We start from the raw sequence: 99,864 nt of genomic DNA on the forward strand, positions 1-99,864 counted from the left end.
GCGAGTACGAGGACGGCCTCGAATTCGCGAAGGTCGCGCTCGCGCTGGTCGATCGCCACGGCTTCGAGCGCTACCGCTCCGCGACGCTGGTCGCGCTCGACCAGGTGAGCGTGTGGACCCAGCCGCTGTCGTATGCGCTCGATCACGCGCGCGACGCGAAAGCGGCGGGCAATGCGAGCGCCGAGTTGCGCTGGATGTGCTACAGCTGCAATCACATCGTCAGCGATCTGCTGTCGATGGGCGAAGCGCTGCCGGCGATCCGCGACGAAATCGATCCGCTGCTGGCGATCGCGCGCGGCGCACGCTACGACGACATCGTCGACCTCGTGTCCACCCAGTCGGAATTCGTCGCCGCGCTGCAACTCGGCGCCGACCGGCCGATCGGCACCTGGCGCGGCCGTGCATCGACGAAGACGCCGATGTCGGTCCTGCAGTTCTGGACCGACGTGCTCGCCGGCCAGGCGGCGTTCATCTTCGGCGACGCGGACGCGGCGCGTGCATCGCTCGATGCGGCCGCGTCGTCCGCATGGTCGACGCCGGCGCACATCATGCTGTCCGACTTCCACCTGTTCGGCGTGCTGGCCGGCATCGCGAGCGACCGCGGCGCCACGCCGCCCGAGCAGCTGCTCGAACGATATGCGCCGCAACGTGCGCGCTTTGCCGACTGGAGCGAACGGAATCCGGCGACGTTCCGCAACAAGCTCGCGCTGATCGACGCCGAGTTCGCGCGCGTGCGCGGCGAACATATCGTCGCGATGCAGCAGTACGAGGCGTCGGCCAGCCTCGCGGCGGAGCGCGGGTTCGTGCACGAACAGGCGCTCGCGCACGAACTGGCCGCGCATCACGCCGCGTCGCTCGGGCTCACCGGCCCGTCACGCCACCAGTTGCGGCTCGCCCATGCGTGCTACCGGCGCTGGGGGGCGACCGGCAAGACGCAGGCGATGGAAGCGCAGCATCCGTTCCTCGTGATGGACCCGTCGCCGGGCGGCGCGGCCATGCCCGCGCGCGAAGATCTCGATTTCGCGCTGGCGATGCGCGCGGCGCACTCGCTGTCCGAGGAAATCGTGCTGGAGCGCCTGATCCAGACGCTGATGCGCAACATGATCGTGTATGCCGGCGCGCGCAATGGCCTGCTGCTGCTCGCCCGGCACGACCGGCTGACGATCGAGGCGGCCGCGCGCATCGTCGGCAACGACGTGATCGTCGATATTGCCCGCAGCGAGCCCACCGATCAGGATGTGCCGCTGTCGATCCTGAACACGGTCGCACGGACCCGCAAGCCGGTCGTGCTCGCGAACGCGCAGCGCGAAGGTGTACCCGACCACGTCGACAGCCTGCGCGCCCACCCGACCCGCTCGCTGTTCTGCCTGCCGCTGCTGAAACAGGGTGCGCTGATCGGCGTGCTGTATCTCGAGAACGCGCTGACCAACGGCGTGTTTTCGCCGCGCCGCATCGCGATGCTGGAAGTGCTCGCGCCGCAAGCGGCCAATGCGCTCGAATCCGCGCGGCTCTACGCGGAATTGATCGACGAGAACACGCGCCGGCTCGAAACCGAGGCCGCGCTGCGGCATGCGCGCACCGAGCTCGCACGCGCCACGCACGTGACGGTGATGGGCGAACTGGCCGCGTCGATCGCGCACGAGATCAATCAGCCGCTGACCAGCATCGTGTCGAGCGTCGGTGCTTGCATGCGCTGGCTGCGCGGCGCGCATCCCAACCTCGGCGAAGCGCTCGCGAGCCTCGACGACATTCGTGCATCCGGCGTGCGTGCGGCCGATATCGTCCGCGCGCTGCGATCGCTCGCACGGCAGGCGCCTCCCGCATTGACGCCGCTCGCGATCGACGACCTGATTCGCGACATGCTGCATCTCACCGCGCCCGAAATCGACGCGAAGCACGTCGCGCTGCGCGTCGACCTGCGCTGCAACGGTATCCACGTGATGGCGGATCGCACCCAGATCCAGCAGGTGATCCTGAACCTGGTCAACAACGCGCTCGACGCGATGGACGGGCTCGCCACGTCGCGCGAACTCGAGATCGCGTCGCACGCCGGCGACGGCCATGTGGTCGTCCGCATCGCCGATCGCGGCGCCGGCATCGATGCGGACATCGCGAACCGGATCTTCGATCCGTTCTTCACGACGAAGACGCATGGCATGGGGATGGGCCTCGCGATCTGCCGCTCGATCGTCGAGGCGCATGGCGGCACGCTCGAAGCCGCGCCGCGCGACGGCAACGGCACCGTCCTGACGTTCCGGCTGCCGATTTCGACGACACGCTGACGAGTGAAGGGAGCGCGCGGCGGAACCGGCGTGCTGCGGCTCAGGTGCCGTCCGGCCGATGCGCGTCTTCGCTCAGGAACTTGTGCACGAAGGTCACGGCCATCGCCCCTTCGCCGACCGCCGACGCCACCCGCTTGACCGAACCCGACCGCACGTCGCCCGCCGCGAACGACCCGGGCACGCTCGTTTCCAGATAGTAGGGCCGGCGCTCGAGCGGCCACACGCGCTCGAATGCCGGGCAGTCATACAGATCGCTGCCGGTAACCAGGTAGCCGCCCGGATTGCGAATGATGTTCGTATCCCGGGCCCATTCGGTGTTCGGCGCACCACCGATGCACACGAACAGATGCGTGGCCGGCAGCACTTCGCGCGCGCCGTCTTCCGAACGAATCGCGATCGCTTCGAGCCGGCCGTCGCCGTGGAGCGCGTCGACGGTCGAGCCGTACCGCACCGTCACGTTCGGCATGCGCTCGATCCGGTCGATCAGGTATTGCGACAGCGTCGCCGCCAGCGACGCACCCCTGACGATCATCGTGACTTCACGCGCGTGCCGCGCGAAGTTCATCGCGGCCTGGCCTGCCGAATTGCCGCCGCCGACGATGAAGACGTGCTTGCCTTCGCACATCGGCGCTTCGCTCGATCCCGCGCCGTAGAACAGGCCGACGTTGAGAAACTTCTGCTCGTCGGGCAGGCCGAGACTGCGGTATTCGATCCCGGTCGCGCAGATGTTCGAGCGCGCGGTCAGGATCGAACCGTCGGCCAGGTCGACGCGAATCTTGCCGTCGACGAAGGTTGCGTGCACACCCTCGCGCATCATCAGCAGCTCGACGCCGAACTTCACCGCCTGCTGGCGCGCGCGCTCGGCCAGCTCGGCGCCCGGCACGCCCTCCGGGAACCCCATGTAATTCTCGATCAGCGAACTCGTGCCCGCCTGCCCGCCGATGGCGTCGCGTTCGATCACGACCGCACGCAGCCCTTCCGACGCCGCGTAGACGGCCGCCGACAGGCCGGCCGGACCCGCGCCGTAAATCGACACGTCGTACTCGATGAAGCGCGGCCGGGCGACCCAGCCGAGCTTGGCGGCGATCTCCGGCAGTGTCGGCTGGTAGATGCACGTGCCGTCCGGAAAGATCACGACCGGCAACCGGATGTCGCGTATCGGCGCGATGCCCAGCTCGCGCACGCAATCGGAGTCGGACGTCAGCTCGCACCATTCGTACTCGACCACGCCACGCTTCAGGAAATCGCGGATCGCGTAAGCCTCCTTGCTGTGAGGCAAGCCGATTACCTTGACATGCTGCGACTGGGTCATGAGCGCCTCCCGGTGACCGTCATATCGAATCTCGCCCGCACATCGTGCCGGCCGCACTCGCGACTTTACGTCCGCTCACCCGCCGGATCACCACGCTTCATAAGAATTAAGGTCCGGTCGCGACACGACCGTCCACAATGAACCGTATCCAACCTCGCTTGCGGCATCGCGCCGGCCGCACCGCAAGCGCTATCCGACGCCGGCATCGGAGCGGAAGATGGCCACGACCTGCACCCACCTCGGCGAAGCACGCATTCTGACCACCGATAAGGACTACTGCGAGGAATGCGTGAAATCCGGCAGCCAGTGGGTGCATTTGCGCCTGTGCCTGGCATGCGGGCACGTCGGCTGTTGCGACTCGTCGCCGAATCGCCACGCCAGCCGGCATTTTCACGAAACCAGCCATCCGCTGGTGCGTTCGATCGAGCCCGGCGAACGCTGGGTCTGGTGCTATGCAGACGACGCGATGGCCGGCGAGATCACGTCGTAACGCACCGCGCAGCGGTTTCCGGCGCCTGCGCGCGCCGCCGCGCTGGCCGGCCACCGGCTTGCGATACCGCAGCCATTCGAACCTGGGAGTCACGCACGATGAAGATAGTCATTGCAGGCGGGTCGATCGCCGGTCTCGCGGCCGCGCTGACGCTCGATTGCATCGGACATGACGTGATGGTCTGCGAGCGCTCGCGCACGCCGCTGCGCGGCCAGGGCGGCGGCGTGGCCGTGCTGCGGCGCATGATGGCGTTTCTCGAACAGCATGGCCGTCATTGCCGGCAGATGATCAGCGTGCCGACGCATCGGCGCCGCTGGATCGATCGCGACGGCCTCGTCACGCGGGACGAACCCGAAATGCTGCCGTTCTCGTCGTGGGACGCCGTCTATCGCTCGTTGTGCGAAACGCTGCCGCGCGGGCGCATTCATTACGGCCGCACCGTGACCGGGTTCGACCAGGACGCGGACGGCATCGACGTGCACTTTGACGACGAACGCATCCGCGCCGATGTGCTGATCGCCGCCGACGGCTCGGGCTCGAGCCTGCGCACGCACTTGTTTCCCGGCTACGCGCCGTCGTTTGCCGGCTACCTCGCGTGGCGTGGCATCGTCGACGAAGCCGATTTCGACGCCGCCGCGATCGAATCGCTGGTCGAGAACATGACGCTGCACAAGGCACCGGGCGAGCTGTTCATGGCATTTCTGATTCCCGCGCTCGACGGTTCGCTCGCGCCGGGTTCACGCCGCTTCAACTGGCTGTGGTATCGCAACGAAGCCGATCACGATGCGCTGCGCCGCCACCTGACCGATCGGAACGGCAACGTTCATCACGCGTCCGTGCATCCGGGGCTGCTTTCCGACGAAGCCGTCGCGACGCTGCGGCAACTCGCCGTCGAACGGTTGCCGGCTGCCCTGTCGCAACTGGTGCTCGCCACGCACGCGCCATTCAACCAGGCGATTTTCGATGCGTTGAGCCCCGGCTTCGTCGACGGCCGCGTCGCGCTGATCGGCGACGCGGCCTGCACCGTGCGCCCCCATACGGCGTCCGGCACGTCGAAAGCCGCGCGCGACGCCGTGTCGCTCGCCGAAGCGCTGCCGGCGGACGCTACCGATGTCGTCGAGCGCCTGGCTCATTGGTCGGTCCAGCGGCGCGAAGAAGTGACCTCGTTGCTCGACAAGGGCCCGCAGCTCGCGGCGGCGTTCGGGCTCGGAACGCAAATCTGACGCCTGCGCGCACGCGTCGGAGCGGGCCCCGAGCGCGTTCAGAACGTTTCAGTGCCGCTTCAGGAATTAGCGAAATCGGACGGGTAGACTGATTTCACGAGCCGTTGCGCGGGTGATTGCCTGCGCGTGGCGCCCTTCCTGGAGAGACGACATGACTTCCGTCGCAAATCCCTGCCGCCGTGCAAGACGGTCGAATCGATCGGTCATGCACGGCCGGCCCGCGACCGTCGCACGCGAAATAACCGCGTCGAGCGCCTCGATGCAAAGCCGCGCACGCCGGACGGTCGGTGGCGACCCGCGGATCCGCGGTGCCGCACGCGTTCGCCGGTGGGACATGCCCGGCCGACATCGATCCGAATGCCCTGCGCGTCGAATCCGGTACGACGAACCGATTCGCGTGGAGCACGCATGAAGCACAAACGACTCTGGATCGGCGCGGCAGGCGTCGCGATCGTCGGCCTGGCGGTCGCGATCGGCATCATGGTTCGGCCGTCGATCGCGCCGATCGATCCGCCTGCCCGTGCGTCGTTCGATCCGCAGCTCGTCCGGGCCGGCGCGCGCGTGGTCGCGCTGGGCGATTGCGTCGTCTGCCACACGGCGAAGGACGGCAAGCCGTTCGCCGGCGGGCTGCCGCTCGCGACGCCGTTCGGCACGATCTACGCGACCAACATCACGCCGGATGCCGACACCGGCATCGGCCGCTGGTCGCAGGACGCCTTCGCACGCGCGCTGCGCACCGGGATCGCCCGCGACGGCCACCCGCTCTACCCGGCCTTTCCGTACATCCATTTCACGCGGATGTCCGACCAGGACATCTCGGCTGCGTACGCGTACCTGATGACGCGCGAACCGGTGCAAACCAAGATCCCGGCGAACGACCTGATCTTCCCGCTCAACTTCCGGCCGCTGGTCGCGTTCTGGAACGTGCTGTTCCTGCGCGAAGGCGCGTACGTGCCGGACCCGTCGCAATCCGCGCAATGGAATCGCGGCAAGCTGCTGGTCGACGGCCTCGGCCACTGCGCGTCCTGCCATTCGCCGCTGAATGCGATCGGCGGTGAAGAGACCGGCAAGGCGTTCGACGGCGGCATCGTCGACGGCTGGGATGCTCCGCCGCTCAACGCGCTCGGCAACGCGGTGCACCCGTGGACGCAGGCGCAACTGGTGACGTACCTGCGCACCGGCCGCGCGAGCGAACACGGCGCGGCCGCCGGTCCGATGCTCCCCGTCACGCGCGATCTCGCAACGGTGCCCACCGAGGATGTCGAGGCCATCGCGACCTACATCCTGTCGATCCAGAAGCCGGCCGCCGCACGGCCTGCGACGAGCGCGGCCGAACGCACCGCGACGACGCCCGCCGCGCAGCGCGGCTCGGTGCTGTTCGAGGCGTCGTGCGCGCAGTGCCACGGGCCGGCATCGCCGATGCAGTCGATCGGCGAGCGCCCGACGCTCGCGTTCAGCACCGCGGTCGCCGCCGACACGCCTCGCAACGCGATCCAGATGATGTTCAACGGGATCGGCTGGCATGGCGAGGACACACTCAACTACATGCCGTCCTACCTCGACCAGTACGACGACGCGCAGATCGCGGACCTCGCCGCCTACCTCCGCGAAACGTACTCCGATCGCCCCGCGTGGAGCGGCATCGACACCCTGGCCGCGAAACTCAGAAAGGAGGACAGCGCGCGATGATCAACCTCACCGTGAACGGCGTGCGGCACACGCTCGACATCGATCCTTCCACGCCGCTGCTTTACGCGCTGCGCAACGACCTGCACCTGCACGGCGCGAAGTTCGGCTGCGGCCTCGGTCAATGCGGCGCGTGCACCGTGATCGTCGACGACAAGCCGATGTTCTCGTGCCTGATCCCGGTCGCCGCGCTCGGCGAGCGCCGCGTCAGGACCCTCGAAAGCCTCGGCACCGCCGAGCATCCGGGCAAGCTTCAGCAAGCGTTCATCGATCATCAGGCGGCGCAGTGCGGTTATTGCATCGCGGGCATGATCATGCGCGCCCAAGCGCTGCTCGAACGCAACCCGAAACCCACCGAACGCGAGCTGCGCAACCACATGGAACCGAATCTGTGCCGTTGCGGCACCCACATGCGGATCCTGGCGGCCGTACGCCAGGTCGCGGGCATGCCGGACCCGGAGCCGGCAGCCGCTCCCGTCATGATCAGCAAGGGGCTCTGATGAACCCACCCGACGACATCGACGAAAGCCGCCGGCACTTCATGATCTCCGGCGCGCTGTTCGTCGCGTTCAGCCTCGCACCGGCCGCTCGCGCCGCCGCCGAGGTCGTGATCGCGGACGAAGGCGCCGCCGTGCACGTGTCCACGGCCACCCAGACGCTGGCCGGCAGCCTGAAGACCAATCCGCTGCTGGACGCATGGATCAAGATCACGCCCGAAGGCAAGGTCACCGTGTTCACCGGCAAGGTCGAACTCGGCACCGGCGTGCGCACCGCGTTGCTGCAGGTGGCGGCCGAAGAGCTGAACATGAAGCCTTCGTTGATCACCTTCCTGACCGCCGACACCGGCGCGTCGCCGGACGAGGGCTTGACCGCCGGCAGCCACACGATGGCGGACAGCGGCTCCGCGTTGCTGAACGCCGCCGCGCAGGTGCGTGGGCTGCTGGTCGAAGGCGCGGCGAAGCAGTTCGGCGTCGATGCGCGCCTGCTCACCGTCGCCGACGCGGTCATCAAGGCGCCGGACGGCCGCACGATGCGCTACGGCGACGCGGTCCGCACCGTCGACCTGCATCGCAACGCGACGCCGACTTCCCCGCTGAAGGACCCGGCGACGTTCGCCGTGATCGGCACGTCGCTGCCGCGCGTCGACATTCCGAACAAGGTCACGGGCGGCGTCAGCTACGTGCAGGACATGGAACTGCCCGGCATGCTGCATGCGCGCGTCGTGATGCCGCCCGTGTACGACGCCAAACTGCAGTCGTTCGACGAAGCCGCGATCCAGAAGATGCCGGGGGTCGTGCGGATCGTGCGCAACGGCAGCATGCTCGCGGTCGTCGCGCAGGGCGAATGGCAGGTGGTCGTCGCGCAGCGCGCGCTGGCCGCGAGTTGCCACTGGTCGGGCGGCCGGGCGCTGCCCGATCGCGCGACGGTGCATCAGGACCTGAAGCGGATCGCGACGCAACGCATCGAGATCGCCAATACGCATGCGGACACCGCGCCGGCAACGAAAACGCTGAGCGCCACGTTCCTGAAGAACTACCTGCTGCACGGCTCGATCGGACCGTCCTGCTCGGTCGCCCATCTCGAGAACGGCACGCTGACCGTGTGGACCCACTCGCAAGGCGTCTACCCGCTGCGCGACGCGCTCGCCGAGATGCTGTCGATGCCGAAGGCGAGCATCCGCTGCGTTCACACCGAAGGGTCCGGCTGCTACGGGCACAACGGCGCGGACGACGTGGCCGCGCACGCGGCGCTGATCGCGGCGGCGATGCCCGGCAAGCCGATCCGCGTCCAGTGGATGCGCGAACAGGAACATACGTGGGACCACTTCACGCCGGCGATGATCACCGAGCTCAGCGCGTCGCTCGACGCCGGCGGCCGCATCGTCGACTGGAACTACGCGCTGTGGAGCAGTTCGCACAATGAGCGCATCGTCAATGCCGGCCGGCTGCTGCCCGCTCGGATGCTCGAGCCGCCGTTCGTCTCCGCGCCGTCGACGCCGATGCTGCAGCCCGAGGGCGGCGGCGATCGCAACGCGATCCCGCTGTATGCGCTGCCGAAGATGCACATCGTCAACAACTTCTCGCCGACGATGCCGCTGCAGACGTCGGCGATGCGCTCGCTCGGCGCGCACACGAACGTCTGGGCGATCGAAAGCTTCATGGACGAGCTGGCGCATACCGCCGGCATCGATCCCGTCGAGTTCCGGCTGCGGCACATGCAGGATCACCGCGCGCGTCAGGTGATCCAGCTCGTCGCGACCAAGTTCGGCTGGCCGCGGCCGCCACGCGAGCGCAACCGCGGCGTCGGCTTCGCGTTCGGCCGATACAAGAACCTGATGGCCTACGTCGCGATCGCGATCGACATCTCGGTCGTGCCGGAAACCGGCCAGGTGACGCTCGATCACGCGGAAGTCGCGGTCGACGCCGGCCAGGTCGTATCGCCGGACGGCATCCGCAACCAGATCGAAGGCGGCATCGTGCAGGCCGCAAGCTGGACACTGTATGAGGCACTGAAATACGATACGCAGCGCATCCGCAGCTTCGACTGGAGCAGTTATCCGATCCTGCGTTTCGGCGCCGCACCGCAAAGCATCAAGGTGCACCTGATCAACCGGCCGGGCGCACCGTTCCTCGGTGCGGCCGAGGCGTCGATGGGGCCGACCGCGGGTGCGCTCGCCAACGCGATCTTCGACGCGACCGGCCAGCGGATGCGCGAAATGCCGTTCGCGGGCGACGGGCTCAGGAAGCGCATCGATGCGTAGCGGCACCTCAAAACAACAGCCGCGCCGGCACGCACCGGTGCCGGCAACCAACAGGCTGGAGATTTCTGAACGATGGATACCTTGCTTTCGATGCGCGTGTTTACGCGCATCGTCGAGACGGGCAGCTTCACGCGCGCGTCCGACACGACCGGGCTGACGACGCCGCGCGTGTCCGCGCTGCTGAGCGGACTCGAACAGCATCTCGGCTGCCGGCTGCTGAACCGCACCACGCGCCGGATCTCGCTGACCGAGGACGGGCAGGCGTACTACGAACGCTCGGTCGCGGTGCTGCGCGAGATCGACGACATGGAGGCATCGGTGTCGCAAGCGCGCAATGTGCCGCGCGGCCGTCTGAAAGTGAACCTGCCGCCGGCCATGGCGAAGCAGATCATGATACCGGCCCTGCCCGAGTTTCTCGCCGCCCATCCGGGCATCATGGTCGAGCTCGGCGTGACCGATCGCCAGATCGACCTCGTCGGCGAAGGCGTCGACTGCGTGGTGCGAATCGGCGCGCTCGACGATTCGGGCCTGGTCGCGAAACGGATCGGCAGCCTGACGACCTGCACGTGCGCGTCCTCCACGTATCTCGACCGATTCGGCGTGCCCGAAACGGTGGACGATCTCGCACAGCACGTCGCGGTCAGCCACATCTCGGCCGATACGGGCCGGCCGCGCCCGTGGGACTACATCGTCGACGGCGAAACGCGCATCGTGCAGATGTGCGGCACGGTCGCGGTCAACGACGCCGACGCCTACATCGCGTGCGGCGTCGCGGGCATCGGCTTGATCAGGACCGCGCTGTACCTGGTCGAGCCGTATCTGCAATCGGGGCGACTGCGCGAGGTGCTGACCGATTTCAACACGCCGCCGCGGCCGATCTCGATCCTGTATCCGCCCAATCGGCATACGCCCGTCAAGCTCAAGGTCTTCGTCGACTGGCTCTCGTCGCTGTTCGCGCAGATTCCGACGCTGCAGGGCAAGCGCAGCTGAAGCCCACCGCCTCGCGCCGCCGCGCGCACCACATAAATCAATTGATTTAAGACGCGGTTTAGGACTATTCAGTCGGCTCGATCCAGACTGCTCTCATGGGGCTTCGCTACCCGCGATATCCGCGCCGGAGGCCCGTTTCGAGAGGCGCATCATGAAGATCGCGATCGCCGGCGGCTCCATCACGGGCCTGGCCGCCGCCGTCACGCTGAATTGCATCGGTCACGAGGTCGTCGTCCATGAGCGCCGCGACCGGCGCGTGCCCGATCATGGCGGCGGTGTCGCGGTCCTGCGCCGCATGACGGCCTTTCTCGATGCGCACGGCGGCCAACGACTGTCGATCGCGACGGTCCCGACGCGCCGCCGGCGCTGGATCGACCGCGCGGGCGGCATCGTCGACGACGCGTGCCAATGGCTGCCGTTCTCGTCGTGGGACATCGTCTATCGCGCGCTGTGCGCGATGCTGCCGGACGGGATGATCCGGTACGACAGCCCCGTGACGGTCGAGAACCGCGACCCCGACGGCGTCGACCTGCAGATCGGCGCGACGCGCGAACGGGTGGACCTGCTCGTCGCCGCGGAAGGCGCGGGCTCGCGCATCCGCACGGCGCTGTTTCCCGGCTATACGCCGCGCTATGCCGGTTACTTCGCGTGGCGCGGCGTCGTCGACGAAGCCGCGTTCGATGCCGGGACCATCGAAATGCTGGTCGAGAACCTGACACTCTACCGGCAGTCCGGCGAACTGTTCATGGCGTTCCAGATTCCCGCCGCCGACGGCATGCCGGGGCCGCGCGCGCAGCGCTTCAACTGGATCTGGTACCGCTCCGAACCGAACCTCGACGCAATGCGCGGCCATCTGGCCGACCTCGGCGGCCGCCTGCACGACGCGTCGGCCGAACCGGGCCTGTTGTCGACCCATGCACACGCGGCGCTCGGCGCGCTCGCGCGCGAGCGCCTGCCGCCGGTGCTGTCGCAATTGGTCGACGCGACCGCCGCGCCGTCCGTCCAGGCCGTCTTCGACGTCTTCAGCCCCGGCTTCGCCAACGGCCGCATCGCGCTCGTCGGCGACGCGGCCTGCACGCTGCGGCCCCATACGGCATCCGGCATGTCGAAGGCCCTCGCCGACGCGGTCACCCTTGCGCAGGCGCTGCCATCGGGCGCGCACGACGTCACGAGACGCACCGCGTCCTGGGCCGCCGCGCGCCGGGTCGCGTCGGCCGGCCTCGCCAACGCCGGCGTGCGGTTCGCGACCGATGTCGGCCTCGGCGCGTGCGCATGAACCCGCCCACGGTTCGCCCCCTTTGCGTGGCGCGCAATGCTCGATTGCGCCCCGGGCGTATTCCCTTGTTATCGATCGATCAATAATCTTGACGGCAATGCGGCGGCTTCCGTTTCGCCGCGACGGCCATCGCAACGCCCGCCCGATGAACGAGCACCCGACATCACTTTTCAAGGAGTCGACCATGTCAGCAGAATCCACCCCGGTCGCGGCCCACGGGCACGCCGCCAAGCTCACGCAGGGCCTCATCCTGCTGTTCGCGTTCAGTTGCGGCGCGATCGTCGCGAACCTGTACTACGCGCAACCGATCACCGAACTCATCGCGCCGAGCCTGCACATGTCCGGCGAAACCGCGAGCCTGATCGTGTCGCTGACGCAGATCGGCTACGCGCTCGGCCTGTTCTTCATCGTGCCGCTCGGCGACCTGCTCGAGAACCGCAAGCTGATGATCGTCACGGCCGTCGTGTCGATCGCGAGCCTCGCGGCGGCCGCGGTCGTCCAGACGCCCGGGCTGTTTCTCGCGATTTCGCTGCTGGTCGGCTTCAGCTCGGTCGCCGTCCAGATCCTGGTGCCGCTCGCCGCGCACCTCGCGCCGGATCATTCGCGCGGCCGGGTGGTCGGCACGATCATGAGCGGGCTGCTGCTCGGCATCCTGCTCGCGCGCCCGCTGTCGAGTGTGGTGGCCGACGCGTTCGGCTGGCGCTTCGTGTTCGCGGCCGCCGCCGTGCTGATGACGCTCGTGACGGCCGTGCTGGCACTGACGATCCCGTCGCGCCAGCCCGATCATCGCGCCACCTATTTCGAACTGATCGGCTCGCTGCTGCATCTGGTCCGCACGATGCCGGTGCTGCGCCATCGCGCGCTCTACCAGGGCCTGATGTTCGCGTCGTTCAGCCTGTTCTGGACCGCCGTGCCGGTCGAGCTGACGCGTCACTACGGCCTGTCGCAAACCGCCATCGGCCTGTTCGCGCTCGTTGGTGCGATCGGAGCGACGTCGGCACCGGTCGCCGGCCGCCTCGCGGATGCCGGCCACACCGTGCGGGCCACGCTGATCGCGCTGGTCGCCGGCACGCTGTCGTATGCGGTCACGCTGATCCACGGCGCCGGCCTGTATGGCCTGGTCGTCACGGGCATCGTGCTCGATTTCGCGGTGCAGATGAACATGGTGCTCGGCCAGCGCGAGATCTACGCGCTGCATGCCGCGAGCCGCAACCGTCTGAACGCGCTGTACATGACGAGCATCTTCGTCGGCGGCGCCATCGGCTCCGCGCTCGCCAGCCCGCTGTACGAGCATGGCGGCTGGCCGCTCGTCGCCGCCGTCGCCGGTGCGTTCCCGATCGTCGCGCTCGTCCACTACCTCGCAATCGGCCGTCCGCACGCGGAACGCCACGCCGCGACCTGAACCGGCGCCGGCACCGGTTCACGCGCGAACCCCGCCTGGGCGCTTCGCGCGCCGGAACGCCGCCGGCACGTCACCCACATCACCCACGTCATTCCGAACTTACCGCAGGGCCCGCCGTGGCGCCGGTTGCAACCGGACGATACGCGGCGCCGCCCTGCTCCACGCAAAAGGAAATCATCATGTCTTCCCTGCTCAGCAACTACGATCTGCGCGGCCTGCCGCTTCCGAACCGTGTCGTGATGGGGCCGATGACGCGTTCGCGCGCCCCGTCGCGCGGCCAGCCGACCGACCTGATGGCCGAGTACTACGCGCAGCGCGCGTCCGCCGGGCTGATCGTCACCGAGGCAACCAACGTCAGCCCGGCCTCCGCGTCGTTCGAACTGACGCCGGGGCTCGTCACCGACGAGCAGGCGGCCGGCTGGAAGCAGATCACGGACGCGGTCCATGCGAACGGCGGCCGCATCTTCGCGCAGCTGTGGCACGGCGGCAGAGTGAGCTCGCTGACGCTGCTCGGCGGCGACGCACCGCTGTCGCCGTCGGGCGTCAACGACGATCTCGAACAGTTGCAGGTGTGGGCGCAGTTGCAGAACGGCTATTACACGAAGATTCACGCGACGCCGTCGCGCGCGATGACGACCGACGAAGTCGCCGGCACGGTCGATGAGTTCCGCCGCGCGGCCACCCGCGCGATGGCGGCCGGTTTCGATGGCGTCGAGATCCACGCGGCCAACGGCTACCTGCCGCACCAGTTCCTGTCGTCGACGCTGAATCGCCGTGACGACCGTTACGGCGGCTCGGTCGCGGGTCGCGCGCGCTTCCTCGAGGAAATCATCGACGCGGTCGGCGACGTGATGCCGCTGAGCCGCGTGGGCGTGCGCATTTCGCCGTACGCGAAATACAACAACGTGCGCGACGCGAATCCGGATGCGACGTACGCGTACGTCGGCCGCATGCTCGACGAAGCCGGCGTCGCCTACGTGCACGCGGCGGACACCAACGGCTGGAGCGGCGAGCCCGACCTGCCGCGGATCGTCGAGAACACGCGCAAGGCCTACCGCGGCACGCTGATCGTCAACGGCGGCATCGCACCGGAAGCCGCGAATACGCTGATCGATGCGGGCGACGCCGATCTCGTCGCGTTTGCGCGCGCGTACATCGCGAACCCCGATCTGGTCGAGCGTATCGCGGCGAATGCGCCGCTCGCCGCGCCGAAGTCGGTCGGCTGGTATGGCGGCGACCACTCGGGCTACGTCGACTACGCGCGTCACGACGCGGCAGAGCGGACCGCCTGAGCCTCGCAGCGACGGCCGTCGTTGGCCCGCGCTTCCGGACGGACGCCTTCAGGCGTCCTTCCAGCGCGCACCGAGCACGCGTCCGCAGAAATTCGGCCGCTGGAAATCCGGATCGGCCCGCTCGAGCACATCGGCGCTCCACGTGCCGAACGTCGTCGCGGGCCGGTGCGCGACGCCGCGTGCGATCGCATCGAGAAACGCGTCGCTGAACCCGTCGCCGCGCGGGTAAGCGGCGAGCAGCGCCTGGCGTTCGTCCGCCGAATACGCGTCGAAGTCGGATGCCATCAGGTCCGTCGATACGGCGGCCGCCAACGCACGCGCCAGCGGCGACACGCGCGCCGCCACGCCGGGCGTCGTATGCAGCGCGATCGCACGCCACACGTCGTTGCGCATGCACTGCGACGTCTGATGCCGCAGCAGGAACGCCTGCGCGGCATCGGCGCTGTCCAGCTCGTAGCGCTCGGTCGAACGGCAATACGCGGCGCTCAATCCCATGTTCGCGTACATCGCGGCCACGTACAGCGCATCGGCATCCAGGACCTCGCTTGCACGGCGCGCGGCAAGCGATGCGAGGACGAACACTCGGCACGCGTGGTCGGTCATCACCCGCGGCAGCGATGCGCGTGCCGCTTCGGCGGCCTCGATCGCCATCGGCGTCCGGGGGATGCGGACACCCGCGACTTCGTCATCGGCCGATGCGCACGTATGCGCAGAACTCATCTCGCCTCCTTCTGCCCCACGCCGGGGGCGGAAAATTGTCATGCTTCGCGCGGCGTGGGCCGAGGCAGCCGACATTCCTGCTGAAACACGTCGACCTAAAAGGCGACACCGGGCTGAACGAATGCTTCGCACTGCTCGACGGCCCCCGTTGCGGCCGCATGCAGGCGTTGCGCGAAACGACGCCCGTGACCGCGCACAAAACCGGCGTCCGCGCCGTTGCCGGCCGCTGCGCGCGACTGCGCCGGCACACCCGCACGACGATCGCCGACGCCACCGAATTCGGCCACCGGCGACCACGCGGGGCTGACCGGCAGCGGCGGCGGTGCCAGCGTGCCGAACTCGTCGTCCGCATGCACGACCTTGCCGTCGACGATCGTCAGGACCGACGACAGCTGCGGGATCCGCGACTCGTCGATCGTGAAGTAGTCGTCCGTCAGCACCGCGAAATCCGCGTACTGGCCGGGCACCAGCGCACCCTTGCAATCGTCTTCGTTCGAGAACCACGCGCTGCCGACCGTGTAGCGGCGCAGCGCTTCCATCCGGCTGAGCCGGTTGCATTCGGGGTACAGCGCGGTACCGCCCACCGTGCGCCCGGACACCATCCAGTACAGCGACACGAACGGGTTGTAGCTCGCGATGCGGGTCGCGTCGGTGCCCGCGCCGACCGGCAGTCCGGCCGCCAGCATCGCGCGGATCGGCGGCGTGCGCATGGCCGCTGCCGCGCCGTAGCGCGCGATGAAGTACTCGCCCTGAAATGCCATCCGGTGCTGAACCGTCACGCCGCCGCCGAGCGCCGCGATACGCGCGATGTTCGCATCCGAAATCGTCTCGCAATGATCGAAGAACCAGCGCAGCCCGTTGAACGGGGTCTCGCGGTTCGCGGCTTCGAGCACGTTCAGGAAACGGCCGATGGATTCGTCGTAGGTCGCATGCAGCCGGAACGGCCAGCGATGCCGCACCAGCAGGCGGACGACCTCGGCCAGTTCCGCCTCGAGCGCGTCGGGCAGGTCGGGGCGCGGTTCGAGAAAATTCCCGAAATCGGCCGCGGAATACACCAGCAGTTCGCCGGCGCCGTTCATCCGCAGGAACGCATCGCCGTCGCCGGGCTGCGCCAGCGTCACCCAGCGCGCGTAGTCGTCGAGTTCCCGGCCGGCATGCTGCACGAACAGGCTGTACGCGATGCGCACCGTCAGTTCGCCGCGCTTCGCGAGCGCCATGATGGCGGCATAGTCGTCCGGAAAAGCCTGGAAATCGCCGCCGGCGTCGATCGCGCTCGTCACGCCGAGGCGATTCAATTCGCGCAGGAAGTGCCGCATCGAATTCATCTGGTCGGCATGGCCGAGCTTCGGGCCGTGCTCGAGCGCCGTATGCAGGACGCCCATGTCCGGGCGCGCGATCAGCATGCCGGTCGGCCTGCCGAGGCGATCGCGCTGGATCTCGCCGCCCGGCGGATCGGACGTGTCGCGGCCGTAGCCGATCGCGCGCAGCGCGGCCGCGTTCAGCAGCGCGCTGTCGCCCAGGTGCAGGATGAAAACCGGCGTGTCGGGCGCGATCGCGTTGAGTTCGGCCACCGTCGGCCCGCGCTTTTCCGCGAACTGGAATTCGGTCCAGCCGCCGACCACGCGCACCCACTGCGGCGCAGGCGTGCGCAGCACCTGGCGGCGCAGCATGCCGAGTGCTTCAGCCAGCGTCGGCACGCCGTCCCAGCGCAATTCCAGGTTGAAGTTCAGGCCCCCGCGAATCACGTGCAGGTGCGAATCGTTCAGCCCCGGGATCGCGGTGCGGCCGTTCAGGTCGATGCGACGCGTATCGGCACCCGCATGACGCATCACCTCGTGCCCGCTGCCGGTCGCGAGGATCCGGCCGTGCTTCACCGCGAGCGCGGTCACGAACGACTGCCGGTCGTCCTGCGTCGCGATCTTGCCGTTGAAAACGATGAGGTCCGCCGATTCCGCGGATTCCGTCGCCTTAAGCACCGTCAGGCCTCCTGCTTGCGCCGAAAGCCGGCGTACGGTCGCACACGGCATGCCCCCGGTTTGACGATACACGGACCATCCACACTCCCCTTGAACGTTGATCGATCGCGCCCACGCGCCGCGGCACGATGGCGCGACGGTTGCCTGCGCGGGCGCGGTGCGCCGTTACGCCACCGACTGCATCGCGTCGGCCGCCCCGAGCCGCATGCGCGCACGGCTCGTCGACGGCGTCGCCTCCGTGGAGCGCACAAAGCTCTGCACCCGCGCCAGTCGGCGAACGTCGAACGCGCGCGATTGCGGATCGAAATGCCCCGACAGGTTGGCCACCAGCGACGACGCCTGCCCGGTGCGCCCGCGCTCGATCAGGTGATCGGCGAGGTCCAGCGTGCCGCGCAGCGCCCACATCGCGGCGCCTTGCCCGTTCGCGGTGTGAATCGCCAGCAGCAGATGACGGTGCCCGTCCGCTTCGCACGCGGCCGCGAGATCCGTGTCGGCGGTGCGGGCCTGTTCGAGCATCGCGAGCCCTCGGGCGCGCAGCAGTTCCGGCACGAACAGATGTTCGCCGTGCCCGCGGCAGCGCGCGAGCGTCGCGTCGAGCTTCGCCCGCGCCTCGGCCGCCCGGCCGGTGCGCGTGAGCCCTTCCGCATACGCGACGACCACCGGCACGAGCAGGCGCCGGAATCCGCTCGCCTCGATGCTCCGCAGCGCGGGCTCGAGCCGCGCGAGCCCGGCGCCCGGATGTCCGGCCTGCATGTCGAACTGTCCGGCGAGACATTCCGCATGACTGCGCCAGATGTCGAACCCGTTCGCGTCGGCCGTCGCTCGAAGCGTCGCGAGATAATCGGAGATCGCGTCGTGATCGCCGTAGCGCAATGCAATCGGCACCGCCGCCGCGCCGAGCACGACGCACAACGCCAGCCCCGAGCCGCTGCGGCGCGCGTGTTCGACCGCCTGCGCGGCCAGTCGCATCGCGTATTCAGGATCGCCCTGCATCCATACCAGCCGCGTCAGCATCGTGCGGCCGAGCGTCGCGACGTCGATGCCGAGCGCCGCTTTCGCGCAGGACGGCTCGCCGGCCTCGGCCAGTTCGGCCATCGCCGCTTCCAGCCGCTCGCGCGCCTGCGCATGCTCGCCGAAGTAATGCAGCGAGGTCGCGACCATCGCGTTCGCCAGCAGGCGCTGCGACCGGTCGCCACGCCGCTCGGCAGCGCGCTCGAAGCGCGTCGCATAGCGCAACGATTCGTGAATGTCGGAGCGCGTCAGCATCGTGTTCCACAGCCCCACCAGCGCGCACGCGTCGAACGCATCGTCGCCGAGCCGGCCCGCGAGACCGTGCGTACGGTCCCACATCGAGGCGGCCATTTGCGTATCGCCATCGGTATGCAGCAGCGCCGACGCATAGGCCGCGCGCAAGCGCATCTCGCTCGCGGCGTCGACGGCCTCGGGCGCCGCGGCCTCGATGGCGTCGAGCGCACGTTTCGCCGGGATCGAACACTCGCGCATTCGCGCCGGCTCCAGCAACCCGAGCACCAGCGCGTCGGCTTCCGGCGCCTGCGGTTCGGTCGTCGCGGGCTCGGGCAGCGCCGGCTCGTCCACGGCAAGATCCGGGCTCGCCGGCTGCGCGGTTTCCGTTTCCGTTTCCGTTTCCGCTTGAGCCTGCATCCGGGCTTCCGCCTGCTCGCGTTGATAGCGCGCATGACGCTCGACGATGGCGTCGAATTCGCCCTCGTTGTGCAGCTTCTCGATCGCGTATGCCCGCGTCGATTCGGTCAATCGGTAGCGCGCCTGCGCGCCGTTGAACTCGACGGCCACCAGCGACTTCGCGACCAGTTCGCCGAGCACCGCGATCATCTCGGCGGCCGGCATGCCGGGAGCCATCGCGACCTCACGCGCGGCATCGAACGTAAACGGGCCGATGAAGCAGGCCATCCGGCGAAACAGCGACCGCGCGGCTCCGTCCAGCAGCACGTAGCTCCAGTCGAACGTCGCCCGCAGCGTCTGGTGGCGCGGCAACGCCGATCGCAGCCCGCCCGTCAGCAGGTTCAGCCGGTCATCGAGACGCGACGCGACGATCTCGAGCCCGAGCGTCGCGACGCGCGCGGCAGCCAGTTCGATCGCCAGCGGCAGCCCGTCGAGGCGCCGGCAGATATCGCCGATCACCCGGACGCCGGCCGCGTCGACCACGCACTCGGGCGTGGCGGCGCGAATCCGCGCCAGAAACAGCTCGACGGCCGAATGGCGCGCGATCTCGTCGACAGACGCACTGCCGTCCGGCACCGCCAGCGGGCTCACGCGAAACACGGCCTCGACCGAGATATGAAGGGGTTCGCGACTCGTCACGAGCACGCGCAGCGGCGCGGCGCGCGACGTCAGCGTTTCGACGAGGTCGGCCACCAGATCGACGACGTGCTCCGCGTTGTCGAGCACGAGCAGGCCGCCCGACGCGGCGAATGCATCGCCGATCCGGTCGGCTGCGGGCACGCCATCCGTCTCGAGCCCGAGTTCCGCGGCAATCGCGAGCAGCACGTCGTCGCGCGTCGCGGCACGTGCCAGCTCCACGAACAGGACGCGCTCGCTGGACCGGCTGCGCAGTTCGTGCGCGACCCGCCCGGCCAGGCTCGTCTTGCCGATGCCGCCCGCGCCGACGAGCGTGACGACCGGCGTACGTTCGATCATGTCGACGATCTGCCCGATCTCGGCCTGACGCCCGACGAGCGGCACCGGATGGGCAGCCGCGGCGGCGGGCGGCAACGCGGCCGCGCGCGGCGCCGCGTCATGCACGGCCGGCGCATTCGCGACCAGCAGGTAGCCGCGGCCCGGCACCGTCTTGATCAGGTCGCGGTTCGCGCCCAGCGCCTTGCGCAACGTCGCGACATGGACCTGCAGTCGGTTTTCCTCGACGATCAGGCCCGGCCAGACCGCATCCATGATGTCGTCCTTCGACACGACGGAACCGTTGGCGCGATGCAGTACTTCAAGTATGTCGAGCGCGCGTGCGCCAATCCGCAACGACGCGCCGTGACGGCGAATGTCTCGCTGCTCGAAATCCACCGACAACGTCCCGATCTGGATCATGGCCGCCTCCAGGTTCCCCACGATGACCGCCATGTGAACACGGCGGTTCACCGGGGCGGGAGTCCGCACCCGGATTGCGTTGCAGGCCGGGCGCAAAGTCTCAAAAAGTGGGCCGAGTGTAAACGCCGTATAAAGAAAAATCTTGAAGAATAATGCGCTGACGCCCGCCGCACGGGCACGCGGCGGAATCCTCACGGCGCGAACATAAATAGGGCAATATTGCGCGCGGAACCGGATTCGCTTGCCGGTCGCGCCTCACGCCGCGCGCATCGATCCGTACGATCATTCCGTAAGCTAGCGGACATTTGTTCAAGTTATCTTGGGCCTGTCGGGCGCGCCGTATAAACTCCTCGTAAAATTGCTCGCGCGCCGCCCCCAACGAAGGACTTTCCGCCATGCCAGATCCGCTCGTCACGCCCCCCACGGCGCCGCCGAAAGACACGCTCGGATGCTTGTCGAGCCTGTTGTCCAAGGATATTGAAAGGTCGACCGGCGGCCTGACGCTCCATCGCAAATGCATGCGCGACGAACAATTCGAGCGCATCGAGATGGGCGCCAGCGATCGCGGTTTCCTGATCGGCGTGTCGCTGAATGGCGGGCACCGGCGCACGATCTACGGCGGCACCGGCAAATCCGAGCGGCGCTTTCAGCACAACTCGATCTACATTCGCGACTTCTCGCGGAATTTCCGCGCGGACCTGTACGGTAAATTCGACTTCCTGCTCATCGAACTGTCGCGGACTTACCTCGACGACCTCGGCCGAGAGCACGACGGAACGGGAATCGGCGGCCTGACCTGCGCGCCCGACGTGCAGGACGCGGTGCTCGGGCATCTCGCGCACGGCGTCGCCGACAGCCTCGACGTGCCCGGCGGGCTGAACGCGCTGTTCGTCGAGCAGATGGGGCTCGCGATCGGCACGCATCTCGCACGCCGCTACGGCAATGCGAACGCGCGCGACCTGCAAGAAGTCAAGGGCGTGCTGTCGCCGGCCAAGACGGCGCTCGCCAAGGAACTCCTGATGGAAAAGGCGGACCTCGGCGTATCGATCGAGGAAGTCGCGAACGAATGCGATCTGTCGCGCGGTTATTTCATCCGCGCCTTCTCGCGATCGACCGGGCGCACACCGCATCAGTGGCTGCTCGAGCAGCGCGTGATCCGGGCCCGGCAACTGATCGAGACGACCGACATGACGCTCGCGGAGATCGCGGCCGTCTGCGGTTTCGCGGACCAGAGCCATCTGAACCGCGTGTTCGCCCGCATCGTCGGCCATCCGCCGGGCGCATGGCGGCGCGAGATGACCCGCTGACTGCCTGCGCGTACGAGCCGCGGCTCGCACGCGCCATCCCGTCACTGCAACGGCGTCGCGTCGTAGTTGACCGGGATCCAGTCGTACTGCTCCCCTTCCCTGAGCAAATGCCCGAGCCCGGGAAACGCGATGTGCGCGGCACCGACCAGATAACGCTTGTCCGCGACGAGCCTCAGTGTGTCGCGCCGGGTGCGGCGGGCTTCATCGGCATCGCTGTCGTACTGGACGGTCGCATCGAGATCCTGCAACTGGATCGCCGCGACGTGCACGATGTCGCCCCACGCGAGCAGCCCGGCCTTGCCGCTCTCGATCAGATAGGCCGTATGACCCGGCGTATGGCCGGGCATCGGCACCGCGCGAATGCCGGGCGCGAGCGTCGCATCGCCGCGAAACGTCTTGAAGCGTCCCGCCGCGATGTACGGTGCGACCGACGCGGCCGCCGCATCGAAAAACGATGCCAGGAACGCCGGCGCTTGCGCCTTGTTGTGCGGATCGATCCAGTACTTCGCCTCGATCTCGTTCACGCGGACGACCGCGTTCGGAAAGGTCATCTTGCCGTTCGACACGATGCCGCCGACATGATCCTTGTGCAGGTGCGTGAGCAGCACTTCGTCGATCTGCTCCGGTGCATAACCCGCCGCGCGCAGGTTGCCGAGAAGCTTGCCGCAGCAGTCGCCATACAGCACGCCGGCGCCGGTATCGACGAGAATCCGCTTCGATCCGGTATCGACCAGAAACGCGTTGATCGACCCCTGTACCGGCGGCTCGAGAAACGCGCGGTCGAGATCGCGCCGGATTTCGTCCTTCGATACATCGCGGAACACTGTATCGATCGGGAACGGGTGCGTGCCGTCGGATAACGCGACGATCTGCAGGTCGCCGAGCTTTTGCCGGTAGAACCCGGGAGGCTGGCTCTTGCCGACCGGCTCGCCGGCAAACGCGGCCGATGCCAGGAGACCGATGCACCACGCGACGAGCAGCATGCCGCCCGAGCGCGCCGTGCGCGCCCGCCAGTTCAAGTTCTTCATGTCCGTTTCCTTGCGGGTTGCGTAGCGACGTTGCACGCCCGCTTGGCGGTCAGGCTCAGGCAAGCGAGGGGCGTGCGACACCGAGCTTAGCGGCCGGCTCCGCACGTGTCCTGAGCGGGACATGAATCGATCTGAAGGCCGGGCCGCAGCGGCGGCCCGGCCCGGCTTCAGGCGACCAGATCGTGCGCACGCCGCGCGGCAATCAACGCATCGCGAAAAACCGCAGCCGGCTGCGCGCCGCTGACGACCGTTTGCCCGATGCGCGTGGACGGCACCGACGCGATGCCTTCGCGCACCGCCTCTTCCTCGAGCGCGAGCACCGCGTCGAGCCCTTCGCCGGACGCGAGGAACGCGCGTACCGCGTCGCCCGGCAACCCGGCATCGGTCGCAATGTCGACGAGCACGTCCGCATCGCCGATATCGCGGCCGTCGCGGAAATACGCGGCGAACAGCGCATCGACGAGCGCGACCGCGCTGCCGTGTTGCTGGGCGAACCAGACGAGCCGGTGTCCCAGCCGCGTATTCGGCGTGCGCGCGATCCGCGCATGATCGAACACGAGGCCCGCCGCGCGGCCGGCTTCGGCCACATTCGCGTCGAGCGCCAACGAGCGCGCCCAGCTGCCGAACTTCGCGCTCCGGTACGCCTTGCGGTCCACGCCGCCCACCGGCATCGACGGGTTCAGTTCGAACGGCACGAACCGGACGCGCGTATCGTCGGCCAGCCCGGCTTCGTCGATGGCCTCGGCGAGCCTGCGCTCGGCGATCCAGCACCACGGGCAGATGAGATCGTAGGTGACCGTCACTTCGAGGGGTTTCATCGCTTTCTCCTGAAAATTTCCAGTTCAGAAGATAGCGCTTGCGGGCCGGCGATAGAATGCCAACGGCACGCAACGCATCGTTGCGACACGCACAAAGGCAAAGACGACATGGACAAATTTTCCGCGCTGCGCGCGTTCGTGGAAGTAGCGGAAGCCGGCGGCTTCTCGAGCGCGGGACGCCGTCTCGAGCTCGCGGCTTCGTCGGTGGTGCGCGCGGTGGATGCGCTTGAAGCGTCGCTCGGCACCGTGCTGCTGAACCGCACGACGCGGCAGGTCACGCTGTCCGACGCCGGCTCCGTCTATTACGCCCGCGCGAAGCGGCTGCTCGAGGAACTCGCGGAAGCCGACGCCCTCGTCGCCGATCGCGGCGACGAGCCGTCCGGACCGCTGCGCGTGTCGGTGCCGGTCGCGTACGGCGTGCGCCGCATCGCGCCGCACATCGCGGCCTTCCTCGCGCGTTATCCGAAGCTCGACCTCGATCTGCAACTGACCGACGAGCGCGTCGATCTCGTCACCGGCCGCATCGACGTCGCGATCCGGCTCGGCGAAGCAGCGCCGTCCGCGGAGGTCGTCGCGCGGCCGCTCGCCACGTTCCAGCGGTATGTGGTCGCGAGCCACGACTACCTCGATGCGCACGGCACGCCGTCGACGCCGGGCGAGCTGGTCGACCATGCGTGCCTGCGCTTTCACTTCGGCGGCGACCAGCAGGCCTGGTCGTTCGTCGATGCGCACGGCACGACGAACGTGATCGTCGCCGGGCGCATGAAGTCGAATCACAGCGAAGTACTGCGCGATGCCGCGCTCGACGGCGCGGGCATCGCGCTGCTGCCCGACTGGCTGGTCGATGCCGACGTGCAGTCCGGCCGCCTGCGCAGGCTGTTCGAACAATACGACGTCACGCCCGGTGCGGCCCGCTCGGTCGTCACCGCACTCTATCTGCCGAATCAGCGCGGCTCGAAGCGCGTCACCGCGTTCATCGATTTCGTCGAGGCGCTGGCGCGCACGCCGCACTGAGCCGCGCGGCGCGCCGCGTTACCAGCCGAACTTCGCTTCCACGCCGACATAGTCGGCGTTGCGCGCACCGAGCGCGCGAATCGAGTCGGCGATCTGGAAGTGCACGGCCTCGACGGCCAGCGCCACGTTCGGATTGACGAGCCAGTCCACGCGGGCCTGCGCATACATGCCCGTCCACGAACCGCCCTTGCCGGCCGTGCCGGGCACCACCTGCATCCCTTGCGCGTAGATCGCGTCGGCCGTCGTCTCGCGCCACTGGAAACCGACCGCGGTCAGCACCGTCACGTTGGTGGCCGGCTTGAACGTCAGCGACGGCTTCACGTGAATCAGGTTGCTGTAACCGGTGTAGCCGGCGAGCGTGAAGTAATAGCCGTTCGGAAACAGCGGGTTGAAGGTGCCCATGCGCCCGTCGCCGGGATGCTTGTCGCCCGACGCGCCGTCGACCTGGAGGCCGATGCGCGGCGTGCCCGCCGTCTTCGTGAACGTGTAGCCGCCCAGCGCGCCGAACGCCCACGCGCCGATCGTGTCCTGTCCGATGTGGCCGGTCTGGAGCATTGCCTCGAGGTCCCAGTCGAGCCGGCCGGATTTGCCCGCGTAACGCATGTCGAACACGTCGCGCCGCTCGGTGCCGGCCCCGTCGAGATAATGCGCGTTGTCGCGCGTATAGCGCGACCAGTAGGCCGACAGGTCGCCGGGGCCCGTGCCGCTCCGCTCGACGCGCACGCCGTCGAATCTCAGGTGCCGGTTCGACACGTCGTCGAACACCGCGTCGTCGCGATATTGCACCGGGCGCGTCACATAACCGATCAGCCGCCATTTGCCGATTTCGTAATCCGCCCACAGCGCATCGAACGCCTGACGCACGTTCGGCCCGTCGCGCACCGCCACGAACCGCTGCAAGTCGAACGCCATCTCCTGCCGGCCGATGCGGGTCTTGAGCGTGCCGCCGCCGATCTGGTCGACATACGCGACGAACGCCTGCTCGATGTCGAGCTGGTCCTTGTCCACCGTGGTGACCATGTTCTTGCCGAACGGCCGCGCATCGATGAACTGGACGAACGCCTGGAAGTGCCCGGCATAACGCAGGTCCGCATGCACCGTCGCATGCTCGATCACGTAATTGTCGTCACGCCCGGCGCCGAGCCCGAACAGCGGCGCGTTGTTCAGCTCGAAGCGCTCGCGCAGGTTCGCGCCGAGCGACAGGTAGGTCGACGGGTCGCCGCCCAGCGGGATGTACTTCAGCGAATCGAGCGGCTTGCGCGGCACGCACGGATTCGCGAGCACCGACCAGTCCTCCTGCCAGCGGTTGAACAGCAGGGTCGGCCGCTTCGCCGTGCAGGTCGCGCCGGCGCTCGAAGCCGGCGCCGGCGCCGGCGCCGTGGAATCCTCGGCACCGGCTGCCGTCCCGGCGTACGTCGCGACGCCGCCCGCCAGCACGGCGGCGGGCAGCACACGCCGCCATGCGCGTCTCATCGACCGACGGCCCATTATTTCGACCGCGCGTGGATCTCGGCGATATAACCGCCCGGGAACTGCACGAGCGCCGCATCACGCCCGTCCGACGTGAACGTCGGCACCAGCACGGTCACGCCCGCGGCCTGTGCCTGCTTCAGCGTCGCGGCGAGATCCGGCACCTCGTAGCCCGTCATCTCGCGGCCGTACGGATAAGGCAGATGGCCATCCGTGGCCAGCACGGTCATCTTGCCGAAACCGGACTCGATGCGGATGCGGCGATACGTATCGTTCGGCCGGCCGATCTCGACGCCCGGCGCCTTGCGCACGTCGGACACGACCTTGCCGCGCGAAAACGCGACGAAGTCGTGCACCAGCTTGCTCGCGCTTTCCGGCGACACGTACACGCGGTTTTCCGGCACCGTCTGCAGCGCGTCATACTTCGGCGCCTGCGTGTGCCAGTACAGCTGCATGTTCACGCCGCCCGGCCAGCGGATGATCGCGTCGCGGCCGATCGGGTCGGGGAACGTGTCAACGACCACGTCCGCGCCGTGCGCGCGCGCCGACTTCATCGCGACGTCCATGTCGGTGACGAGATAACCGGTGCGTTCCGCGCAGAACGGATACGGGATCGGCGTCTTGAAGCCGAACACCGAAATCGTGCCGGACGGCGTGAACACGAGCTGCGACATCGTCTGGCTCGGCGTCGGCGTGACCTGGAACACGCCCTGCTGCGACTTCTTGCCGCCGAAGGTCGCGACGAAGCTGTCGGTGAAGCGGTCGAAGTCTTCCGGTGCAACGCATACGTGCGTCGTGTCGTATTGCGGGCCGACCGTGACGGCCGGCACCTTCGCGGACGAGGTCTCCAGCAGGCGCGTCTCGTCGGCCTGGGCCGGCGCAACCGCCAGCAATGCGCCGAGCACGGCCGTCGACGCGGCCGTCATCCGCAATACCTGTCGCAACTTCAGTGCAATCATCGAATTCTCCTGGAAAGTGGCAAGCGCGGCCGTATGCCGCGCGCGCATTCAGCGTGACGCCGGCCCCTCGTCGGGCCGGCCGGATTGATAAGCGAGGAAGCACAGCGCCGCGAGCGGCAACGCCAGCGCCCAGAAGGCGGCATACAGATAGGCCGTCGCCCCCGCGCCCGCCCCGATCGCGAAGCCCGCGACCGGCGGCAGCGTGCGTCGCAGCCGCACGCGCGCGGCGGCCCGTTCGGCCGGCGCGGCGATCGGCACGAGCCAGTCGAACGCATCGATCACCGCCTGCGTGACGTTGCCCGTCATCACCGTATTGGCGACGACCGAGCGGGCCGTCAGCCGGCCATGCGCGTTCTGGACGCCCATCGCCGCGGCGCCGAGCAGGCCGCACAAAATCGTTCTCGGCGCATCGGCGTCGGCGATCGGCGATGCCATCACGCCGGCCAGCATGAAACCGGCCAGCAGCACGGCCTGCAGCGCATACAGCGAACGCGCGCGCACGCCGTGGCCCAGCGAACGCATCCGATGGTCGAGCACGCGCGCGCCGACGATACCGGCGATGAAGGCCGGAAACGCGAGCCACTTGATCGCGAGCCCTTGCCCGACGCCGGCCAGCCCCGAGCCGATCAGGATGAAGTTGCCGGTGACGTGCGCGGTGAACAGGCCGAACAGCGCGACGAAGCCGAGCGTATCGACATAACCGGCGATCGACGCGAGAAATACGTCCTCGCCGCGTACCCGATCGGGCGCGGCGGCGGTGCCGGCGGTTACTGGCTGCGGCGGCATGACCCGGCTTCCTGGAAGGTGTCGACTGCGCCGGCGCCCGCAATGCCTGCGCGCGGCGAGATCAGATAAGGCATGTTCCGCTCCGGTTTCGCCGGCCGGCCCGGCTTGCCGACTGGCGTCCGGCCCATGCGGCGGTTCGGGAGCTAGACTAGTTAAGGCGCGCCTTAAAGTCATGGGCCGACGGCCTGAATTTTTCTGAATTCGCCGCCCGAGCGCCGGACGGGGCTGCCGGTCCGATTCGTCGCGGGACGATCCCGCGACGGGCCCCGCGCCGCCACAAAAGCCGCGCCGCCGCCAGACTCGACGCCCCAATCGTGTTATTTTTCGATCGATAGTTAAGCCGCGTGCCATCAGGAGCCGATGAATGACCGAAAGGAAACGCAGCACGCCGGCCCGCGAGCGCGGGACGGACGCCGACGGCAACGCCGTCACGCCGGGCCGCCGGCTCGCGCCGGAAGCGCGTGAGCGGCAGATCGTCGAGAAGGCGATCGAGCACTTCGCGACACACGGCTTTTCGGGCAGCACGCGCGAGCTCGCGCGGCAGATCGGCGTCACCCAGCCGCTGCTGTACCGGTACTTCCCGAGCAAGGAGGCGCTGATCGATCGCGTGTACGACGAGATCTACACGTGGAATCCCGACTGGGAAAAGCTGATCGCCGATCGCGCGGTCCCGCTGCAGGAACGGCTCGTCGCGTTCTACCGCGCGTACGCGCAAACCATCCTGCGGCGCGAATGGATCCGCACCTTCATCTTCGCGGGGCTCAGCCGCGAGGGGTTCAACACACGCTACCTGTCGCGGCTGCGCGAACGCGTGTTCCTGCCGGTGCTGCGCGAGCTGCGGCACGAATACGACCTCGCCACGCCGGCGACGGAGGCCCAGCGCAATGCGGAAATCGAACTGGTCTGGAGCCTGCACGCGAGCATCTTCTATTTCGGCGTCCGCAAATGGGTCTACGGCCTGCCGGTGCCCGACGATCTCGACACCGAAATCGAACGGCTGGTCGACGCGTTCCTGCACGGCACGCCCGCCACGCTGAAGCAGCTCGCGTCAGACGCGGCCGCCCGGCGGCGCCGGCGCGCCTGACGCGGCGGCCGACGGGCGCGCGCGATCGTGGCGCGGCGCTCGACGACGGTCGAATCGACATCCGGCATTTTCACGCTCGGGCTCCTGGGTCGGTCGGATTGCATTAGAGGTCGCCGGCCACCCGGCCACCCGGCCACAACTTAATCGTTGTGAAGCGACCGATACCGACTGCGCGCACGCCAAGACAAATTCAGAACAATTTATCCGGCGCGCCGATCGCTTCGCCTATTCTCGAAAGGCATTTGCGCCCGTCCGACCGTGCGCAGGCCGAACCGAACAGGGACCGTCACATGACACTCGCCACGCCTTCGATCACCCATCACACCGCCACCGCGAACGGCATCCGCCAGCACTACATCGATGCCGGCAGCGGGCCCGTCGTGGTCCTGCTGCACGGCTTCCCGGAAACCAGCTTCGCGTGGCGCTTCCAGATCCCCGCGCTGGCGCGGCACTACCGCGTGATCGCGCCCGATCTGCGCGGCTACGGCGAAACCGACAAGCCGGCCGCCGGTTACGACAAACGCAACATGGCGCGCGACCTCGCCGGGCTGCTCGATGCGCTCGGCATCGGCCGCATCGCGCTCGTCGGGCACGATCGCGGCGCGCGCGTCGCGACGCGCTTTTCGAAGGACTTCCCCGAGCGCGTCGACCGGCTCGTCGTGATGGACAACGTGCCGACGCGCATCGTCGCGCAGAACATGACCGCGCAAACGGCGCGCGCGTACTGGTTCTTCCTGTTCCATCAGGTGCCCGACCTGCCCGAAGCGTTGATCGCAGGCAAGGAAGCCGAGTGGCTGAGCCATTTCTTCTCCGACTGGTGCTACAACCCGCACGCGATCTCCGGCGATGCGTTCGACACGTACGTCCGTGCGTATCGGCGCCCGGGCGCAGTACGCGGCGCACTCGCCGACTATCGTGCGAACGCGGAGGACGTGAAGCAGGATCTCGCCGACGCCGAGGTGAAGATCGCGTGCCCGACCATGGCCCTCTGGGGCGAGGATTTCTACGCGGTCGGCAAGATGTTCGACATGAAATCCGTCTGGGAAAGCATGGCAACGAACCTGCGGGCCGAGCCGATCGCACAGTGCGGACACCTGCCGCAGGAAGAGCAGCCCGAGCGCGTGAACGCGCTGCTGCTCGACTTCCTGAAACACTGGGAAGGCTGAATGGCCGCGCACATCACGGATCATCGGGAGGAAGGCATCATGAGCGACGTTTCAGGCCCGCTGGCGCTCGTCATCGGCGGATCGGTGGGCGGGCTGTTCACGGCGACCGCGCTGCGTGCGGCCGGATGGCGCGTCAAGGTCTTCGAGCAATCGCCGAACGACCTCGACAGCCGCGGCGGCGGCATCGTGCTGCAACCGCCGATCGAGCGCGCGTTCGCGTTCGGCGGCGTACCCGTGCCGCGCGATACGGGCGTCGATTCCGTCGACCGGATCTATCTCGACGAGCACGACCGGATCGTGCAGCGCTACTTCATGCCGCAAACGCAAACCGCGTGGAACGTGATCTACACGGCCCTGAAGCGCGCGCTGCCGGCCGGCATCGTGCACGCCGGCGTGTCGTTCGAGCAGTTCGAGCAGGACGGCGATCGCGTGATCGCGCATTTCGCGGACGGCCGCGTCGAGCAGGCCGACCTGCTGGTCGGTGCCGACGGCGGCCGCTCGAACGTTCGCGCGCAACTGCTGCCCGATGCACGGCCCGAGTACGCCGGTTATGTCGCGTGGCGCGGGCTCGTCGACGAGCACGATCTTCCCGACACGGCGCTGCAGGTGCTGCGCGACCGCTTCACGTTTCAGCAAGGCGACGCGCATCTGTTCCTGACCTATCTGGTGCCCGGCCGCGACGGCACGATCGAGCCGGGCAAACGACGCGTGAACTGGGTCTGGTACCGGCGGCTCGCGCGGGATCGCCTGCCGTCGCTGTTCCTTGCGCACGACGGCACGCAGCGCGACGGCTCGCTGCCGCCCGGCGCGATGCGCGACGATAACCGGCTCGAACTCGTGGAAGCAGGTGGCCGGATGCTGGCGCCGACGCTCGCCGCGCTCGTCGACGCGACGCGCGCGCCGTTCGCGCAGTCGATCCTGGATCTCGCGGTCGACCGCATGGCGTTCGGCCGCGCGGTGTTGCTCGGCGATGCGGCCTGCCTCGTCCGGCCACACACGGCCGCGGGCGTCGCGAAAGCGGCGGAGAATGCGGTCGGTCTCGCCGAGGCGCTGCGCGGCGTCGCGCGCGGCCCCGCGTTCGACGCGGCGCTGTTGCGCTGGGAAGGGCTTCAGCTCACGACCAACGCGTCGTTGTCGGAACTCGGCATCTCGCTCGGCACGCGGATCATGGGAAGCGCCTGAGCGGTCCGCAGCAAGTGGAAGCAGTTGAGGCGTCGTCAACGGTTGACGACGCGAAATGGCGCATCAGTGCTCGTCTGCCCGGTTCATGAAAAACCGGATGTCGACCGTCTTCCAGATGCCTTCGGTGTTGAACGGGTCTTCGTGGACCAGTTGCCGCACGGTCTCGATATCGTCCGCGTCATAGAGAAACAGGCTCCCGCCCACCGACCCGTCCGGATCGATGAGCGGCCCTGCGATCCGCGCCTTCAACGGTGACGCCAGCAACCGCGCCTTGTGCGCTGCGAAGTGGGTTTTGCGACGCTCCGCCATATCGGGATGATCGAGACAGTAAACGACGAACATCATGTTGTTTCCTTACGGGATGCGAGCCGCTGATGGCCGCGCCGTCAGTCAGGATGGCGCGTGACGACACGCGTCGCTCGATACGGCATGTTGATCAATGAATCATGCGCAATACGCCTGCATATCATTCGGACTGCTTTTGGCGTTCCATTCCGTCGATCTCCGACGAACGGTGCGCGTTGAATGCGTGCCCGGGTTTGCGTTGATGAAACTATACGGCGCGCATCGCACGGAGCATTGGTCATAAGATGCGCCCGCTTATCGAATCGTCCGTATTTCATCGTTCCGGCGCTGCGATCAGCGCCCGTAGCGCAGCAGGAAATCCCGCAGCTTCGGATTGACATCCCGAGCGTGGGTCAGATTCGGCGTGTGACCGGCACCCACCACGTTGATCATTCCCTTGGAGTTCGGCAGCCCTTCGGCAAGTGCTTCGCCGCAACGAAGCGGGATCGCTGCATCGGCACCGCCGTGGAATACGATCGACGCATGCGTGATCTCGCCGAGCCGCGCCGTAATGTCGTCGCGCGACGTCAGCGCATCGACCGGGTATTCGAAGTGCTCACGCGGCATGTTCAGCCACTTATCGATCCACGCCGACGCGGGATAGTCGGCACCGAGCAAGAAGCCAGCAAGGTTCGCTGCGACGTTGGCCGCGCCGTTACGCGCCCACTCCGCCTTGAGTTCCTCGAACGACGCAGTCACCGCCGTATCGTCGAGATCGCTGCGCGTCGAGATCAGCGCGAGCGCGCGGAATCTGGCAGGTTCGAGCAGCGCCGCGCGCATCGACACGAAACCGCCCTGCGACATCCCGACCAGCGACGCCGACGCGATTTCAAGGTGATCGAGCAGCGCGATCAGGTCGCGGGCCGAATCCCAGTAGCTGAACGCGCGATCGGTCGGCCCCGTCGCGCCGAGGCCACGCTGATCCCAGACGACGCAGCGGAACGTATCGTTCAGCTCGTCGACGTTCGGGCGAAACATTTCGCCATCCATAAGAAAACCGTGACTGAAAACGATCGCCGGCGCGTCCTGCGGGCCGGATTCTTCATAGGCGAAACGGATGCCCTCGCGCTCAAACGATGCCTTCATCCTCATCCTCTCTTCATTCACATCCATTAGGGCCGCGTGATGCGGCCTGACCTCGTCACACTCTATCGTGCGAGCGGCGAGGACGATGATCGATTGAAGCGACGGCTTACCCGATCGTCCGGATTTTTCAGCGCGACGCGTGTCGAGCATCGCGCACGCACCGCATGCGATTTTTCCCGGATTGACGCGCTGTCGCGCATTTGATTAAGTAGACGGCTTGTGTGGACGTGCAAGCAACGTTTCTTTATCGCGACGGCGCGCGCGCCGCGGCGATATCGGAGAAGGTGGACATGGTGCAAGCAGCAATGGAATCGGAAAAGCCGGTCTGGATTCTGCAGGGCGAATTCGGCCGCGCCACGGTGAACTTCATCAGCCGGCCGCTCGTCGCTCACGCGCACTCGCAATACCAGTTCCTGTTCAAGCTCGGCGGCAGCGACTGCGACTTCCGGATGGGTGGCGAGGACTGCACGCTGAGCAGCGACTCCGCCATCTGCCTGAACCCGTGGATCGAGCACGCAAAATGCGCGAACAAGGACACCCCGTCGCTCATCCTGTCGCTCGTGATCGAACCGCCGTGGCTGCGCAAACGGCTCGGCCTCGCGGACGGCAGCCCGGCCGACATCTTCCCGCGCAGGATCGTCGTCGTCACGCCGGACGTGCAGCATCACGTCGATCGCCTGGCGGCCGCGATCACCAATCATCTCGTTGCGCAGGACGCGGGCTGCTTGCCGATCCTCGAGGATCTCATCACCGCGCTCGGGCGCGATTTCGCCGATCCGGAGCTGACGACCCGCATCGCGCCGTCGACGCGCCCGGTCGACTTCAGAATCCGGAAGGCGCTCGACTTCATCAAGCGCACGCCGTCCGCCAACGCGACGGTCACGGAGGTCGCCAGCGAAGTCGGGTTGTCGAGGTCGCGTTTTTTCGAGCAGTTCCGGCGCTGCATGGGCATCTCGCCGCAGCACTACATCGACTGGGTGCGGATGTCGCACGCGATCCGGTTGCTCGCGGAGAGCGACCGGCCGCTCGCCGACATCGCAGACGAGCTCGGCTTCGAGGAGCACAGCCACTTCACGCGCTTCTTTGCGCAGCACATGGGCGTGCCGCCGAGCGATTTTCGCCGGCATTCGGTCACGCTCGATCTCGAGCGATTTGACTGACCGGCTCGGCCGGTCCGCCGCATGCGCGCGGAGCACGCATGCGGCGCAGGTCAGGCCTACAGGTCCGACGGATCGGCCATCACCGGATTGCCCAGCACGCCCAATCCTTCGATCTCGATTTCGACCCAGTCGCCCGGACGCATGTGCACGAGGCCCGGCGTCGGAAACGGTCCGTACTGTCGCGACAGATCATTCCCTTCGACGTCATCCGGTGCCGGCTTCAGCGCGCCCGGCGTCCCCATCGCGATCAGGTCGCCGGGTCGCAGCCGATAACCGCGGCTCAGGTAGCTGACCGTGCGCGCCACGTCGATCAGCATGTCGTCGAGCGGCGCACGCTGCCGGACGACACCATTGATGCGCGTGAGCACCGAATGCCTCGCCGGGTCGCCGAACTCGTCCGACGTCATCAGCCACGGGCCGTAAGACCCCGACGCTTCGAAGCATTTTCCGAGGCCGAATTGCCGGTTGTGCACCTGGTATTCGCGCACCGATCCCTCGTTCAGGCAGGTGTAGCCGGCGACGTAGTCCAGCGCGCGCTCGACCGGGACGTAACGCCCCGGTTTGCCGATGATCACCCCCAGCTCGCCCTCGTAATCGAATGCGCGCGCAACGGCTTCCGGCGGCGCGATGATCGGCTCACCCGCGCCGACGTACGACGCGGCCGTGCGCAAGAACAGGTGCGGATACTCGGGATTCGTTTGCAGGCCGGTCTCGGCGATATGGCTCTTGAAGTTCAGCGCGAGCGCCCACATCGCGTTCGGCCGGTCGAGGAACGGCTTCAACGTCACGCTCGACAGCAGCCGGTTGCCCGTCTTGCCGGCGACCGATACGCGTAGGCGTTCGAGCCCGTCGTCCAGCTCGAGGATGCCGATCAGCGTCGCGGGCAGATCCGGCGCAACTTCCGCGACGGGGACGAAATGCGTTTCGCTGGTGACGACGCCAAGCGCCGTGTTGCCCGCGTCCGAATAAGCAATGATTTTCATGATTGAGCGTGGTTCCGCTGATGTCGAAGAATAGGTAGGGAGAACGATTCAGTGCGCGATCGGCGCACCGTCCGCAACCGTGTCGCTGCCGGTCGCCCGGCGGCCGATGATCGTCAGCAAGCCGAGCGCGGCAATGGCGGCGATGGCCGGCACAACGGCAACGAGCACGATGTTGCGCGGGTCCCAGCCCGTCGCGAGCAGCGCGCCGCCGATCGCCGGGCCGACGAACGAACCGATGCGCCCGATTGCATGACCCCAGCCGACGCCGGTCGCGCGGATGCTCGGCGGATAGAACGCGACCGCCAGCGCCGTCTGGCCCATGATCCCGTTCACGAGCCCCGCGCCGATCACGCCGATCGACAACAGCACGATCGACGGCGAGAGCGCGGCCTGGCTCAATGCCGTAATGCTTGCGACCACACAAACGATCCCGACCACCAGCGCCGACTTCACACGCAATCTCCCGGCGACGGTCATCGCGGTGACCACGGCCGTCATCAGCAGGTTGCCGGTCAATCCGCCGACACTGAACGCGGCCATCCCGGCCGGTGCGCGTTCGAGCGAAAAGCCGAACGAGAGCAGCATGGTCGGAAGCCAGAACAACAGTGCGTAGACGTCCATGAAGATCAGGAACGAGAACAGCCAAAGCACGCTGGTATAACCCGCGCGACCGTTCGCGAACAGCGCGCGCACCGGGCTCGCCACCGGCCGTTCGCGGCTTGGCGTACCCGTTGGTGCGGCAGCAACATTGGGCAGCACCCGGAAGAACGCGGGGGCGACCACGAACGGCAAGATGCCGCCGATCAGGAACACCGCCTGCCAGCCGAAGTGATGCATCAGCGGGCCACCGACCAGCCCCCCGGTCACGGCGCCGACCGACATGCCGGTCGTCACCAGCACCGACGCGGCTACCTTGTGCTTGCCGCCGATGATCGCGGCCGACGCGGTGATCGCGATCGGCAGTGCCGCGCCGAGCCCGATCGCCGCCAGAACCCGCATGACGGACAGCAGCGCGACGTTGTGCGCAACCATGGTGAGCAACGTGCAGCCGCCGAACAGCATGACGCTGGCGAGCCCGACCGCGCGATGTCCGAAGCGGTTTGCCAGCGAGCCGGTGACGATGAAGCCGATCGCCGCGCCCACGTTTGTCGCGACGAATACCGGCGTGAATGCAGCCGGCGCGAGATGCCAGTCGCGGGCCAGTGTCGGAACCACGAACGATATCGACGTCGTGTTGAAGCCGTCGAGCACGACGACGAGAAAGCAGACAAGCAGCGCGATGGCGCGGCTCATGCCGCCGAGCGCCGCCGTATCGACGTCGGCTGCGGTGTTTCGATCCTTCAGTTCCACTTGACAACCTCCTGCGGCACGCACGTCCCGGTCCCCGCAAAGCATGGATCCGGACCGTGCGACCGCTCTTTCCAAAGCCGTGAAGAACGTGCGCTTACGCGCGCGTGTAGGCCGACAGGCGGTGCAGCATGTCGGCGGAGAAGATGTTCTTCGGCACCATGCAATGCACGCCCTTCGGCGGCTCCGTCTTGTAGACGGTGCCGGTCTGGTGCGCATACTGCGTGATCCGGAAGCTCCCGGCGACGCTCAGGATGCCGTAGCAGTCGACCGGCGCAATGCCGGTTGCCGCGGCCATCCAGCCGATCGTTTGACGAATGCATGCGACGAGCGCGTCGTCGAGGCTGTCGGCGAAGCCAAATCCGATCCAGTGCTCGGGGGTTTCGGCCATCGGGCCGTTGAGCGACGAGCGCTTGTGGAGCAGGAACTGGATCCGCATTTCCTCGAACGCGGATTCGATCGACGTCTGATCGATGTTGCCCTCGCCCGACGCGCCCATCGAGCCACCCGTCCACACGCGCGCCCCGGCAACTTGTACGGGCAGAAACACCGACGTGCCGACACCGAGCACCGCGCAGTCCAGGTTGCCGCCGTAGCTGCCGGCGAAGTTCGCGCTGATCACGTGGTCGCCGGGCGGCTGCGTGCCGAGATAGGCCTGGAACGGATTCAGCGGAATCTGCACGCCCGGTACGTACGACGCATAGGTACGCGCGTCGTCGAACTTCAGGTAACGGAGGTACGGACCGAAATCGCCCGGCAGTGCGCCGACACCCGGCGGCGCGGAGTTCCAGCCCCAATCGATCGGCCGCATCGACACCATCCGGCATTCGACGACATCGCCCGGCTCGGCACCGTCGATCTCGACCGGACCGATCAGCGAGAATGCGCCGTTCGGATATTTCTTGCGGATCGGCTCGCGCTCCTTGAAGCCCATCCCGTACTTCGCTTCGTTGCCCCAGTTGGTCCACGTGCCGTCGTACCAGACCGTGTCGCCGGACCGGATCGACACCGCCGCCTTCGCGTCCGGCGTCATCTGACCGACCTGCACCGTGTCCCACGACGGCACGAGCTTGACCGTCTTGCCGCCCGGCAATACACGCATCGTCGCTGCACGCGCCTTCGGGGCCGGCGTTTGCGCCCGTGCGATGCCTGCGGCACCTGCGACGCCCGCCGCGATCGCGCCGAAGCCGAGCTTCAGCATCGTGCGGCGGCATTGCGCGGTCCCGTCCATCGTCGTCGCGGCGCGCGTCGCCGTCTCGCTTGCCGGGGTGTCGCCCGGGTGTTCCATTTCCGTGTTGTGTCTCATAGTCTTCCAGACTGGGTTTTAAGGACAACGCGCGTTCAACGCGCGGATTGAGCGCCGAGCCCGGCTATCGCCTTCAGCACAACCTGATCGTCGATCTCGGAGGGCGCGCCGGCGGCGCCGATCGCACCGAGCAGATGACCGTTCATGAACACGGGGAACGTGCCGCGGCCGGGCAGAAACGGCGCGTAGTAACCGGCGCCGGACATGTTGCTGTACTCGGACGGATCGTCGCGGTAGCGATGTTCGAGCGTGACGCCGGATTGGCCGCCGAGCGCGACCGACGCAAACGCCTTGCCGCGTGCGAAGTCGACGCTCGAGAACGACGCGCCGTCCATCCGCACCGCGGCGAGCAGATGGCCGCCCGGGTCGACGACGGCGAAGCCCATCGCCAGATGCCGCGCCTTCGCGTCGTCGACCGCGAGCGACAGCAGTGCCTGTGTCTGTGCGTAGCTCAGCACGTAGGTCGGTATCGCTGCGTTGTCGCGTGCGTCTTCGGCGAACGCGGCGTGCATCGCGCCGGCGAATCCGGCCGCGACGGTCATCCGCTGCAGCAGCCACCGGGCCCGTAACCTGAATTTCACTTCCGTCTCCTGATTTCGCGTCACCCTGTACGCGTGAATTCCAGCGTACGTCCGGTCAAGCCGCGTCACTTAACCAGCCAGCCGCGCGATTTACCTTCCAGTCCGATCTTTCGGTTTCACGCAGCAGCGAACGTGCGATGGAAAAAAGCCGCGGGAGCCCATCTCCCGCGGAAAATCACCACACTGGAGTCGTTATTCCGTCGCGAACACCGCGATACCGGTTCCCGGGAACTGCGCGGACGACCCGGCACCGTACGGAACGAAAACGTGATGCGACGCACCGTCGACCGCGACCGAATGCGAGAACTTGCCGGTCGGCACGATCGCGACGAGGTTGCGGGTGCTGGCATCGATGATGCCGAGGGCCGGGTCGAACTTCGCATCCTTCGCGCCCACGCGCGACACGTTGTCCGCCGAGTGGTGGCCGCCGGCCAGGAAGTAGCGATTCGAAACCGGGTCGTAGGCCACCTCGTCGGCGCCGCCGAACGGCAATTGCGCGAGCGGCGTACCGTTGGTCCGGTCGATGATCAACGTCGTCTGCTTGCCGCCTTCGTCGGGATCGCAGCCGATCAGCGCATCGTTGCCCGGCCCGAGCGCGAGGCCGCTGGGGCTATCGCAGCCCTTCAGCTTCAGCGCGGCCTGAATGATCGGCTTGCCTTCGAGCACCGACTTCACCGGGATCAGGTCAACCTCGCCCTTGGGGTTGGCCTTGGTCCCGTCGTTGTTCAGCACGAAGTTGTCGTTCTTCGCGTCGAACTCGCATGCCTCGAGGCCAGTCGAATCCGCGATCGGCATCTTTGCGATCACCGAATGCGTATCGGTGTTGAAGAAGGTCACGAACGGGGGCTGTTCGGCGCCGCTCGCGAACATCGCGATATGGTGCTTCGGCGCGAGGCAGCCTTCGTCCACACGAATGCCCGACGAGCTGACGTCGATGCGCTTGACGAGCTGCTTCGACGCGACGTCGATTACCTTGACGGCGTTCACGTCGCCGACATACACCAGCGACGTGCCGGGAATCGGCAGCACGCCCGACGGGCCCGACTTTTCGTGCGTCGGGCCGATACCCGCGAAGTCGGCCTTGATCCGGTCGCGCAGCTGCATCGTCTTGGCGTCGAACACGTCGAGCGTCCCGTTCGCACCGTCGGCGAGGTAGTAGTTGCCATCCGATGCGGCGCTGATATCGAAACCGAACGACTTTTCGCTCGTGACCGGAATGGTCGTAATCAGCTTCGGACCGCCACCCGCGGCATCGGCACCCCACGCAACGGCGGCAGCCGCCGTCAGGCTCATCATTGCAAATGCGACATAGGCTTTTTTCATCTTTGACTCCTCCTGGTACTCATCGATAGATCCGGTACGAACCGGAATGCGTAGCTTTCGCGGCCTGCCGACACCGTGTCGGCCGACCGCCGTGCGATACGGTCAGAACGTGTGGGCGAGGCCGATCCGGACGTCCGCCTGATGGCCCGTCGGCGCCGGCGCGAAGCTCGCGCCGATCACGGCGTCCACACCTGCAGAAGCCTTCAGGTAGTCGGACGACAGGTAGACCGTGGTCCGCTTCGACAGCGAATACAGTGCCGCGGCCGTGACCTGGTTCCACGCGTGCGCTTCGAAGCTCGTGTGCTGATAACCGCCGACGAGCTGGAAAGCGGGCGTCACCTGCCACGTCGCGCCGCCTTCGTAGACGTTCATGACCGACTTCGCGCTCTGGAACTTCAGGACCGTATTGGTGTAGTCCGCGTACAGCGTGACGTCGCCGATCGCATACGACCCGCCGACGCCGAGCGTGCCGAGCGAACGGATCTGGAAATTCGGCGCCGTGTCGGTGACGCTGTCGCCCGACCCGGTTGCCACCGGCTGCCCGAAGAACGAATGCACGCCGATCTGCGCGTACGGATCGATCGTCGGCGTTGCGACGAACGTGTACATGGTTGCGAGCGTCAGCGGCCCGTTCGTGTACTGCAGGCCCGCGCTCCAGCCGCTGCCGTCATGGAAACTGCCGGGCGTGTTGCTGAACCCGTACATCGCGCCGAACTGGAATCCGCCCCACGTCGGGCTCATGTACTTGATCGAGTTCTTCAACCGGTCGTTGTTCGTGCGGTCGAAGTCGCCGAGGTGGATCGCATAACCGCTGCCGGCCGAACTCACGTTGAGCGGGGCCAGAAATTCGGCAGTGAAGTCGAACTGGTTGCCCAGCGTGATCGTCCCGTACGGCGTCTGCACGCCGACATACGCCTGTTGCCCGAACAACGTGTTGGGCTGGTTCAACTGCCCGTTGTTCAGGTTGAACAGCGACGCCAGCTTGAAAATCGCCCGATTCCCGCCACCCAGGTCTTCCGCTCCCGACATGATCCAGAGGTTCGGGAACAGCACGCCGCTGTCCATCTTGAAGTTGTGATGCCCGCCTTCGTTCGTCACGTAGGTCAGGCCGTTATCGATCTTCCCGGAGAGCGTGATGCTGCTCTGCGCGAAAGCCGATCCGCTGAACGCCACGCCGATCAGCGCCGCGATCGTTGCTTTCTTCATCTCCACCACTGTCTACCCCTCCATTTCAGTCTTTTGATACCGGATGTCCCTGAACGGAACGTCTTATTTAATATGTATGACTAAATATTTTCGGGTCATTTCGGCAATGAAAAGTCATGAAAGCCGAACTGATTTCCCGCCTGAACCGACCGGACGATTCCGGTCATTTCGATTTCATCTTAAGGACAATCCGGTCGGAGACCGTCGCCGAAGAGTCCCGCCGCTTGTCAAATCGTCTCTTTGTTTTCGTCGGTCAGGCGGTACGTCGGCACCGTCAGCCGACCCGCTCGACATGCCGGCGACCGAGCGCGTCGGTCAGCACCGCCACCAGCAGCACCGCGCCGACGACGAGCGGCTGCAGGTTCGCATTGAGGTTCAGCAGGTTCATCCCGTCGATCACGAGCGCCAGCGTCAGGCAGCCGAACAGCGTGCCGAGCAAGGTGCCGGTTCCGCCGAACAGCGACGCGCCGCCGATCAGGATCGCCGCGATCGCGGGCAACAGGATCGGGTCCCCCATCGCCGAATCGGCCGCATTCACGCGTGCGAGATAAACCACCGCGGCAATCCCGGCCATCAGGCCGCTGAGCGTATACACCGCGATCCGCCGCCTGCGCACCGGAATCCCGGACAGCCGCGCGACTTCCGGATTGGACCCGATCGCATAGATCTCGCGACCGACGTTCAGGCGCGCGGTGACGACCGTGCCGACGATCAACACGAGCAGCATCATGTAGACCGGAATCGGCACGCCCCACCAGAACCCGGTGCCGAGCGCGCGAAAACCGGCCGGGAAGCCGAAGATCTCGTTGCCGCCCATGTAGTGAAACGCGAGGCCCTGCACGACCCACAGCATCCCGTAGGTCGCAAGGAACGGCGGCAGCCGCAGGAACGTGACCGCCAGTCCGTTCAGCAGCCCGATCGACGCCCCGCACGACATCGAGACCGCGACCGCGAGCCACGGCGACACGCCGGCTTTCATCGCACCGGCCGCGAGACACGCGGACAGCGTGAGGTTCGCGGCAATGGACAGGTCGAACCCGCCGGACAGGATCACGATCGTGAGCCCCGACGCCAGCAGGAACATCAGGCTGGCCTGGCGCAGCACGTTCAGCAGGTTGGCGGATGTGGCGAAGCTGTCCGACGCGAACGCGAGCACGATCGCGATGACGCAGACAAACAGCGCGCGGCCGATCAGTGCGTTCGTGTCCTCGGAAAGCCGATTGCGGCGATTGAGGCCCGTGACGCGCGCCACCACGAACGGCGATTGATTCTGTGTACTCATGCTTGTGCTCCTGCGACACGAGATTTCCGGACGCTGTCGATGACGACGACCGCGAGGACCAGCAAACCGATCGTCACGACCTGCAGCGACGATTCGATTCCGATCAGGTTGAGGGCATTGCGCAGCACGCCGATCGTCAATACGCCGATCGCCGTGCCGGGTAACCACCCTTCGCCCCGTTCGAACGACGTGCCGCCGAGGACCACGGCCGCGATCGCATCGAACTCCATCCCGATCGCGGCATTCGGCTCCGCCGCATTCATGCGTCCGACGAGCAGCAGCGCAGCGAGGCCCGCGAACAGGCCGCTCATCACGTAGATCGCGACGTGATAAAAGCGGGCGCGCACGCCCGCCAGCGTGAGTGCGTCGCGGTTGCCGCCGATCGCGAACACGCAGGCGCCGAACCGCGTGTGATAAAGCAGCAGATGCGTGACGGCGTATGCCACGAGCGCGCAGGCAATCGGGAACGGAACCCCGAGCACCGACGACCCGTAAAGCGCGCCGACGGCCGGGTTCGCCACGACCACCGCGTTCCCGTCGGTCATCACGAGCGCGACACCGTGCGCGACGCCGAGCGTGCCGAGCGTCACGACGAACGGCGGCAGACCCAGCCGCGCAACCAGCGTGCCGTTCAGGAAGCCAATCGCGATACCGACCGCCGCGGCCGCGCCGAGCGCGACACCGATGCCGGTGCCCGCGCCGAGCGACATCGCGAACACGACGCCGCTGAGGCTCAGCAACGCGCCGACCGACAGGTCGAGCCCCTCGCTCAGAATCACCAGGGTCATCGGCATCGCGATCATCACGAGGATCGAGATCTGGAGGCCGATGTCGACCAGGTTCGCGCGCGACGCGAAACCCTGCACGCCGAACGTCGCCGCCGCGACCAGCGCGACACTGGCCCACACGATCGAAGGGAGCGGCCGTTTGGGCCGCGCCGCCGGATCCCTGCCATTGCTTTTCGTTTCATTCGACATCGTCAACCTCCGTGCATTGCCAGACCCAGAATGCTTTGCTCACTCAACCGTTCACGCGGCAGCTCGCCTGAAATCGCGCCGTCGCGCATCACGTACGCGCGGTCGCACACGTGCACGATTTCCGACAGCTCCGAGCTGATCAGCAGCACCGCCGCGCCCTCCTCGACCAGCCGCTCGATCAGATTGAAGATCTCGGTCTTCGCGCCGATATCGATCCCGCGCGTCGGCTCGTCGAAGATGTACAGGCGGCAGTTGGCGCTGAGCCACTTGCCGATCACGATCTTTTGCTGGTTGCCGCCGCTCAGGTTGCGCGCGCGTTTTGCCGGATCGCCCGGTGCGATCCGCAGCGTGTCGATCAGGTCGCGCGTCGCTTGCCGTGCGCGCGCCGGGCGATACCAGCCGGTCGGGAACAGGCGCCACAGACTCGACACGAGCAGGTTCTCGTGCACCGAACGGTGCAGCGCGAGGCCTTCCTGCTTGCGATTCTCCGGAATCAGAGCCACGCCGCGTTTGACCACCTGGTGCGGGCCACCCGACACCGCTTCGCCGAAGATCTCGACGCGACCGCCCTGGATCGCGTCGGCGCCGATCACCGCGCGCGCGACTTCCGTCCGCCCGGCACCGACCAGGCCCGACAAGCCGACGATCTCGCCGCAGCGCACCTGCAGGTCGACGCCGTTCACACCGGTCGACGTCGTCAGGTCGCGCACGTCGAGCGCAATCTCGCCGCACGCACCGAAGTAGCGACGCTGATAGACCGTGCCGACCTTGCGTCCGACCATCAGCGCGATCAACTCGTCGGGGGTCGCGTCGGCGGCCGGCATCGACGTGACCAGGCGGCCGTCGCGCAGGACGGTCACGCGATCGCCGAGATCGAACACTTCCTTCATCCGGTGCGAGATGTAGACGATCGCCACGCCCGCGTCGCGCAGGCGATGCACGACCGTGAACAGCGCATCGGCTTCCCGGTCCGAGATGGCGGCGGTCGGTTCGTCCATCACCAGCACACGTGCGTCGTGCGACAGCGCTTTCGCGATCTCGACCATCTGCTGCTGTGCAACGCCGAGGTCCGCCGCATGGGTCCGCGTGTCGTACGCGAGCCCGAGCTGCGCCAGCACGGCGGCCGCGTCCGCATGCATGCGCCGGTGATCGACGAGGCCGAAGCGGTTGCGCGGCTCGCGGCCGAGATAGATGTTCTGCGCGATCGACAGATGCGGCACGAGCGAGAATTCCTGGAAGATCACCGCGATGCCGAGGCGCTTCGCGTCGGCCGGCGATTCGATCGCGACCGGCGTGCCGTCGTAGTGGATCTCGCCGCTATCGGCGCGGTAAGCGCCGAACAGCACCTTCATCAACGACGATTTCCCGGCGCCGTTCTCGCCGAGCAGCATGTGCACTTCGCCCGGATACAACGTGAGGTCGACGTCGGTCAGCGCAGCCACGCCAGGAAAATTTTTGCAGATCTTGCGTAATTCGAGACGCGGAACGCGCCCGGTCGAGATTTCCATGTTCATCTCCATGGTGCTGTTCAGCGGACCGCCGTGCGTCAGGCCGCAGCCGGGCCGCCGACCCGCGATGCGGCCCGCCCGGCCGGCCGCGTCACTTGCTGGCCACGTCGCTCCACGCCGGGCATTGACGCTGATTGCCCGGTAGTTCGAACGGTGCGTAGTTCGTCTTGTCGATCACGATGCCCTTGATCAGCACCGTGTCGGGCACGGGCTCCTTGCGCAGCGTGCGGACCGCGGCCATCGTTGCGATGCAGCCCATCTTGAAGCCGTTGAATTCGGCGGTCGCAAGCAGGCGGCCTTCCTTGATCGCCTTCACCGATTCGGGCACGCCGCCGATACCGACGACCTTCACCTGCTTCTGGCCCGCCGCCTCGAGGGCTTCGATCGCGCCCATCGCCATCACGTCGGCGGCCGCGAGCACGCCGTCGATCTTCGGATTCGACTGGATCAGGTTCTCCATCACCTGCAGCGCCTGCAGCCGCTGATAGTTCGCCGGCTGCGACGCAAGCAAGTGAACGTCCGGGAATTCCTGCAGCGCCTTCCTGAACCCGCGCACGCGCTCGTCGCTCGTCGTCGAGCCCTTCACGCCTTCGAGGATCACGACATTGCCCTTGCCGCCGAGGCTCTTGAACAGGTATCGCGCCACGTCGAGGCCGAGGTTGTAGTCGTCCGCGACGACGACCGACGAAAACTTGCCGCCCGCCACGCGATCGTTGTAGTTGACGACCGGAATGCCGATCGCGTTGATCTTCTGGATCGCGGGCACGACGCCATGCGGGTTCACGCCCATGAACAGCACCGCGTTCGGCTTCTTCACGCCGACGTCTTCCAGTTCGCTCAGTTGCTCGCCGAGATCGTTCGGGCGCGTCGGCGCGTAGTGCGTGACCGACACGCCGAGCTGCTTCGCCTCGGCGTCGACGCCGGCGCGCACGAGCGCGAAATGCGGATCGACCTGGTTCTTGTAGAACGCGGCGATCGTTTCGTTCGCCGCCAGCGCGCTCGCGCCATGCGAGATGCCGATCACCGCCGCGGACGCGGCGACGATGCACATCGCGGCCCGCCTGCGTGCCGGCTTGCGCTCGGGTTTGAGGTTCGTCTCCATCCACTGGCTCCTGTCCGTCGTTCACGTTGGCCACGCCGCTGGTCGGCATGGCATCTGGGGCAATTCAATGCAACCGTTTGCATAAATTCAGACAAAAAAGTGGCCATGTAACGCGCCGGCGTTCCATGTCGCCCCTTTCAGTCGACCCGCATTTTTCCGGGTTTCTGCCCGTCAGACCGTCGATCGTTTACCCGGCACTGGCAACGCTTCGACCGACTGCATCATTCGTATGATTTACTTCAATGCAAACGTATGCATATCCTACCCAAGGGAATTACGCTGTCAATGAGGTTTAGTCCTGAAAACATTAGGGTTTCACCTGCAACATTGATCGCAACCCATTGCATCGATACAATCGGATCCCTATTCCCCGGCAGGTTCCATGAGCCAATCCTCCGAAGCACGCGGCACCGGCCGCGTCACGATTCGCGAAGTCGCCGCGGCGGCATCCGTCAATGCGTCGACGGTGTCGCGCGTGCTCAATCCGGCCACGCGCCACCTGATCGGCGATGAGGTCGTGCGGCGCGTGCTCGCCGCGGCCAAATCGCTCGGTTATCGCCAGAATCGGCTCGCCGCTGCGCTGCGCGGCGGGCAATCGAAGGTGATCGGCGTCTGCCTGCCCGACATCTCGAACCCGGTGTTTCCGCCGATGGTGTGCGGGATCGAGGAGGAGCTCGCGGCGGAAGGCTACGGCGTGCTGATCGCGAACATCGTCGGCAAGCCCAAGGATCAGGAGCGCATGCTCGAGCAAATGCTCGAGCGTCAGGTGGACGGGCTGGTCCTCGCGACCGCCGCACGGCAGGATCCGCTCGTACGACGCTGCATCCTCGATGGCGTGCCGGTCGTGCTGGTCAATCGCGGCGAGGAAGGCGGCCGCGTGCCCGAAGTCGTCAACGACGACTTCCTGTCGATGCGGCTCGCGGTCGAGCATCTGGTCGGGCTCGGCCATACCCGTATCGCACATCTGTCCGGGCCGGAGCGGCTGGCGACCGGCCTGTCGCGACTGCAGGGCTTCCAGATTGCCACGCAGCAGCACAGTCTGGCGGCGAATGTCGTCGTCGAAGCAAGCGAGTTCACGCGCGAGGCCGGGCGCGCCGCGTGCGCCCGATTGCTCGATGCGCATCGCGACGTGACCGCCATCATCGCGGCGAACGATTTGATCGCGCTCGGCTGCTACGACGTGTTTGCGGAACGGCGGATCAATTGCCCGAAGGACATCTCGGTGATCGGGCACAACGACATGCCGCTGCTCGACATGCTCAATCCGTCGCTGACGACGCTGCGAATCCAGCATCGCGAGATGGGCCGGCAGGCCGCACGCCTGCTGCTCGGCATGATCGCCACGCCGGGCAAGGCGCCGCTGCGCATCACGCTGGCGCCTGAACTGGTGGTGCGCGGATCGACCGGTGCACCTCGGGCCGCAGGCAGCCGGGGGCGCTCGAACTGACGCGCCGCTCCGCCGGGCGCCGGGCCCGCGGGCCGTAGCCAGGTTAGTCTTGCACAGGCCGCGCGAACGGCATCGCGAGCAAGATCTTCGCCGGACGTTCCGAGCGGTTGTGCAGCGAACGCCGCTCGTCCGGCGCGAGGCGGCACGAATCGAATTGCTGCAATTCGACTTCGACGCCGCCCACATTCACGCACACCTCGCCTTCCAGCACGACGTAATGCTTCTCGACGCCGGATCCGTCCATCGTCGTGTGCCCGCCCGGCTCGATCGTCGACACGCCGAGCCACAGCGATTCGGCCGGGCCTGCCTCGCGCCCTTGCAGGCGCACGCATTGCATCCCGAAGTGATTCGGCGGGAAGTATTCGGGTGCGTCGCGAAAACGCGTGACGTTCATGGCTTGAGCAGCACCCGGTTCGCGGTGCCGCCGAATACCGCCCGATACGCGTGCGCCGCGTCCGCAAGATCGAACACCGAGTCGGCATCGATCGGGAACGGCTTCAACGCACCGCGTTCGAAAGACGGCAACAACGCATCGAGAACGTCCGCGCAGTGCTGCGTGTCGAGCGCGAGCGTGTCGATCCCGACGTAGGTGTGCTGCCCGCGATAGAACGCGAAGATGTCGAACGGCACCGCACGCTCGATCGTCGAGATGAGAATCTGCGTACCGCGCACGGCCATCGCACGATTCGCACGCTCGAAGTACGGACTCCCGACCGTGTTGTACACGATGTTTGCGCCACGGCCGGCGGTCATCTCGAGCACGAGCTCGTCGAACGGCTCAGCGGACGCGTTGATCATCGTCACATCGGCGCTTGCGTGCCCGATATACGACGGATCGTCGCGCACGACACCGATCACTTCCGCCCCCGCCATGGTCGCCAGCTGGACGGTCGCTTGCCCGACCTTGCCGTTGGCACCCAGCACGAGCACGACGTCGCCGCGCCGCACGCCGCCGGCACGGTGCAAGCCCTCGAACGCGGTGACGAACGGCACGCCGATCGCGCCCGCCTCGTCCATCGTCAGGTTGGCCGGTTTCGCGCGCACGCTGTGCGCCGGCACGACGAGATGGCTGGCGTGGGTGCCGTCGCGACGGATGCCCAGTTCACCGCTGCTGCCCCAGACTTCCTTGCCGACCATCTCCGGCGGGCCGTCGATCACGCGCCCCGCGTAGTCTCGCCCCGGCGTGCGCGGCCATACCGCGTGCGGCATGAAACCGAGTACGGCCTTCACGTCGCTCGGGTTGACGCCCGCGCTCGCGATCTCGATCAGGCAGTCGGTCGTATCGACCTGCGGGACAGGCTGGGTGTCGATGCTCAGTGCGAGCGCGCTGATATCAGCGCTTTTCTGCTGGACGCGAATGCATTTCATGCTTGATGGTTTCCTGGAAAATGTCGATTCGGATGCGAGACGCGATGACCGTCGGGTCAGCGCGCATCGATCCGTGGCGTTGAATGTCGAACGTTGGGTTGCGTTCAGGACGAGAGGCCGAGGCTTTCACGCGCGTCGCGGCTGGTCGCGATCTCGCCACCGAGCAGCGTGACGATCTCGCGGGCCCGCGCGACGAGCGCCGCGTTGCTTTCGGCCAGCACGCCCTTCTCGATATAGATGTTGTCCTCGAGGCCGACCCGCACGTGCCCGCCCGCGAGCCACGCCTGCGCGACGATCGGGAATTCGAAACGCCCGACCCCGAACGCGGACCAGATCGCCCCCGGCGGCAACAGGCCGCGCGCATAGAGCAGCGTTTCCGGCGACGCCCCGAACCCGTACTTGACGCCGCTGACGAAGGTCCACAGCCCGGGGCCGTCGAGCACGCCGCTCGCGATGAGATCCCGCGCCAGATGGATATCGCCGGAATCGAAGATCTCGAGCTCCGGCTTGACGCCGGCCCGGCGGATCACCTCGGCCATCCGCGAGACGTTCTTCGGGGTGTTGATGACGACCTCGGCGCCCGAGTTCATCGTGTTCAGGTCGAGACTGCAGATGTCGGGTTTCAGCGCGAGAATGTGCTCCACGCGTTTCTCGGGCGGCAGCAGCGTCGTGCCCGGCGCGGCCACCTTGGGATCGTCGTCGCTCGGAATGAAACGTCCGCCCGGACCGGTCGTCAGATTGATGATGAGTTCGCGATCGACCGCGCGAATCCGGTCGATGACGTCGCGATAGAGTTCGAGCTCCATCGACGGTCTGCCGGTGGCCGGATCGCGAACGTGAATGTGCACGACGGCGGCGCCGGCCTGCGCGGCTTCGAGCGACGCATTCGCGATCTGCTCGGGCGTGACCGGCAGGCCCGGATGCTGGTCGGGTCGCGTGATGTTGCCCGTGACCGCGCACGTAATGATGGTCTTGCGAGGATGCATCGGAAAGTCTCCAGGCAATCAGTTCAGCCGGCGGCCGCCGTCGACGACGATCGTCGTGCCGGTGCTGAACGTCAGCGTCGTTGCGCACGCAACGATGGCGGCAGCAACATCGTCCGGCGCGCCGATCCGCCGCAGCGGCGTCGTCGCGGCGGCCTTCTCGTTGAAATCGTCGCCGCGCCCGGGAACGAACTGCGTATCCACCACGCCGGGCGACACGTTCACGACCCGAATGCGCGGCGCAAGCGCGCGACCGAGCGACAACGCCATCACGTCGAGGCCCGCCTTGGCCGCGCAGTACGCGACATTGCTGCCGTTGCCGGTCGTGCCCGCGATGGACGACACGTTGACGACGAGCCCGTCGCCCGATTCGTCGAGCAGCGCACGGAATGCCCGGATCGCCGCGAACTGGCCGCGCCAGTTGACCTTCATGATCTCGTCGATCAGGTCGTCGGTCAGCGCGTCGAGGTCCGCATGACGAACCGGCTTCGTGAAGCCGGCGGCATTCACCAGGATGTCCGCTCGCCCGTAACGCTTGCGCACCTCATCGGCGAGCGCGGCGAGCGTCGCGCTGTCGGTGATCGTCGCGAGCGCGCCCGAATGCCCTTCGCCGGGCAGTTTGTCGGCGATGCGCTGCGTGGCGTCCAGGTCGCTTCGTCCGACCACGACAACGCGCGCGCCCGCTTCGGCGAAATGCAATGCAGTCGTGACGCCGATCCCGCCGGTGCCGCCGAGAATGACCGCGACTTTCTCGTTCAGGTTGCGTGACACTGTCCCCTCCTGTTCAGTCGATGGGCGGCGTCGGGTACGTCGGCGTACCGTCGGCCATGACGAATTCGAAATCGAGCGTGTAATACGCTTCGACGGTTTCCGCGTGCGGCCCCGTCTGCGCGTCATGGCGCTCGAAATTGCCGACGAGGCGACGATTCACGCCGAATACGACGTCCGAGTCGAGATGCTCCGAATCATCGGCAAACACCTGCGACACCAGCGTCGCATGACCTTCCGCGACGATCACGAAGTGAATGTGCGCGGGCCGGTACGGATGGCGGTTCTGCGCCGCGAGCAGCGTGCCGACGGGGCCATTGATGGGCACCGGGTATCCGGCGGGGCGCACGGTTTTGAAGTCGAACCACCCTTGCGCATCGGTATGAAAGCGGCCGCGCAGGTTGCGGTCGGGCTGGCTCTGATCCTGGTTCTCGTAGAGCCCGACGGGCGATGCCTGCCAGACGTCGACCATCGCGTTCTTCACCGGCCGGCCCGACACGTCGACGACACGGCCGCGCATGAACAGCGGCGAACCGGGCGACCCCGGGCTTGCGATCGACTGGCCGTTTTCGTAGGCCGGCGAACCGCCGCGGTAGAACGGCCCGAGCAACGCGCCCGGCGTGCGCTCCGTCGCGTCGGAATTGTTCAGCAACGCGACGAGCGTCGAAAAACCCAGCACGTCGGACAGCAGCACGACCTCGTTGTGCCGCTCGTTGCACGCGTGCCCTGCGGCACGGATAAACGAGAGGCCACGCTCGAACTCCTCGTCGGTCAGCTTCACCTGCTTCAGGAACGCGTGCCCGTGATCGACCAGCGCGTTGACGATCTCCTTCAGTCGAGCGTCCTGAGTCCCCGCCATCGCCGCCTTGACGATCGCGGTAACCGACGCGGGATCGTCGGTAATCGCACTTGCAACCGCATCTTCCGCCATGATTTCCTCCATGCAACCGTTTGCATAAGTTGATGCAATAGTACTCGCCGGCCAGCCGTGAAGGATAGAGCGTTAACCCTGAATCAGGCGAATTTTACGGAGGATATGGATATCATGCGAAACGCAACCGTTTGCACGAAACTGGCTCAAAGAGATGAGCGGTGCCGACGATTGCATGCTGCGGGTGCGTGAGAGCGCGCCTGGACATACGGCAAGACGCCGTGACTCGCCCCGCGCCGAGCTGGGGGCGCGGGGCGTAACGCTGGATCGTTACTGCCCGGGCGGGGTCGAGTCGTCGGCGCCTTTCTGGGCGGCGGCTTTGTGCTCTGCCCTTTGGAGGCTCTGAGGATAGTGATCGTCTTTGCTCACGCGATAACCATTCTTCTCGAGCGTGCTCAGCTCCTGGTTCCGTTTGACCCGAGCCGCTTTGCGTTGCGCCTTGCGTTGCGCTTTCAGCGCCTGCTTCGACGTCGGGGCGTCGGGGGTGGCCGATGTTCCGTCCGCATCCTGCGCGTACGCGACCGGCGCACCCAGCAGCACGACTCCCGTCAGGACTGCGAGCACGAGCGGCGCCAAGCTGGACTTCTTCATGTGATTCTCCTTTTTTCGTCGATGATTGAATGACAGGGTTCTGCGTGCCGTCGCCATTTCGACTGATATCGATCATGGCTTCATCCGATTCACGCCCTCCACAAGTAACACGACGGCAAAATGATTTTTCTTAAGACACCTGAATTCTCCTGATCGATCAAGCAAACGATATGGCCATTTAATCGAACGCATAGCACGCTGTATGGCCTGCCGCGAATGGAACGCGAAAAGCAAAGCAAGCGCGTCGGGCATACACACGTTATTGCACTGAGGAAAGGGGTCATGAAGCTGTCACTCGAAGCCATCGAGATACTGGATGCGATCGACCGGACCAGCACGTTCGCCGAGGCGGCGACGATGCTGCATCGCGTGCCGTCGACGCTCAGTTATCTCGTGCAAAAAATCGAGAGCGACCTGGGGGTCGCGCTGTTCGATCGCAGTGGCCGCCGTGCGCAGTTGACGCGCGCGGGGCGCGTCGTGGTCGAGGAAGGCCGCCGGCTGCTCGTCGCGGCCGAGCAACTCGAGCGGAAGGCGCAGCGGATCCACGATGGCTGGGAGGCCGAGTTGCGCGTATGCGTCGACGAAATTCTCCCGTTCGCAAGATTCTGGCCCTACGTGCATGAGTTCGACGCGCTCGCGATGGACACGCGTTTGCGCCTGTCGACCGACGTGCTCGGCGGCACCTGGGATGCGCTGGTGTCGAGGCGCGCGGACCTGGTAGTCGGGGCGACGGGCGAGCCGCCCGCGCTGACGGACATCGTCGCGCGCCCGATCGGCACGCTGCGTTATGTGTTCGCGGTGGCGCCGCATCACCCGCTCGCGAAGATGCCGGAACCGATTACGCTGCAAGTCGTGACGCAATATCGCTGCGCCGTGGTCAACGGCCCGTCACGTGAACCTTCTCAACCCTGTCTCGCGGTACCAACCCTTGCAGCAAAGCTCGCGGCGCAATGCGAAGGGCTCACCGTCGGCACGCTTCCCGCCAGCATCGCGGCCCGCGCGATCGACGAAGGCAGGCTCGTCACGCGCCGCGTGACCGGGATGCGCGAAACGGCCGAGTGCTACCTGGCATGGCGCGACGACGAAGCCGGACGCGCGCTGCAATGGTGGCGCGAGCGGTTCGACCACCGGGATCTGCTCGAACGATTCATTGCGCAAAAGTAAAGGTTGGGATTACCCGTCAAGCAAGACATCTTCGCGCAAACGACTCCCTGTCATTTTTCCTCTTTGATACTTCGAACATTTCGAATCAATAGATCGACTTTTTCGAAATGACATTCCGGAAACCTAAATTAATGTTTTAAGCAATAATGTTTTACCAGCACGCGGATGCGGTCTCGGCTACACTGTTCTTACCGGTAGCTGACAAAGAGGTTGGAAGCGCCGTGCATAATCCGCATCCGAGGTAAATCGTTATGGAATCCTTGATTAAAGCAATAGCAATCTGCGTGATGATCGCCGTTCCCGCCGTGTCGTTCGCTCAATCCGAGCAGCCGGCGAAGACCCGCGCGGAAGTCCGCAAGGAACTCATTCAAATCGAAAAGGCGGGCTACAAGCCGTCGATGGCAAGAAGTACGCAGTTCCCGGAAAACCTGCAGGCGGCCCAGGCGCGCGCCGCGGCGATGAACAACCCGAACACGGGCAACGGCCCGGCACAATGAGCGGCTCGTCGCTGTCCGGCGGCACCACGCCTTCCAATACGCAATAGTCTGACGTTCGGCCCGCCGGCGCTCCCTGCGGCGGCCGAGCCCCTCACAGCAGCGGCAGCGTGAGCCGGATATGCTCGGCGAACGCCGCCGTCAGATGCGACGGCCGCTTCCGGTCAAATTTCAGCGTGATTCCTACAGCCGGCAACGGCGGCAACCGCGGATCGCCGTTGACGATCGCCAGGTCGGCCGGCACCGCCGTCTGCGTCATCACCGCGAACGCCTGCCCCGAACGTACCAGCGCGATCAGCCCCGCGAGACTGCTGCTCGCATACGCGACGCGGTAATCGCGACCGGCGCGGTTCAACGCTTCGCACGCCGCGATGTGATCAAGCGTATCGCGATCGGACAGCGCGAGCGGCAGCGGATCGAAATGCGCGGGCTCCAGCCCCGGGTAGCCGATCCAGACCAGTTGCTCGCGGCGAATGATGTCGTCGTTCACCCCATCGTCCGGCAATGAAATCATCGCGAGATCGACCGCGCGCTTCTCCAGGTGTTCGAGCAGCCGCGGCGTCGGCCCACAGACGATTTCCACGATCGCCTGCGGATGCTGGCTCGAAAACTGCCGCAGCAGCGACGGCAGAAACACCTCGGCGTAATCGTCCGGGCAGCCGAACCGAATGGTGCCCGACAACCCCGTGCCGCACAGGTCGGCCATCGCCTCGTCGTGCAGCCGCAGGATCCGCTGCGCATGCACGAGCAGCCGCTCGCCCGGGTGGGTCAGCACCACGCCGCGGCCGGTGCGCTGGAACAGCGGCTGGTCGACGATATCCTCGAGCCGCTTCATCTGCTGGCTGAGCGCAGACTGCGTGCGCCCGACGCGCGCGGCCGCGCGGCTCAGCGCGCGCACCTCGGCGATCACGACGAACGAACGCAGCAGGTCGATTTCAAGCGAAAGCCCCAAGGTATTAGCCCCTTTTCTAGCTCGCATAAGAACTATTCGTTTCCATCAAACCAGACGCGCGCCTAGACTGCAAGCGATCCCTGCCCCTTGCCCGGAGACGCCCGATGTCCCTGAACGACGACGCAACCTTCTGGCACAACGCCAGGCAGCACCTGGTCCGCTACGGCGGCACGTTCGAGCCGATGATCATCGAGCGCGCAAAAGGCAGCTTCGTCTACGACGCGGACGGCCGTGCGATCCTCGATTTCACGTCGGGGCAGATGAGCGCGGTACTCGGCCACAGCCATCCGGAGATCGTCTCCGTCATCAGCGAATACGCGGGCAAACTCGACCACCTGTTCAGCGGGATGCTGTCGCGGCCGGTCGTCGACCTCGCGACGCGCCTCGCCGACATCACGCCGGACGGGCTCGATCGCGCGCTGCTGCTCAGCACCGGCGCGGAATCGAACGAAGCGGCGATCCGGATGGCGAAGCTCGTCACCGGCAAGTACGAGATCGTCGGCTTCGCGCAGTCGTGGCACGGGATGACGGGCGCGGCCGCATCGGCCACCTACAGCGCCGGCCGCAAGGGCGTCGGCCCGGCCGCCGTCGGCTCGTTCGCGATTCCCGCGCCGTTCACGTACCGGCCGCGCTTCGAGCGCAGCGGCACCTACGACTTTCTTGCCGAACTCGACTATGCGTTCGACCTGATCGATCGCCAGTCGAGCGGCAACCTGGCCGCGTTCATCGCGGAGCCGATCCTCAGTTCGGGCGGGATCATCGAGTTGCCGGAAGGCTATATGGCAGCGCTCAAGCGCAAGTGCGAAGAGCGCGGCATGCTGCTGATCCTCGACGAAGCGCAGACCGGCGTCGGACGCACCGGCACGATGTTCGCGTGCCAGCGCGACGGTGTGACGCCCGACATCCTGACGCTGTCGAAGACGCTGGGTGCCGGGCTGCCGCTCGCGGCCATCGTGACGTCCGCGGCGATCGAGGAACGCGCGCACGAACTCGGCTACCTGTTCTACACGACGCACGTATCGGATCCGCTGCCGGCGGCCGTCGGCCTGCGCGTGCTGGACGTGGTGCAGCGCGACGGGCTCGTCGCGCGGGCCAACGTGATGGGCGACCGGCTCCGGCGCGGCCTGCTCGACCTGATGGAGCGGTTCGACTGCATCGGCGACGTGCGCGGACGCGGGCTGCTGCTCGGCGTCGAGATCGTCAAGGATCGCCGGACGAAGGAACCGGCCGACGGACTCGGCGCGAAGATCACGCGCGAGTGCATGAACCTCGGCCTCAGCATGAACATCGTGCAGTTGCCCGGCATGGGCGGCGTGTTCCGCATCGCGCCGCCGCTGACCGTCAGCGAGGAAGAGATCGACCTCGGCCTGTCGCTGCTGGAACAGGCAATCGCACGCGCGCTGTAACGGCGCGTGGTAACGCCCTTCCCCGCATGACGCGATCCGTCGCGCCGGTTTGACCGACCGGCACGACGGAAACGCAAACGTGTCGTCCGGATTCCCGCCCGATCAGCGCACTCCGGCCGCCCACGCCTCCGCATCCGCGCCGGCCGGAATACGCATCGGGCTCGACGGATCGGTCGCCGCACGCCACACCGCTTCCGCGACATCCTGCGCATGGGTGACCGGCCCCGACGGATCGAGCATGCGCGCGACCGCCTGCCCGACAAACTCCGCATACGCCTCGTGTTCGAAGCCGTGCATGTGCGCCCGCGCGTTGTCGCCGAAACGCGTGTCGGGCGCGCGGCCCGGCAACACGAGATGCGTGCGCACGCCGAACGATTCGAGTTCGACCGCCATCGATTCGGTGAACGCATTGACCGCCGCCTTGCTGGCCCGATACGCGCTGACCAGCGGCAGCGCCTTCAGCGTGACGCTCGACGTGACGTTCACGACCACGCCGGCTCCGCGCCGGCGAAACTGCGGCAACACCGCCTGCGTGACCGCGATCGTACCGATCGTGTTGGTCTCGAACAGCGCGCGCACCGTATCGAGCGGCGTGAGTTCGGCCGGCGCGGCCGCGCCGAAGCCCGCGTTATTGACAAGCACGTCGATCGGGCCTGCCGCGTCGATCGCCGCGCGGATGCTGTCCGCGTTCGTCACGTCGAGCGCCAGCACGCGCAGGCGTTCGGACGGCGGCAACACGTCCTCGTGCGGCGTGCGCATCGTCGCGACGACCTGCCAGTCGCGGGCGAGGAAATAGCGGGCGATTTCGAGGCCGAAGCCGGAGGAACAGCCGGTGATCAGTACGGTCTTCATGCGAACTCCTGGGATGTGTGGGGCATGTGTCCGTACGATAGATGGCCGGATCCGTATTCGCTACAATTGAAAATCCGCTTTTCTTTTGCGAGAGTCCGGCGATGACCGACCCGCTGACCGAAGTCGTGACGCTGCTGCAACCGGGCGCGCGGCACTCCAAGTCCGTTCAATGCGCGAGCCCCTGGTCCGTCAGCCGCGCGGTCGCCGGCGAGCCGTTCTATTGCGCGATCCTCGACGGCGGGTGCCGGATCGCGATCGACGGGCACGCGCCGATCGAGCTGCTGCCCGGCGATTTCATTCTGATCCCGGCGGCCTACGGCATCGCGATGTCGAGCCTCGCGCCGCTGCCGCCGGGGGTCAAAACGGGCCCGCCGCTCATGCTCGACAGCGGCGAGCACCGGGTCGGCGATCCGGGCAACCCGGTCGACACGCGCATGATGGTCGGCCACTGCAGCTTCGGCTCGCCCGACGCGGCGCTGCTGGTGTCGCTACTCCCCCAATTCGTGCACGTGCGCGGCGAACCACGATTGACCACGCTCGTGCAACTGGTGCGCGACGAATCGCGTGCGCAGCGGCCCGCGCGCGAGATCGTGCTGTCGCGCCTGCTGGAAGTGCTGCTGATTGAGGCGTTGCGGTTCACGGCCGGCACGAATGCATCGCCCGGCCTCGTGCGCGGGCTCGCCGACAGCCGCCTCGCGGCCGCGATCCGCCGCATGCACGAACGCCCCGCGCATCCGTGGACGATCGTCGAGCTGGCGAAGGAAGCGGCGCTGTCGCGCTCGACGTTCTTCGAACGCTTCAGCCGCGCGGTCGGCGTCGCGCCGATGGAATACCTGCTCACGTGGCGCATGGCGCTCGCGAAGGACCTGCTCCGCCGCAACGAAGGCCGCATCGCCGAGATTGCGGGGCGCGTCGGCTACAGTTCCGCGAGCACCTTCAGCGTCGCGTTCACGCGGCATGTCGGGCGGCCGCCGGCGCGGTACGCGCGTGATGAACAGGTGGTGGTGAACGAGATCAGCGATGCATCAGCACGTTGACGAGCTTGCCGAACGGATCTCGCACGTAGAACCGCCGCACGCCCCAAGGCTCGTCGATCGGGCCGTATTCGACCGGAATGCCCGCCGCCTGAACGCGCACGAGCGCTTCGTCGAGGTCGTCGACCTCGATCGACAGGTCGGGCGTCGGCGTGCCCGACCCGCCTTGCGATGCAAAGCTGATCTGCACGTCCATCTGCTCGGCATTGCCGTAGGTCGCGATCCAGCCGTGGTCCATCAGCAGGTCGAGGCCGAAGATCTGCTGATAGAAGCGCTTTGCGTCGTCGACCGACTGTGTGTCGATATTGGCGACGATCCGTTTGACTTTCATCGGGTTCCTCCGCGAACCGGGTCGTATCGCGAAGCTACACCGGAACCGCCCGCGCAACCAGCGGCTCAGCGCCCGGCCGCCTCCATCTCCGCGCGCCGGGCTCGCGTGGCCCGCTCGCCTGGCTTGCTGGCCAGCCACACGCCGATCGCGACGACAACGATGCCGAGGTAAGTCGACAGCTGGATGCTGTCGCCGAACATCCACGCGGCCCAGGTCAGCGTCACGGGCGGTTCGAGATAAACGAGGGTCGCCACGCGCGTCGCGGGCATGCGCTTGAGCAGTGCCCACAACGTCAGGTACGCCATGAAGGTCGAGAACACCGTCAACCACACGACGGACACCCAGACATTCGGCTGGGTCGGCACATGCAGGTCGCCCGTGACGATCCCGCACACCGCGAACAGGACGAGGCTGACGCCCCCCTGCACGAACAGCGGCAGAAACAGCCCGTCCTCGTTGCTGCGCGCGGCCGTCAGCGCGCGCCGCCGCTGATAGATCGTCGCGACCGACAGCCCCAGCGCGGAAACCAGCGGCAGGATGTACATGACGATGCTGACCGACCCGGTCGGCAACGCGTATTGCCCGCCGATCACGATGCCCACGCCGACGAATCCGGCGACGAGCCCGACCCACTGCCGCGCCCCGCTGCGCTCGCTGCCCTCCAGCGTCGTCATCGCTGCCGTGATGAGCGGTTGCAATGCGGCGATGACCGCCGCGATGCCCGGCGGCAGGCCATGCTGAATGGCCACGTAGACGCAGCTCAGATACAGGAACTGCGACAGGAAGCCGATCACCGCGTGATAGCGGATTTTTTCCAGCGTCAGGCGCCCGAGCTGCCGGTTGAGGACGATCGCCAGGCACAGCGTCACGAGCAGGAAACGCCAGAACAGCAGGTTGAATGCGCCCGCCGTCTCCGCGCCGAGCTTCGCGCCGATGAAGCCCGAACTCCACGACAACACGAAAACAAGCTGGATCAGGAATAGCTGCATGGGCGAAGGCGCTCAGGATGTTGCCATGGACAAGCGGGTGTCTTTCAGGTCCTCGGCCCGGATCGGTGCGAGCCCGAGGCGGTGGTACTGCATCTCCGCGTTGTCCCTGAGGCTGCGCCGCAGGGCCAGCCAGTTGACGATGGTGCGCGGAATGCCGTCGTCCGACGCGAGATGCCAGAAGCCGTTATCGTCCTCGCGCGTGTACGGGCAATGGAACGACAGCACCAGCGACATGCGACGCCCCGCCGTTACCGGCTCGACGCCATGGAACAGCTTGCTGCCGTAGATGAGCAGCGCATCGCCCGCCCTGTCCAGGCTCGCCGTCTTCACATGCGTGCGCGCCGGGTCATGCCGGTCGAATGTCTCGGCGGTCGATTCGTAGAACAGAAAATTGCCGCCGGCGTAGTCGGATCGATCCGACAGCACGATATTCAGCACGAAGCTGGTGCCGTCCGTGTGCCACATGCCCAACTGTTCCTTGCCGTCGTGCTGCGCCGTCGGATAGTAATAGTTGAACTGCGACCGCGCATTGACCATCGGATACGGGATCAGCGGCGCGCCGGCGAGACGCGACAGCCTCAACAGGAACGCGCGGTCGTGCATCATGTCGTCGATGAACCGCGAGCGGTTCGTCACCGCGCGTACCCGCTTCGAGATGATCCAGTTGCTGCTCGACGCGCTGCCTTCCAGCGCCCGGCCGATCTCGCGCAACGCGGCGATCGCCTCGTCGGTGAACAGCCCGCGCAGGCTGCACACCGCATTGAGCGCACTCGTGCGCGTGCCGCGCATCGGCTCGTCGCCGTAGCCGAGATCGTCGAGGTTGCGGCGATATCGCAACTCGTAGCCGTCGCGCAGGCAATCGCTCGTCCAGCGCATCGGTTCCGTCGACGCGTCCAGCGTGCCGTCGACATTCGCGCCGCCGGCGAGCGACGTCTGCAACGCAAGCCTCACCCGGTCGAACCCGCGCGCAAACACCGGCAATGCATTCCCCTTGTTCATCGCGTGCCTCGCTTTCGCCGTTGCGGCGTTCAGCCCTTGAACTGGGCGATCTGGTACACGACGCTGCCATCCCCGCTGCGCAGCTCGTCGATCACGCGGCAATTGCCGTGACTGGCACGCACGTGGCGAAATTGCTCCGGCGTGTATTTCAGGCAGATGTTGGTGATCAGATGCCCGTCGGCGCCGGCCTTCGACACCGGCTGCAACGTGACCGCGACATGGAACTGGTCGCCCAGCAGGTTGAGCCGGACGATCGAAACATGATGCTCGCCGAGCGGCTCGAAGCCCTGCTGCCGGCTGACGATCTCGGAGAACCGCACCATGTTCTCGTTCCGGTAGAAGTTGTAGATCGGCTCTTCGCGGCCATCGACGAGCAGTTGCATCTCCGACACGACGTAGGTCGACTTGCCGCCGAGATTGCGAATCAGCCGGCCGATCGTCACGGGCAATTCATTGCCCTCCTGGAAACCGAGCATCGTGATCAAGGTCACGTCCTGGCCCAGGTCGATGTGATCCCACTGCACGTTCCGATAATCGTCGGCGATGTAGTTGAAGCAGCCGGGCGTCTTCAGGAACGGCATGATCGCGTGCCGCATCGCGTCTTCCGACGACTCGTTGATGTCGACGGCCGTGTAGCGCAAATGGTCCGGCCCGCCGCCGCTGACGGCCTTCATCAGTTCGGTCGTCTTGACCGGCTCCGGCCCGAGTTCGATGTAGTGCACATCACGGCCGCGCGACAACGTCGCAAGACGTTCGCTCAACGCGCCGATCGCTTCCCTCAACGATCCCTTGCCGTCGCGGTCCGCGCACAGCGCCGGACTCCGCACGCCCAGTTCGTTCAGGTTCCGCATCAGCGAAAAGACCTCGCGCCCCGCCTCCCTGCGCTGCGCGCCATCGTCATGCCGCGTCAGCGTCGAATACTTTTCGTGATTCTCGACCGTCCATACCGACTCCGCCTTCAGCTTCCTGTCCCGCACCAGCGCATCTACGACAAAATCATTGATAGACATGAAATCGTTCCCCGGATACGTGTCACGCTTGATCGACCTGCCTGCATTCGTCTGCCTGTTGACCCGAGGATAGGGACGCTTAATAATTCCGTCAATCGACATTACGTGAATCACTAATTCGGAAAATCAGAATCATGCCGCGCACCCTGGACGTCGATCTGCTGCGTACCTTCCACGCCGTCGCGAAGCTTGGCCGCTTCAAGGACGCGGCCGTCTATGTGAACCGCAGTCCGTCGTCGGTTACGGCCCAGATTCAGAAGCTGGAAGAGATGGTTGCGCAGCGCTTATTTACGCGAAACAACCAGTCGGTCGAACTCACGCAGTACGGCCACAAGCTGCTCGGCGACACCACGGAATTCCTGTTGAGCCACGACCGGCTCGTCGAATCGCTGTCGCCGCAGATGCTGACCGGCAAGCTGCGGCTCGGCATCCCCGATTCGTACGCGGCGCACTTCATGGCCGAGTTCCTGCCGCGCTTTGCCGCCGACCGGCCGCTGCTCGAACTGACGGTCGAAGCGCGCTCCAGCGAGGAACTGCAGCTGCTGTTCGCGCGCGGCCAGCTGGACATCACGATCGCCGTGGTGCCGAAGGCGCTGCCGCATGGCGAGTTGCTCAGCAAGACCCATCCGGTCTGGGTGGCCGCGCGGACGTTCAAGTTCAACCCCGACGCGCCGCTGCCGATCGCGGTGCAATTGCAGGGATGCCCGTACCGGGACACTGCGCTGAACGCGCTGAAGAAGGAGCGGATCGCGCACCGGATGCTGCTCGAGAGTGCGAGTTCGCCGGCGGTCGAAGCCTGTATCGCCAACGGCCTCGCGGTCGGCCTGATCGAGCACGATCGCGTGTCCGGCAACCTGACGAGCCACGTCGCGGGGATCGTGCTGCCCGATCTGCCGCCGCACCTGATCTATATCCTGACCGACGACGGCAATCGCGCCGCGCTGCATCTGCGCGACGTGTTGAAAAGCACGTTCAGGATCGGACAATGAAAACAGGGCCTCGAAAGGCCCTGTGTGAGTCGGTCTTGCGTTGGCGCTTCAACACGGCAGCGGCTATTTATTGCGCGTCCAGCAACTCGGGTTTGTTCGTCGTCACCCACATCTTCACGTCGGTCATGAGCGCCGTCGCACTGGCAATACATTCATTGACCGCGGACGCTTGAACCACGTCTCCGGAGTAATCGGACAGATTGCGCTGCTTGCGCAGCGCGTCGAGCACGATCATGCGAGCGACCGGCAGACCGATCGTCTGCGGGAGTGTCTGGATCGCTGTCTGGTGATGTCCCGGCCGGCTCGTCATCGTGCGAAAGCCGTTTGCATGCAACGCCAGCATCGCGAGTTGCATGATCGCCTTATAGGCCGCGTCGAAGCGGTTTTCGTTGCTCAATCCCGCAAGTTGCGCATCCGCCAGATTTCGCTGCGCGGCGGCGAACAGCCGCATCGCCTGTTCCCGGTCCGGCTGGACCGCATCGAGGCTAACGCCGAGTAAGTTCTGCAAGGTCATCGTCGCTACCGATCAAGAAGATCTTGGGTTTTCCAAGCACGTCCCGCAAGAATGCGTCGTGCCCGTCGACACCGGCTCGAAACTCGTCGGGTGACAGGACCTGAGGATTGATATCCCGCCCCAATGTCGCTTGAGCATCGTAAAGCATCCCTACCACCGCAGCGAACCCGACCGAACCGATCACCATCACGTCGACATCGCTGTCCGCCGTCTCCTGGCCGCGCGCGACCGAGCCGAACACGAACGCCACGGCGATTTGCTCTGCGCAAGGCAGCAGTGCTTCAGCCAGCACGTCACCCATGCCCGAGGTCTTTCGCATGATCGAAGCCAGCTCCTCATAGATCGGACAGCTTCGATTGGCGCGATAAACCACCTGATTGCCCTGTCGATCCCGGCTCAAGATGCCAGCTTCGGCCAGTTTGCTCAGTTCCTTGTGCAGCGTACCGGGGGTTGTGCCCGTCAAACGGGCAATTTCGCGAACGTGCAACGCCTGATCAGGCCGCAACAGGAGCAGGCCCAGCACACGACGCCGGTAGTCGCTAAATAGGGTCGGGGCGATGGATCGTAGCATGATTGGCTACGATTGTAGCCGAATTGACTACGATATGTTGTTGCGCCGAATGCGCTTGTCGGTCCGGATCGGCAAGTTGAATGTAGCCGATTCGGCTACGATCGAAGCTGAATCGGCTACACAATCTCTGCAAACCTGTGTTCCAAAGCGTCATAAGACGAAGACCACGCCAATCAGATCAGCACCGCCGCCGGCCCGTTGCAGGCCGGCGGCGTCAACCATCAACCGCCGAGATAAGCCTGCTTGATCCGATCGTTCGCGAGCAGATTCGCGCCCGTATCGGCCAGCACCACGCGCCCCGTTTCGAGCACATACCCGCGATCGGCCACACCCAGCGCCTTGTTCGCGTTCTGCTCGACCAGGAACACCGTCACGCCTTCCTCGCGGATCGTCCGGATGATGTCGAAGATCTGCGCGATCACGAGCGGCGCGAGGCCGAGCGTCGGTTCATCGAGCAGCAACAAACGCGGCTTGCTCATCAGCGCGCGGCCGATCGCGAGCATCTGCTGCTCGCCGCCCGACATCGTGCCGGCCCGCTGCGTCGCACGTTCCTTCAAACGCGGAAACAGCTTGAACACGTGCTCGGTACCTTCGTCGATCTCATGACGGCTCGCGAAGAACCCGCCCATCTTCAGGTTCTCGAGCACCGTCAGGCTCGGAAACACGCGCCGCCCTTCCGGCGAAATCGCCATCCCCTGCCGCATGATCTGGTGCGTCGACATCGCGGTGATGTCCTTGCCCTCGAACAGCACGCGGCCCGACGATGCGCGCGGCGTGCCGCATACGGTCATCATCAGCGTCGTCTTGCCGGCGCCGTTGCTGCCGATCAGCGTGACGATCTCGCCCTTGTTCACCTCGATCGACACGCCCGCGAGCGCTTCGACCGCGCCGTAGTGCGTATGGACCTGTTCCAGCTTCAGCATCACTCTTCCCCCAGATACGCCTTGATCACGCGCGGGTCGTTGCGGACCGCTTCCGGCGTGCCGATCACGATCGGCCGGCCGTGCTCCATCACGAGGATGCGGTCCGACACGCCCATCACGAGGCTCATGTCGTGTTCGATCAGCAGCACCGACACGCCGAACTCGCGGCGCAGCTTGTCGATCAGGTGCTGCAGCTCGATCTTCTCCTGCGGGTTGAGACCGGCCGCCGGCTCGTCGAGCATCAGCAAACGCGGCTCGGTGATCATGCAGCGCGCGATCTCCAGACGCCGCTGATGCCCGTACGACAGCGTGCCGGCCGGCCGGTTGGCGACCGACTTCAGCCCCATCCGTTCGAGCCACACGGCCGCGCGTTCGAGCGCGTCCTTCTCGGCGCGGCGATACGCGGGCGTCGAGAACAGGCCGGGCAGCAGCCCCGCCTTCACCTTGCGATGCTGTGCGACGAGCAGGTTCTCGACGACCGTCAGCGACTTGAACAGGCGGATGTTCTGGAACGTGCGCACCAGGCCCTTCAGCGCGATCTTGTGGCTCGGCAGCCCGGCGATCTGGTGGCCGTCGAGTTCGACCGCGCCGGAGGTCGGCTTGTAGAAGCCGCCGACGCAGTTGAACACCGTGGTCTTGCCCGCGCCGTTCGGCCCGATGATCGCGAACACCTCGTCGCGGCGCACGTCGAAATCGATGCCGTCCACCGCGAGCAACCCGCCGAAGCGCATCTGCAGCCCGGCGACCTTCAACAGTTCTGCATTCGCGCTCATTGCGGCAGCTCCACGTGGGGACGGCTCGCGGGCAGCAGGCCCTGCGGACGCCACATCATCATCAACACCATCACGAGACCGAAAATCAGCATCCGGTACTCGGCGAAACCGCGCGCGACTTCCGGCAGCACGGTCAGCAGGATCGCCGCGAGAATCACGCCGAGCTGCGAGCCCATCCCGCCGAGCACGACGATCGCGAGGATCAGCGCCGACTCGATGAAGGTGAACGATTCAGGATTCACGAGGCCCTGACGCGCCGCGAAGAACGCGCCGCCGATACCGGCGAACGACGCGCCGAGCGTGAACGCCGACAGCTTGATGCGCGTCGGGTTCAGACCCAGCGAACGGCACGCGATCTCGTCGTCGCGCAGCGCTTCCCACGCACGGCCCATCGGCATGCGGATCAGGCGGCTCGTCACGAACAGCGTGAAGCCGACCAGCACCAGCGCGATCAGGTACAGGAAGATCACCATGTGCTCGCCGCTGTATTCCAGCCCGATCAGTTCATGGAAGGTCTTCGCGCCTTCGACGCTCGCCGAGCGCGCCATCTCGAAGCCGAACACCGTCGGCTTCGCGATGCCCGAGATGCCGTCCGGGCCGCCCGTGAGGCTCGTCAGGTTGTTCGCCATCAGCCGGATGATTTCGCCGAAGCCGAGCGTGACGATCGCGAGATAGTCGCCGCGCAGCCGCAGCACCGGGAAGCCGAGCAGGAAGCCGAACGTCGCCGCAGCGATCGCGGCCAGCGGCAGGCATTCCCAGAACGACAGCCCGAAATACTGGTTGAGCATCGCGTACGTATAGCCACCGACCGCGTAGAACCCGACATAACCGAGATCCAGCAGCCCCGCGAAACCGACCACGATGTTCAGCCCGAGGCCGAGGATCACGTAGATCAGCGCGAGCGTCGCGACGTCCACCGCGCCGCGCGAACCGAAGAACGGCCACACGAGCCCGACCGCGAGCAGCACCCACACGACCACGCGTTGTTGCTGCGCGCCCATCGCGGGCACCGCCGGCAGCTTCACCGCCGATTTCGCGCGCATGAGCCACGGCTTGAACAGCTGGAACAGGAACACGGCCGCGACCGCGATCCACACCGGCCGCCAGTGCGGCGTCAGCACGACCTGATAACCGTCGAGCTGCAGCTGCAGGCCGAGCACGGGGATCGTGAGGATCGCCGTCAGGAACGCGGCGGCCACGGCATTTTTCAGCGCCTGGCCGAACGATGCGTCGGCGGCCGGGCGGCGAACGGAAATGACAGTACTCATCTGCGTCTCCCTCAAACCTTTTCGATGTCCGACTTGCCGAGCAGGCCGGTCGGGCGGAAGAGCAGGATCAGCACGAGCAGGCCGAACGCGACGACGTCCTTGTACTCGGCCGGCATGTAGCCTGCGGCAAAGGTTTCCGCGAGGCCGAGCAGCACGCCGCCGAGCATCGCGCCCGGGATGCTGCCGATCCCGCCGAGCACCGCGGCGGTAAACGCCTTGATGCCCGCGACGAAGCCGATGTACGGATTCAGCTTGCCGATCGTCAGCCCGATCAGCACGCCGCCGACGGCGGCCAGCATCGCGCCGAGCACGAACGTGAACGAGATCACGCGGTTCGTGTCGATGCCGAGCAGGTTCGCCATCTTCATGTCCTCGGCGCATGCGCGGCACGCACGGCCCATCCGCGAATGCCCGATGAACAGCGTGAGCGCGATCATCAGCACCACCGTCACGCAGACGATCATCAAGCGCGAATACGGGATGGTCACGTCGAAGTCGCCGCCGAGATGGATGTCGAACGCGCCGGAGATCAGCACCGGCACGGACACGTCGCGCGCGCCCTGGCCGATCTGCACGTAGTTCTGCAGGAAGATCGACATGCCGATCGCGGAGATCAGCGGCACGAGGCGCGGGCCGCCGCGCAGCGGCCGATACGCGACGCGCTCGACCGCGAAGCCGTACAGGCCCGTGACGATCACCGACACGATCAGTGCGGCGCCGAGCACGAGCGGCAGCGGATAACCGGCTGAGACGCCGATCGCGGTCAGGGTCACGAGGCCCACGTACGCGCCGATCATGTAGATCTCGCCGTGGGCGAAGTTGATCATGCCGATGATGCCGTAGACCATCGAATAGCCGATGGCGATCAGCGCATAGATCGCACCCAGCGTCAGGCCGTTGACCAGCTGCTGGGCGAATTGAGGAAAGAAGTCAGTCATGTGCGGGAAGCTCCCGTTGGCACTGCGCCGCAGGCCGCAACCGGATCACGGCGCGACCGCGCGCAACGCACGGTGTTCGTCTCGGACCGCCCGTCAGCCGCGGAACGGCCAAATGCGCACGCGCCCTGCCCGGGTCACGGGCAGAGCGGGTGCGCGGGGCGGGTACTCCGTTTTTAGTTGGCGGCGGTCTTCGTCGCGTCCTTGTGCCACGTGTAGACGACGAACTTGAACGCCTTCAGGTCGCCCTGCGCGTCATACGACACCTTGCCGATCGGCGTGTCGAACGTCGTCTTGTGCATGTACGCGGCGACCTTCGTCGGGTCGGTCGTCTTTGCGCCAGCGATCGCGTCGGCGATGATCTTCACCGCGGCGTACGACGGCATCTGGAACGGGCCGTTCGCATCGCGCTTCTTGTCCGCGAACGCCTTCACCAGTGCTGCGTTGGCCGGATCAGCCGTGAAGTCGGCCGGCAGCGTGACCAGCATGCCTTCCGAAGCCGGGCCGGCGATTGCCGTCACGTCCTTGTTGCCCACGCCTTCAGGCCCCATGAACGTTGCCTTCACGCCCTGCTCGCGCGCCTGGCGCATCAGCAGGCCCATTTCCGGGTGGTAGCCACCGAAGTAGACGAAATCGACGCCTTGCGACTTCAGCTTCGTGATGATCGCCGAGTAATCCGAATCGCCGGCGTTGATGCCTTCGAACAGCACGACCGGGATCTTCGCCGCTTCGAGGTCCTTCTTCACCGACGACGCGATGCCCTGACCGTACGACTGCTTGTCGTGCAGCACCGCGACCTTCTTCGGCTTCACGTTGTTGATGATGTACTTCGCGGCGGCCGGGCCTTGCTGGTCGTCACGGCCGATCGTGCGGAAGATGAAGTGACGCTTCTTGCCTTCGGTCAGCTGCGGCGCGGTGGCCGACGGCGTGACCATCACGATGCCTTCGTTCTCGTAGATGTCGGATGCGGGGATCGTCGAGCCCGAGCACACGTGACCGATCACGTACTTGATCTTCTGGCTGACGATCTTGTTCGCGACGGCGACGGCCTGCTTCGGTTCGCATGCGTCGTCCATCATCACGACTTCGAACTTGTTGCCGCCCGCACCGCCTGCTGCGTTGATCTGTTCGATCGCGGTCAGCGCGCCGGCCTTCACCATGTCGCCATATTGGGCGACCGAGCCGCTCATCGGACCAGCGATGGCGATCTTCACGGTTTCCGCTTGCGCGGTGGCGGCGCCGGCGGCGAACAGCACGGCGGCGACGGAAATGGACGTAAGACGGGACAGCGTCATCTGGGAGCTCCTCGATGTTGTTTAGTCATACGGGCAAAGGCGGCATGACTTGCGCAATCGAACAGCACCCGGGGCGAGGACATGGGACACGCCCGAGACACATAGAAGACGGAACTCCAGCGGAATGTTGCGTAGCGGGGCCCGGCTCTTGCAGTCCCCGAAGGGGACGTCTGGTTCGGAAAGACATCATCGTGATGCGTCTTGCATTGCGCAAGCGTTTCGCCTGCCCCGCTTGCCAAACCGCTTGATCGGAGGGATGGTCCGACAGCCGTTGGCAAGGCAGTCGAAATTATATGGGCGTTTTTAAATCGTCTGTCAAAAATGCCGGTCGACCGAGGGAAAACACGTAGGGATGAAGTGGGGGTCGGTAGCAATGACGGCGCAACCTTTCGGTGTCGACAACGGCTGGCGGGAGTGCAATCTGGTTGCTATTGGAGGGGGCGGTCGGGCGCTGTGCCTTGGTGGGTATGACGTCTGCTGACAAGCGGTTGTGTTCGGCGTGCTTCGGGTCGGCAAAGGGCCGCATCGTCGCTGTTCAATCAACTGATGATTGATTTGGCGGGCACCATTGAGGTGCGTCGGATGGGGGCGCTCAAACATACCGTTTGCCGACGATTTCCTTGGTTCCGAAAGCTCACAGTTATTTATGTGAAATAATATGGGTTCGCCTCTGCAATCCAGCCAGCCTCCCCGCGAATCGCGTCCGCCGCGCTTCGTCGTCGCTTCAGGGCCGTTTCGACGGCCTTCCGTTGCCCAGCCGCCAGCCAGTGATCTGCCGTTTTTTTCCATGCACATCACCTGATTTGGATCTGCGATGAATCATTCCTTCTGCCTTTCTTCCACCGCCGCGATTGCGTGTGCGCTTTCTGTTTCCGCCGCCGATGCGTCGGGGCGCGATACGCTGACCGATCGGTCGGCTGGTGCCAATGTGTTTCGCGCGGAGCGCCGTGCTGTTGCACGCGACGATGGGCACGCGGCACGTGCGAATCGTCGCGTGCAGTACGTCGCGCCCGCCAAGCGCGGCCCGTTCGATACGCCCGATACGCGACCGCTGCGTGTTTCGGGCGATGTGCTTGAGCCGCAGCCTTCGCGTGCGCATGAATCTGATTGGGACTTGCCGGCAAACCGTGTCGCGCTCGGCGCAGGCGGCAGCGATAGCCTCGGGCGCGCATTGCCCGGAACCGAACAGCGCGCGCAGAACTGGAATGAATATCTGCGGGCTAATGGTTCAAAGCCGGCTGGTAGTGGCGGCTCGTATGCGCCGACGCGGCCGTACGATGCCGCGCGCGGTCCGCATGGTGCGCCGAATCCGTTCGATCCTTCGGTGCCGCAACCGGAGACGCGCACGTTTTACGACAATGGCGCAGGCACGCATTGCACAGCGACAGGTGGCGCAGGAACGTCGCGGTCGTCTTGCAATATCGCCTGGTGATGCGTGGCGGCGGGCGGTAGCAACTGCCCGGCGCGCTGCGCGCCTTCGCGCAGCGCGGCCGCATCCTGCGGCGTTGCCTGTTACAGCTGCTTGATGACCAGCCTTCCCGGCTCAATCGTGATCTGCACCTTTCGGCCCGGGATAAAACGCGCATCGTTGACGAGCCACATTCCGCCGATCTTCATATACGGATAAAACGTATCCGGCCTGATGTGCATGCGTTTCGGTACACCCCAGGATTCCTGGATCGTCACGAAGCGTTCCGTGATCGGGGGACGTGCTTTATCATTCGCCTTAGCCATGGGCAACTCCTTGAAAGTTGGCTGTGGTTAGCGGGTCGTGAGTGTTCCTAGCACTTGCGGCCCGCGCTCGTTTACTGCGGCGTTTTGATGGTTTGGATTCCTCCGTTGTTGGTGGTTCGGTGGAAACGGGACTGCAACATGTGGACCAGGACGTCTGGCGTATCAATCCGCGCGCGCGATTATCACTGGCTGAACATTGCCCATTAGACAGTGTTTGTTGCTTGGGCGCACGTTATCCATTGGTTATATGGCAATCAAGGAGATCCAAGTTCACGAACACTGCGCGCGCTGATGGGCGGCGAAAGCGAATCAGCGCGAACGTCGATCTGTCGCAGTGAGCGATTGATCTGAACTTGACGATTCGAAACAGTTCAATTGAATCGGACGAACTGTCTGAGTCCGTCTCGATACGTATACGACTGCTGCTCAATCGTTGTTGTCGTGATGGGACACCGGAGCTTCTGTAGGCATTTGCAGTGCCAACTCTGATGCTATGGTCGTTCCCTCGAAGAAGTGCTTGATCAGCCCTGCCAATCGAGGGGAGGCTGCGTCGTTTGAAATTGCTCTGCATGCCTCGACGAAGCGTTCAGTTGCCGTCCCAAAGTGCGGATCGTAGACTTGCCGTTGAAGCCTCATTTCTACCATCCGACGCATGAAACGCCGCAGCTTGTTGATATCCATCTCGCGGATAGCCGTCTCGAAATCGGCCGCGGTCGCCCGTTTCATGACTACCTCTTGCATTGTTCCCCACCCGCTATTTTCGATGACGTGCATGCATGCATCTAAGACAGTAGTCCGAGCTTGGGCGTCGGCATTGATCGCGGAAAACGCAGCCTTGATTGCGGGATGCAGCGGCTGTTTGAACGGATTCTCTTCGTTCACTTCCTCGGGCTTCTGAGCCATGAATGCAGCAATCCATCCGTCGACGATTGCGCTCCCGATAGCAGAGCCGCCAGGAAGCTTTGTCAGCGCCGAATCTAGCGCCGTGGCCGTGAACGGATCCAGCATCCCAGCGATCTTCGGAAGCTCGGCGGCTTCAGCAACCAACCGTGCCTCACTAACGCGATGATCCCAGAAGACCTTGGCCAGGAACTGCTTGGCCGTTTCCCGGGCTTCCAAATTCTGCTTCTCGGCGACGTAACCGTCTACTATCCTAGCGATCTTGCCGGCGTCGAACAGCCCAGACTCCAAGAATTCGACCAACACTACTTCGAATTCGTCGCAGCTGCTAATGCCTAGATCTCGCATTAGCAGTCGCCAACGGTCCTCACGCTTACCCTCTTCGCTAGGCTCCTTGTTTCCTTCCCTTGCGTAGCCCGACCAGTCTGAGGATCCAAAATTCAAAGCGAACTGAAAATCCGGACCGTCCACCAAGCCACAGTAATGTATAGCCGAGAACAACACTATTGATGGAATAACTCGAGCGATGATTGCATCGTCCAGCTCGCGTTTTTCCAGGATGCGATTGGCAGCCTTGATGATCTTTCCGAGGATCCGAATATTGGTCAACTCACATGACATTGACGCCCGCTTGATCGCATCTGCATATGGCGATGGCGTCAACCTGATCGCTATGGCAAATGCTTCATCCGGCGTCGTGATTAGCTTGAGCTCTTGATCGATGACTTTCTCTCGCAATGTCTTCCACAACTCTTGATTGACAAGCTGATCGTCATTGAGAACTAAGATGAAGCGGCAGCCATACTGATTCGCATACTCGTCTATGAATCCAAGCACCTCGTCAATACCCAATTTTTCATGCTTTCGCTCGATGTCATCGAGGACAATGACGGAGTTTCGAAGTATCACCGGGGCCATCAACAGTAAATTCAGGTCGTTGAGTGCGGCTAATGCCTTGTAGTGCTCAGAGCCAACCCTTACTCCGATCCGAAAAATCTGCTTCAAAGAGTCGACAACACCGCTATGCGACTCAACAACAGGGATAGCTGACTCGATGAGTTTTCTCTTTACTTGGTCGATGCTGGATTGACCAAATAACGACACATAGAGCGCCTTCTTGACTTTATCGTCGACCGATTCGCTCTTGACTTCATTCCAGAGATGAGTCTTGCCAGTGCCCCACTTTCCCGACAACGCGATAACACTGTTGTCGGCTTCACCGAGCAACCGCACTAGGTGTTCCTTTGTCGTCTTGAGTGACATGCCCGCCCCCTTGAATTTCGTCTTTCCTTCTGATCAGAAGAGGCATTCTCCTAGTTCTGCGGCCGAATGAACAGGACGTCGATAGCGATCAGTCAAACCATCGGTCTCATTGTTAACAAGTCTGTCGGCCTGGACGACTACCGTTGGACGGTAAGCGTGCATTCGGCAGTGCATGCTTGAACTTCCGCTTATGACCTAACGCGATTGGCAGTAGCCGACTCGAAGCGGCCTTACCGACTGCTGGCGGATCAAATGCCATTTCCAAAGTGCCGCGATCGTTCGACCTCTCGCGGCAGTCAATTCTCGCGTTGATGAAACGGTGAGATGAATACATCACGGATGTAAGCACCGGTCGAACAGGCAGAAAGATTGTCGCCACCGTGCGAGTTCTGGCTGCCGTAGCCAACAGGCACAAGTAGACCGTTCGTATGGCCTAGGTCGGGATCTTGCCGCTCGTCAGCGACTTGTACAGTCGCGTGAGCGCCTCGCGCTGGGAGACCGTAACTGGTGCTTGGGAGTCGGATCGGATGTCCGTTAGTAAACCGAGCAGCATCTTGTGGATATACTTTTCGACAACCACGGTCCTCTCCTCAGCCTTTTGGGTAACCATGTCGTAGCGGATCTTTTGTTGGCGGAAGTACTCGACATCGGCACGACTCAGGGAACCCCCAAGCGCTTCGACGAAAAGCCACGCCTCTGGTGGCGCCGATTTAATCGAAGCCCCGGTCACGTACACGCGCAAGCCTATTCGGATGCGCAGATAGGTTCTACCGTGACCCAGTGAATATTGCGCGTGAGAGTCGACGAATCCGCCCTCTCGCAACGCATTGTTCAGATACCGATCATCGCTGGTATACGCGTCGTTCTTCCCTGGGGTCTTCAGGCGCTGGTGAATCTTGAAGTCGACACTTGGGGTGATGACGTTGTGGCGGGACCAGGCGCTTCGGAAATGTGGATGAAATGCACTTGCGATTAGTTGCAGGTTGCGCAGCAACTTTGTGAACTCCGCTGGCCCGTCAATGTTTTTAGCAAGCATCCCAGCACCGTGGCGGCCGAAAGTAAGGCTTTTGAAGTATTTCAGCAGCTTGTGCGGGTCCACCTTCTGCATGACGATTCCTTCCTCCTTGAGGTAGTCGACCAGCATCGCGACTAGATCAGAGCCTGATACATGGGCGGTCAGATGGCGGGCGAGGTCACTCCATCTCCGCACAATGAGCTTGTCAGAGTCGTGCATCTCCCTCGACAGCAGAAGCACCTTGCGGCCGGGTGCTCTCTGCTGCCAATGTGCATAGTCGTCGAGTTGAGCGGGTTTCGTCCGGGTTGCAAGGAGTGGCTTGTCGAAGTACTTGATCTCAATGAGCACGCGAGGAATCTCCTCCGCGCCGACTAGCACGGCGAGATCAGCGGACCGGATGCTTTTCTTCCCGTCAAAGCGATATTCCGTAGCGAAAGCCACGCCCGTCAGTTCCTTCGACGGGACACCGCACGCCACGCAGATGAACGAAGTGAGAGCCTTTGGGTGGCGCTTGCCAATTTCCCGCAAGATCAGGCTGAGGTGTCGCCCATAGTAGCCGGCCCCGAACCAGTTCTGGATGGCTGAGAGGTAGTTTCCCAAGCGTGTGGTCCGTTAATGTTTGATTCGTGGTGGCCCTAGTGCCCGATAATAACTGCTCGCAAGCCAATGCGCGAGGCTGGGCACCGATGACATGCTTTCGCCGGAATCGATTCCCTAGGCAAATCGCGACTAGTGGGCGGCAAATCGCGACTAGTGGGCGGCAACTCGCCGAACAGACGGGACGCATCGATGAGTTTCCGCGATGCGCGTTCGGTATTGGTCCGCCACGCATTGCGAACGACCGATTCTTGAACCGAGCGGCGATGCTGATGTAGCGCTCACAACCGATGGCAGAAATGGGCAGCGTAAAAGCAGACGGCAGGTCGGGCGTGCGGACAACCGATGTCAGGGTCGAGTGGATCGCACAAACGTCCATGTCTCGCCCGAGATGAACGTCGGTTTATGGCCGACTCCCGCCGAATGCGGTAGGCCAAAGCCGAATCGTTGCGGTCAGTCGATCAGCGACGATCTCTCAACAACAGCGGTACCAGGTCAGCTCACCAGAGTTGAGAGCTTAGTTAAACTAGAGTGAACGAACTTAAGATTAACCTCCAACCAAGTCAACACGCCCCAAACTTCCGACCAAGGCGAAGCAAATGGCTAGCAAAATATTCGACACACTATTCCGAGAACGAGTTGACGTTTTTCGAGCCGCGTTCTCCGCAACGTCGACCGAAATCTTCTACGACCCATCAAAGGAGAAATTATTCCACACGGGCGAATACGGAATATATCGAGAATCGATTGTCCGTGATTTCCTAAAGTTTATTATCCCGCAGAGCCTCGATCTCTCAACCGGCTTCATTCTATCAACAATGGACGATGTGAGCACGCAATGCGATATAATCTGCTTTGACTCGAGGATGACCCCTTTATACCAGGAAGGCGACCGACAGCGCTTTTTTCCTCTTGAGTCCGTGTATTGTGTTGGCGAAGTTAAATCAACGCTTTCACGCACCGCTTTCTCTCAAGCATTAAATAAACTTGCAGCAACTAAGAGGCTAGGAGAACGCATCAGCACGCCAGGAGTCGCAAGACCTGATCAACCGCACTTCAACCCAACCGATGATGCTCGACAACTATTTTCGAGCTTTCTAATCTGTCAGAAATTGAATTTTGACACAAGAGATTTGGAGAATGAAATAAATCAACTTTACGATTCAGACATACCACATCACCATAAACACAATTTAATAATCAGCATTGAAGATGGTTTACTGACCTATATCGACCAAGACGGAATCACAGTTCCCTACCCGCGATTTGGAGCGAAAAATTTGAAAAGCCTCTTCGCCTTTCCAAAAAATGATCCCTATTATCATTTTAAAGTTTTTGGTTCACTCTTATTTCTCCTGACGTCCAACAAAACACCATGGTATCCGGAATTTTCCAGATATGTCCAAATATCCACTGATGCAGCTGCCGGGCGCGTTCAAAAAATAATTTAATGCCTTTTTCTGAAGTCTTGGGCCAAAGGTCTTTGAAATAGCTCACATTGAAACCGGGAGTGGTCGCCTTCCTCTGTCAGACCAAAGCAGCCGTCCAATTGGTCGGCGTTCGCTCCGGACGACTGCCGGCTTACGGCCACGGATTAAGATTTATCATTTTAAAAATCCCACCCTTCACGCTCATGCCCCACACCATCCAAATACTAAACTGAGCCATTTTCATTGAGAACGCCCGCAGGAACGCTCCTCATAGCAAGCAAATCCGACAGCATATACAACAACGGCTGGACCACTGGACAAAAAAAGCCTTCCGCATTCTTCAGCAAATCCTCGTGGTCCGCCTCAATCATCAACACAGCACATATTTCGCTTCCCTGCCAATCGACAGTTTGCGGAACCCATTCGTTTTTTGGAACTGCCAAAGAAATGAAGCTTTTTACCGACCGAGCCGGCCCATTAACATAAAAATTCTTCATTGCCTCAGCCTGACTTCTATCATCCAAAATATTTTTCAGATTTTTTACCAATCTATCCTTTGAATTACATTCAAAGATACGCTTCGAAATAAACGCTCTCGGAGCCCCCGGCAGCACATTTTTATCCTCCGCAGGAGTTGTTTTCTCATACACCGGCAACGCGTACTCTTCAACCAAATCGAAGGCTGATTTTATTTTAGAGTTTTCGTTGTATATAATCTGCAAAGACGGAAACGTTTCCAATACTCCAAATTGAGCCTGTGGCGCAAGATTTTTGACATTCACCGCACGCTTCAATTTTTCCTCAGGCCACGATTGCCGCGAGAAGCACATCAAATAAACACGATAGCTCGAACTAACATTACCGTCATAAGCACTAGCAACGCTCGCGAAAGCTCGCAAAATGGCTTGAATATGAAAATCTGCCTGCGTGGGGATGAGCATTCCGCCGAGAGCATTCGCCGAAGCCCGTGCTTGCGCGACTGCGGCGCGGCCAACGATATATTCCGCCTCCAATTTTTTTAGGAACGCATCGGGAGGCATGCTTTCGAGTCCATGAAGTTTTTCGCTCAGAAACTCCTTATGTCCGTTATCAACCTCACTATCTGAGAATTTACTCCACGCAAACAAAAGTGCCGCTAGAGCCACGAGAAACCAGAAAACTATCGCCTCACCAGTCCAATGCAGGTGCGCAAGCGCGATGACATTGCCATCATTGGGATCTGCAGGCAGCGCTAAGGAAGAGCGAATGGAGTTTGTAAAAAATGAGGCAAGCGCTCCAGCGAGCACAGAAAATACAGCAGCAACACCGTTGACGTACGGAGATGACCCCATTACGACAAGGCGCTTCTTGAATTCAGAAAACATGTTCCCCTCATTCTTCTTGATCTGGAGCCTTTGCCCGACGTTGTTGTCAATGTACCCGTAAAAAAATCGAGAACCCGTGCACGCTTTTCTAAGTCAACGCTTAACTGTTGCGATTTTACAAATTTCGATCGACAAAAGACAGTATCCGTGCGCTATTATTACACGAGCACAACAAAGTGAGCCTTTTGCTTGGCAATCGAGATAAGAACATACAGGAGCACAAATGTCGGGGAGCGGTGGAACTGTTTACGATGCATCACCTACGCGCAGCCCATGTGAGCGGCTGACATTCCGGACAGTTCTGAACTCTCCGGTTCCCACCGTCGTCGCTGAAATTGAGCGCGACTGGCGCGCAGGATCCTTGCAACTTGACGTTGTACTGGAAACTCGCCGCAGCGGATTGCAGGTCGTTGTGGCACTACACAACGGCCGTCGAGCCGGTGCTATTACCTCTGATGCATTGCTCCGACTCATCGAGTGCATGGCACAAGGTAACGAATACGTCGCTGAAGTCCGGGATGTCTCGGGCGCTCGTGTCGAGATTCAGGTCGTGCGCAAATGACGACATTGCAAATTGCTGGCGGTATCTATCGGGAAATATGCCTATTTCCCGAACGACGTGAGGTCTTGGGTTCCGGCGGAAGAGCCGCCGCCGCGCTTTCCGAAATCAACAAGAGCATAGAACTACATGCGTTTATCGCACAGTCTGCGTTACAAGAGGTGCAGCTCAGCCTGTTGGGTGCGTATGATTTCGACCTCGTCCCTCACCACGCCAAAGAATTGTTTGCATTTCGCTGGATGCATGGCCTTGCTAGTCCTCAGCAGGAACCCGCCCTCAACAGAGATGACGAAGAGCTAACCATGGACCTAGCCGGTGAGGTCATCCTCAGATACGGCATGGTAGAGGGCTCGGCAAAAGTAGACGCGGAATGGGCAGTTTACGACCCGCAAGCTCCGTTGCGCGCCCGTTTTTTTTCTCACAATGGCTCACTGGCAAAGAAACTGGCATATGTGGTTAATTCGTCCGAAGCTCGCCTGCTGACTGGTAGTAACGATCCGTTTGAGCAGCTAACTGGAATTCACTCTGTAGAAAATGCCGCAGTCGTCGTTCTCAAGCAAGGTCCACACGGAGCAATAGTCTCCGATGGCAGTCGGACGGCCAGGGTGCCGTGCTTCAAGACTGATCGAGTTTGGCCAATTGGGTCTGGCGATGTCTTCTCAGCAGTATTTTGTCAGGCTTGGGCGATCGAAAAATGCGATGCGGTTGCTTCCGCTTATCGAGCCTCGCTAGCCACCGCAAGTTATTGCAACTCGGGCTTTTTGCCGTTACCCAAAGATTTTGATACTCATTTAAATCCTATACCATGCTTACCAAACACTGTGACAGGAGAACGACGTCAAATTTATTTGGCAGGGCCATTCTTCACGGTATCTCAGAGATGGTTGATTGACAGCCTTCGAGAGACATTTCTCAAGTTGGGCGTCGACGTATTTTCACCAATTCACGATGCAGGAGAAGGCCGTGCAGAGATAGTTGCACGTGAGGACCTACAAGGCATCGACAGGTGTGACGTGCTTTTCGCCGTCTGTGATGGCCTAGATGCCGGTACACTTTTTGAGGTCGGCTACGCGGTGTCTCGGCGTAAACCGGTCGTGGCGTTCTCACAGGTTGAAAAGCGCGACGACCTAACTATGCTCGAAGGTACTGGTTGCGAGATCGAACAGGACCTCGACTCAGCTATCTACAAAGCGGTATGGGCAGCACTCGAACGATGAAATCTGCATTGCTTCTCTCCGGCGGGCAGGACTCTGTGGCTCTTGCCTATTGGCTACGGCCAGCGCTCGCCATTTCCATTGATTACGGGCAACTGCCAGCCGAAGCTGAACTGCGTGCCGCTTCGCAGATTTGCGAAGCTCTAGACATACAACATCTGCGTATTTCCGTCGATTGCTCAAGCATCGGTTCTGGCGACCTAAGCGGTACCACCCCCAATCCATTGGCTCCCTCTTCTGAGTGGTGGCCATATCGGAACCAACTGTTGATAACGCTCGCGGCCTCGTCGGCGCTCGCGCATAGCGCAACGGAACTGCTGCTAGGTGCCGTTTCAACGGATGCGAGTCATACAGACGGTAGACAAGAATTTTTCGATGCGATGGACACGCTCTTAAGTATTCAGGAGGGTGGCATTCGAGTACGAGCGCCAGCAATTCATCTCACATCGGCGGAATTGGTACGACAGTCAGGTATTCCGTTGGATCTACTTTTTTGGGCACACTCCTGTCACCGCTCAAACTTCGCATGCGGTCAGTGTCGTGGATGCATCAAGCACAAGAACGTTATGTATGAACTTGGACACGAGCCTTTTTGATTCTCCAAAGCCGAGACAGAGTACGCGCCTCCCCGCGCCGCTCTCGGCAAATGTACTCGGGCTGAAAAAGCTGCCGGAGTCGGCAAACACATCTTCCGAAAGCTTCCTCTCCGTTTTAGCGAGGCGCCGCACACGGTACACGGCGGAGAATCTGAGCATAGAACAGGTCGGCAGCATAACTGGGCTTGCATGTCGTACTATCAGCCCAATCGGAGAAATCAGCGGCGACTTGGAGCACCGAGCAACACCTTCGGCAGGTGCATTACATACGATTGAAATACTCATTCAGGGTATACGAGATGCGCCAGGGTTGTGGTGGTATCGTCCACGCCAACATGCATTGGCTCAGCTCGATGTAAGTGATAGCTGTTCCCTAAACCTCACCGGGGCCGCTGCTTCATGTTTGCCGGTGAATCCGGCAACCGAATTTTGGTTAGTCGGTGATATCGAGAAATTGCAAGCAAAATATGACCGGCCAGAAACACTCCTTCTCCGGGACGCCGGTTGCCTTCTATGTACGATAGTCCTTGCTGCAACAGCCCTTGAGCTGCTTCCAGTACCGCTAGGTGTGACTGGAAATCCATGGCTATCAACGTCCATTGCTTGGAATCGACGGGTTGTAGGTGTAGGCGGTATTCACATATCTAGCTCGCCGACCGTTTAAGATGCCATCTGCGCAAAGCGGTCACCAATTTGAAAGCGAACTTCACGAATTGCATATCGAGTCATTCCACGCTCCGCACGACACACGGAACCCATTTTTACCGCTCAGATAAGTTTCGCCCATTCATCCCCGTGAAATAAGTCCCTCACCTCGGCGAAACCACAATCGCCGCCCTCCGATTCTGCGCCCTCCCCACCGGCGTCTTGTTATCCCCCACCGGATCGCTCTTCCCCTTCCCGACAATCACGATCCGCTTCGCATCCAACCCCACATCAACCAGCTCAATCTCCACCACCTCAGCCCGCCTCCTGGACAACTCGAAGTCGTAGTCATCCGCCCCTTCTTGATCCGAGTACCCATAAACCCGCACCCCATTAATCCCCACCGACTTGAGCGTCCGCCCGATCCTTTCGACAATCCGCCGCACATCCGGCTTGAGGTTGTACCGATCGAAGTCGAACAAAATCGGCCCGGTCGACCCGAATTCGAACCCCTCTCCGGTCTCCTGGAAACCGGCCGACTTGAGCGCCGTGACCTGCGTCTGCGTCAGCCCACGGTGAAGCGGCGGCGTCTTGCAGCCGCCCAGCAGCATGCACAGCAGCAGCGCGCCGCCGATGCACATCCGCCCAATGAACACTGGATACGAGTTTTTCATCTTCGACCCCTTCGAATGCGCCCGCATCGCGCGCGCATTTATTCATTAAACCTCTACTGCGGCCTCGTCCGCAGGGAAAAACGCTCAACCTCAAGCTGACCCGACAACGCCTTCAGCCAACTGCCACGACCCCGGCCGCGCACGCTTGGCGCGGTACATCGCGGCATCCGCCGCGCGCAGCAAGCCGCTCGCGTCCGACGCGTGATCGGGATACAGCGCAATACCGGCACTCATCATGGTGGCCACCATGCGGCCGTCGGACAGCTCGATCGACGGCACCATGCCTGACAAAATCTCGTCGGCGACACGGCAGACGCTGCCCGCTTCGCGCACCGCCGCCAACATCACTGCGAATTCGTCGCCGCCCAGCCGGGCGACGAGATCGGCCTCGCGCACCTGCGTGCGCAGCCGCGCCGCGATGCCGATCAGCACCGCGTCACCGGCGTCGTGGCCGAGACAATCATTGATCTCCTTGAAGCGGTCGCAATCCAGATACAGGATGCCGACCCGCTGCCCCGTCACCCCGGCGTCGCGAAGAGCAAGCGCGAGGCGCGACTCGAACTGCACGCGGTTGGGCAGGCCCGTGAGCGCATCGTGCGTCGCCTTGTGTTCCAGCGACGCGTTTTCGTCGCGCAGCGTGTTCTGCCATTCTTCGAATTCGTCGAGCAACGCATTGAAGTCGTCGCCGAGCTCGTTCAGTTCGGCAATCGTGGCAGGCTCGACGCGTTGCGCAAATGCACGCTCGCGTCGCACGGCGTGAGCAACGCCGGCCAGCGCGCGCAGCGGCGAAACGATGTTGCGCAGCAGACGCTTCGAGCTGACATACGCCCCGAGCACGCTGACGGCCAGGCAGCCGAGAATGCCGCTGACGCCGCCGAGCAGGAAGCCGAAGAACTGATGTCCGCGGCCGCGCACGACGACCTGGCCGACGATGATGCCGTCGTGCATCACCGGGACGGCCACGGGCCCGGGCAGCGCAAGGTCGGCAACGCCTCGCTCGAGCCGCGCGAGCTCGCCGCTGGCAGGCAACTGCCACGTTGCGAACGGCTGGCCCTTGCTGTCCGTGACCTCCACCTGCGCCACGTCCTCATCGCTGGCGATCAAGCCGATCGCCTCGTTCGCCGCGACGCGGTCGCCGAACACGAGCGCCGCCTCGACCGTATAACCGAGCGAGCGGGCCAACAGGTTCAGGTTGTTGCCGGCATACGCCCGCAATGCGATCACGGCGACCACGATCAACGACACGGCGGCCATCGCGACGGCGACGAACGCGAGGCGCAGGTGCGCACGGCGCAACACGCTTTGCAGCGTCGGGCGCGGCACGCGCGAAAGGGAAACGGGAGGGGCGTGCCGTGTCATGGTGCCCCCGGCCGTCGCGCGAGATTGAGCACGTTCGGGTGCACGCGCACGCCGCTGCGTGCGACGGCATCGAGATTGATGTCGAACGACACGCGTTCGCCGTCGACGTTGAGACAGAACATGCTGCCGGTGGTGCAGGACGGATCGTGTTCCGAGATCGTCAGGACCGGATGGCCGGCCACCGCGGTTCTCACCCGCGCTCTCTCGTCGTCGCCCAGGGTGCCGAGATAGACGACGTCGCAGGCCATGCCGAGCGACGGATCGTCGAAGCGGACGCGCTGCACGTCGAGCAGCGTCGAGCCGGCCTGCAGCGTGTCGGTCAGGCCGCGTGCGTAGTCGGGTCGGCCGGTTACGCACAGATGCAGGCGGACGGGCGTCGTGGGCCAGCGCGTGAAACTGATGATGCCCAGCACGACCTGACGCACGGCGGAGTCGTGTGACGAAACGGCGGGATCGGTGGGGTTTGCGGGGTTCGCGGCGGCGACGATGCGCACGGTGTCAGGCGAGTCGTTCACATCGACAGGCGTTCCGGCGAGCACGCCGGGTGCCGCACCCAGCGCGCAAACGATTGCGATCAGTGCGTGGCGCAGCGACGCGGCTCGGCCGAGCCGGCTGGACGTCGTCCGCGCGGCGATTGCCGCCGCGTCCGTTGGCGTCGTTGCAGTCGCAAGACTGGCAGCCGCCGCGCACACTCTCGCATCCATGATGGAAACATCCGCTGGCGTTGCCCCCCGGCGTTACCCTCTCCCTTCAACCATGCGCGCGCAGGCACCGTATCACGCACATGATTGCTTCATCTTAGGTAGAAAATCGCATCATCAGCCAGTGGGATACACCCGCGAGAAAGGGTGGAAAGTATGGGGAATTGGTGCAGTGGGAGGCGATGCTTGCAAACGCAGAGCAGCCGTCGATCCGGTGTCGGCGCGGGTGGATTGATCAGTGGATTGGATGACCGGCTGTGCCAACCTTCATATGTTCTTCGGGGGAGCCGGGCCGCTTTGCAGCGCATGGGGGCAGCCATCTGCAGCCACCTTGTTTGCGTTGACGGTATCCATGCACCATAACTGCCGCACACAGAAGCGAGTCATGTTCCGGGACTGAACTGCTGAATTGACTGACCAACCGCGCTACCCGGATCGAGGTCTACCACGGTAAGCTCGTCATCACGCGATGACCGAGCAACGATACAAGCCACAAACCCGACCACCACTAGGTTTGTTGCTTCTACTTCGAATGATGTTTATCGTCACTCTTGGTCTTGTAGCTGTCGCGTGCCTTCTTGTAGCTGTTGTCAAATGGCTTGATTTTAAGCAATGCAGCACGACTCGTCATTCCACCCACAAGAGCTATCCCAAAACCAACAAGTAAAGAAATTTTCGCAAGAACGGAGGGCATGTTGCAATATAGTGCCAGCACTGCGAGCATGGTTCCAACGATAACTAACAGGAGTCGAAACCATGACGGAAAATTCCCGTCTTCGATTAGTTTAATTTTCATTTCTTTTTCTTCGAATCCCCGATACCCAATACGTCCTTAGTACGATTCTAGATAGATTTTGCGACACCACCTTCATTCACCTTGTTTGTTACCTCATTGATTACCGGCACGCACATCGGCCACTTACTTGAAGCATAGCTGGAAATTATTTCAGAAAACCCATTAAAAATACCAACCGAATCGTTCTCCAACGCATTTCCAACCTTCTGCATTGGCATGTATTCAAACAACCCAGCTTCCTTCTGCTTGATCACCCAATGCAGTTCGGGTTGCGACGAAGCAATCTCTGCCTCGCTTACGAAGCTCCTGTTCCGCTCATCGCTTTCCTCCGGATACTCCGCCCAGCACGTCACCGCATAGCACGCCGCGCGCGTCAACTTCTCCTCTTCTGCCTTATCCTTGCCCGCTTTCTCCGCGATCGCCTTCTTCTCCTCGGAATGCAACTACCGATTAAGCCGTACCAAAAAATACTATATGAATCCCCGAGCAAGGTCGGAGATGCGTTACCGCGATCGCCTTTTAAACCATACGAAGCCAACTATTGCGATCGCCGATAATGTTCCTCGTATCAAGACACTTTTAAAATCCACTGCACCCAAGAGATTATCGATACCTATGTGACTGAGACAGCCAGGCATAAACATGCAGCGAACGTATAGACCAAGCAGCCAAATAACAAAGAACCCAACAACGCAAATTCCCCATGCACCAAGACATGCCATTATCCATCGCGTCATTTTTTCTGCCCATTTGACGTTGGCAAATGTTGTGCAGCCGAACCAGAAATTTCTTGTCCAACTCCCCCGGCAGCAGTACCAATCGCGACCGCAACGTTATTCGGCCTAAAAAGATTCCATCCACTAACCGACCAGATTCCGGATGCGGACCAATTTTGTGTGTTGATAGTTGGCTTAAGCGCATTGGTTACCCAAGACTCGCCGACCTTCCCAATACCATAGCCAAGCGAGCTAAATAGCCCACCGGTAGCACCAGCACCAATCACGCTGTCATTCTTGCCCTGCAAGATATTATTCAACGCAGTCGTCGTCGCCCCGCCAATCGTATTCACGCCTACGTTCCACAACAACCTGCCATACGAACCCGCCAGGCCTGTGCCGAACGCTCCCGTCACCTCAACCGGGTTGATCTGGCCATTCTGCAAATACTGCGCCCCCGCATTAATCCCCGCACTGATCGCGCCCGTCCCCACCGGCGACGCCAGCGCTCCCGAACCCAACGCTCCACCCGTACTAAAGATTGGCGTTCCCGGCAACACCGCGATCGGTCCACCTACCGCTATCGCCGCTGCGCCCACTGCCGCGCCCACCGTGAGCTTCTCGTATGTACCTTGGAGTCCCTTGTCCCGGCTCGCTGAATTCGCGATCGCTTGCCCTCCCGGCACATTCATACCCACACCGCCCGGATAGTACTGCCCGTACATCCCCGTATTCGCCTTCTGCTCCGGCGGCGCAAAGAACATATAGCCCGGTCCGCTCGCCCCTTCCGACGGCAACATATGGCCTTGTTGTTGCGCCTCCCGCAAGAATGCTTGCGCTGCCGGGTCGTGCGCGCCCAGCGAGCCATTCTGCACCTGCCGGTCCGCTTGCGCCGTCAGCTCGGTGATTGCTTGCTCAACGGTCATGCCCTGATGTTTCGCATATCGTTCCGCATTATCTTTAATCCACTTCCTCTCATCCGGATGCAACTGCCGATTAAACCGATCCACCCCCGCCCCGGCCATCGCCCCCGTCCCGCCACCCACCAACGCACCCGCCCCACCCGCCAACACATTCGACGCAAGGTTCCCCAGCAACTCATCCACATTCGCGTTACCCGTCGGCCCCGCGTCCTTGATCGACTTGGCGATTTCACTCAATTCCGGCGAGAGCTTCGCCGACACACCCGCCCCCGCCGCCCCGCCCACCGCGCCCAAACCACCACCGGTCAAGCCGCCCGTCAACGCACCACCAGCAACATGTAGCGCAGCCCGACTATCACCACCCTCGGCCCAATCTTTCGCGTCCTGCTGATACTGCGCCTTAAGCACCGGATCACTCGTGCCATCCGCATTCTTCAGCGCTTCATCGCGCTTCTTGTCCGCATACGATCCAACCTGCTTCGCAATCGTCTCCGCCGCCGCCTGCGCCGCATTGATCAGATCCGCCTGATTGCCCAGCACCTGCTGCAAATCCGGCGTCTTGCCGACCGTGCCATTCAGGTTCGACGTATCACGCTCCAGCATCGCCACATCCTGCTTCTGGTTCGCCTGATCCGTAATCGCGATGCTGCTCGCACTAACCGCGCTCTTCGTCGTTGCGCTACTGCTATCGCTCTCGCTCACATACAGCGGCAACGCACCACCCGTGTTCTTCCCGCTCGTCGGCCCGTGCGTCGCATAGTTGTTGCCGCCATTACCCACACCACCGCCCGCACTAACCCCGAAGCTGCTCGCGTCGTATGCCGAGTGATTCTGAATATCCGAGAACGTCAGCGTTCCGGTCGTCAGCTGGTTCTTGTCCTTCGTCGCGGTACTCGCGATATACGCTCCCTTCAGGTCCGTATTGCCCTTGACCGTGATGTCGAAGCCGCCGTCTCCCGCCTGAATGCCCGTCTGCTCGTGCACGCCCGCATAGTTACCGCTCGCGCGACCGTTCTGCATGCTGACGCTGGCGCTCGCGCCGCCCATGCTCGCGTTGAACCCGCCGCCCGAACTGCTCTGGTGCGCGGCGCTCTGGCTCATATCCTGCACCGACGCAAGATTCAGGTTCCCGCCGACATCCGCGATGACCTTGTGCGCATTGACGTTCGCCCCGACGATATTGGTATCGCCGCCGCTGACGATCGTCACGGTATTGGCCGCATTGATATTCGTGTTGTTCTGCGCCGCGGCATCCGAGTTCGCATCGCCATGCGCGCGCGACATCGACGCCGACACCCCGAACCCGCCCGTTCCATACGAAACACCCACGCCCGCGCTCTTCGACTCGTTCGTGCTGCGCGTGCTGTCCGTGTCCGTGCTGTTGATCAGATTGACCTTGTTGGTCGCCTCCAGCAGCACGTTCTTCGCCGTGACGTCCGAACCCTGGATCGTCACGTTGCCCTGCCCCGCGTTCTTGTCACCCGTCGCCACGAACGCGGCCGTCCCGCCCGCCTTCACGGTGCTGCCGTTGCTCCGCGTACTGTCCGCGGTGAATGTCGACTTGCTATGCGACGAACCGAAGCTCAGTTCCGCCTTCGCCTCGACCTTGCCCTTCGGATCGTTCAGCGCGTTCGTCAGGTTGCCCGTCGCGCCGACCAGATCGGCCATGCCGCCCGCCGCCGCAATCGCGTGAAGCGCTGCCGCCCGTCCGTCCTGGCTGCCGCCCGCGCCCTGCGCCTGCTGGTTCACGTTCTGGACCGCATCGATCACCGGCGACTTCACCGCCAACGTGAAACCCGAGCTCTTCACTTCGTGGGTTTCTTCGTGATGACGATCCGTCCGCGACGCATCGATCACCACCTCCTTCGCGATACCGATCACGTCGTTGCGCGCGACGATATCCGAACCCGTGACATGCAGCGTGTTGCCGGCCTGCATGAAGACACTGCCGTCCGTGCTGCCGATCAGGCTGCCCTGCGAACCCTTCACCGTATCGCGGCTCGTATCGATCGTCTGGTTCGTGCCATACGAGATCCCGGCGCCCGCACTACCGAGACCGGACTTCTTCACGTCCTTGTGGTGATATTCGCTCGAGGCCGTGTCCGCGGTCGTGACGGTAAGGTCGTGTCCTGCGACGAGGTTCACGTCGTGGGTGGCAGCAATCGTCGCGGCCTTCGCCGTGAGGTCATTTCCGGCCTGCACGACGACGGCATTGCCCGACAAGGTCGTACCGACCGCGTGGGTATAGCTGCTCGAATCGATCGTGTGCGTCGACTTCGACGACAGGAAGCCGTTTTCCTTGCGATAGTGCTCGTCGTTCGCGCTCGCGCTCCGTTCACCGGCATTCAGGTTGACGTCGTGCCCGGCGCTGATACCGATCGCACCCTGCGCGTTCGCATACGCAGCCGTCGTGTTCACGTCATGGCCGGCGACGATCGCCAGGTTACCGCCCGTCGCGATCTGCGTACCCGTGTCGCTCGACGCCGCGTGTTCCGCGTGATTGCGGGCGTCCCACTTCACCGCGTCTTGGCTGCTCTGGCGAACCGCATTCAGATTGACGTCGTTTTCTGCCGCCAGCACCGCATCGCCGGTCGTCGCGATGACAGCCGCATTGGCGTTCAGGTTCCGACCGGCGACGGCCTGCAACGTACCCGCATTGACCGTCGATACGCGATCGATACCGGTTGCGCTGCCATTCGCCGCCTTCGCCGAACTGGTTGTGCTCGTCAGGTTGAGGTCGCGGCCGGCCGACAGCGCCACGGTGTTGCCTTGAATCAACCCGCCAAGATTGTTGAGATCCTGGTTCGCACTCGCGAGCACGGTTCCGCCCGACACCGTACCGCTGTTGTCGATCGAATCGGCGTGAATGATCGTGACGTTGCGGCTGGCGATCGTGCCGGTGTTCTTGTACGCGCCATCCGATTCGATGGCGACGTTCTTGCCGGAGACGATCGTGCCTTCGCCGGTCACGTCGGCCGCGTTCGCGCGCAGATAGACCTGCGGCACCAGCACCGTCTGCTGGCTGCCGTCCGGCATGGTCACCGTCTGATTCACGAGCCAGACGATGTCGCTCGTCAGCGCGGCCATTTGCGCATCGGTCAATGCCGTGCCGACGTTCAGCCCGAACTGCTGCGACACCTTCACGCCATTCGCCATCAGCGCTTCGTATTCGCGCTGGTTGTCCGTGTAGTCGCCGATGAAACGCTGACCGGTCGCATGGATGATCTGTTGCTGAATCAGTTGCTGCTCGTAGAAACCATCCCCGATGCGCTTGAGCACCACATTCGGATCGACCTTGAGCGCCTCCAGCATCGTGTCGCTCGACAACCACTTCCGGTAATCGGTAAAGCGCGGGTCCGACTCGATCAGGAAGCGGCTGCCCGGATCGCTCGTCACCCGATACAGTGCATTGTTCGGCAAGCGCGTGTTCGGCGTCACCGTGCGCACGACCACGTCGCCGACCTGGGCCTTCACGGCCGATACGGCGCCGACATCCACGCCCGACACGTCCGTATCGACCCGTACCTGGCCGCCCACGTCCTTGCCCGCTACTGGCGTCACGCCGGACCCGCTCGCGCCCTGCGCGGCGGACGTCGTCACCGCCACGCTCTTGACCGGACTGGACGGCCTGCCCGGATCGGTCAGCACCACCGGCAGATCGATCGTTTGCGACGGGATGGCCGGCGAGTATTGGGTCGACGAGGTCGTGCGTTCGTCACCACGGAACGCGCCGGCCGACTGGACCCACGTATAAATCGCGTCGCCCGAGCCCGTGAATGTCTCGGTACCCGTCGCACCGATGTTCTGCACGTTCTTCGGATCGTTGCCGTCGCCGGCCACGATCCGGCTCTTGTCGTTGACACCGGACGCGGTATTGATCGTGATGTGCCGGCCGGACGTGATCGTGCCGGGTTGTGACGCCGTGACGACGTCCTTGGTCGATTTCACGTCGACCGTATAGACGGTATAGGTCTGCACGAGGCGGCCCGCCACGTCCGCGTTGTACCCGGCAAGCGCCTGGTTCAGGTTCCGGTACGCGGCGACGGTGGCGTTGTACCACTGCTGGAACGGAGCACAGGCAGCATGTGTCGAGGTCAGGCACGACGGGCTCGGCTGACCGAACGGAGGCGGTTTCGCACCCGTCACGTCGGCTTCCGTCGGCGGCTTGACGGTGAACCAGTCGTTGCCGACGCCGCGCCTGCCGGACAATATTCCGCCGATCATCGACATGAGGAACGGCCCCTGCGTGGTCCACGCCGGATTCTCGTCCGGCGGCGGTGCGACACCAAACTGCGCCCAGATGTCAGCCGGTACCGTCCGATACGCGCCGGTCTGGGCCGCCTTGTCGCCATTGACGAAGTTCGCCGCGGGATACGCCGTGTCGTCGATCCTGCCCGCGACACCGTTCATCGTGTACTTTGCATACTCGGCGAACGGATACTGGGTCGACGGCAGCAGAATGAACTTCTGGTCGTCGTCCAGTGCCCATCGGTAGTCGATGCCCGGACGAATTTCCTGGCTGTTCTTCTGGTACAGGTAAACCGTCGAAGAATCGATCCTTTCCGTCGAACCCGGCACCTGGTACCACAACACGTTGCCGCTGTCGGTCGTGACCGTCGAGGTCCGGAAGTTCGAATTCAGGTTCTCGAACCGGTTTGCGCCGATCGTGACATCTCGACCGGCATCGATCTGCGCGCCGTCGTTCGTCACGGTTTGCGCGCTGCCGGTTGCCTGATGGTTCGCATCCAGCGTGCCGCCGACGCGAATGTCGTTGCTCGCGTAAATCAGTGCATCGTTCTGGTTCTTGAGCGTCTGCGCACCGATGTCGATGTCGCCGCGCGATGCGATCACGCCACCCACGCCGTGGTCATTCCGGTCGTTGACGACCGTGTTCGCACGCACCGCGACCGTATCGCCGTAGATTCGACCACCCGCGTTCGTCACGGTGTCGCCCGCGGTCACTGTCGTTGCACCACCATCGATCAGGCCTTCGTTCGTGATCGACTGGTTCGCGTGAACGTTGGTTGCCTTGCCGCCGATGATCTCGCCAATCGCACGGTTCCGGATGGAATTGGCGGTCACGTTGGCGGTATTGCCCGCCGACAGGGTGCCGCTGTTGTCGAGCGTGCCGCCGGCCGTGGTCGTCAGATCGTGGCCCGCTACGATCTGGCCGGTGTTGGTCAGATCGCCTTGCGTCGTCACGGAGACGTCGCCCATCGACTGGAGCTTGCCGTCGTTGTCGAGCGTGCCGGTCGAGATCGTCAGCCGCTGACTGCCATTGATGTCGCCCTGACGGTTGATCAGCGCATTCGCCGCGGCCAGCGTTGCTGTGCCCTTCGACTGGACGCTGCCCGACGTATTGTCGATGGTGGGTGCGGCCAGCTGCGCATCCTTGTCGGCACGAATCGCACCGGCAGTATTGTCGATCGCGTGGTTCGCGCTGAGAGCAACGCTGGCGCCTTCCATCCCTGCGGCCAAACCCGGCACGCCTGCCGTAGTCGGAAGCGTCGAATTGGCAGTCTGCGCGTTGCGAATCGTATCGCCTGTCACCGATAACGTGCTGCTGGCGTGCATCGCGCCGCGCGTGTTGTCGACTGTCGTACCGGACACCGTCACATCGCTGTTGCCGCCGATCTGGCCCGCCACGTTCGACACCGTGCCGGCGCTCCGTACAGTCAATGCGCCATCCGCGACAAGCGAACCCGCATCATTGGTCACGGATGCCGCGTTGACGGTCGCCGCACCGCTCGACGAGATTGCACCACCCGCGTTGCTCAGCGCTCCCGTTGCCAGCGTTACGCCATTGCCGAGAACCTGACCACCCGTGGATTGCCCTGCGAGTACGCCGTTGTCGAACGTCCGGCCGCGCGTATCGACATCGAGCGCTCCCGTCGCCTGTACCAACCCGGACCGGTTGTCGAATGCACCCGAACGGCTCGTCAACGATTGGCTTGCCGCCACGTTGCCGAGCGTGTTGTCGATGGCATGTTGCCCGGACGCGAGCGTGACGTTCGCGCCGGTGATCGTGCCGCCCGCGTTCAGCAGTCCCGCGTTGGTCAGGTTCGCTTCGCCCGACGCCAGCAGCTTGCCGCCTGCATTGTCCGTCGTGTCCGATGTCGTCACCGACAATGCGCCCGAGACGGAACCGATGGTGCCGCCGTGGTTCGCAACGGTCTGTGCGGCCACGGTCGTGTCACGTGTCGCCGCGATCGCGCCGCCTTCGTTCGCCAATGCGCCCGCTACGTCGAGCTTCGCCGCATCCGCCGAAACCGTGCCTTGCGAATTGTCGAACGTACCGGCATGCGTATTCAGCGCGCCAGCAGCGGCAATCTTGCCCTGGGTATTGTCGAATGCCTGTGAGACGGTCAGCGTCATGTCGCCCGCGGACGTGCCGATCTGGCCGGCACGGTTGCCTAGCGCGGCGGCCGTTGCCGATAGCCCGGTTGCCCCGATCAGCTTGCCGCTGTCGTTCGACACCGTACGCGTGGCGGTCAGCGACAACGCATCCGACGAGGACCCGATCTGGCCGCCCGCATTGACGAGATCCCCCGTCCGGATTTGCGCACCGCGCTCGGCGGCCATACTCCCGTTCGAGTTGTCGATCGTGTCGCTTGCAACGACGAGCGCCCGGGCTGAACTCACCGTGCCGCCGGTGTTCGTCAGAGATTGCGTCGCGCGCAACGTCGTATCACCGGCGGCCGATCCGATCGTGCCCGACGCGTTGCCAATGCTGCTTGCTGTCACCGACAGACCATTGCCGCCGACCATCGCACCGGACCGATTCGAGACGGTGTTGGTCGCCGTCACGGCCAACGCGCCCGTGGTGCCGATCCGGCCGCCCGTGTTCACGACGTCGTTCGCAGTGATCCGTGCAGCATCTGCGGCGATCGAGCCGGCCGCGTTGTCGAGATGGGCTGTGTGAATAGACAGGTCGTTACCGGACGCAATCTTCCCGTTCGCGTTGTTCAGCGATAACGTGACGTCGAGCGAGGTATCACCCGCCACGGAGCCGATCTGGCCTTGTGCGTTGGAAACCGTATTCGCCGTCAGCGCGAGACCATTGCCAGCTGCGATCTTCCCGTCGTCGTTCGATACGCTCCCGGTCGCCGTCAGTGCCAACGCACCCGTCGACGTGCCGATCTCGCCTGCGGCATTCGTGAAGTCGGTTGCAGCGACCTGCGCCGTGCGCGCGATCAATTTCCCCCGGGCATTGTCAATCACGCCGGCCGATTTCAACGACAGCGCATCCGCCACCAACGTACCGGCCCGATTCGAAACCGCTTGCGCCGTCACGTTCGCCAGGTGCTGCGAACCGATGGTGCCTGAGTCGTTGACCAGTTGCCCCGCATCGAGCGTCAGATTCTGGCTGGTCATTGTTCCGCCAACGTTCGACAGCGTGCCGTTCGTGGTCACGTTGATCGCACTGGCCGCATTGACGGTTCCATGGTCGAGCGTCACATCGTTCGCGAACAGATTGACGTTGTCGCCTGCGGCCAACGTGCCGCTGCTCGTCACATTCGCCGCGCGCGCCGTGACCGAGCCGCCGCCGACGAGATCGCCTGCGGAATCCGCACCCGCGAACGCCTGCCCGCTATTAGTGAACGAGGTTGCCGCCACCAGGTTCGCATTGCCGCCCGACGCAATCGTTCCGGCGTTCGACAGCGCCTTGGACGCATTCAGATCCGTCGCCTGCGCGCTGACGATCGAGCCTTGCTGCGCGACGTTCGCCCCCTCGATCCGGGTGTTCGCGGCCGACTGAAGACGCGCGGTCGGCGCAATCGTCACATCGCCGTTGTTCGAGACGTGGATGTCACCGGTCAGCGACGTGACGGAACCGGCATCTCGCACGCCCACGCCAGCCTCGGTTCCGATCATCCGGACGCTGTTGGCAAACATGCTGCCCAGCGCCTGCACGTCGATCGCGACGCCCGGCGCCGCACCGGTACCAGACTGTGCGTGCGCGGTGTTGCTCGCATAATCGACGCGGTTCGCGCCTGCCACCGCGTCGATCGAATCCGCCCAGACCTGACCGTTGATCGTCATCGCGCGTGCGATCAGGTCGATCGCACTGCCGTAGGCATCGAGCCCTGCACCGTCAACGCCGATGTGCCCCTGCTTGACGTTGAACCCGGCCAATGTGCCATCGGGATTGAAGGTCGGCATGCCGGTCGTCAGCGTCACGCGCGGGACATTCAGAAAGCCGCACCCCGCACAGGTGATGCCGGCCGGATTCGCGATCACGAGATTCGCGCGATTGCCCGCGATCTCGGTCGGCCCGAGCAATCGACTCGGGTTACCCGACGTGACCTGGTTGACGATCACGCGCGCCGTGTTGTTGCCGAGAAACGGATTCCCCTGAACCCAGCCCGCGAGCTGCGTCTGTGAGTTCTGGCCGCTGTTGACCAGCACCGCGCCCTTCGTCCCGACGTTGTATTGCGTGAAGCTATTCAGCGAGACGCCGTTCTTCGGTGCGGTAATGTTGACGAGCGGCACGCCCGATGCCGACACGCCGACGACCGGATGCGTCGGCCCGCTGCGATCGGGCGTGATCGGCAGCGTTGCCTGCGCTTCGGCGACCAGCGGTTGCATGCCGAACGTGCATAGCGACGCAAACGCGATCGCACGCGCGGCAAACCAGATCGAGATTCCGGATTCCACAGATTCGGCGCGTACCGGTCGGCGCACACGACCGCGTTCGCCGCCCCCGTGCGCCGATGCATGTTCGTCGACGGCCATCAGCATGCCGCGCACGGCATTGAACACCAGGCGAAAGATTCCGGAATTCATGATCGATTTCTTCCTGAAAATACGTCGGGCCAGCGACATCGCTCATGCGTCAATGCCGCTGGCCGCGTTCACACGTTACTTGCAGCTCAGCACTGCCAGACCGTTCACACCGCCCACCGTCGGTGCATGAACGCCATACGACACGACGAGATACGGCGTCGCTTCATTCGGTCCCATGAAGCGGGAAAACAGCGACGACTTTGTCGTAACCGACGTCGACATCGAACCGACCTGCGTGCTGCCGCTGAACGTCTGATTCGTGTCCGCGCCGATCGAGTACTGCAGCGTCAAGGCCGCGTTCGCGTTGAGATTGCCGAAAACGTCTTTCTTGCTGGTCACGACCGCGGTCGCACCGACAAGCGACCCCGGTGCGGTATTGCCGTCGATCGAGGTAGGACGCGTTGCGGCAGCAAGCTCGCAGCTCAACTGCGTCTGATCGGTCACGCTGACCGTCACCGGGGCGCCGACTGCCCAGGTCTGGCCCTGGTTCCCGTTGTACGAGTGGCCAGCGGAGTCGCTACCCGCTGTCCAGCGGCCGATCGCGTAATCGCCATTGCCTGCGATGTCGGTCACGGTGCCGGTCGACAGACTGAGCACGTCGCTGGTTCGCGGCAGCGTGGTGTACGCGCCCGGTGCTTGCGACTTGAGTTGCGATGCGTCGACGCCATTGCTCGACAGCGTGAACGACCCACCCGGGAACGACCCGTCCGCTTTCCACGATACGGGCGGGGTCATCACACTCACGGTCGCGAGGCTGCTCGACAGGGCCTGAGACTGACCCTCCACGCGAATCGACGACGCAGCACCGCCCGGCACATGACCGCCTGCGGATGCGTCGGTCGATGCCGCGGCGCTTCCGCTGCCACCGTCGTCGCCGCCACCACACGCGCTCAGACCGAGCGCGGCCACCACCGCAAACGTTGCCGTCGCGGCTTGCAAGATATGACGCTTCCGATACACGAATTGCATGGTTACTCCTTAGTTCTACTTGACGATCAACGAAATGCCGACTCAAGATCCATGACCTCGATCGGCCCACCCCAACTACGCTCAGAACAACGTGCTGACCTGAAACAACAACGTCGGCGAATCGGTGTTGAAGCCCGGCGGTTTCGACAACGGCCAGCCGAGCGAGACGTCGTAGTTCAGCGCCGCACCGAGCACGTTTTTCGGTGCGAGATGGCCGCGCACGCCGACGACGGCACCCACGAGCGTCTCGCCGATCAGGTATTGCGCGGCCGGCCCGCGCACACGCCCGGCATCGATGCCGACATACAGCGCCTGCGTGCCGATCGGCGTCGGCACATACCAGTCGAGTTCGTTGGAAACCGCCCAGCCGCTCTCCGCGGCGAGCGTCAGTTGTTGATCGAAACCGCGTACGGCATAACGCGTGCCGATCGTGAAATAGTCGGAAGGGGTCAGCGGCGTGCGTGCGTTCTGCATGTTCCACGCGAACTGGTACGAGAACGCCTGACCACCGAGCTTGAAAGGCACTTGGGCGCTGAAGCTCGCCAGCTCGACCTGCGTCTTGCCGTCGAAGTCCGGCGCACCCACCACCGTGCCGGCGTTGCCGGACAAGCCCGGCAATGACGCGCGCCACGCAAGCGAACCGTCGAGCACGACGTTGCCGATGGTTTGCCGATGCGCCAGACCCAGTTCGTAGCCGATGACGTCGCGATGCTGCACCGGAACGTCCACGCCATCGATCGCGTTGCGGCTGATCTTGCGGAACAGGTTGCCGCGCAGCTCCGTCCGCGCGTGGGCGTTCCGATGGATCACGCCGGACAGTCCGGCCTGAAGCTGGGACTGAACACCGCTGTATTCGATCGGCTCGCCGAACCCCGCGACGGTCTGCTGGTAGCGCGAGCGGCTCGCGTTCAACGTCAGCATCGCGTAACCGATCGGCACGCTGTAGTTGGCCGACACCGACTGGTTGCCGTGGTCGGATGCGTCGAAGTTCGTGTTGGTCGTACCGGCGATTTGCAGCTGGTCGTAGAGGTGGAACGGTGAATCGAACGTGATCGAGCCTGACAGTTCGTACTTGCCCGTCGAGTCGAGGCCCGCGTTGTCCGACCCGATGACGGCGTGCCAGCGCTTGCCGGTTCCGGGATGCAGGACGACCTCCGAGTCGCCGGGATTCACACCCGGCGCAATGTCGACGGTGGCATCGGACTGCGATTGAAGGCGGCGCAGGTTCTCCAGCCCCTGATCGATGTCGCGCTGGTTCAACAGCGCACCGGTCGACGCAGGCAGTGCCGCGCGCAACCAGCCGATGGCGGATGGGTCTGTTCGGACGTCGCTGATGCGCCCCGGGACGACACGCAGCGTCAACGTGCCCGATTGCATCGATTGCGTCGGCACGAGAACGCGGGCCGTGACATAACCGCGCCCGATCAGTGCGTTATTGGCGGCGTTCTGAATCTGCTTGAGCGCGGTCTTGCCGACGCATTGCCCGACGACCGGCTGCAAAAAGCGTGCGAGCCATCCGAACGTGTTGCCTTCCAGCGCGATGGTCGTGACCGGAAAACACGGTGTGTCGAGCGGCAAGCTCGCGACACCGGCCTTCGACGACGTCTCTCCGGTCGGCGTCAGCACATTGGCGCGCGGATTCAGTTCCTTGGCGGCTTCCAGTTGTTGCTGCTGCAAACGCTGAATTTGCGGGCCAGGCGTAATCTCAGACGGCTGAACGGCTTGCGCTAACGTGGAAACACTCGCCAACACCGAAATCAACACGGCCGAAGTTTCTCGATACTTCATGGGTTGGCGGCGTAATGATTGGTCTCGCACGCATCGTAATTCAATGAAACATATTCAGGCAGATTGTCTGAAATGCGAATAATCATTGTCCGATTGTTATTCCGCCTCGCCTTTCAAACTCGTCCTATATTTTTACGGAATCCGCTTGCTCATCCATCGCCACTCGCACAATGAATTTGACGATTGGAAAGCTTTTTCGGTGCTGTTATGTTTATATTTTCTGACACCTTGACCACACGGAACGCCGCCTCACCCGCCTCCTTCGGCTATCTAGTCACGACAATCCAAATCTTTATTTCCATGGAACCTGCAACAGATATCCTCGCGAACACATCTCCATCAAATCCAAATTTCCTTTACCGAAACCTAAGCTCTCACAAATCACGATTAAGCGAATCATTTATCCCGATAAACCAACTTCAATTTCATTGACATCCGTTTTATTGATTTATCAGCCATCACAATAGGTCGAATACGATCGGTACGAATTTCGTCGTGTCGTACATTCACAACAGATGGCCGACTACGTCGAAACGCGCTCATGCTTCCGGCGTGGCATCCAGCCGCCTCGGGTTCGGCGAAGCGCTCATCCCGCCGAATTCTTGGTACGCCATGCGCGCGCGAGTATGCTTGTAGCTCGAACGACTTCCCACACCGGCCGCGCAGCGAATGCGACCTCGCGCGTGCGTAGCCAACCGCCATCTACCATTCATGGACTTCGACGTAATCGTTCTGGGCGCCGGCATCGTCGGCGTCTCCGCCGCGCTGCACCTGCAGGATCGCGGCCGCAAGGTCGCCCTCGTCGATCGCGGCGCGCCCGGCGAGGGCACGAGCTTCGGCAACGCGGGGCTGATCGAGCGCTCGTCGGTCGAGCCGTATCCGTTTCCGCGCAGCCCGTTCACGCTGATGCGCTATGCGCTGAACCGCTCGACCGATCTCTACTGGCACAGCGCGTCGCTGCCCGCGTTCGCGCCGTGGCTCGCACGCTTCTGGTGGGAATCGGCGCCGATGCGTCACGCGGCGGCGTCGCGCGACATGCTGCCGCTGATCGAGCGCTGCCTCGTCGAGCACGACGCGCTGATCGCGCGGGCCGGCGCCGGGGAGCTGATCCGTGCGAACGGCTGGCTGGAAGCGTTCCGCACGCCGGCCGCGTTCGAACGCGGCGTGGCCGAAGCCGGCCTCACCGCGCGCCGTCACGGGCTCGGTATCACGCCGCTCGACGCCGCCGCGCTGCTCGCGCACGAACCGAGCCTCGCGCCCGGCTTCTGCGGCGCGCTGCACTGGCTCGATCCGAAAAGCGTCGTCGATCCGTCCGCGCTCGTCAAAGCGTACGCGCAGCTCTTCGTGCAAAACGGCGGCACGCTGCTGACCGGCGATGCCGCGAGTCTCGACGCGCTGTCGCCCGGCTGGCAGGTCAGCACGCAGGACGGCACGGCCGCGGCACCGGCCGTCGTCGTCGCGCTCGGCCCGTGGTCCGACACGGTGTTCGGCAAGTTCGGCTACAAGATTCCGCTGCGCGAGAAACGCGGCTATCACATGCACTACGCGCCTTCCGCGCAGGGCGTACCGTCGGCGCCGATCGTCGATCGCGAATACGGCTATGTGATCGCGCCGATGCGGCGCGGGTTGCGGCTCACGACCGGCGTCGAGATCGCGCGGCGCGGGTTGCCGCCAACCGGCGTGCAGCTCGAACGCGCGGAACGCATCGCGCGCCCCGTGTTCGGTTTCGGCGAACGGCTCGACCCGCAACCGTGGCTCGGCTTCCGGCCGTGCACACCCGACATGCGCCCGGTGATCGGCCCCGCGCCCGCGCATCGCGGGCTGTGGTTCTCGTTCGGGCACAACCATCACGGGCTGACGCTCGGCCCCGTCAGCGGCCGCCTGCTGGCCGAGATGATAACGGGCGAAACCCCGTTCACCGATCCGGCGCCGTATCGCGCCGACCGCTTCTGAACCTGTAACGCGAGAACGCGCGCTCAGTCGAGCGCGCGGCCGAAGATGCGGATCACTTCGTCGAGATGCTCGGCCATCGCGCGGCGCGCGGCTTCCGGGTCGCGCGCGCGGATCGCGTCGAGGATCGCGCGGTGTTCGAGTTCCGACCGGTGCGGCATGTCGTTCGGCATGTAGAGCGACTGCAGCCGCTGGAACATCAGGTCGTACTTGTGCGCGAGCAGCTGCTTGATCATCAGCGCATACGCGGGGTTGTCGCTCGCTTCCGCGATGCGGATATGGAACAGCCGGTCGCCCGGGTGCGTGAGCGAGCCGCTGCGGTTGTCCTCCTGGTTGCGCAGGAACGCTTCGTGGATGCCTTCAATCTGCTCGTCCGAGCCGTGCTTCGCGGCGAGCGACGCGGCTTCCGGCTCGATCAGCCGGCGCGCCTGCAACAGCGCGAACGGCGGGATTTCGGTATCGAGGTCGAGCGCGATGCCGAGTTCGGGATCGATCTCGACGATCGTGAACGGCGCGGCTTTCGCGTCGGGTTCGGGCTCGGGTGCGGCGGCCGTTTCGGGATGGCGCACCTTCACGCCGTCGCCGACGCGCACGCTGACGAGCCCGCTCACTTCGAGCGCGATCAGCGCTTCGCGCACCGACGTGCGCGACACGCCGAACTGTTCGGCCAGTTCGCGCTCGGGCGGCAGATAACTGCCCGGCGGAAAATCGCCGGACTCGATCATCGCACTGAGCTTGTCGGCGATCTGCTGGTAAAGGCGGCGGTTCTGAATCGGCTGGATGGACATACGTTGATGCTGGTGATCGGTTTCGTTGCGTACGGTCTGACGAATCGCACAGACCGTTCGCGCCTATTTTATATGCCGCGCTTCACATCGCCCGGCACCGCATAGCATCGTGCGGCCGTGCCGCCCCACAGCGCGTTGCGTTCAGCGGCCGACAGCCGCGATTCGGCCCAGCGTTCGACGATCGACGCCACTTCGTCGTACGACGCGGCGAGCAGGCACACCGGCCAGTCCGACCCGAACATCAGCCGCTGCGGCCCGAACGCGTCGAGCGCCGCATCGAGGCATTGCTCGATGTGCCGGATATCCTGCCCGCGCAGGCCGCGCCGCCAGTCGGTCTCGGTCACGAGCCCCGACAGCTTGCACGCGACATGCGGCAACGCACCCAGCTCGCGCAACGCGGTGCGCCAGCGCGCGAGCGCCGTTTCGTCGCGCTCGAACTCGGCGAGCGCGGGCTTGCCGACGTGATCGAGCACGAGCCAGTGCGCGTCGTGCCGTGCGCAAAACGCATGCACGTCCGGCAACTGGCGCTCGAACACGAGCACGTCGTACACATAGCCGTGCGCCTGCAGCCACGCAACGCCGCGATTGAAACCGGGATCCGCGACGAACGCACCGACATCGGCTTCGTCCTGTATCTGGTGACGAAAGCCGCGCAGCTTCGGGCTGGCCCATTCGGCGATACGGTCCGCGAGTTGCGGCGCACCGAGATCCTCCCAGCCGACCACGGCCGCGATACGCGCGTCGTCGCGGGCGAGATCGAGCAGGAACGCCGTCTCGTCGCGCCCCGCGCGTGCCTGTACCGCGATCGACGCACCGAGCGCCTGCGTATGCATCAGCGGCCACAACGCGTCGGGCAGGTAGTCGTGCGCGAGCACGTCCATTCCGGAGCCGATCCACGGATAGTCGGCCGCGCGATAACGCCAGAAGTGCTGATGGGAATCGATGCGCACTGCGCCCATGGTGTCCTCGTGTTCGGTCGTCGCGGCGGCGACGTGCGCCGCCGC

The 99,864-nt window shown here is 64.3% G+C and carries 81 protein-coding genes (1 of these 81 only partly in view); 27 read left to right on the forward strand and 54 right to left on the reverse strand.

From position 1 onward, the window contains the following. A protein-coding gene (locus ACTRWB_RS27535) for a trifunctional serine/threonine-protein kinase/ATP-binding protein/sensor histidine kinase (RefSeq protein WP_446903683.1) crosses the window boundary here: on the forward strand, nucleotides 1–2,282 show its 3' end. The gene continues 2,803 nt to the left of window position 1, outside the view; only the last 2,282 of its 5,085 coding nucleotides appear in the window; the start codon falls outside the window, past its left edge; the stop codon is at nucleotides 2,280–2,282. 40 nt (nucleotides 2,283–2,322) lie between these two features. On the opposite strand, the gene ACTRWB_RS27540 is transcribed toward ACTRWB_RS27535, so the two are convergent. Next, a complete protein-coding gene (locus ACTRWB_RS27540; protein WP_446903684.1) occupies nucleotides 2,323–3,594 on the reverse strand; it encodes an NAD(P)/FAD-dependent oxidoreductase in 1,272 nt (423 codons plus the stop codon). 217 nt (nucleotides 3,595–3,811) lie between these two features. Between ACTRWB_RS27540 and ACTRWB_RS27545 the strand changes: the two genes are divergently transcribed. The 9 genes from ACTRWB_RS27545 to ACTRWB_RS27585 all read left to right on the forward strand — a co-directional run bounded on the left by ACTRWB_RS27545 (nucleotide 3,812) and on the right by ACTRWB_RS27585 (nucleotide 14,714). Beyond that, a complete protein-coding gene (locus tag ACTRWB_RS27545; RefSeq protein ID WP_412023973.1) occupies nucleotides 3,812–4,084 on the forward strand; it encodes a ubiquitin carboxyl-terminal hydrolase 14 in 273 nt (90 codons plus the stop codon). A gap of 98 nt (nucleotides 4,085–4,182) precedes the next feature. Next, a complete protein-coding gene (locus tag ACTRWB_RS27550) occupies nucleotides 4,183–5,307 on the forward strand; it encodes an FAD binding domain-containing protein (protein ID WP_446903685.1) in 1,125 nt (374 codons plus the stop codon). 408 nt (nucleotides 5,308–5,715) lie between these two features. Continuing rightward, complete coding sequence (locus ACTRWB_RS27555) at nucleotides 5,716–6,996, forward strand: c-type cytochrome (RefSeq protein WP_446903686.1); 1,281 nt, start codon at nucleotides 5,716–5,718, stop codon at nucleotides 6,994–6,996. After that, nucleotides 6,993–7,493 (forward strand): (2Fe-2S)-binding protein, encoded by a 501-nt coding sequence (locus tag ACTRWB_RS27560; protein ID WP_412023964.1) that lies wholly within the window; start codon nucleotides 6,993–6,995, stop codon nucleotides 7,491–7,493. Before ACTRWB_RS27555 ends, ACTRWB_RS27560 begins: the two co-directional genes overlap by 4 nt. Further along, nucleotides 7,493–9,754: a molybdopterin cofactor-binding domain-containing protein gene (locus ACTRWB_RS27565; protein WP_446903687.1), complete on the forward strand. Its 2,262-nt coding sequence runs from the start codon at nucleotides 7,493–7,495 to the stop codon at nucleotides 9,752–9,754. Before ACTRWB_RS27560 ends, ACTRWB_RS27565 begins: the two co-directional genes overlap by 1 nt. 72 nt (nucleotides 9,755–9,826) lie before the next feature. Beyond that, complete coding sequence (locus ACTRWB_RS27570) at nucleotides 9,827–10,744, forward strand: LysR family transcriptional regulator (RefSeq protein WP_419688861.1); 918 nt, start codon at nucleotides 9,827–9,829, stop codon at nucleotides 10,742–10,744. Nucleotides 10,745–10,895: 151 nt separating this feature from the next. Continuing rightward, nucleotides 10,896–12,020: an FAD binding domain-containing protein gene (locus ACTRWB_RS27575; RefSeq protein WP_446903688.1), complete on the forward strand. Its 1,125-nt coding sequence runs from the start codon at nucleotides 10,896–10,898 to the stop codon at nucleotides 12,018–12,020. 184 nt (nucleotides 12,021–12,204) lie between these two features. Beyond that, nucleotides 12,205–13,422, forward strand: coding sequence for an MFS transporter (locus ACTRWB_RS27580; RefSeq protein WP_446903689.1), 1,218 nt, complete (start codon nucleotides 12,205–12,207; stop codon nucleotides 13,420–13,422). Between the two features lie 179 nt (nucleotides 13,423–13,601). Beyond that, entirely contained in the window at nucleotides 13,602–14,714 is a 1,113-nt protein-coding gene (locus ACTRWB_RS27585) for an alkene reductase (RefSeq protein ID WP_446903690.1), read from the forward strand. 48 nt (nucleotides 14,715–14,762) lie between these two features. On the opposite strand, the gene ACTRWB_RS27590 is transcribed toward ACTRWB_RS27585, so the two are convergent. From ACTRWB_RS27590 to ACTRWB_RS27600, 3 genes are all read right to left on the reverse strand, one after another. After that, nucleotides 14,763–15,434, reverse strand: a complete 672-nt coding sequence (locus ACTRWB_RS27590; protein WP_446903691.1) for a phosphohydrolase — start codon at nucleotides 15,432–15,434, stop codon at nucleotides 14,763–14,765. Nucleotides 15,435–15,529: 95 nt separating this feature from the next. After that, a complete protein-coding gene (locus tag ACTRWB_RS27595) occupies nucleotides 15,530–17,410 on the reverse strand; it encodes an amidohydrolase (protein ID WP_446903692.1) in 1,881 nt (626 codons plus the stop codon). 165 nt (nucleotides 17,411–17,575) lie between these two features. Beyond that, entirely contained in the window at nucleotides 17,576–20,485 is a 2,910-nt protein-coding gene (locus ACTRWB_RS27600; RefSeq protein ID WP_446903693.1) for an ATP-binding protein, read from the reverse strand. A 395-nt stretch (nucleotides 20,486–20,880) separates the two neighbouring features. On the opposite strand from ACTRWB_RS27600, the gene ACTRWB_RS27605 reads away from it, so the two are divergent. Further along, entirely contained in the window at nucleotides 20,881–21,792 is a 912-nt protein-coding gene (locus ACTRWB_RS27605) for a helix-turn-helix domain-containing protein (protein ID WP_446903694.1), read from the forward strand. A gap of 41 nt (nucleotides 21,793–21,833) precedes the next feature. Here ACTRWB_RS27605 and ACTRWB_RS27610 read toward each other — a convergent pair whose 3' ends face one another. Together ACTRWB_RS27610 and ACTRWB_RS27615 are read right to left on the reverse strand one after the other, a co-directional pair. Beyond that, entirely contained in the window at nucleotides 21,834–22,775 is a 942-nt protein-coding gene (locus ACTRWB_RS27610; RefSeq protein WP_446903849.1) for an MBL fold metallo-hydrolase, read from the reverse strand. 212 nt (nucleotides 22,776–22,987) lie between these two features. Continuing rightward, entirely contained in the window at nucleotides 22,988–23,638 is a 651-nt protein-coding gene (locus ACTRWB_RS27615; protein ID WP_446903695.1) for a DsbA family oxidoreductase, read from the reverse strand. Nucleotides 23,639–23,746: 108 nt separating this feature from the next. Here ACTRWB_RS27615 and ACTRWB_RS27620 point away from each other — a divergent pair, with 108 nt between their 5' ends. Continuing rightward, nucleotides 23,747–24,652 (forward strand): LysR family transcriptional regulator, encoded by a 906-nt coding sequence (locus ACTRWB_RS27620; protein WP_446903696.1) that lies wholly within the window; start codon nucleotides 23,747–23,749, stop codon nucleotides 24,650–24,652. Nucleotides 24,653–24,670: 18 nt separating this feature from the next. Here the strand turns inward: ACTRWB_RS27620 and ACTRWB_RS27625 are convergent, their stop codons facing one another. Genes ACTRWB_RS27625 through ACTRWB_RS27635 form a run of 3 tightly spaced genes read right to left on the reverse strand, consistent with a single transcriptional unit; the run spans nucleotide 24,671 to nucleotide 27,867 of the window. Further along, a complete protein-coding gene (locus tag ACTRWB_RS27625) occupies nucleotides 24,671–26,125 on the reverse strand; it encodes an alginate export family protein (protein ID WP_446903697.1) in 1,455 nt (484 codons plus the stop codon). 14 nt (nucleotides 26,126–26,139) lie between these two features. Continuing rightward, nucleotides 26,140–27,081, reverse strand: coding sequence for a glyoxalase (locus tag ACTRWB_RS27630; protein ID WP_446903698.1), 942 nt, complete (start codon nucleotides 27,079–27,081; stop codon nucleotides 26,140–26,142). A gap of 48 nt (nucleotides 27,082–27,129) precedes the next feature. Continuing rightward, entirely contained in the window at nucleotides 27,130–27,867 is a 738-nt protein-coding gene (locus tag ACTRWB_RS27635) for a YoaK family protein (protein ID WP_446903699.1), read from the reverse strand. 364 nt (nucleotides 27,868–28,231) lie between these two features. Here ACTRWB_RS27635 and ACTRWB_RS27640 point away from each other — a divergent pair, with 364 nt between their 5' ends. The 3 genes from ACTRWB_RS27640 to ACTRWB_RS27650 all read left to right on the forward strand — a co-directional run bounded on the left by ACTRWB_RS27640 (nucleotide 28,232) and on the right by ACTRWB_RS27650 (nucleotide 31,299). Beyond that, complete coding sequence (locus tag ACTRWB_RS27640) at nucleotides 28,232–28,951, forward strand: TetR/AcrR family transcriptional regulator (protein WP_446903700.1); 720 nt, start codon at nucleotides 28,232–28,234, stop codon at nucleotides 28,949–28,951. Nucleotides 28,952–29,241: 290 nt separating this feature from the next. Continuing rightward, the gene (locus ACTRWB_RS27645) at nucleotides 29,242–30,117 is read left to right on the forward strand and encodes an alpha/beta fold hydrolase (RefSeq protein WP_446903701.1); all 876 of its coding nucleotides are present in this window, start codon (nucleotides 29,242–29,244) and stop codon (nucleotides 30,115–30,117) included. Between the two features lie 39 nt (nucleotides 30,118–30,156). Beyond that, entirely contained in the window at nucleotides 30,157–31,299 is a 1,143-nt protein-coding gene (locus tag ACTRWB_RS27650) for an FAD binding domain-containing protein (protein ID WP_446903702.1), read from the forward strand. Nucleotides 31,300–31,362: 63 nt separating this feature from the next. Here the strand turns inward: ACTRWB_RS27650 and ACTRWB_RS27655 are convergent, their stop codons facing one another. After that, a complete protein-coding gene (locus ACTRWB_RS27655) occupies nucleotides 31,363–31,644 on the reverse strand; it encodes a YciI family protein (protein WP_412023942.1) in 282 nt (93 codons plus the stop codon). A 294-nt stretch (nucleotides 31,645–31,938) separates the two neighbouring features. Continuing rightward, nucleotides 31,939–32,880, reverse strand: a complete 942-nt coding sequence (locus ACTRWB_RS27660; protein ID WP_446903703.1) for an alpha/beta fold hydrolase — start codon at nucleotides 32,878–32,880, stop codon at nucleotides 31,939–31,941. Nucleotides 32,881–33,020: 140 nt separating this feature from the next. On the opposite strand from ACTRWB_RS27660, the gene ACTRWB_RS27665 reads away from it, so the two are divergent. Further along, nucleotides 33,021–33,890, forward strand: a complete 870-nt coding sequence (locus ACTRWB_RS27665) for a helix-turn-helix domain-containing protein (protein WP_446903704.1) — start codon at nucleotides 33,021–33,023, stop codon at nucleotides 33,888–33,890. 56 nt (nucleotides 33,891–33,946) lie between these two features. Here the strand turns inward: ACTRWB_RS27665 and ACTRWB_RS27670 are convergent, their stop codons facing one another. From ACTRWB_RS27670 to ACTRWB_RS27715, 10 genes are all read right to left on the reverse strand, one after another. Beyond that, nucleotides 33,947–34,873, reverse strand: a complete 927-nt coding sequence (locus ACTRWB_RS27670) for a fumarylacetoacetate hydrolase family protein (protein WP_446903705.1) — start codon at nucleotides 34,871–34,873, stop codon at nucleotides 33,947–33,949. A gap of 48 nt (nucleotides 34,874–34,921) precedes the next feature. Then, nucleotides 34,922–36,223 (reverse strand): MFS transporter, encoded by a 1,302-nt coding sequence (locus ACTRWB_RS27675; protein ID WP_446903706.1) that lies wholly within the window; start codon nucleotides 36,221–36,223, stop codon nucleotides 34,922–34,924. A 94-nt stretch (nucleotides 36,224–36,317) separates the two neighbouring features. Then, entirely contained in the window at nucleotides 36,318–37,526 is a 1,209-nt protein-coding gene (locus ACTRWB_RS27680; protein ID WP_446903707.1) for an acetamidase/formamidase family protein, read from the reverse strand. A gap of 35 nt (nucleotides 37,527–37,561) precedes the next feature. Then, nucleotides 37,562–38,107 (reverse strand): GlcG/HbpS family heme-binding protein, encoded by a 546-nt coding sequence (locus ACTRWB_RS27685; protein WP_446903708.1) that lies wholly within the window; start codon nucleotides 38,105–38,107, stop codon nucleotides 37,562–37,564. Nucleotides 38,108–38,299: 192 nt separating this feature from the next. Further along, nucleotides 38,300–39,430: a YncE family protein gene (locus tag ACTRWB_RS27690; protein ID WP_446903709.1), complete on the reverse strand. Its 1,131-nt coding sequence runs from the start codon at nucleotides 39,428–39,430 to the stop codon at nucleotides 38,300–38,302. 102 nt (nucleotides 39,431–39,532) lie between these two features. Beyond that, entirely contained in the window at nucleotides 39,533–40,636 is a 1,104-nt protein-coding gene (locus ACTRWB_RS27695; RefSeq protein WP_446903710.1) for a porin, read from the reverse strand. 274 nt (nucleotides 40,637–40,910) lie between these two features. Then, nucleotides 40,911–41,918, reverse strand: coding sequence for an ABC transporter permease (locus ACTRWB_RS27700; RefSeq protein ID WP_446903711.1), 1,008 nt, complete (start codon nucleotides 41,916–41,918; stop codon nucleotides 40,911–40,913). Continuing rightward, the gene (locus tag ACTRWB_RS27705; RefSeq protein WP_446903712.1) at nucleotides 41,915–42,895 is read right to left on the reverse strand and encodes an ABC transporter permease; all 981 of its coding nucleotides are present in this window, start codon (nucleotides 42,893–42,895) and stop codon (nucleotides 41,915–41,917) included. Before ACTRWB_RS27705 ends, ACTRWB_RS27700 begins: the two co-directional genes overlap by 4 nt. 2 nt (nucleotides 42,896–42,897) lie before the next feature. Then, nucleotides 42,898–44,403 (reverse strand): sugar ABC transporter ATP-binding protein, encoded by a 1,506-nt coding sequence (locus ACTRWB_RS27710; protein WP_446903713.1) that lies wholly within the window; start codon nucleotides 44,401–44,403, stop codon nucleotides 42,898–42,900. 91 nt (nucleotides 44,404–44,494) lie between these two features. Next, nucleotides 44,495–45,505, reverse strand: coding sequence for a sugar ABC transporter substrate-binding protein (locus ACTRWB_RS27715; protein ID WP_412023930.1), 1,011 nt, complete (start codon nucleotides 45,503–45,505; stop codon nucleotides 44,495–44,497). A gap of 382 nt (nucleotides 45,506–45,887) precedes the next feature. Between ACTRWB_RS27715 and ACTRWB_RS27720 the strand changes: the two genes are divergently transcribed. Then, entirely contained in the window at nucleotides 45,888–46,952 is a 1,065-nt protein-coding gene (locus tag ACTRWB_RS27720) for a LacI family DNA-binding transcriptional regulator (RefSeq protein ID WP_446903714.1), read from the forward strand. A 43-nt stretch (nucleotides 46,953–46,995) separates the two neighbouring features. Here the strand turns inward: ACTRWB_RS27720 and ACTRWB_RS27725 are convergent, their stop codons facing one another. The 6 genes from ACTRWB_RS27725 to ACTRWB_RS27750 all read right to left on the reverse strand — a co-directional run bounded on the left by ACTRWB_RS27725 (nucleotide 46,996) and on the right by ACTRWB_RS27750 (nucleotide 51,593). Further along, nucleotides 46,996–47,346: a cupin domain-containing protein gene (locus tag ACTRWB_RS27725; RefSeq protein ID WP_446903715.1), complete on the reverse strand. Its 351-nt coding sequence runs from the start codon at nucleotides 47,344–47,346 to the stop codon at nucleotides 46,996–46,998. Next, complete coding sequence (locus ACTRWB_RS27730; RefSeq protein WP_446903716.1) at nucleotides 47,343–48,320, reverse strand: quinone oxidoreductase family protein; 978 nt, start codon at nucleotides 48,318–48,320, stop codon at nucleotides 47,343–47,345. The genes ACTRWB_RS27725 and ACTRWB_RS27730 overlap by 4 nt, the downstream gene beginning before the upstream one ends. A 104-nt stretch (nucleotides 48,321–48,424) precedes the next feature. Beyond that, nucleotides 48,425–49,306: a 3-keto-5-aminohexanoate cleavage protein gene (locus ACTRWB_RS27735; protein WP_446903717.1), complete on the reverse strand. Its 882-nt coding sequence runs from the start codon at nucleotides 49,304–49,306 to the stop codon at nucleotides 48,425–48,427. Between the two features lie 18 nt (nucleotides 49,307–49,324). Next, entirely contained in the window at nucleotides 49,325–50,074 is a 750-nt protein-coding gene (locus ACTRWB_RS27740; RefSeq protein ID WP_446903718.1) for an SDR family NAD(P)-dependent oxidoreductase, read from the reverse strand. Nucleotides 50,075–50,087: 13 nt separating this feature from the next. Then, nucleotides 50,088–51,002 (reverse strand): dioxygenase family protein, encoded by a 915-nt coding sequence (locus ACTRWB_RS27745; protein ID WP_446903719.1) that lies wholly within the window; start codon nucleotides 51,000–51,002, stop codon nucleotides 50,088–50,090. A 270-nt stretch (nucleotides 51,003–51,272) separates the two neighbouring features. Beyond that, a complete protein-coding gene (locus ACTRWB_RS27750) occupies nucleotides 51,273–51,593 on the reverse strand; it encodes a hypothetical protein (protein ID WP_412023923.1) in 321 nt (106 codons plus the stop codon). Between the two features lie 282 nt (nucleotides 51,594–51,875). On the opposite strand from ACTRWB_RS27750, the gene ACTRWB_RS27755 reads away from it, so the two are divergent. Together ACTRWB_RS27755 and ACTRWB_RS27760 are read left to right on the forward strand one after the other, a co-directional pair. Continuing rightward, entirely contained in the window at nucleotides 51,876–52,757 is an 882-nt protein-coding gene (locus ACTRWB_RS27755) for a LysR family transcriptional regulator (protein WP_446903720.1), read from the forward strand. A gap of 287 nt (nucleotides 52,758–53,044) precedes the next feature. Further along, nucleotides 53,045–53,254, forward strand: a complete 210-nt coding sequence (locus ACTRWB_RS27760) for a DUF4148 domain-containing protein (protein WP_446903721.1) — start codon at nucleotides 53,045–53,047, stop codon at nucleotides 53,252–53,254. Between the two features lie 91 nt (nucleotides 53,255–53,345). Here the strand turns inward: ACTRWB_RS27760 and ACTRWB_RS27765 are convergent, their stop codons facing one another. Further along, complete coding sequence (locus ACTRWB_RS27765) at nucleotides 53,346–54,230, reverse strand: LysR family transcriptional regulator (RefSeq protein WP_446903722.1); 885 nt, start codon at nucleotides 54,228–54,230, stop codon at nucleotides 53,346–53,348. Between the two features lie 77 nt (nucleotides 54,231–54,307). Between ACTRWB_RS27765 and ACTRWB_RS27770 the strand changes: the two genes are divergently transcribed. Continuing rightward, nucleotides 54,308–55,609, forward strand: coding sequence for an aspartate aminotransferase family protein (locus ACTRWB_RS27770; protein WP_446903723.1), 1,302 nt, complete (start codon nucleotides 54,308–54,310; stop codon nucleotides 55,607–55,609). A gap of 102 nt (nucleotides 55,610–55,711) precedes the next feature. Here ACTRWB_RS27770 and ACTRWB_RS27775 read toward each other — a convergent pair whose 3' ends face one another. Then, the gene (locus ACTRWB_RS27775) at nucleotides 55,712–56,461 is read right to left on the reverse strand and encodes an SDR family oxidoreductase (RefSeq protein WP_446903724.1); all 750 of its coding nucleotides are present in this window, start codon (nucleotides 56,459–56,461) and stop codon (nucleotides 55,712–55,714) included. 41 nt (nucleotides 56,462–56,502) lie between these two features. Between ACTRWB_RS27775 and ACTRWB_RS27780 the strand changes: the two genes are divergently transcribed. After that, the gene (locus tag ACTRWB_RS27780) at nucleotides 56,503–57,498 is read left to right on the forward strand and encodes a cupin domain-containing protein (protein WP_446903725.1); all 996 of its coding nucleotides are present in this window, start codon (nucleotides 56,503–56,505) and stop codon (nucleotides 57,496–57,498) included. On the opposite strand, the gene ACTRWB_RS27785 is transcribed toward ACTRWB_RS27780, so the two are convergent. The 4 genes from ACTRWB_RS27785 to ACTRWB_RS27800 all read right to left on the reverse strand — a co-directional run bounded on the left by ACTRWB_RS27785 (nucleotide 57,476) and on the right by ACTRWB_RS27800 (nucleotide 60,824). Beyond that, nucleotides 57,476–57,826 carry a VOC family protein gene (locus tag ACTRWB_RS27785; RefSeq protein ID WP_446903726.1) on the reverse strand — a complete coding sequence of 117 codons (351 nt, stop codon included), beginning with the start codon at nucleotides 57,824–57,826 and terminating at the stop codon, nucleotides 57,476–57,478. The genes ACTRWB_RS27780 and ACTRWB_RS27785 overlap by 23 nt on opposite strands. 65 nt (nucleotides 57,827–57,891) lie before the next feature. Next, nucleotides 57,892–58,815 carry a DMT family transporter gene (locus ACTRWB_RS27790; RefSeq protein WP_419688808.1) on the reverse strand — a complete coding sequence of 308 codons (924 nt, stop codon included), beginning with the start codon at nucleotides 58,813–58,815 and terminating at the stop codon, nucleotides 57,892–57,894. A gap of 12 nt (nucleotides 58,816–58,827) precedes the next feature. Continuing rightward, nucleotides 58,828–59,814: a 2OG-Fe(II) oxygenase gene (locus tag ACTRWB_RS27795; RefSeq protein ID WP_446903727.1), complete on the reverse strand. Its 987-nt coding sequence runs from the start codon at nucleotides 59,812–59,814 to the stop codon at nucleotides 58,828–58,830. A gap of 29 nt (nucleotides 59,815–59,843) precedes the next feature. After that, a complete protein-coding gene (locus tag ACTRWB_RS27800) occupies nucleotides 59,844–60,824 on the reverse strand; it encodes a hypothetical protein (protein ID WP_129515569.1) in 981 nt (326 codons plus the stop codon). A gap of 134 nt (nucleotides 60,825–60,958) precedes the next feature. Between ACTRWB_RS27800 and ACTRWB_RS27805 the strand changes: the two genes are divergently transcribed. Beyond that, complete coding sequence (locus tag ACTRWB_RS27805; protein WP_048243439.1) at nucleotides 60,959–61,813, forward strand: LysR substrate-binding domain-containing protein; 855 nt, start codon at nucleotides 60,959–60,961, stop codon at nucleotides 61,811–61,813. A 67-nt stretch (nucleotides 61,814–61,880) separates the two neighbouring features. Here ACTRWB_RS27805 and ACTRWB_RS27810 read toward each other — a convergent pair whose 3' ends face one another. The 7 genes from ACTRWB_RS27810 to ACTRWB_RS27840 all read right to left on the reverse strand — a co-directional run bounded on the left by ACTRWB_RS27810 (nucleotide 61,881) and on the right by ACTRWB_RS27840 (nucleotide 68,092). After that, a complete protein-coding gene (locus ACTRWB_RS27810; RefSeq protein WP_446903728.1) occupies nucleotides 61,881–62,327 on the reverse strand; it encodes a DNA-binding protein in 447 nt (148 codons plus the stop codon). Beyond that, nucleotides 62,299–62,898, reverse strand: coding sequence for a nucleotidyltransferase domain-containing protein (locus ACTRWB_RS27815; RefSeq protein ID WP_193099945.1), 600 nt, complete (start codon nucleotides 62,896–62,898; stop codon nucleotides 62,299–62,301). The genes ACTRWB_RS27810 and ACTRWB_RS27815 overlap by 29 nt, the downstream gene beginning before the upstream one ends. A gap of 221 nt (nucleotides 62,899–63,119) precedes the next feature. Beyond that, the gene (locus ACTRWB_RS27820; protein WP_048243438.1) at nucleotides 63,120–63,821 is read right to left on the reverse strand and encodes an ABC transporter ATP-binding protein; all 702 of its coding nucleotides are present in this window, start codon (nucleotides 63,819–63,821) and stop codon (nucleotides 63,120–63,122) included. Next, nucleotides 63,821–64,594 carry a high-affinity branched-chain amino acid ABC transporter ATP-binding protein LivG gene (gene livG / locus ACTRWB_RS27825; RefSeq protein ID WP_048243436.1) on the reverse strand — a complete coding sequence of 258 codons (774 nt, stop codon included), beginning with the start codon at nucleotides 64,592–64,594 and terminating at the stop codon, nucleotides 63,821–63,823. The genes ACTRWB_RS27820 and livG overlap by 1 nt, the downstream gene beginning before the upstream one ends. Beyond that, nucleotides 64,591–65,862: a high-affinity branched-chain amino acid ABC transporter permease LivM gene (locus tag ACTRWB_RS27830; protein WP_048243434.1), complete on the reverse strand. Its 1,272-nt coding sequence runs from the start codon at nucleotides 65,860–65,862 to the stop codon at nucleotides 64,591–64,593. The genes livG and ACTRWB_RS27830 overlap by 4 nt, the downstream gene beginning before the upstream one ends. 11 nt (nucleotides 65,863–65,873) lie before the next feature. Continuing rightward, nucleotides 65,874–66,800: a high-affinity branched-chain amino acid ABC transporter permease LivH gene (gene livH, locus ACTRWB_RS27835; protein ID WP_048243432.1), complete on the reverse strand. Its 927-nt coding sequence runs from the start codon at nucleotides 66,798–66,800 to the stop codon at nucleotides 65,874–65,876. Between the two features lie 173 nt (nucleotides 66,801–66,973). After that, entirely contained in the window at nucleotides 66,974–68,092 is a 1,119-nt protein-coding gene (locus ACTRWB_RS27840) for a branched-chain amino acid ABC transporter substrate-binding protein (RefSeq protein WP_446903729.1), read from the reverse strand. A gap of 814 nt (nucleotides 68,093–68,906) precedes the next feature. Between ACTRWB_RS27840 and ACTRWB_RS27845 the strand changes: the two genes are divergently transcribed. Beyond that, nucleotides 68,907–69,524 carry a hypothetical protein gene (locus ACTRWB_RS27845; RefSeq protein ID WP_446903730.1) on the forward strand — a complete coding sequence of 206 codons (618 nt, stop codon included), beginning with the start codon at nucleotides 68,907–68,909 and terminating at the stop codon, nucleotides 69,522–69,524. Between the two features lie 80 nt (nucleotides 69,525–69,604). On the opposite strand, the gene ACTRWB_RS27850 is transcribed toward ACTRWB_RS27845, so the two are convergent. From ACTRWB_RS27850 to ACTRWB_RS27860, 3 genes are all read right to left on the reverse strand, one after another. Then, nucleotides 69,605–69,826 (reverse strand): hypothetical protein, encoded by a 222-nt coding sequence (locus ACTRWB_RS27850; protein WP_193099943.1) that lies wholly within the window; start codon nucleotides 69,824–69,826, stop codon nucleotides 69,605–69,607. Nucleotides 69,827–70,252: 426 nt separating this feature from the next. Beyond that, nucleotides 70,253–71,989 carry a P-loop NTPase fold protein gene (locus ACTRWB_RS27855; RefSeq protein ID WP_446903731.1) on the reverse strand — a complete coding sequence of 579 codons (1,737 nt, stop codon included), beginning with the start codon at nucleotides 71,987–71,989 and terminating at the stop codon, nucleotides 70,253–70,255. A 433-nt stretch (nucleotides 71,990–72,422) separates the two neighbouring features. Further along, nucleotides 72,423–73,604 carry a hypothetical protein gene (locus tag ACTRWB_RS27860; protein ID WP_446903732.1) on the reverse strand — a complete coding sequence of 394 codons (1,182 nt, stop codon included), beginning with the start codon at nucleotides 73,602–73,604 and terminating at the stop codon, nucleotides 72,423–72,425. Nucleotides 73,605–74,200: 596 nt separating this feature from the next. Here ACTRWB_RS27860 and ACTRWB_RS27865 point away from each other — a divergent pair. Next, the gene (locus ACTRWB_RS27865) at nucleotides 74,201–75,052 is read left to right on the forward strand and encodes a DUF6602 domain-containing protein (RefSeq protein ID WP_446903733.1); all 852 of its coding nucleotides are present in this window, start codon (nucleotides 74,201–74,203) and stop codon (nucleotides 75,050–75,052) included. 203 nt (nucleotides 75,053–75,255) lie between these two features. On the opposite strand, the gene ACTRWB_RS27870 is transcribed toward ACTRWB_RS27865, so the two are convergent. Next, nucleotides 75,256–76,395, reverse strand: coding sequence for a hypothetical protein (locus ACTRWB_RS27870; protein ID WP_446903734.1), 1,140 nt, complete (start codon nucleotides 76,393–76,395; stop codon nucleotides 75,256–75,258). 558 nt (nucleotides 76,396–76,953) lie between these two features. Here ACTRWB_RS27870 and ACTRWB_RS27875 point away from each other — a divergent pair. Next, nucleotides 76,954–78,171, forward strand: coding sequence for a PfkB family carbohydrate kinase (locus tag ACTRWB_RS27875; protein WP_446903735.1), 1,218 nt, complete (start codon nucleotides 76,954–76,956; stop codon nucleotides 78,169–78,171). Beyond that, nucleotides 78,168–78,764: a 7-cyano-7-deazaguanine synthase gene (locus tag ACTRWB_RS27880; protein WP_446903736.1), complete on the forward strand. Its 597-nt coding sequence runs from the start codon at nucleotides 78,168–78,170 to the stop codon at nucleotides 78,762–78,764. Before ACTRWB_RS27875 ends, ACTRWB_RS27880 begins: the two co-directional genes overlap by 4 nt. An 809-nt stretch (nucleotides 78,765–79,573) precedes the next feature. Here the strand turns inward: ACTRWB_RS27880 and ACTRWB_RS27885 are convergent. The 8 genes from ACTRWB_RS27885 to ACTRWB_RS27920 all read right to left on the reverse strand — a co-directional run bounded on the left by ACTRWB_RS27885 (nucleotide 79,574) and on the right by ACTRWB_RS27920 (nucleotide 96,122). Further along, the gene (locus ACTRWB_RS27885) at nucleotides 79,574–80,083 is read right to left on the reverse strand and encodes an OmpA family protein (protein ID WP_412023910.1); all 510 of its coding nucleotides are present in this window, start codon (nucleotides 80,081–80,083) and stop codon (nucleotides 79,574–79,576) included. 90 nt (nucleotides 80,084–80,173) lie between these two features. Further along, nucleotides 80,174–81,442 carry a diguanylate cyclase domain-containing protein gene (locus ACTRWB_RS27890; protein WP_412023909.1) on the reverse strand — a complete coding sequence of 423 codons (1,269 nt, stop codon included), beginning with the start codon at nucleotides 81,440–81,442 and terminating at the stop codon, nucleotides 80,174–80,176. After that, a complete protein-coding gene (locus tag ACTRWB_RS27895) occupies nucleotides 81,439–82,146 on the reverse strand; it encodes a YfiR family protein (RefSeq protein ID WP_446903737.1) in 708 nt (235 codons plus the stop codon). The genes ACTRWB_RS27890 and ACTRWB_RS27895 overlap by 4 nt, the downstream gene beginning before the upstream one ends. Before the next feature lie 520 nt (nucleotides 82,147–82,666). Next, a complete protein-coding gene (locus tag ACTRWB_RS27900) occupies nucleotides 82,667–82,939 on the reverse strand; it encodes a hypothetical protein (protein ID WP_446903738.1) in 273 nt (90 codons plus the stop codon). Between the two features lie 47 nt (nucleotides 82,940–82,986). Then, entirely contained in the window at nucleotides 82,987–83,382 is a 396-nt protein-coding gene (locus ACTRWB_RS27905; protein ID WP_446903739.1) for a hypothetical protein, read from the reverse strand. 290 nt (nucleotides 83,383–83,672) lie between these two features. Next, entirely contained in the window at nucleotides 83,673–93,404 is a 9,732-nt protein-coding gene (locus ACTRWB_RS27910) for a two-partner secretion domain-containing protein (RefSeq protein ID WP_446903740.1), read from the reverse strand. 36 nt (nucleotides 93,405–93,440) lie between these two features. Continuing rightward, on the reverse strand, nucleotides 93,441–94,334 hold the full coding sequence (locus tag ACTRWB_RS27915) for a hypothetical protein (RefSeq protein ID WP_446903741.1): 894 nt from the start codon (nucleotides 94,332–94,334) through the stop codon (nucleotides 93,441–93,443). 81 nt (nucleotides 94,335–94,415) lie between these two features. After that, the gene (locus ACTRWB_RS27920) at nucleotides 94,416–96,122 is read right to left on the reverse strand and encodes a ShlB/FhaC/HecB family hemolysin secretion/activation protein (protein WP_446903742.1); all 1,707 of its coding nucleotides are present in this window, start codon (nucleotides 96,120–96,122) and stop codon (nucleotides 94,416–94,418) included. A gap of 711 nt (nucleotides 96,123–96,833) precedes the next feature. Here ACTRWB_RS27920 and ACTRWB_RS27925 point away from each other — a divergent pair. Next, the gene (locus ACTRWB_RS27925; protein WP_446903743.1) at nucleotides 96,834–98,075 is read left to right on the forward strand and encodes an NAD(P)/FAD-dependent oxidoreductase; all 1,242 of its coding nucleotides are present in this window, start codon (nucleotides 96,834–96,836) and stop codon (nucleotides 98,073–98,075) included. Nucleotides 98,076–98,098: 23 nt separating this feature from the next. On the opposite strand, the gene ACTRWB_RS27930 is transcribed toward ACTRWB_RS27925, so the two are convergent. Beyond that, on the reverse strand, nucleotides 98,099–98,860 hold the full coding sequence (locus ACTRWB_RS27930; RefSeq protein WP_047902565.1) for a FadR/GntR family transcriptional regulator: 762 nt from the start codon (nucleotides 98,858–98,860) through the stop codon (nucleotides 98,099–98,101). A gap of 68 nt (nucleotides 98,861–98,928) precedes the next feature. After that, complete coding sequence (locus tag ACTRWB_RS27935) at nucleotides 98,929–99,819, reverse strand: amidohydrolase family protein (RefSeq protein WP_446903850.1); 891 nt, start codon at nucleotides 99,817–99,819, stop codon at nucleotides 98,929–98,931. Nucleotides 99,820–99,864 lie beyond the last annotated feature (45 nt).

It is taken from the genome of Burkholderia sp. YIM B11467 (assembly GCF_052952715.1).

Excerpts from the sequence above, each read along its gene's own strand:
- ACTRWB_RS27540 (WP_446903684.1), bottom strand. The coding sequence starts at position 3,594 with ATGACCCAGTCGCAGCATGTCAAGGTAATCGGCTTGCCTCACAGCAAG.
- ACTRWB_RS27545 (WP_412023973.1), top strand. The coding sequence starts at position 3,812 with ATGGCCACGACCTGCACCCACCTCGGCGAAGCACGCATTCTGACCACC.
- ACTRWB_RS27550 (WP_446903685.1), top strand. The coding sequence starts at position 4,183 with ATGAAGATAGTCATTGCAGGCGGGTCGATCGCCGGTCTCGCGGCCGCG.
- ACTRWB_RS27555 (WP_446903686.1), top strand. The coding sequence starts at position 5,716 with ATGAAGCACAAACGACTCTGGATCGGCGCGGCAGGCGTCGCGATCGTC.
- ACTRWB_RS27560 (WP_412023964.1), top strand. The coding sequence starts at position 6,993 with ATGATCAACCTCACCGTGAACGGCGTGCGGCACACGCTCGACATCGAT.
- ACTRWB_RS27565 (WP_446903687.1), top strand. The coding sequence starts at position 7,493 with ATGAACCCACCCGACGACATCGACGAAAGCCGCCGGCACTTCATGATC.
- ACTRWB_RS27570 (WP_419688861.1), top strand. The coding sequence starts at position 9,827 with ATGGATACCTTGCTTTCGATGCGCGTGTTTACGCGCATCGTCGAGACG.
- ACTRWB_RS27575 (WP_446903688.1), top strand. The coding sequence starts at position 10,896 with ATGAAGATCGCGATCGCCGGCGGCTCCATCACGGGCCTGGCCGCCGCC.
- ACTRWB_RS27580 (WP_446903689.1), top strand. The coding sequence starts at position 12,205 with ATGTCAGCAGAATCCACCCCGGTCGCGGCCCACGGGCACGCCGCCAAG.
- ACTRWB_RS27585 (WP_446903690.1), top strand. The coding sequence starts at position 13,602 with ATGTCTTCCCTGCTCAGCAACTACGATCTGCGCGGCCTGCCGCTTCCG.
- ACTRWB_RS27590 (WP_446903691.1), bottom strand. The coding sequence starts at position 15,434 with ATGAGTTCTGCGCATACGTGCGCATCGGCCGATGACGAAGTCGCGGGT.
- ACTRWB_RS27600 (WP_446903693.1), bottom strand. The coding sequence starts at position 20,485 with ATGATCCAGATCGGGACGTTGTCGGTGGATTTCGAGCAGCGAGACATT.
- ACTRWB_RS27605 (WP_446903694.1), top strand. The coding sequence starts at position 20,881 with ATGCCAGATCCGCTCGTCACGCCCCCCACGGCGCCGCCGAAAGACACG.
- ACTRWB_RS27610 (WP_446903849.1), bottom strand. The coding sequence starts at position 22,775 with ATGCTGCTCGTCGCGTGGTGCATCGGTCTCCTGGCATCGGCCGCGTTT.
- ACTRWB_RS27615 (WP_446903695.1), bottom strand. The coding sequence starts at position 23,638 with ATGAAACCCCTCGAAGTGACGGTCACCTACGATCTCATCTGCCCGTGG.
- ACTRWB_RS27620 (WP_446903696.1), top strand. The coding sequence starts at position 23,747 with ATGGACAAATTTTCCGCGCTGCGCGCGTTCGTGGAAGTAGCGGAAGCC.
- ACTRWB_RS27625 (WP_446903697.1), bottom strand. The coding sequence starts at position 26,125 with ATGAGACGCGCATGGCGGCGTGTGCTGCCCGCCGCCGTGCTGGCGGGC.
- ACTRWB_RS27630 (WP_446903698.1), bottom strand. The coding sequence starts at position 27,081 with ATGATTGCACTGAAGTTGCGACAGGTATTGCGGATGACGGCCGCGTCG.
- ACTRWB_RS27635 (WP_446903699.1), bottom strand. The coding sequence starts at position 27,867 with ATGCCGCCGCAGCCAGTAACCGCCGGCACCGCCGCCGCGCCCGATCGG.
- ACTRWB_RS27640 (WP_446903700.1), top strand. The coding sequence starts at position 28,232 with ATGACCGAAAGGAAACGCAGCACGCCGGCCCGCGAGCGCGGGACGGAC.
- ACTRWB_RS27645 (WP_446903701.1), top strand. The coding sequence starts at position 29,242 with ATGACACTCGCCACGCCTTCGATCACCCATCACACCGCCACCGCGAAC.
- ACTRWB_RS27650 (WP_446903702.1), top strand. The coding sequence starts at position 30,157 with ATGAGCGACGTTTCAGGCCCGCTGGCGCTCGTCATCGGCGGATCGGTG.
- ACTRWB_RS27655 (WP_412023942.1), bottom strand. The coding sequence starts at position 31,644 with ATGATGTTCGTCGTTTACTGTCTCGATCATCCCGATATGGCGGAGCGT.
- ACTRWB_RS27660 (WP_446903703.1), bottom strand. The coding sequence starts at position 32,880 with ATGCTCGACACGCGTCGCGCTGAAAAATCCGGACGATCGGGTAAGCCG.
- ACTRWB_RS27665 (WP_446903704.1), top strand. The coding sequence starts at position 33,021 with ATGGTGCAAGCAGCAATGGAATCGGAAAAGCCGGTCTGGATTCTGCAG.
- ACTRWB_RS27670 (WP_446903705.1), bottom strand. The coding sequence starts at position 34,873 with ATGAAAATCATTGCTTATTCGGACGCGGGCAACACGGCGCTTGGCGTC.
- ACTRWB_RS27680 (WP_446903707.1), bottom strand. The coding sequence starts at position 37,526 with ATGAGACACAACACGGAAATGGAACACCCGGGCGACACCCCGGCAAGC.
- ACTRWB_RS27690 (WP_446903709.1), bottom strand. The coding sequence starts at position 39,430 with ATGAAAAAAGCCTATGTCGCATTTGCAATGATGAGCCTGACGGCGGCT.
- ACTRWB_RS27695 (WP_446903710.1), bottom strand. The coding sequence starts at position 40,636 with ATGAAGAAAGCAACGATCGCGGCGCTGATCGGCGTGGCGTTCAGCGGA.
- ACTRWB_RS27700 (WP_446903711.1), bottom strand. The coding sequence starts at position 41,918 with ATGAGTACACAGAATCAATCGCCGTTCGTGGTGGCGCGCGTCACGGGC.
- ACTRWB_RS27705 (WP_446903712.1), bottom strand. The coding sequence starts at position 42,895 with ATGTCGAATGAAACGAAAAGCAATGGCAGGGATCCGGCGGCGCGGCCC.
- ACTRWB_RS27710 (WP_446903713.1), bottom strand. The coding sequence starts at position 44,403 with ATGGAAATCTCGACCGGGCGCGTTCCGCGTCTCGAATTACGCAAGATC.
- ACTRWB_RS27715 (WP_412023930.1), bottom strand. The coding sequence starts at position 45,505 with ATGGAGACGAACCTCAAACCCGAGCGCAAGCCGGCACGCAGGCGGGCC.
- ACTRWB_RS27720 (WP_446903714.1), top strand. The coding sequence starts at position 45,888 with ATGAGCCAATCCTCCGAAGCACGCGGCACCGGCCGCGTCACGATTCGC.
- ACTRWB_RS27725 (WP_446903715.1), bottom strand. The coding sequence starts at position 47,346 with ATGAACGTCACGCGTTTTCGCGACGCACCCGAATACTTCCCGCCGAAT.
- ACTRWB_RS27730 (WP_446903716.1), bottom strand. The coding sequence starts at position 48,320 with ATGAAATGCATTCGCGTCCAGCAGAAAAGCGCTGATATCAGCGCGCTC.
- ACTRWB_RS27735 (WP_446903717.1), bottom strand. The coding sequence starts at position 49,306 with ATGCATCCTCGCAAGACCATCATTACGTGCGCGGTCACGGGCAACATC.
- ACTRWB_RS27745 (WP_446903719.1), bottom strand. The coding sequence starts at position 51,002 with ATGGCGGAAGATGCGGTTGCAAGTGCGATTACCGACGATCCCGCGTCG.
- ACTRWB_RS27750 (WP_412023923.1), bottom strand. The coding sequence starts at position 51,593 with ATGAAGAAGTCCAGCTTGGCGCCGCTCGTGCTCGCAGTCCTGACGGGA.
- ACTRWB_RS27755 (WP_446903720.1), top strand. The coding sequence starts at position 51,876 with ATGAAGCTGTCACTCGAAGCCATCGAGATACTGGATGCGATCGACCGG.
- ACTRWB_RS27760 (WP_446903721.1), top strand. The coding sequence starts at position 53,045 with ATGATCGCCGTTCCCGCCGTGTCGTTCGCTCAATCCGAGCAGCCGGCG.
- ACTRWB_RS27765 (WP_446903722.1), bottom strand. The coding sequence starts at position 54,230 with ATGCGAGCTAGAAAAGGGGCTAATACCTTGGGGCTTTCGCTTGAAATC.
- ACTRWB_RS27770 (WP_446903723.1), top strand. The coding sequence starts at position 54,308 with ATGTCCCTGAACGACGACGCAACCTTCTGGCACAACGCCAGGCAGCAC.
- ACTRWB_RS27775 (WP_446903724.1), bottom strand. The coding sequence starts at position 56,461 with ATGAAGACCGTACTGATCACCGGCTGTTCCTCCGGCTTCGGCCTCGAA.
- ACTRWB_RS27780 (WP_446903725.1), top strand. The coding sequence starts at position 56,503 with ATGGCCGGATCCGTATTCGCTACAATTGAAAATCCGCTTTTCTTTTGC.
- ACTRWB_RS27785 (WP_446903726.1), bottom strand. The coding sequence starts at position 57,826 with ATGAAAGTCAAACGGATCGTCGCCAATATCGACACACAGTCGGTCGAC.
- ACTRWB_RS27790 (WP_419688808.1), bottom strand. The coding sequence starts at position 58,815 with ATGCAGCTATTCCTGATCCAGCTTGTTTTCGTGTTGTCGTGGAGTTCG.
- ACTRWB_RS27795 (WP_446903727.1), bottom strand. The coding sequence starts at position 59,814 with ATGAACAAGGGGAATGCATTGCCGGTGTTTGCGCGCGGGTTCGACCGG.
- ACTRWB_RS27800 (WP_129515569.1), bottom strand. The coding sequence starts at position 60,824 with ATGTCTATCAATGATTTTGTCGTAGATGCGCTGGTGCGGGACAGGAAG.
- ACTRWB_RS27805 (WP_048243439.1), top strand. The coding sequence starts at position 60,959 with ATGCCGCGCACCCTGGACGTCGATCTGCTGCGTACCTTCCACGCCGTC.
- ACTRWB_RS27810 (WP_446903728.1), bottom strand. The coding sequence starts at position 62,327 with ATGACCTTGCAGAACTTACTCGGCGTTAGCCTCGATGCGGTCCAGCCG.
- ACTRWB_RS27815 (WP_193099945.1), bottom strand. The coding sequence starts at position 62,898 with ATGCTACGATCCATCGCCCCGACCCTATTTAGCGACTACCGGCGTCGT.
- ACTRWB_RS27820 (WP_048243438.1), bottom strand. The coding sequence starts at position 63,821 with ATGCTGAAGCTGGAACAGGTCCATACGCACTACGGCGCGGTCGAAGCG.
- livG (WP_048243436.1), bottom strand. The coding sequence starts at position 64,594 with ATGAGCGCGAATGCAGAACTGTTGAAGGTCGCCGGGCTGCAGATGCGC.
- ACTRWB_RS27830 (WP_048243434.1), bottom strand. The coding sequence starts at position 65,862 with ATGAGTACTGTCATTTCCGTTCGCCGCCCGGCCGCCGACGCATCGTTC.
- livH (WP_048243432.1), bottom strand. The coding sequence starts at position 66,800 with ATGACTGACTTCTTTCCTCAATTCGCCCAGCAGCTGGTCAACGGCCTG.
- ACTRWB_RS27840 (WP_446903729.1), bottom strand. The coding sequence starts at position 68,092 with ATGACGCTGTCCCGTCTTACGTCCATTTCCGTCGCCGCCGTGCTGTTC.
- ACTRWB_RS27845 (WP_446903730.1), top strand. The coding sequence starts at position 68,907 with ATGAATCATTCCTTCTGCCTTTCTTCCACCGCCGCGATTGCGTGTGCG.
- ACTRWB_RS27850 (WP_193099943.1), bottom strand. The coding sequence starts at position 69,826 with ATGGCTAAGGCGAATGATAAAGCACGTCCCCCGATCACGGAACGCTTC.
- ACTRWB_RS27855 (WP_446903731.1), bottom strand. The coding sequence starts at position 71,989 with ATGTCACTCAAGACGACAAAGGAACACCTAGTGCGGTTGCTCGGTGAA.
- ACTRWB_RS27865 (WP_446903733.1), top strand. The coding sequence starts at position 74,201 with ATGGCTAGCAAAATATTCGACACACTATTCCGAGAACGAGTTGACGTT.
- ACTRWB_RS27870 (WP_446903734.1), bottom strand. The coding sequence starts at position 76,395 with ATGTTTTCTGAATTCAAGAAGCGCCTTGTCGTAATGGGGTCATCTCCG.
- ACTRWB_RS27875 (WP_446903735.1), top strand. The coding sequence starts at position 76,954 with ATGACGACATTGCAAATTGCTGGCGGTATCTATCGGGAAATATGCCTA.
- ACTRWB_RS27880 (WP_446903736.1), top strand. The coding sequence starts at position 78,168 with ATGAAATCTGCATTGCTTCTCTCCGGCGGGCAGGACTCTGTGGCTCTT.
- ACTRWB_RS27885 (WP_412023910.1), bottom strand. The coding sequence starts at position 80,083 with ATGAAAAACTCGTATCCAGTGTTCATTGGGCGGATGTGCATCGGCGGC.
- ACTRWB_RS27890 (WP_412023909.1), bottom strand. The coding sequence starts at position 81,442 with ATGACACGGCACGCCCCTCCCGTTTCCCTTTCGCGCGTGCCGCGCCCG.
- ACTRWB_RS27895 (WP_446903737.1), bottom strand. The coding sequence starts at position 82,146 with ATGGATGCGAGAGTGTGCGCGGCGGCTGCCAGTCTTGCGACTGCAACG.
- ACTRWB_RS27900 (WP_446903738.1), bottom strand. The coding sequence starts at position 82,939 with ATGAAAATTAAACTAATCGAAGACGGGAATTTTCCGTCATGGTTTCGA.
- ACTRWB_RS27910 (WP_446903740.1), bottom strand. The coding sequence starts at position 93,404 with ATGTCGCTGGCCCGACGTATTTTCAGGAAGAAATCGATCATGAATTCC.
- ACTRWB_RS27915 (WP_446903741.1), bottom strand. The coding sequence starts at position 94,334 with ATGCAATTCGTGTATCGGAAGCGTCATATCTTGCAAGCCGCGACGGCA.
- ACTRWB_RS27920 (WP_446903742.1), bottom strand. The coding sequence starts at position 96,122 with ATGAAGTATCGAGAAACTTCGGCCGTGTTGATTTCGGTGTTGGCGAGT.
- ACTRWB_RS27925 (WP_446903743.1), top strand. The coding sequence starts at position 96,834 with ATGGACTTCGACGTAATCGTTCTGGGCGCCGGCATCGTCGGCGTCTCC.
- ACTRWB_RS27930 (WP_047902565.1), bottom strand. The coding sequence starts at position 98,860 with ATGTCCATCCAGCCGATTCAGAACCGCCGCCTTTACCAGCAGATCGCC.
- ACTRWB_RS27935 (WP_446903850.1), bottom strand. The coding sequence starts at position 99,819 with ATGGGCGCAGTGCGCATCGATTCCCATCAGCACTTCTGGCGTTATCGC.